The 115,343-nt window shown below is 35.8% G+C and carries 90 protein-coding genes and 1 riboswitch (2 of these 91 cut by a window edge); of the genes, 50 read left to right on the top strand and 40 right to left on the bottom strand.

The features are described 5' to 3' along the window. The 6 genes from TYM08_RS00230 to TYM08_RS00255 form a co-directional block, all read left to right on the top strand. Positions 1-2,251, top strand: the end of a protein-coding gene (locus TYM08_RS00230) for an Hpt domain-containing protein (protein ID WP_422380960.1). It extends 4,943 nt beyond the left edge of the window; 2,251 of the gene's 7,194 nt are visible here — the last part of the coding sequence; its start codon lies off the left edge, out of view; it ends in the stop codon at positions 2,249-2,251. Positions 2,252-2,260: 9 nt separating this feature from the next. Beyond that, entirely contained in the window at positions 2,261-3,286 is a 1,026-nt protein-coding gene (locus TYM08_RS00235; protein ID WP_422380961.1) for a chemotaxis protein CheB, read from the top strand. Beyond that, the gene (locus TYM08_RS00240; RefSeq protein ID WP_422380962.1) at positions 3,283-3,765 is read left to right on the top strand and encodes a chemotaxis protein CheW; all 483 of its coding nucleotides are present in this window, start codon (positions 3,283-3,285) and stop codon (positions 3,763-3,765) included. Before TYM08_RS00235 ends, TYM08_RS00240 begins: the two co-directional genes overlap by 4 nt. 12 nt (positions 3,766-3,777) lie before the next feature. Beyond that, positions 3,778-4,104 (top strand): iron donor protein CyaY, encoded by a 327-nt coding sequence (cyaY, locus tag TYM08_RS00245; protein ID WP_422380963.1) that lies wholly within the window; start codon positions 3,778-3,780, stop codon positions 4,102-4,104. Between the two features lie 156 nt (positions 4,105-4,260). Next, positions 4,261-6,327: a methyl-accepting chemotaxis protein gene (locus tag TYM08_RS00250; protein WP_422380964.1), complete on the top strand. Its 2,067-nt coding sequence runs from the start codon at positions 4,261-4,263 to the stop codon at positions 6,325-6,327. A gap of 618 nt (positions 6,328-6,945) precedes the next feature. After that, the gene (locus tag TYM08_RS00255) at positions 6,946-9,201 is read left to right on the top strand and encodes a CHASE domain-containing protein (RefSeq protein ID WP_422380965.1); all 2,256 of its coding nucleotides are present in this window, start codon (positions 6,946-6,948) and stop codon (positions 9,199-9,201) included. Between the two features lie 64 nt (positions 9,202-9,265). Here the strand turns inward: TYM08_RS00255 and TYM08_RS00260 are convergent, their stop codons facing one another. From TYM08_RS00260 to TYM08_RS00270, 3 genes are all read right to left on the bottom strand, one after another. Then, positions 9,266-9,928: a response regulator gene (locus tag TYM08_RS00260; protein WP_422380966.1), complete on the bottom strand. Its 663-nt coding sequence runs from the start codon at positions 9,926-9,928 to the stop codon at positions 9,266-9,268. Continuing rightward, positions 9,921-11,243 carry an ATP-binding protein gene (locus TYM08_RS00265; RefSeq protein ID WP_422380967.1) on the bottom strand — a complete coding sequence of 441 codons (1,323 nt, stop codon included), beginning with the start codon at positions 11,241-11,243 and terminating at the stop codon, positions 9,921-9,923. The genes TYM08_RS00260 and TYM08_RS00265 overlap by 8 nt, the downstream gene beginning before the upstream one ends. 172 nt (positions 11,244-11,415) lie before the next feature. Then, a complete protein-coding gene (locus tag TYM08_RS00270) occupies positions 11,416-11,850 on the bottom strand; it encodes a hypothetical protein (RefSeq protein ID WP_422380968.1) in 435 nt (144 codons plus the stop codon). A gap of 115 nt (positions 11,851-11,965) precedes the next feature. On the opposite strand from TYM08_RS00270, the gene trxB reads away from it, so the two are divergent. After that, positions 11,966-12,913 carry a thioredoxin-disulfide reductase gene (gene trxB, locus TYM08_RS00275; protein ID WP_422380969.1) on the top strand — a complete coding sequence of 316 codons (948 nt, stop codon included), beginning with the start codon at positions 11,966-11,968 and terminating at the stop codon, positions 12,911-12,913. A gap of 294 nt (positions 12,914-13,207) precedes the next feature. Here the strand turns inward: trxB and TYM08_RS00280 are convergent, their stop codons facing one another. Next, on the bottom strand, positions 13,208-14,836 hold the full coding sequence (locus TYM08_RS00280; RefSeq protein ID WP_422380970.1) for a KAP family P-loop NTPase fold protein: 1,629 nt from the start codon (positions 14,834-14,836) through the stop codon (positions 13,208-13,210). Between the two features lie 740 nt (positions 14,837-15,576). Between TYM08_RS00280 and TYM08_RS00285 the strand changes: the two genes are divergently transcribed. The 6 genes from TYM08_RS00285 (at position 15,577) to TYM08_RS00310 (ending at position 18,572) form a co-directional block, all read left to right on the top strand. Continuing rightward, entirely contained in the window at positions 15,577-15,942 is a 366-nt protein-coding gene (locus tag TYM08_RS00285) for a VOC family protein (protein ID WP_422380971.1), read from the top strand. Positions 15,943-16,085: 143 nt separating this feature from the next. Continuing rightward, positions 16,086-16,469, top strand: a complete 384-nt coding sequence (locus TYM08_RS00290) for a GFA family protein (RefSeq protein ID WP_422380972.1) — start codon at positions 16,086-16,088, stop codon at positions 16,467-16,469. A gap of 181 nt (positions 16,470-16,650) precedes the next feature. Beyond that, positions 16,651-17,136, top strand: coding sequence for a glutathione peroxidase (locus TYM08_RS00295; protein WP_422380973.1), 486 nt, complete (start codon positions 16,651-16,653; stop codon positions 17,134-17,136). Then, on the top strand, positions 17,133-17,573 hold the full coding sequence (locus TYM08_RS00300; protein WP_422380974.1) for a MarR family winged helix-turn-helix transcriptional regulator: 441 nt from the start codon (positions 17,133-17,135) through the stop codon (positions 17,571-17,573). Before TYM08_RS00295 ends, TYM08_RS00300 begins: the two co-directional genes overlap by 4 nt. A gap of 61 nt (positions 17,574-17,634) precedes the next feature. Beyond that, positions 17,635-17,928, top strand: a complete 294-nt coding sequence (gene glpE / locus TYM08_RS00305) for a thiosulfate sulfurtransferase GlpE (protein ID WP_422380975.1) — start codon at positions 17,635-17,637, stop codon at positions 17,926-17,928. Between the two features lie 2 nt (positions 17,929-17,930). Then, positions 17,931-18,572, top strand: coding sequence for a glutathione S-transferase (locus TYM08_RS00310; RefSeq protein ID WP_422380976.1), 642 nt, complete (start codon positions 17,931-17,933; stop codon positions 18,570-18,572). A gap of 25 nt (positions 18,573-18,597) precedes the next feature. Here TYM08_RS00310 and TYM08_RS00315 read toward each other — a convergent pair whose 3' ends face one another. Continuing rightward, positions 18,598-19,128 (bottom strand): hypothetical protein, encoded by a 531-nt coding sequence (locus TYM08_RS00315; RefSeq protein ID WP_422380977.1) that lies wholly within the window; start codon positions 19,126-19,128, stop codon positions 18,598-18,600. Positions 19,129-19,135: 7 nt separating this feature from the next. Beyond that, entirely contained in the window at positions 19,136-23,617 is a 4,482-nt protein-coding gene (locus tag TYM08_RS00320; protein ID WP_422380978.1) for an Ig-like domain-containing protein, read from the bottom strand. Positions 23,618-24,116: 499 nt separating this feature from the next. Between TYM08_RS00320 and TYM08_RS00325 the strand changes: the two genes are divergently transcribed. After that, a complete protein-coding gene (locus tag TYM08_RS00325; RefSeq protein ID WP_422380979.1) occupies positions 24,117-25,034 on the top strand; it encodes an MBL fold metallo-hydrolase in 918 nt (305 codons plus the stop codon). A gap of 364 nt (positions 25,035-25,398) precedes the next feature. On the opposite strand, the gene TYM08_RS00330 is transcribed toward TYM08_RS00325, so the two are convergent. Further along, positions 25,399-26,019 carry an acyltransferase gene (locus TYM08_RS00330; RefSeq protein WP_422380980.1) on the bottom strand — a complete coding sequence of 207 codons (621 nt, stop codon included), beginning with the start codon at positions 26,017-26,019 and terminating at the stop codon, positions 25,399-25,401. 274 nt (positions 26,020-26,293) lie between these two features. On the opposite strand from TYM08_RS00330, the gene TYM08_RS00335 reads away from it, so the two are divergent. Both TYM08_RS00335 and TYM08_RS00340 read left to right on the top strand, forming a co-directional pair. Continuing rightward, positions 26,294-26,860 (top strand): LemA family protein, encoded by a 567-nt coding sequence (locus tag TYM08_RS00335; RefSeq protein ID WP_422380981.1) that lies wholly within the window; start codon positions 26,294-26,296, stop codon positions 26,858-26,860. After that, the gene (locus TYM08_RS00340) at positions 26,861-27,898 is read left to right on the top strand and encodes a DUF3137 domain-containing protein (RefSeq protein WP_422380982.1); all 1,038 of its coding nucleotides are present in this window, start codon (positions 26,861-26,863) and stop codon (positions 27,896-27,898) included. It abuts the gene before it with no gap. Between the two features lie 42 nt (positions 27,899-27,940). On the opposite strand, the gene TYM08_RS00345 is transcribed toward TYM08_RS00340, so the two are convergent. The 3 genes from TYM08_RS00345 to TYM08_RS00355 all read right to left on the bottom strand — a co-directional run bounded on the left by TYM08_RS00345 (position 27,941) and on the right by TYM08_RS00355 (position 33,709). After that, a complete protein-coding gene (locus TYM08_RS00345) occupies positions 27,941-28,645 on the bottom strand; it encodes a biotin/lipoyl-containing protein (RefSeq protein ID WP_422380983.1) in 705 nt (234 codons plus the stop codon). Between the two features lie 252 nt (positions 28,646-28,897). Beyond that, positions 28,898-30,010, bottom strand: a complete 1,113-nt coding sequence (locus tag TYM08_RS00350; RefSeq protein WP_422380984.1) for a phosphoserine transaminase — start codon at positions 30,008-30,010, stop codon at positions 28,898-28,900. Between the two features lie 171 nt (positions 30,011-30,181). Next, positions 30,182-33,709 carry a glycoside hydrolase family 9 protein gene (locus TYM08_RS00355; protein ID WP_422380985.1) on the bottom strand — a complete coding sequence of 1,176 codons (3,528 nt, stop codon included), beginning with the start codon at positions 33,707-33,709 and terminating at the stop codon, positions 30,182-30,184. A 266-nt stretch (positions 33,710-33,975) separates the two neighbouring features. Between TYM08_RS00355 and TYM08_RS00360 the strand changes: the two genes are divergently transcribed. After that, a complete protein-coding gene (locus TYM08_RS00360) occupies positions 33,976-35,133 on the top strand; it encodes a hypothetical protein (RefSeq protein ID WP_422380986.1) in 1,158 nt (385 codons plus the stop codon). 11 nt (positions 35,134-35,144) lie between these two features. Here TYM08_RS00360 and TYM08_RS00365 read toward each other — a convergent pair whose 3' ends face one another. After that, positions 35,145-38,351 (bottom strand): SNF2-related protein, encoded by a 3,207-nt coding sequence (locus TYM08_RS00365; RefSeq protein WP_422380987.1) that lies wholly within the window; start codon positions 38,349-38,351, stop codon positions 35,145-35,147. 399 nt (positions 38,352-38,750) lie between these two features. Between TYM08_RS00365 and TYM08_RS00370 the strand changes: the two genes are divergently transcribed. The 11 genes from TYM08_RS00370 (at position 38,751) to TYM08_RS00420 (ending at position 49,483) form a co-directional block, all read left to right on the top strand. Further along, entirely contained in the window at positions 38,751-39,200 is a 450-nt protein-coding gene (locus tag TYM08_RS00370) for a hypothetical protein (RefSeq protein WP_422380988.1), read from the top strand. Between the two features lie 412 nt (positions 39,201-39,612). Further along, positions 39,613-40,539 (top strand): segregation and condensation protein A, encoded by a 927-nt coding sequence (locus tag TYM08_RS00375; protein WP_422380989.1) that lies wholly within the window; start codon positions 39,613-39,615, stop codon positions 40,537-40,539. Further along, a complete protein-coding gene (scpB, locus tag TYM08_RS00380; protein ID WP_422380990.1) occupies positions 40,532-42,028 on the top strand; it encodes an SMC-Scp complex subunit ScpB in 1,497 nt (498 codons plus the stop codon). The genes TYM08_RS00375 and scpB overlap by 8 nt, the downstream gene beginning before the upstream one ends. After that, on the top strand, positions 42,028-42,858 hold the full coding sequence (gene rluB, locus TYM08_RS00385) for a 23S rRNA pseudouridine(2605) synthase RluB (protein ID WP_422380991.1): 831 nt from the start codon (positions 42,028-42,030) through the stop codon (positions 42,856-42,858). Before scpB ends, rluB begins: the two co-directional genes overlap by 1 nt. Before the next feature lie 26 nt (positions 42,859-42,884). After that, a complete protein-coding gene (locus tag TYM08_RS00390; RefSeq protein WP_422380992.1) occupies positions 42,885-43,631 on the top strand; it encodes a hypothetical protein in 747 nt (248 codons plus the stop codon). Next, entirely contained in the window at positions 43,631-44,260 is a 630-nt protein-coding gene (locus TYM08_RS00395; protein WP_422380993.1) for an HAD-IA family hydrolase, read from the top strand. Before TYM08_RS00390 ends, TYM08_RS00395 begins: the two co-directional genes overlap by 1 nt. A 99-nt stretch (positions 44,261-44,359) precedes the next feature. Further along, positions 44,360-46,570 carry a glycoside hydrolase family 3 N-terminal domain-containing protein gene (locus tag TYM08_RS00400; RefSeq protein ID WP_422380994.1) on the top strand — a complete coding sequence of 737 codons (2,211 nt, stop codon included), beginning with the start codon at positions 44,360-44,362 and terminating at the stop codon, positions 46,568-46,570. 10 nt (positions 46,571-46,580) lie between these two features. Then, positions 46,581-47,540 carry a carbohydrate ABC transporter permease gene (locus TYM08_RS00405; protein WP_422380995.1) on the top strand — a complete coding sequence of 320 codons (960 nt, stop codon included), beginning with the start codon at positions 46,581-46,583 and terminating at the stop codon, positions 47,538-47,540. After that, entirely contained in the window at positions 47,530-48,327 is a 798-nt protein-coding gene (locus TYM08_RS00410) for a carbohydrate ABC transporter permease (protein ID WP_422380996.1), read from the top strand. The genes TYM08_RS00405 and TYM08_RS00410 overlap by 11 nt, the downstream gene beginning before the upstream one ends. Positions 48,328-48,381: 54 nt before the next feature. After that, complete coding sequence (locus TYM08_RS00415; protein WP_422380997.1) at positions 48,382-48,867, top strand: GNAT family N-acetyltransferase; 486 nt, start codon at positions 48,382-48,384, stop codon at positions 48,865-48,867. 409 nt (positions 48,868-49,276) lie between these two features. Beyond that, positions 49,277-49,483 (top strand): hypothetical protein, encoded by a 207-nt coding sequence (locus TYM08_RS00420; protein ID WP_422380998.1) that lies wholly within the window; start codon positions 49,277-49,279, stop codon positions 49,481-49,483. 195 nt (positions 49,484-49,678) lie between these two features. Here TYM08_RS00420 and TYM08_RS00425 read toward each other — a convergent pair whose 3' ends face one another. The 3 genes from TYM08_RS00425 to TYM08_RS00435 all read right to left on the bottom strand — a co-directional run bounded on the left by TYM08_RS00425 (position 49,679) and on the right by TYM08_RS00435 (position 55,470). Continuing rightward, on the bottom strand, positions 49,679-49,957 hold the full coding sequence (locus tag TYM08_RS00425) for a hypothetical protein (protein WP_422380999.1): 279 nt from the start codon (positions 49,955-49,957) through the stop codon (positions 49,679-49,681). Between the two features lie 173 nt (positions 49,958-50,130). Further along, on the bottom strand, positions 50,131-51,117 hold the full coding sequence (locus tag TYM08_RS00430; protein ID WP_422380908.1) for a transposase: 987 nt from the start codon (positions 51,115-51,117) through the stop codon (positions 50,131-50,133). Positions 51,118-51,687: 570 nt separating this feature from the next. Then, on the bottom strand, positions 51,688-55,470 hold the full coding sequence (locus TYM08_RS00435) for a G8 domain-containing protein (RefSeq protein ID WP_422381000.1): 3,783 nt from the start codon (positions 55,468-55,470) through the stop codon (positions 51,688-51,690). Between the two features lie 1,123 nt (positions 55,471-56,593). Between TYM08_RS00435 and TYM08_RS00440 the strand changes: the two genes are divergently transcribed. Continuing rightward, positions 56,594-56,938 carry a hypothetical protein gene (locus TYM08_RS00440; protein WP_422381001.1) on the top strand — a complete coding sequence of 115 codons (345 nt, stop codon included), beginning with the start codon at positions 56,594-56,596 and terminating at the stop codon, positions 56,936-56,938. 77 nt (positions 56,939-57,015) lie between these two features. Here the strand turns inward: TYM08_RS00440 and TYM08_RS00445 are convergent, their stop codons facing one another. After that, positions 57,016-57,465 (bottom strand): SRPBCC family protein, encoded by a 450-nt coding sequence (locus tag TYM08_RS00445; protein ID WP_422381002.1) that lies wholly within the window; start codon positions 57,463-57,465, stop codon positions 57,016-57,018. A gap of 347 nt (positions 57,466-57,812) precedes the next feature. Here TYM08_RS00445 and TYM08_RS00450 point away from each other — a divergent pair, with 347 nt between their 5' ends. From TYM08_RS00450 to TYM08_RS00460, 3 genes are read left to right on the top strand one after another with little or no spacing between them, the layout of a single operon-like run. After that, positions 57,813-58,817, top strand: a complete 1,005-nt coding sequence (locus TYM08_RS00450; RefSeq protein ID WP_422381003.1) for a hypothetical protein — start codon at positions 57,813-57,815, stop codon at positions 58,815-58,817. Between the two features lie 53 nt (positions 58,818-58,870). Continuing rightward, positions 58,871-59,116, top strand: coding sequence for a hypothetical protein (locus tag TYM08_RS00455; protein WP_422381004.1), 246 nt, complete (start codon positions 58,871-58,873; stop codon positions 59,114-59,116). Beyond that, positions 59,113-59,574, top strand: coding sequence for a hypothetical protein (locus TYM08_RS00460; protein WP_422381005.1), 462 nt, complete (start codon positions 59,113-59,115; stop codon positions 59,572-59,574). The genes TYM08_RS00455 and TYM08_RS00460 overlap by 4 nt, the downstream gene beginning before the upstream one ends. An 11-nt stretch (positions 59,575-59,585) precedes the next feature. Here TYM08_RS00460 and TYM08_RS00465 read toward each other — a convergent pair whose 3' ends face one another. The 4 genes from TYM08_RS00465 to TYM08_RS00480 all read right to left on the bottom strand — a co-directional run bounded on the left by TYM08_RS00465 (position 59,586) and on the right by TYM08_RS00480 (position 61,756). After that, complete coding sequence (locus TYM08_RS00465; RefSeq protein WP_422381006.1) at positions 59,586-60,482, bottom strand: TIGR01777 family oxidoreductase; 897 nt, start codon at positions 60,480-60,482, stop codon at positions 59,586-59,588. Between the two features lie 126 nt (positions 60,483-60,608). Continuing rightward, a complete protein-coding gene (locus tag TYM08_RS00470; protein ID WP_422381007.1) occupies positions 60,609-61,193 on the bottom strand; it encodes a hypothetical protein in 585 nt (194 codons plus the stop codon). Between the two features lie 237 nt (positions 61,194-61,430). Continuing rightward, a complete protein-coding gene (locus tag TYM08_RS00475) occupies positions 61,431-61,562 on the bottom strand; it encodes a hypothetical protein (protein WP_422381008.1) in 132 nt (43 codons plus the stop codon). Positions 61,563-61,606: 44 nt separating this feature from the next. Then, entirely contained in the window at positions 61,607-61,756 is a 150-nt protein-coding gene (locus tag TYM08_RS00480) for a hypothetical protein (RefSeq protein WP_422381009.1), read from the bottom strand. Positions 61,757-62,008: 252 nt separating this feature from the next. After that, a riboswitch (FMN riboswitch) is annotated at positions 62,009-62,163 on the top strand. Between the two features lie 140 nt (positions 62,164-62,303). On the opposite strand from TYM08_RS00480, the gene TYM08_RS00485 reads away from it, so the two are divergent. The 4 genes from TYM08_RS00485 (at position 62,304) to TYM08_RS00500 (ending at position 66,213) form a co-directional block, all read left to right on the top strand. After that, entirely contained in the window at positions 62,304-62,771 is a 468-nt protein-coding gene (locus TYM08_RS00485) for a 6,7-dimethyl-8-ribityllumazine synthase (RefSeq protein WP_422381010.1), read from the top strand. Positions 62,772-62,963: 192 nt separating this feature from the next. Further along, a complete protein-coding gene (locus TYM08_RS00490) occupies positions 62,964-63,632 on the top strand; it encodes a tRNA-uridine aminocarboxypropyltransferase (RefSeq protein ID WP_422381011.1) in 669 nt (222 codons plus the stop codon). A gap of 184 nt (positions 63,633-63,816) precedes the next feature. After that, positions 63,817-64,710, top strand: coding sequence for a hypothetical protein (locus TYM08_RS00495; protein WP_422381012.1), 894 nt, complete (start codon positions 63,817-63,819; stop codon positions 64,708-64,710). 126 nt (positions 64,711-64,836) lie between these two features. Further along, positions 64,837-66,213, top strand: a complete 1,377-nt coding sequence (locus TYM08_RS00500; protein WP_422381013.1) for a phospholipase D-like domain-containing protein — start codon at positions 64,837-64,839, stop codon at positions 66,211-66,213. A 63-nt stretch (positions 66,214-66,276) separates the two neighbouring features. Here TYM08_RS00500 and TYM08_RS00505 read toward each other — a convergent pair whose 3' ends face one another. From TYM08_RS00505 to katG, 5 genes are all read right to left on the bottom strand, one after another. Continuing rightward, positions 66,277-68,958: a hypothetical protein gene (locus TYM08_RS00505; protein ID WP_422381014.1), complete on the bottom strand. Its 2,682-nt coding sequence runs from the start codon at positions 68,956-68,958 to the stop codon at positions 66,277-66,279. A 242-nt stretch (positions 68,959-69,200) separates the two neighbouring features. After that, positions 69,201-69,989, bottom strand: a complete 789-nt coding sequence (locus TYM08_RS00510; RefSeq protein ID WP_422381015.1) for a UDP-2,3-diacylglucosamine diphosphatase — start codon at positions 69,987-69,989, stop codon at positions 69,201-69,203. A 287-nt stretch (positions 69,990-70,276) separates the two neighbouring features. Beyond that, positions 70,277-70,528 (bottom strand): hypothetical protein, encoded by a 252-nt coding sequence (locus TYM08_RS00515; protein ID WP_422381016.1) that lies wholly within the window; start codon positions 70,526-70,528, stop codon positions 70,277-70,279. Positions 70,529-70,607: 79 nt separating this feature from the next. Next, complete coding sequence (locus TYM08_RS00520) at positions 70,608-71,417, bottom strand: hypothetical protein (protein ID WP_422381017.1); 810 nt, start codon at positions 71,415-71,417, stop codon at positions 70,608-70,610. A 145-nt stretch (positions 71,418-71,562) separates the two neighbouring features. Beyond that, positions 71,563-73,758, bottom strand: a complete 2,196-nt coding sequence (gene katG, locus TYM08_RS00525) for a catalase/peroxidase HPI (protein WP_422381018.1) — start codon at positions 73,756-73,758, stop codon at positions 71,563-71,565. 622 nt (positions 73,759-74,380) lie between these two features. On the opposite strand from katG, the gene TYM08_RS00530 reads away from it, so the two are divergent. After that, positions 74,381-76,120 carry a vWA domain-containing protein gene (locus TYM08_RS00530; RefSeq protein WP_422381019.1) on the top strand — a complete coding sequence of 580 codons (1,740 nt, stop codon included), beginning with the start codon at positions 74,381-74,383 and terminating at the stop codon, positions 76,118-76,120. 100 nt (positions 76,121-76,220) lie between these two features. On the opposite strand, the gene TYM08_RS00535 is transcribed toward TYM08_RS00530, so the two are convergent. Beyond that, a complete protein-coding gene (locus TYM08_RS00535; RefSeq protein WP_422381020.1) occupies positions 76,221-77,501 on the bottom strand; it encodes a glycerophosphodiester phosphodiesterase family protein in 1,281 nt (426 codons plus the stop codon). Positions 77,502-77,746: 245 nt separating this feature from the next. Further along, complete coding sequence (locus TYM08_RS00540; RefSeq protein WP_422381021.1) at positions 77,747-79,267, bottom strand: carbon-nitrogen hydrolase family protein; 1,521 nt, start codon at positions 79,265-79,267, stop codon at positions 77,747-77,749. A gap of 342 nt (positions 79,268-79,609) precedes the next feature. Between TYM08_RS00540 and TYM08_RS00545 the strand changes: the two genes are divergently transcribed. Both TYM08_RS00545 and TYM08_RS00550 read left to right on the top strand, forming a co-directional pair. After that, entirely contained in the window at positions 79,610-81,160 is a 1,551-nt protein-coding gene (locus TYM08_RS00545) for an inorganic phosphate transporter (protein ID WP_422381022.1), read from the top strand. 277 nt (positions 81,161-81,437) lie between these two features. Further along, a complete protein-coding gene (locus TYM08_RS00550; protein ID WP_422381023.1) occupies positions 81,438-83,036 on the top strand; it encodes a hypothetical protein in 1,599 nt (532 codons plus the stop codon). A gap of 100 nt (positions 83,037-83,136) precedes the next feature. Here the strand turns inward: TYM08_RS00550 and TYM08_RS00555 are convergent, their stop codons facing one another. The 4 genes from TYM08_RS00555 to TYM08_RS00570 all read right to left on the bottom strand — a co-directional run bounded on the left by TYM08_RS00555 (position 83,137) and on the right by TYM08_RS00570 (position 91,504). After that, positions 83,137-83,778 carry a hypothetical protein gene (locus tag TYM08_RS00555; RefSeq protein ID WP_422381024.1) on the bottom strand — a complete coding sequence of 214 codons (642 nt, stop codon included), beginning with the start codon at positions 83,776-83,778 and terminating at the stop codon, positions 83,137-83,139. Between the two features lie 121 nt (positions 83,779-83,899). Then, positions 83,900-84,394, bottom strand: a complete 495-nt coding sequence (locus TYM08_RS00560; RefSeq protein ID WP_422381025.1) for a DUF2846 domain-containing protein — start codon at positions 84,392-84,394, stop codon at positions 83,900-83,902. A gap of 1,145 nt (positions 84,395-85,539) precedes the next feature. Next, on the bottom strand, positions 85,540-88,047 hold the full coding sequence (locus TYM08_RS00565) for a BspA family leucine-rich repeat surface protein (protein ID WP_422381026.1): 2,508 nt from the start codon (positions 88,045-88,047) through the stop codon (positions 85,540-85,542). A gap of 100 nt (positions 88,048-88,147) precedes the next feature. Continuing rightward, positions 88,148-91,504 (bottom strand): BspA family leucine-rich repeat surface protein, encoded by a 3,357-nt coding sequence (locus TYM08_RS00570; RefSeq protein ID WP_422381027.1) that lies wholly within the window; start codon positions 91,502-91,504, stop codon positions 88,148-88,150. 800 nt (positions 91,505-92,304) lie between these two features. On the opposite strand from TYM08_RS00570, the gene TYM08_RS00575 reads away from it, so the two are divergent. Continuing rightward, positions 92,305-95,088, top strand: a complete 2,784-nt coding sequence (locus tag TYM08_RS00575) for a hypothetical protein (RefSeq protein WP_422381028.1) — start codon at positions 92,305-92,307, stop codon at positions 95,086-95,088. A gap of 44 nt (positions 95,089-95,132) precedes the next feature. Further along, positions 95,133-95,294: a hypothetical protein gene (locus TYM08_RS00580; RefSeq protein ID WP_422381029.1), complete on the top strand. Its 162-nt coding sequence runs from the start codon at positions 95,133-95,135 to the stop codon at positions 95,292-95,294. A 205-nt stretch (positions 95,295-95,499) separates the two neighbouring features. Here the strand turns inward: TYM08_RS00580 and TYM08_RS00585 are convergent, their stop codons facing one another. Next, positions 95,500-96,486, bottom strand: coding sequence for a transposase (locus TYM08_RS00585; protein ID WP_422381030.1), 987 nt, complete (start codon positions 96,484-96,486; stop codon positions 95,500-95,502). A gap of 543 nt (positions 96,487-97,029) precedes the next feature. Between TYM08_RS00585 and TYM08_RS00590 the strand changes: the two genes are divergently transcribed. Next, positions 97,030-98,991 (top strand): AAA family ATPase, encoded by a 1,962-nt coding sequence (locus tag TYM08_RS00590; protein WP_422381031.1) that lies wholly within the window; start codon positions 97,030-97,032, stop codon positions 98,989-98,991. Positions 98,992-99,294: 303 nt separating this feature from the next. On the opposite strand, the gene TYM08_RS00595 is transcribed toward TYM08_RS00590, so the two are convergent. The 3 genes from TYM08_RS00595 to TYM08_RS00605 all read right to left on the bottom strand — a co-directional run bounded on the left by TYM08_RS00595 (position 99,295) and on the right by TYM08_RS00605 (position 102,052). After that, on the bottom strand, positions 99,295-100,398 hold the full coding sequence (locus tag TYM08_RS00595) for a hypothetical protein (RefSeq protein ID WP_422381032.1): 1,104 nt from the start codon (positions 100,396-100,398) through the stop codon (positions 99,295-99,297). After that, the gene (locus TYM08_RS00600) at positions 100,398-101,207 is read right to left on the bottom strand and encodes a hypothetical protein (protein WP_422381033.1); all 810 of its coding nucleotides are present in this window, start codon (positions 101,205-101,207) and stop codon (positions 100,398-100,400) included. Before TYM08_RS00600 ends, TYM08_RS00595 begins: the two co-directional genes overlap by 1 nt. A 425-nt stretch (positions 101,208-101,632) precedes the next feature. Next, entirely contained in the window at positions 101,633-102,052 is a 420-nt protein-coding gene (locus tag TYM08_RS00605; RefSeq protein ID WP_422381034.1) for a CBS domain-containing protein, read from the bottom strand. A 203-nt stretch (positions 102,053-102,255) separates the two neighbouring features. Between TYM08_RS00605 and TYM08_RS00610 the strand changes: the two genes are divergently transcribed. Then, positions 102,256-103,491: a leucine-rich repeat domain-containing protein gene (locus tag TYM08_RS00610; RefSeq protein WP_422381035.1), complete on the top strand. Its 1,236-nt coding sequence runs from the start codon at positions 102,256-102,258 to the stop codon at positions 103,489-103,491. Positions 103,492-103,552: 61 nt separating this feature from the next. On the opposite strand, the gene TYM08_RS00615 is transcribed toward TYM08_RS00610, so the two are convergent. From TYM08_RS00615 to TYM08_RS00635, 5 genes are all read right to left on the bottom strand, one after another. Beyond that, complete coding sequence (locus TYM08_RS00615; RefSeq protein WP_422381036.1) at positions 103,553-104,155, bottom strand: TetR/AcrR family transcriptional regulator; 603 nt, start codon at positions 104,153-104,155, stop codon at positions 103,553-103,555. Between the two features lie 149 nt (positions 104,156-104,304). Further along, complete coding sequence (lpdA, locus tag TYM08_RS00620; RefSeq protein WP_422381037.1) at positions 104,305-105,720, bottom strand: dihydrolipoyl dehydrogenase; 1,416 nt, start codon at positions 105,718-105,720, stop codon at positions 104,305-104,307. A gap of 269 nt (positions 105,721-105,989) precedes the next feature. Beyond that, positions 105,990-108,050 carry an ATP-dependent DNA helicase RecG gene (recG, locus tag TYM08_RS00625; protein ID WP_422381038.1) on the bottom strand — a complete coding sequence of 687 codons (2,061 nt, stop codon included), beginning with the start codon at positions 108,048-108,050 and terminating at the stop codon, positions 105,990-105,992. A gap of 234 nt (positions 108,051-108,284) precedes the next feature. After that, positions 108,285-108,554 carry a hypothetical protein gene (locus tag TYM08_RS00630; protein ID WP_422381039.1) on the bottom strand — a complete coding sequence of 90 codons (270 nt, stop codon included), beginning with the start codon at positions 108,552-108,554 and terminating at the stop codon, positions 108,285-108,287. Beyond that, positions 108,499-108,759 (bottom strand): hypothetical protein, encoded by a 261-nt coding sequence (locus TYM08_RS00635; protein WP_422381040.1) that lies wholly within the window; start codon positions 108,757-108,759, stop codon positions 108,499-108,501. Before TYM08_RS00635 ends, TYM08_RS00630 begins: the two co-directional genes overlap by 56 nt. Before the next feature lie 183 nt (positions 108,760-108,942). Between TYM08_RS00635 and TYM08_RS00640 the strand changes: the two genes are divergently transcribed. The 4 genes from TYM08_RS00640 (at position 108,943) to TYM08_RS00655 (ending at position 111,838) form a co-directional block, all read left to right on the top strand. Continuing rightward, entirely contained in the window at positions 108,943-109,911 is a 969-nt protein-coding gene (locus TYM08_RS00640) for an ABC transporter substrate-binding protein (RefSeq protein ID WP_422381041.1), read from the top strand. Further along, positions 109,911-110,828 carry an ABC transporter permease gene (locus TYM08_RS00645; RefSeq protein WP_422381042.1) on the top strand — a complete coding sequence of 306 codons (918 nt, stop codon included), beginning with the start codon at positions 109,911-109,913 and terminating at the stop codon, positions 110,826-110,828. The genes TYM08_RS00640 and TYM08_RS00645 overlap by 1 nt, the downstream gene beginning before the upstream one ends. After that, entirely contained in the window at positions 110,821-111,618 is a 798-nt protein-coding gene (locus tag TYM08_RS00650; RefSeq protein ID WP_422381043.1) for an ABC transporter ATP-binding protein, read from the top strand. Before TYM08_RS00645 ends, TYM08_RS00650 begins: the two co-directional genes overlap by 8 nt. A 70-nt stretch (positions 111,619-111,688) precedes the next feature. Then, on the top strand, positions 111,689-111,838 hold the full coding sequence (locus TYM08_RS00655) for a hypothetical protein (RefSeq protein ID WP_422381044.1): 150 nt from the start codon (positions 111,689-111,691) through the stop codon (positions 111,836-111,838). 155 nt (positions 111,839-111,993) lie between these two features. On the opposite strand, the gene TYM08_RS00660 is transcribed toward TYM08_RS00655, so the two are convergent. Beyond that, positions 111,994-112,176, bottom strand: a complete 183-nt coding sequence (locus tag TYM08_RS00660; protein ID WP_422381045.1) for a hypothetical protein — start codon at positions 112,174-112,176, stop codon at positions 111,994-111,996. Between the two features lie 815 nt (positions 112,177-112,991). Between TYM08_RS00660 and TYM08_RS00665 the strand changes: the two genes are divergently transcribed. From TYM08_RS00665 to TYM08_RS00675, 3 genes are all read left to right on the top strand, one after another. Next, positions 112,992-113,858 carry a hypothetical protein gene (locus TYM08_RS00665; protein ID WP_422381046.1) on the top strand — a complete coding sequence of 289 codons (867 nt, stop codon included), beginning with the start codon at positions 112,992-112,994 and terminating at the stop codon, positions 113,856-113,858. A gap of 132 nt (positions 113,859-113,990) precedes the next feature. After that, complete coding sequence (locus tag TYM08_RS00670) at positions 113,991-114,791, top strand: hypothetical protein (protein ID WP_422381047.1); 801 nt, start codon at positions 113,991-113,993, stop codon at positions 114,789-114,791. A 422-nt stretch (positions 114,792-115,213) separates the two neighbouring features. Next, positions 115,214-115,343, top strand: the start of a protein-coding gene (locus TYM08_RS00675) for a hypothetical protein (protein ID WP_422381048.1). It continues 257 nt past the right edge of the window; only the first 130 of its 387 coding nucleotides appear in the window; it begins with the start codon at positions 115,214-115,216; its stop codon lies off the right edge, out of view.

Raw genomic sequence — 115,343 nt, forward strand, 5'->3', positions numbered from 1 at the left:
GTTCGCAATCGACACCGACCAGAATACAAAAGATGACGCCTATTTTGATCAGTTAGATGAAAAACTCATTAATTTAGAGACGCTTGCCGTTAATGTCATTAATGCCCATATTCACAATCAATCTGATCAATCGAATTCTCAAGGGTTTGATAATCAAATTAATGAATGGGTCACTGGTGAAGCTTCAGATAACATCGAAAATATCAGCTTAGAGCAATCAATAAGTGATGACTTTAAAGAGTCGGCATCTGAAAGTGATTATGACAATGTTATTGAATTTGACTCATCTGTATTATCCGATATTAAAATGGCGATGGAACCGAAAACCGCCATGGATATTGCTGATGAAGCAAAACGGATGGCCGGCGAGCAAGAAGCCAGTGACAAAAAACGTCGCGGCCAAAATCAAGAAACCGTTAAAGTTCAGGCTACAATGCTTGATGGCTTGGTTAACTTGGCAGGTGAAACCAGTATATCCCGTGCTCGACTCGAGCAAGAATTGGCAGATTTTAACTTCACATTAAGTGAAATGAATTTTGCAATCGATCGGATGAATGAGCAAATTCGCCGATTAGATAACGAAACACAAGAACAAGTGGCGTATCGCCAAGAGCAAGCAGAAGAAGAATTAGAAGAGTTTGATCCACTAGAAATGGATCGATATTCTTCGATTCAGCAGCTATCTCGTTCGATCATGGAATCTGCATCGGATTTAATGGATCTTCAAGATACATTAAAAGAAAGAACTCGCGACACAGAAACAATCTTGCTTCAGCAATCCAGAATCAATACCGAGCTGCAAGAAGGGCTCATGCAAACTCGGATGGTACCGTTCTCCGGTATTGCACCGCGCTTGCGCCGAATTGTTCGTCAGACAGCTGGAGAATTGAAGAAAAAAGCCGAACTTGAATTTTTTAACGTCGAAGGTGAAGTTGACCGTACAGTACTAGAAAGAATGGTCGCTCCTTTAGAGCATATGCTGCGTAACTCAATGGATCATGGTATCGAAATGCCAGATGTGCGAGCTAAAGCGGGTAAAAGCAAAACAGGTAAAGTCGAATTATCATTAGCTCGTGAAGGATCCTACATGGTTCTGACATTACGTGATGATGGAGCGGGTATTAATATTGATCGCATTCGTGAAAAAGCCGTTGAAAAAGGTTTAATGAAAGAGGATGCAAATTTAACCGATCAAGAAATTCTGATGTTTATTCTAGATGCAGGTTTTTCTACAGCAGATAAAATAACTCAAATTTCAGGTCGAGGTGTCGGCATGGATGTTGTGAATTCCGAAGTGAAACAGCTAGGTGGGGTGATGACAATCAACTCAACAGTTGGCGAAGGCACGTTATTTAGAATTCGAATTCCAGTAACCGTATCGTTAAGTCGAGCATTAATGGTGTCAATTGGCGATGATACTTATGCATTACCATTAAATTCCATTGAAGGTATTGTTCGAGTATCACCAGCACAAATGCAGCAATTTTATCAGCCAGATGCGCCTAAATTTAGATACTCAGGTAAAGATTACCGCGTACAATATTTAGGTTCATTGATGGATGAAACATTGCCTGCCCATATTCCAAGTGATGCGACAGCCATTCCTTTAATTTTGGTGCATGGCGTAGATAATGATCACACATTAGCATTGCATGTTGATCAGCTATTAGGTTCTCGTGAAATCGTAGTAAAAGCCATTGGGCCTCAATTTACATCGGTAACGGGTCTAACAGGTGCAACGATATTGGGCGATGGTTCAGTTGTGGTAATTTTAGATTTACCATCAATGATTCGAAGCGCTATCGCTACTGACGCTCAAATTGGATCTGCTCTTCAAATTGGCGCTCCTGAAAAACAACAAACCGAAGAGCGGGCCATGAAAGTCATGGTTGTGGATGACTCTGTAACGGTTCGAAAAGTAACCTCTCGTTTATTAGAGCGTAATGGCTACGAGGTGATTTTGGCTAAAGATGGTCAAGATGCCGTGACTCAATTACAAGATGTGCGTCCAGATATTATGTTACTTGATATTGAAATGCCACGAATGGACGGATTTGAAGTCGCAACGCGGGTCAGACATAATCCAGAAATTTCAGACCTTCCAATTATTATGATTACATCAAGAACCGGTGAAAAACATAAAGAGCGCGCTATGAGTATTGGCGTTAATGAATATTTAGGTAAACCATTCCAAGAAGGGCCTTTGTTGGAAACAATTAAAGAACAACTTGAAATGGCGAAGACCCAATAGGGGTTCTTAATGGCAAAAGTCGGCATTATTGCAGATGAAGTATTACAGAAACATCATTTGCAACAGGTCATCAATCAAGCAGGGTACAGCGTAGTTGCCTGCTTAGCACCTGAAAAAGTGGATTTGAATAAGCTGAATGATGGCGGTGTGAGTATGTGGGTTGTGGATCTGCAAAGAGTAGATCAATATCAGCAATTACTTGATGACTTATTGGATTGCGACACATTACCTATAATCTATGCAGACGGTGAAATTCCACCTCGAAATGATGAAAATTACCCAAAGTGGGAGCGTCGATTACTTGAAAAAATGGCTTCCATTGCAGCACCTGAATCTCATAAAAATGCAGAAGTATTAGTCGACTTAAGTCATTTGGACGCTCCTAAAGCTCATAATGTCATAACATTGGATGAGTCTTTCCAATTTAAAACCAAAACCGATATCGGTCAGATTTGGGTCGTTTGTGCTTCATTAGGTGGCCCACAGGCGGTCAAAGCATTTTTTGATTGTTTGCCAGCTACCATTCCAGTTGCCTTTGTTTATGGGCAGCATATTGATCAAAGTGGATTAGCAGCGTTAGAAAACACGATTGGTCGACACAGTGAATTAACGTTTAAAATAGCCACTGCTCAATCTCAATTACAAAACGGAGAAGTGTTAATTGCACCCATTGATAACGAAATTCAATTTCGTATGAATCATGGTGTGCATGTAATTGATGAACAGTGGCGAGGCGCCTATGCGCCGTGTTTGGATCAATTATTAGAAAATATATCGGTCCAATTTAATCAACAAGCCAATTGCATAATATTCAGTGGAATGGACAACGATTCTACTCTTGGCGCTCAAATTATTCACACAAATGGTGGGTTGGTTTGGGGTCAATCTAAACAAAGTTGCATTCAAAGTTCGATGCCTGATCAAGCCTATGAAACCGGCGTTATGAGCTTACGCGATACGCCACAAATGCTGGCAAGACAATTAATCGAGCACATCAAAAGTAGTGTCACAGAACAAAAGGCAGAAATATCATGAGTGAAGCAAACGTCCAAACACGATCAGCTGAGCAATTATCTTGCTTATTAATCCAGTTATCGACACAAAACTTATTGTTGCCAAACGTCAGTATCGCCGAAGTCATTCAGTTTATTCAACCTGTCCCATTACAAGAAACCCCCGATTGGATTTTAGGTGCAGTTGAATGGCGTGGTGTTAAAGTGCCGTTAATACATTACGAAGCCATAGTGGATGAATTGACTGAACCCCCAAAATTAAGCAGGCACTCACGTATTGCGATTTTCAACAATGTCAGCGGTCAGGCATCATTACCGTTTTTTGCCATGCTTGTTCAGGGTATTCCAAAATTACTTAAAGTGAAAACCGAAGATGTGAAGATAGATGAGCAAAATATTGAATTATCACGAGTGGAAGAAATGGCAGTTGCCACGCCTTTAGGTCGTGCAACCATTCCAGATTTAGAATACTTAGAAACCCTAATTATCCGAGCATTATAAAAAGGTAAAGATATGCAACGTCACGAATTTCATCAGCTAGTCGATGATTACCAAGCTTTTATTGAAGAAGCCATTGATGAATTGGATCAAGACTTAGATTTTGATAATGAAGCAGGCACATTAACGATTCACAATATTGATCAATCACAAATTATTATTTCAAGACAATCTGCAAGTAACCAAATTTGGGTCGCAGCTAAATCAGGAGGGTTTCATTTTGATTATCATGTCGACAAACAAAAATGGTTTGATGATAAAAGCAATGAATGTTTAGATGATTGTATTAATCGCGTGTTAAGTGAGCAAAATAATAATTTAGTTAGAATTGCTTTTGAATAACACATAACACTACGAGGTTTATAAGGAATGTAAACCTCAAAAGTACGTAATTTTTTTGCGTGAATTGGCAAGAACTACATAACTTTAAAATTTAAAGCATGGGCATTTTTTTGCTCTACACTCTATTAATGTTGAGTAATTAATTAGGTGTGAGTAATGGCAGTAAACGTTCGATTTAGATTTGGTTTGTTGTTTCGAATAGCAGCAGGTTTTACATTAATTACCTCATTGTTAATAGCAATTACAATCGTTAGTAGTTTAAGTACTCAACAAGTTGCTCAACAATTTAAGGAATTGTCGACACAAACGACGCCATTTTCACGAAACTCCCAGAATTTAGCTAATCAGTTTTTATCTTTAGAAACTAAAATCCGAGCTTACGATAGCGCATTAACACCTGATCAATTAAAAAATTTATATTCCGAATCAATTACGCTTTCCACCTTAATTGATGAAAAGATCAAACAACTTAAAATTCAAGCTGGCACTAATAAACAACAATTTTCTTTAATCGAAAATATTGAAATTGAATTTGTTCAACTTAAAGAAATTTATGAGCAGATGAATATTTCAAAACAATTGTACTTTTCATCTAAAAATGAAATTGACGCGCTGTCAAAAAAACTTAAACAATTCCAAAAACAATTTACACCTATGCTAGAAAATCTGTTGTTCAGTTTGGACGATATTGATGATCGAACCATGGCAATTTTGTATGAAACTCAAACCCTTGTGGTTTCAGGCATGTGGTATGTAGAGCAAATAAAATCATCAAACGATTTAACCAGTATTGAAAATGTGTCGGGTGGAGATTTTTTAATTTGGGTAGGCGACGTTACTATGCTTGCGTTGCAATTAAAAAATGCCAATGACTCTCCAGAAGTTTCTGAAGTAGTCAGCCAAATTATTCAATTGGCCTCTGAATTAGCCGATGATGTTCGAGGCACAGCAACACCTTCACAAAAATCTAATGGTGTTGTTTCAGGTCTAGGTGCGTATCGATTACAAATACTTAAAATCCAAAAACAACTGAATGATAATATTAATTTATTTGGCGCAAATGTAAGTTCTATTAATGAACTGATAAATGAATTAGTGAAATTAAGTACCAATCAAACCATCATTATTGAAGCAAATGTTAAGGATCAATTTTCATCTAGTTTAACCATTATTTATACGCTAAGTGCAATTGCAGTCGTGATTGCAATTATAACGTCAGTGCTAATAACGTTATCCTTTAAAAAAGGATTATTTAATATTAAAAACGTGTTATCTAAATTTGCCGAAGGGGATTTATCGATTAAATTTGGTAAGCACCCCAATAATGAAATGGGGGATTTGGAGCGGTATTCTAAAAAAATGGCAGACTCCCTTAAAGATCTAATTTCTGATATTAATAATGCATTTGAACAAGTAAATGCATCAGTGAATGAATCCACTCACTTATCAAAACAAACAAGCGAGCATGTAAAGGGACAAAAAAACGAATTACAAAGAGTCAGCAGTTCGTTAGAAAAAATGAGTTTAACTGCAAATCAGGTACTGACATTTGCAGAAAATACTCAGCAAAAAGTCGAAGCTGCTGACCAATTAGCCCACCAAGGATCAACCCAAGTAAACGAGAACCATCATTCAATTGATTCGGTTAATTTACATTTTAAAGATGCATTATCGACTATTTTAGATTTGGATAAAGGTGTCAATCAAATCGAAGTCATCTTACAAACCATCGGATCCATTGCTGAACAAACAAATTTATTAGCATTAAATGCGGCCATCGAAGCTGCTAGAGCAGGCGAACAGGGTCGAGGCTTTGCCGTAGTCGCAGACGAAGTGAGATCGTTGGCTAATCGAACTCAGCAGTCCACCGCTGAAATTCAAGCAATGACTGTAAAAATGTTATCAGACTCTAATAAAGCAGTCAGTATGATGCAAGACAGCAGTGGCCGAATCGAAAAAAGCTTAAATTTAGCAACGCAGGCAAACGACACGATAAGCCAATTTACAGGTGTGATGGACAGTATTAGGCAATTAAGTAATAGCATTACGACTCAAACAGAAGAACAATCTTCTACGACGAAAACAGTCGCAACAAATGTTGACCATATTGCACAGTTGGCAACTAACACTGAAAATATAGCGTTTAAAACCACTCAATCAGGCATAAATTTATCTAAAATGTCAGAAGATTTGATTCAAAAAATTAAGCGTTTTAAATTGTAAGAAAGCAGTGGCAGAATTAGCCATTTATAATGTATTGATTTGTATATTTCATCTGTTTAAATCGATCGCTTCGATGGGTGTTTTTGTAAAATATAATTTCTTTGTAAGTATGCAATTTAACCAATATTCGCAAAGTGAACAAAATCATCATACATCCAAAACAGATACATCCAAAAAAGTCTATATCCAAAAACAGACGACCAATCTTATATAAATTAAGTATAACCCCGCCCTGTTATGAATAATTGGATTCACTAGAGCATTATTAAGTAATAAATGAACGTCCGTGATTGTAAATAATAGATAAAAAAAATTTATTAGAATCAAATTGAGCGTTGATGAAAATAATAAAATTGTGGAAGTCATAATCGAAACAATCAAGACTGGGCATGGGGTTGTAAACAATTGGCGTGCGTAGAAAAACGGTTTAAATTGGCGATGAGATTGGCAAAACTAATAATAATTTAAAATGAAGTTAGCAGAATTTAATACATTTTCGTTACATTTAATTGCATTTTAGGGATTTGGGCTAAACTAAAATTATCACTCATAGATACAGTCAGCGACATGACACTACATATACCCAAAAAATTAGGAAAATTACAATGGTATCACTGGATGATATTAATTCTTTCGCTTATGTTGACTTTTGGTGCATGGTTTATCACAGCAGCTCAAACAAAAGAAAAAGTTACACAGGCATTTGAATTACAAGTTGAGCAATCTCTAAATTTAATCACAGATCGTATGCGTAAATATGAAGATGCGCTTTGGTCTGGTACAGCAATGATTCAAGTATTAGATGGCGATATCGACCGTAACCAGTGGCGAACTTATTATCAAAATTTAGACATTGAAAAAAAATATCCAGGTATTAGTGGAATTGGTGTGATTCATTACATTTCTCAATCTAAATTGATGCCTTATTTAGAGCAACAAAGATTACTTAAACCCGATTACAGTATTCACCCTTCCCATAACAAAAACGAATATTTACCCATTACGTTTATTGAGCCAGAACCAAGAAATGCAAAAGCCGTTGGTTTAGATATGGCTCACGAAATCAATCGTTATACTGCAAGCAAAAAAGCGCAATCCACAGGCCTTGCTCAAATTACTGGCCCAATTGTATTAGTACAAGATCAAAACAAAACGCCAGGATTTCTATTTTATGCGCCCTTTTATCATTATGGATTAAAAGAAACCATCGAGGAACGAGACAAAAATTTTGCTGGAATGGTTTACGCCCCTTTTATTGTAAAAAAATTAATGGAAGGCACATTATTGCAGCAAAATAGACATGTAGGTATTCGAATTTCAGATGGCGACACAATCATTTATGATGAAAATATTATGGATGATCAATTTTATGATAAAAATGCTGCGCAATTTAAAGAAGTAACTCAAGCGTTTTATGGCAGGCAGTGGACATTTGAGTTTCGCAGTAATTTATTAGGTAAGGCTTTTAAAGAAACATCACAACCCATAATTATTTTATTAAGTGGTTTGATTATTGATGCATTGCTACTGTTTTTATTTTTGTTGCTAGTGAAATCCAATAAAAAAGCCATCGACTTTGCATCGAGGGTAACTAAAGATTTAGAGCTGAATAATAAATATTTAGAAAATGAAATCATTGAGAAGAAAAAATTAGCGCTAGAAGCAAAACAAGCAACGCAAGCTAAGTCACAATTTTTATCCAATATGAGTCATGAATTACGAACCCCTTTAAATGCAGTGATTGGTTTTATCAGTATGTGTTTAAAAACAAAGCTACAAAGTAACCAAACATTTATTTTAAATAATGCAAAAGTTGCGTCAAATACTTTATTAATGCTTATTAATCAGACGTTAGATTATTCAAAAATAGAATTGGGGAATTTAATAATTGAAAATATAGAATTCGATTTAGTGAAATCTATTGAAAAAATAAATTCAATTTTTTTAGATCAAGCTTTACAAAAAGGAATTGCCTTTAGTATTAATATTGAGCCTTCATTTCCAAAAAAAATCATGGGTGATGAATTAAGGTTTGAACAGATTGTGATCAACCTGTGTGGAAACGCGATTAAATTTACAGAAAATGGCGAAATTAGTATTAATGTTAGTTTTCATTATGTTGATGACACTCATTTAAAATTACAATTAAAAGTGACAGACACAGGCGTTGGTATAGAGCATGACAAACTAGATAAAATATTTGATTCATTTCAACAGATAGATAATTCTTCCAGTCGAGAATTCGGTGGAACTGGGTTGGGATTATCAATCAGTAAAGAGCTTGTTGAATTAATGAATGGAAGCATTTCTGTTTCAAGTAATATTGATCAGGGAAGCCAATTTTGTGTGGAATTAGAATTTGAAATTATTAACCAACATGATGTGTATTTGAAATCTGAATTAGATCAAAAATTTAATTTAAATGTAATGCACGAATCCGATCAAAAATCGCTTCCAGCTTCTGTAAATACTGAAAAACCATCCGAAGTACCCTTCAAAGATTTACAGATAATGTTAGTCGAAGACACGCAATTTAATCAAATAATCGCCCAAGCTATGCTTGAAGAATTTGGAGCCATTGTCACGATTGCCAATCACGGGCAAGAAGCATTAGATATTTTAAGAACAAACAGTAAATTTGATTTGATATTAATGGATATTCAAATGCCAGTCATGGATGGGTATGAGGCCACAAAAAACATCATTGAAGACCCCAGTTTAAATCATATTCCTATTATTGCACTGACGGCAAATGCAGTGTTGAGCGATATAGAAAAATGTAAACAGTGTGGAATGGTCAATCACATTTCCAAACCAATTGATGAAGATGATGTTAAAGATAAAATCAAAAAGTGCATGAAGCGTACACTTTAAAATTTTAAATTATAAAAAACATAATAATTAATCTCGTCACAAAATATAAACCAACAATTTGATGTTATAATGCGCGATATCCTGCCCCATAAACTGATCCAATTAATTCATTATTAGGGTCAAGTTGATTAATTTTTTTGCGTAATTTCTTAATATGACTATCAATGGTTCGATCAGATACGATACGGCCATCATCATAAATGCTATTCATTAACTGGTCGCGCGAAAATATTTTTCCTGGCCTGCTCATTAGTGCATCTAATAATTTAAATTCAACGCAGGTTAATTCAGATTTTTGATCGCCATACACGACGCTGTATTCATCAGAATTTAAGGTAAGTTTTAAGGGGGAAATTTTAGATTCATCTGGCATTAATCTTTTAAGTAAATTTTTAACTCGAACCACCACTTCTCTTGGGCTATAGGGTTTGCAAATATAATCATCCGCGCCTAACTCCAGACCAATTAATCGATCAATTTCATCGACTTTAGCTGTTGTCATAATAAAGGGGGTGTCACCTAATGATTTACATAAAGTGATACCGTCTTTCCCTGGTAACATTAAATCTAAAATAACCAAATCCACAGTATGATTTTCTAACCAGGGTAACACATCATTTCCGTTTTCAATTAACGTCACTTGATAATGTTCAGCGCTTAAGTATTCTTTTAAAATATTCCCTAAAGTGGATTCATCTTCCACAATTAATATATGTGCATCAGGCATGTTTGTGCTCCAGAGGTAATTCTATAATGATGTTAATGCCGCCTAATTTACTGTGGGTGGCATGAATGCTCCCTTGATGGGCTTCCACAATATTTTTGCAAATAGACAATCCTAAACCGCTGCCGCCAGTGAGTTTATTGCGTGAATCTTCGATACGATAAAGTCGATTAAATAATTGTTCTAATTGTTCATCAGAAGCGCCAGGACCACTGTCTTGCCAGTGAATTGTGACTTTTTGATTATCTTGTTTTGCTTCCACTAAAATGCTCCCCGGTGTGTCGGTATACTTAATGGAATTTTGCATAAGGTTACGAAATAGCTGTTCAATTCGACGTTGATCGGCAAAGACCATTAAATGATTTTCAATGTTTTGCTCAACAACCAAGTCAATTTGGGGCTGTTCTGTCACAATCCCAAAGAGCAAATCGCTAATATTGCAAACGCTAAATTGATAATTGAGCGCACCCAAATCGCTCATGGATAATTCATGTAAGTCATTGATCAATTTTGATAAATCTTCAATTTGCTTGGCCAGCACATTTAAATTGTCTTCATTAGGTTTGCGAATGCCGTCAATCATGGCTTCAATTTGGGCTTTAATGACCGCCACAGGGGTGCGTAACTCATGGGAAATATCAGCAATCCATTGGTTTTTAGCGCTCATGTTTGAGCTTAATGTCTGAGATAATAAATGTAAATCGCGTCCTAATTGAGCAATTTCATCCTGTCCTGATACCGGTGGTTCAATTGAGTAATCTCCCTTGGCTAAGGTTTGTGTCGCTTTGGATAAGCGCTCAATTGGGCGAGAAAAAATGCGAGCCCCAATAAATCCAATAAAAATCGAGATAATAACAGAGGCGATGATGGAGATAATAAAGCTTTCTTTTTGCTGGTTAATGAATTTTTGATCTTCTCGAGATAATAGATTCTTGTTGGTAATGACGCCTATTTGAGCGATAACTAGCTTATTAATTACGACATCGTGCCAATTTATGTCTTTTTTATTGTCAGATTTTTTCATTTCACGTAATAAAGGTTTGCCTTTTTTGAATTCTGATCGAAACGTATACAGAGTGTTATCAACATTTATAATGGTGCGTTTTAATAAACGATCATGTTCAAAGGATGGCGCGGGAATGGATTGAATGCTATTTTGAACTTGCATCCAAAATTCATGATTGATTTTAATAAATTGATTCTTAGTGTATTGATCAGTAATTAAATCTTCAATGGATTGAATTTGAGATAGATCGGCACTGGAGCGATATTTAGCAAATTGCTTATCAAATCCGCGCCAGTTGATGCCGATAATCACTAAACATAGCAATAGATTTGCGCAAAGGATAATAAAAAAGAGTTTATGTTTCAGTTTAAATGTCATGGTTATCTCAATCTATAAATAGCCATGACAGTATACGAGATTTTTTCAACTCAATTGTGCAAACAAAATGAATTATGTAAAGCAGCCCTATATTTTGTGCTCAATGCTAATGCAGCACCAATACTAATGCGGCTTTTTCACATAAATCTTGCTCATTAGAGTCGTTTTTGTGTTTACCTTCTTGAGTGATGACTGTGGTGTAACTGGTTCGTGAACCTTTGCATATAGTTAAACCTAATACTTGGTTAGGACTAAATACATAAAGGTCAAAACTGGTTTCACCTCGAGTATACGCTTCAAAATACACGCGTTTTTCACTAATAGTGAAGGATTTCGCCCCTTTTTTCGCCAACACTTCAAACGGCTGATTGTCTGGAGGAATTACAAAAACCGCGTCATCGCGGATTTCGATACTCGTCCAATTGCTGTCTGTGTCGACTTTAAGTTGGTAAATATTTTCTTTTTCAGCATTTGCATATTGTGCAAAGATCCCAAAAATAGAAAAAAGTGTAAAAATTATGCGTTTTTTTGTAAAAATCATGGACTTTCTCGGCTGTTTGTTGAAAATGCACTCCCTTATGTATAGTTCATGAAAGTTACATCGTCAAAGAATGTAATTGAATGTCACAAACTGTTAATTTCTAAAAGGTATCGATATGTCCGAAGTCAAACATTCCCCTGTATTAATCCTAGGATCTGGCCCTGCCGGATACACCGCTGCCGTTTATGCTGCTCGTGCAAATTTAAAGCCTGTGCTTATCACAGGCTTGCAAATGGGTGGTCAATTAACAACAACAACTGAAGTCGATAACTGGCCAGGTGACGTTGAAGGATTACAAGGTCCTGCATTAATGGAGCGTATGAAAGAACACGCTGAGCGTTTTGATACGCAAATCATCTTTGATCAAATCCACACAGCAGAATTAGAATCTAAGCCATACAAATTAATCGGCGATTCAGGCGAGTACACCTGCGATGCATTAATCATCTGTACAGGCGCATCTGCTAAATACCTAGGTTTGCCTTCAGAAGAAGCATTCAGTGGTAAAGGCGTTTCTGCTTGCGCGACTTGTGATGGTTTTTTCTACCGTAACAAAGACGTAGTGGTTGTGGGTGGTGGTAACACGGCTGTTGAAGAAGCATTGTACTTATCAAACATCGCTAAAAAAGTAACGGTTATTCACCGTCGCGAAAGCTTCCGTTCTGAAAAAATCTTGTCTGACAAATTGATCGAAAAATCAAAAACAGGCAACGTTGAGATTTTATGGAACAACAACCTAGATGAAGTGTTAGGTGATGACATGGGCGTAACTGGCGTTCGTATCAAAGATAACGACGGCAAAACTCAAGAATTAGCAGTAGACGGCGTATTCATCGCAATTGGCCACACACCGAACACCGGTTTGTTTGAAGGTCAATTAGAAATGGACGGCGGGTACATCAAAGTGCGCAACGGCGCAGAACAGTTTGCAACTATGACGTCTATTGAGGGCGTATTTGCCGCTGGTGACGTAACAGACCAAGTTTATCGTCAAGCTATTACATCTGCCGGATCAGGCTGTAAAGCCGCGTTAGATGCTGAGAAATTCATCGACGGTCACTAGAAATTCTTCTTTCATCCATTTGATGAAATGAATTTTAAAAAAGCAATCATGGGGTGATCCAGATTGCTTTTTTTTCGCCCTAAATAAAGCAAAAACATAACCAAATCGTAGGTCACCCTTCAGGGTGTCAAACTACTTGCTAGACACAGGTATACGTTACAGTTGTGTAATATGAAAAAGACCGACGGGATTCGATACTCCATAAAAAAGGCCACTTTGAATAGTGACCTTGTAGGATTTAGATTGAAATTGATTGGTTGAAAACCGATCAACGGCTCTGACCTTTAGATACTTTTAGTTCATGCGGCCTGCCTGCTCAAGAATATTCAAATATTCTGATATTAATTCGAGGGATTCACTTTCATACAATTGGTTAATGTTAACTATAAAAACCTCATGCCCGTACGAGACTTCAGTATGGGGGTGTGTTTCTGGATTTATTGCATATTTAATTAAATTTGAAATAGTTTCCAGAATATTGGCTTGTAAATTTTTGCAGTTACTGGCTCTCTTAGGGTCATATCGTATAAAGCTAATATATTGATTGGAGTGTAATTCTTTGTTGAGCAATTGTATAAATTGTCTGTCGGTATCGGAGTGAGAGTCTTTATCTGAAAATTTTGTGTATGGCCAACTTTTTTTAATGTGGTCATAAATATCAGCGTGCCTTATTGATATGAAAATTAAGAAATATATTATTGGGGCAGCTAGTTTCTTGGAGTTCCCTAAGCTAATAGATTGGATGATTGTAATTGCGTGCTCAATATCTCTTAAGCTTGAATGGGTTAGAGTTGCAATGGAATCTATTAATTCAATGTTTGCCTTTGCTTCAAGGCCATTTTCACAGTAACCATAGTCATTAACTGTAGAGTTGTATAATGCTTCAAATATTGTATTGGTCTTTATTTGATTTTCCCATAGTGTCTGAATATATTGTTTTTGTTCTGGTTTTGCTAATTTATACTCTTGGTGAAAAAAACGTTTTAAATAACGTGCTGATTCAAAATTTTGACCATAGACAGCTGTAATTGAATGGCATAGTTGATCAGATGCTGTTGCGACAATGAAGTAAACTCCTTTAATTGCAAATATGTGTTTGATTGTTTCTAGTAATTCAATTGCGTATGAGGGTCTGCATCGATCAAGTTCATCAATCATAATAAATAATGGGGCTTCGAGGCCTGAATCATCTAGCTCACTTACAAGTTGCTCCATGTGATGAATGAAAAAAGAAATTGATTTCCTCTTTGATTCGTAATTTTTAATTGATTTTTCAACGTGTTTAGTAACTATTGTGCTTACGCTAGATAAGAACTTTTCTGAATTTAAATTTAATTCGGTTGAATTATCTGATTCTAGGTTTGATGGCTCATCACCAACCGTGTCATCAAAAAACATATTCTCTGATGGATTGTCGATTGATTCATTCTCTAGTTGTTCGTTAATAATATCAAATGCTTCCTCACCTACTTTTTTTAAAATATACCCTGAGGCTGCAGGGGCGATAGCTTTACCACATTTAATTGCAATTTTTTTCAGTTTTGAAAAATTTAAATTGGGAAATTTTGTTTTGGTCTCAGTGTTGTCCATTAACTGAATAAGTGATTCATTGATTGATGATATAAATGCAAGTAATGGTGCGTCCGCCATATCGTTTTTCCACGCATCAAATGTAATAACTACATGCCCTGATTTACGTAGATCTTTAGCTAGGTTGTCCATGAAAAAGGTTTTCCCGTAACCCCAATCGGCATTAATATTTAAAATGAAATTATTTTTATTTGTGTCTGATTCAGAATTCCATTTGTTTATTAAATATCTTTGAAGCCACTGACCTTCGGCTGTTCGGTTGAGTAAGTCGTTAGGCCATAGTTCTTTTTCAGTTTGCGATACTGACTCTTGGTTGTTTTGAGATGTTGTCATGTGATTTCCTTTTAAGCTCAGATTTATTTGTATGATTAGATTGTACGGCATGACCTTATGAACTACTAATTGGTTTGTTTGGGAATATAATATCTAAGAGTCAAAATAGTTGATCGAAAAACAATCAGTTTAATTCTGATCTTAGTTTTCTGAATCAACTTAAAAGTCTCGATTATTCAAGTGATCTGGGCTTTTTTGTGGGTTTTAAAAATTTGAAGAGGTTTGTGTGTCGCAGCAAGCAAGCGACCTACTTTGATGGTGCTGGCGGTTAAAGTAAGGATGTCCACACGTATTTAAGGCGAATAATCTAGAAGTATCTCTTTCATAATTATGAAGTCACTTAAAAAGAAAAAACATAACTAAATCGTAAGTCGTCCTTAAGGGTGTCAAACTACTAAACTCTCTTTAATATAGTGATTACCTGCCGAAAGAGCAGCCCACAAAACCATCATCTTTCCCAAAGTAGATATTAAGCTTGCTGAGACATACAACTGTCTTTTCTGGGACACACAATGTTCTTTTATTTTTATGCGCAATCAGACTTCCAATTAGTGGGTGTCCCTTGTTGCATTGTGAAGGCAAGCCATCACCCATATTGATGTTTAATCTTGACGTTTTGAATGAGCCTTGATTACAAAAGCAGCGGGTCGCAGTGAAAATTTCAAAATGACAAGGTAATTACATTGTGTTTTGTGTTCACGCTGCAATAATGTCATTTTTATCCAAAGGAAAAAAATACAATGAACATTACAAAAACAGGATTCATCCTAAAAACCGAACACTACCAAGCCTGCATTGATTTTTACAGCCAAGTCATCGGGCTAAAATGCACTGGCGAGAAAGTCGAAGGAGATTTCAAAATGTCCACGTTTGATTTTTCGGATTCTTATTTATTGATTGAAACTCATGGACAGGCATCAAGTACTGGTAAAAAAGACATGGACACCAATCCATTTGTGATGCGCTTTAATGTGTTGGATATTCAAGAAACATTAGCATATTTGCAAACGCACAATGTGGATGCAGAGTATTTTGATTTTGACTGGGGGAAAATTGTAATGGTGTTTGATCCTGATGGGAATCGGATTGAGTTTATGGAGAAATGATGGGGTAACTTGATTAACAATGCCTATCCAGAATTAGGTGAATCAGGCTATTTAGATTAATCAGGCTATTTAGATGAATCAGATTATTTAGTTAGAATAAATGATTAGTCAAAAATAAATTATAAAAAACAAACTGAGCAAATATGAAAATTAATAAATTACATAAAGCATCATGCCATTGCGGTTCGGTTGTTTTGGAATTAACACTGCCAAATGGTCTGGATGATCCGCGCCGCTGTTCTTGTTCTATGTGTCGTAAGCGTGGAGCTATTGTCGCCTCGGTATTATTGGCTGATTTGAAAATTATCAAAGGTGAAGATAACTTAGGTCTATATCAATTTAATACAATGCAAGCGAAACATTATTTTTGTAAAACCTGTGGTATTTATACGCATCATCAAAGGCGATCGAATCCACATCAATTTGCTTTTAATGTTGCTTGTTTAGAAGGGGTAAATCCCTATGAGTTGGAACCTGTAAAAATGTATGATGGCATTCATCATCCAAACGATACGGTCAAATTGTAAAAATGATCATGAAACAGAATGGATTTTTTGTATATCCTTCGTGTGATCTTAACTTGCCACTTATAAACAACTCATTAAAAATCAAATCCTTGCAAAATTTATTTCAAAAAATGTACTATATTTGCTTATTTAAATCGTGCGCGACATAATTTGACCCACATCCAATTTAGCGAGAAACATCATGTCCGAATTTCATAATTTCACAATAAACAGCTTACAGGGTAAACCTTTAGATTTTGCAGATTATAAAGGCAAAGTGGTGTTAGCTGTAAATACCGCAAGCCAATGTGGGTTAACTCCTCAATATGAAGGTTTACAAAAATTACATGAAACATATGCAGATCAAGGCTTAGTGATCATTGGTTTTCCATGCAATCAATTTGGCAATCAAGAACCTGGCGGTAAAAAAGAAATCGAAGGCGGGTGCTTAATTAACTATGGCGTAAGTTTCACCGTTACCGAAAAAATTGACGTGAACGGCGAGCAAAGCCACCCTATTTTTTCCTATTTACGAACTGCCTTGCCGGGTTTATTAGGTAATAAAGTTAAGTGGAATTTCACTAAATTTTTAATTGGCAAAGATGGCCAGCCTATAAAACGATTTGCGCCAACCAAAAAACCAGAAGATTTAGAAGCAACCATCAAAAAAGCGTTAGCAATGCCATGAATCCAAATAACGATCAGCGCTTAGCTAATCAACTTTGCTTTCCGTTGTATGCCGCATCGCGTCTAGTGACGCGGTTGTATCAACCTTTGTTAGATCAATATGATTTAACTTATCCACAATATGTTGTGCTGATGATTTTATGGGAAGATGACGGTATCACAGTGGGTGAAATTGGCTCGCAAGCGTTACTTAATAGCAACACTTTAACGCCTATTTTGAAACGGATGGAAAAAGCGGAGTTAATAGATCGCGTTCGCGACGAAGATGACGAGCGAAAAATGCTGATTCATCTTAAAAACAAAGGGCGGGAGTTACAAACAGAGCTTGCTTGTTTGCCATCTCAATTGATTGAGAATATTCATTACGACGTTGAAAAAGCACTTCAGCTTAAACAATTGTTAGTTGAATTGGTCACCCAGTTGGATAAAAAGCTCTAACCATCTTTGCTCTCAATGGTACAATTTGCTCATTTAACCCATTACGAATGAAATGAGCATTATGTTTAAGCATCTATCTGTAACCGAACTAAAAACCAAACCTTTAACTGATTTCACCATTGTAGATATTCGCGACCCTGCATCTTTTGCCAGCGGCAGCATTGAAGGGGCTCAGTTATTGAATAACCAAAATATTGATCAATTTATTGCCTCTGCAGATTTTACGAAACCTTTGGTGGTGTGCTGTTATCATGGCAATTCAAGTCAAGGTGCAGCGGATTATTTATCTGAACAAGGCTTTGCTGAAGTGTTCAGTTTAGATGGTGGTTATGCGGCCTGGTCGCAGACTAACTGATTATGCAAATTCCTGTTTTGTATTCATTTCGACGCTGTCCGTATGCAATGCGCGCTCGTATGGCTATTTTGTTTTCCCCGGACAAAAAATCAGTTCAACTGCGTGAAGTAGTGTTAAAAAACAAACCGGCTCATATGTGTAAAATTTCGATCAAATCCACAGTGCCCGTTCTGTTTGATTTGGAATCTGAGCACGTGATTGATGAAAGTTTAGAAATTATGCTTTGGGCATTAAATGAGAGCGATCTTGTTGCTAACATGCAAAAAGAAGCCATGAAGTTGATTGAATTAAACGACCATGAATTTAAATCTGCATTGGACAAATATAAATATTTTGATCGATTTCCAGAAGTTGACCAATCCTATTATTTGACTCAATGTTTACCATTTTTACAGAATTTAGATACACGTTTGGCGCAAAATCGATATTTACTGTCCAATAATATTACCCTTGCCGACTTAGCAATATTTCCTTTTATAAGACAGTTTGCTCATGTGGATTTAACTGAATTCTCATCTCTTAAACTCAAACATTTAGATGCTTGGCTAACCCAATGGCTAGAACATGATTTATTTAAATTGGCGATGAAAAAATACCAGCCTTGGCAGGCTGAATCAGAAATTGAATGGTTTACAAGGCCATAATTTAAATCAAAATACACTCTAGGATTTACTTTTCTGGCGGTGCCCATTCGCCGCGATGTACCACTCCGTTTTCATCTACAATAGCAACATTTACTGTGGAAAATCGTCGTTTTAAATCCACTCTAGCTTCATTGTTTGGTAATTTCTCTATTACTAAATCGTCAGTATTTCGATTAGTTAATAATCGAATTTCTTCAATTTGCTCTGAGTCAGTTATGTATTTGGAAAAATCAACATGTTCATTGGAATGAGCATTTGCATTTATTTGGGAAGTAGAAAGTCCGGTGGAATGATTGGATTGGGTATTTTGTTTTCTGATAACCGTATTTTTTTGTACGTTATTAATCTGGGTCTGGGTTTTTAAATTTTGAGATGTATTTTTGTTTAATTGACTCTCTATGTTTAACTCTTTTTCGTTAGTATTTAACACTGTAGTAGGATTGGTTTTATTATTCGGATTGATTCGTTTTTTATCAAAAATAAAAAACAAAATTAACGCAGTTAATAATAAACCCACTACCAGTGACATTAAAAAATGTACATTATTTATTTTCATATTGATTCTACTTCTTTTTTATCAATTGATAGCAATTTGTTGTTTGATGATTTCTAATAATAAGTATAGATAACAAACTTAATAATAAAACAATCAATTCAAATATGTTAAATGATCCACTAGAGACTTCAACCACAACTGCATCATTTGAATTTTTAGCGGTAGTAGATGTTGCTTTCACTGTAATATTCACATCAATTTGATCACTCACACCGTTTTGATTGTCGACAATGTTGTATACAAATTTATCAGCTCCGGAATAATTATTAAATGCGGTATAGGTTGCTTGGTTGCCACTTAAAATTAATAAACCATTTTGCGGTGCGTTGATAATATTAATGCCTACCAAAGTCCCGTCTACATCAACTGCATTACTGAATAAATCAAGGGTAACAGTATTGGCAGCATCTATATTAAAGTTTGGCGAAGTTGGTACGTCGTTTTGAGACAATATTTCTAACATAACTGTGGCAATTCTAGACTCTTCATTTGTTTGAGTGTCTATAACTTTATAAGTAAAACTATCAGCCCCATAAACATTTGCATTGGGTTGATAAGTAATAGATTGATCATCCACGGTTAATTGACCAATCATTGTTTGTTGCACGATATTAATTTGATATTGACCTTGATTATTTAATCCATCATTAAACAATACATCCAACGTTATTGGCGTATCTTCTATAACTGTAAACACATCATTGATTATAGTTATATCATTTTCATTTAAACGCGCTATGTATTCATCTTCATATAATAATTCAACAGTCACTGATATTTGAATTTGACTATTATTGGTTTGTGTTAACACATATGCAAAGTTATCTATTCCTGATTGAGCTGCAAAAGGTTCGTATAAAATTTCATCTTCAACAATACTCACAAATCCTTTTTTAGGCATTTGAGAAATACTAATTTGCGCACTGTTATTTGTTGAGGTCACTGCATAGGCATTAAATTGAAGCTCGGTATTAATGAGCGTCATTAAATCTAAATCTATAGTTGGAATATTATCATCAATCACTTCAACGGTAATCATTGCATTATTACTGGTTTGACTTAGTTCGTCGGTAATATTATAAACAATTGAAAGTGTTCCAATAAAATCTGGATTTGGCGTAACAGTTAAATTCAAACCATTAATCTCGGCGGATCCGTTTTCAAATTCCTGCACATTCATAGAAATATGAGTGGTGTAATAATCGTCATCCAATGTTGGGGTTAAAACAATGGATTCATTTTTAATAACAGAGTATTGATCATTATAAGCAATCGGTAAATCTGCTTCTAATGAAATATTAATATCAACGGTTGCTTCATTACTACTTAATGATTGAGTGTCAATAATTATGTAAGTTATTTGGTCTGTCTGAGCTGCGTATTGATCGTCAGCCATGTACACAATTTGATTATTTTGAATCGACACCGATCCAAATTCTGGATTAGAAGTAATTTCAATCGTTACACCGGAAATATTTTCATCCCAATCATTATTTAAAACATTAATATTTTTACTGTTATTGACTAAGACCGTTGCAGAATCATTAACTGCGATTGGTGCGTCATTGATTTGTGTGACACTAATACTCGCTGTGGATTCATTTGATATTAAATTGGTTGAATCTTTTATTTGATAATTAAAAGAGTCACTGCCAGCATAATTTTCATCAGGAGTATAAGTGACAGCAATACCATCAATGACTAACACACCATGATTAGGCTCAACTGTAATAATGATTTGTGTCACGTCTTCATTTGATTCATTTTGTGTGATTAAATCTAATTCGTTATTTGTGCTATCTTCATCCACTGTAAAAGTAAGATCATTAGTCACAGGCGCCATGTCTGAACTGACTTCAACATTGACTGTGGCAATATTGCTAATGGCATTTTCGTTATCAGATAAATGATAGGTAAATGAATCAAATCCAACAAAGTTTTCATCCGCTAAATATGTCACATTACTTCCAGAGACGGACACCAAGCCATTAATAGGCTGGCTATCAATCATTATATTCACACTATTTATATCTTCATCTGTATCATTTAATAATGGATAAATATTCACACTTCCATTTGTAATAATAAAATTATCATTATTAGCAACAGGTAAATCATTAACACTATTAATGGTAATTGCCACGGTTGCTGTATTACTTTGTGCAGATTCGTCATCGGTTATTTTATAAGTAAAACTATCATTGCCGTAATAATTATCATCAGGTTGATAGGTTAAAATGTTGTTATTAATACTTAGTTCGCCATGTTGTGGATCTGACACAATAGAAATAGAATCGATGGTGACATCATCTGTGTCATTATCTAATATATTGAAAATAGTTTGCGTGTCTTCATCTAAAGTATAATTGTCGTTCTGTGCTGTCGGTGCTGCATTGACATGACTGATGGTCAAATTAACTACAACGGAATTTCCTGAATCTGAACCGTCATTTAAATAATAACTAAATGCATCATCACCAAAATAATTATTATCAGGAACATAGGTTAACATTGATCCAGTTAGTGTTAACGTTCCATGAGAAACTGGAGTGTCTATGTTTACCATGTTGTAATTAACAGTGTGATCATTGTCATAATCATTTGATAAAATATATAAATCAAAACTTGAATTTTGATTTAATGTGAATGCATCTTGTATCGAAACTGGCGCATCATTTACAGATGTAATATTTAAGCTGACACTTACAGTATTACTGTTTGCAGTGCCGTCATTTACTAAATAAGTAAAACTGTCCACACCGTTATAATTTACATCAGGTACATAAATATAATCCGAATTAAAATAACTTAAATCACCTTGAGTGGGTTCACTGATTATTGTTATATCGTCATTTGATAATGTGCTTTCTACATCATTATCATTACTGATTAAATCTAAGGTATAACCTAAGTGGTCTTCTGTGATATTAAAACTGTCTACCACCGCAACAGGAACATCATTAATAGGAGAGATCGTTAACGAAACAGTCGCGTCATTACTGACATTATTTGCATCGTCTAAAACGGTATAAGTGAAAGAATAATTTCCCGATACATTATTATAAGGTGTCACTAATATATTGCCGCCACTTAAAGAAATATCACCTGCGGTAAATACTGAAGTAATGGTTACTGTATTGATATTCAAACTATTGTCATCTGTGTCATTTGCTAAAACATTTAATGTTTGCGTAGTGGCGTCTTCATCAAACGTATAACTATCATTATTGGCAACTGGTGCAGCATCGGCTCCTGGCTCACTTATGATTATGTTAAAAGTGCCTTCTTCACTGATATTAAAATTTTGATCGTGTACGATAAATTTTACAACATCCGTGCCTGTAAAATTATTATTGGGCGTATAAGTTGGCGTGTCACTGTATAAATCACTTAGCGAACCATTAGTCGGTAATTGGGTGTACTGATACATATACGTATCACCAACTGAAGCGCTTGATGAACTAGCATTTAATGGAGTGAGTGTCGTGTTTGTATTTTTATCAATATTTATTGTTGTGTCGTTAATCGTAATGACTGGCTGAGTAGCATCCTCTGGCAAATCCCAACCGATGTCTTTCATGACCCTTGATTCAATATCAATATTTACTGCATTCGTTGCATAGGGTTCCATCACTTGATTCGGAGTAGCCTCGATAGAAAAATGAGAAAGTGAGGAGCCGTTTAAAAAGTCTGTTGGAGAAAATATTTCAACGCGATTATTTGAAAAACCACTACTTAAAATCGTTGCCGCATAGGTATTGGTTATTGAGCCATTCCAAGCTAAGTTCTCGCTGGTTCCTGAATTCAAACGCTCTGAGTCACTCATATTAACCCAAGCTTTATTCGTAGCGTTGTCATACAGATGCTGGCTATAAGAATCTGGATGAGGGTATTCACTGCTAAACCATGCACCGGTACTTGTGTTTGTCATGGTTAAAAAACCTAATCCATGGGCTAACTCATGCACAACCACAGATAATAAATTCTCAGTATTTATTGAAGGCGTATTATCTAACCCATAATACCAGCCATTAGATGCACCTGAAAAACAGCCTTGATCAATTTGCGCATTTAAATCAATATGAATGTCTTCGTATGCTCCTGAATAATCTGTTTGACTGATTTGATTTGCAAGAGCCGTTGGATACCAAATATCATTTATTAAATAAACATAGCTTGGACCAGCAGAACCTAAATTAGCAGAGTTGGATGCGCAGTAGGAATTTGTAAAATCAACAGAAATATGAATGTCATAAGTTAAATGTAATTCTTGTGCCCATATTTGCGCCGCACGTCGAATCACTTCTTTACGTTGCTCGCCTAATGTCGTGTGATAATTTCCACCCACTGCAGTAACCGAAGTGGCATCGGTAAATCCTGCGCCAAATGTGATATTGATTTTATTGGTGCTAGGTTCTGTAAACGCTGCATTAGAAAAAGGGGAGAGTAATAATAAAATTATCGAAAATAGATAAAGATTTAATTTCATTGAACGCACCACTTTAAAAATAAAATTAATTAAACATGCTATAAATAAAGTGCATTCAATCGCTTATCACAAGTGGTTTTACCCTTGCTTTGAGTTACTCAATGTAAATGATGATTTAATGACAATATTCATTTTACAATGTCGTTAATGGATGTGTGTGATACTTGAAATATAGTTAATATAGAAAAAAACTTGACGTTTTACTGGTTGATTTTCATCAATTAACGACTATTTTTATAGAATTTTAATTACAGTAAAAAACAAAGAAAATATTTTGACGTTTCTTTTTATGGCGGATCATTCATTTTAAGAAATGTAAAAATGAGACGTGGTTTTACAAATGATTGAGACATTCAAACAAAATAAGCTTTATTCAAATTAAGATTGATGACTTATGGATGCTTTGAAAATAGCTATTTTCAATTTACATTGTGTTACATTACCCAAAAATTATTAAAACCCACTTTATTAAAATATATAAAATACAGGCAAACTCAGCATGATCTTTAAATTTTTCAAATATATTATTTCGTTTGTTTTCATCCTTATTTTGGCATTTATTATTAGTTTATATTGGCCAAGAACTCTAGCTAAGTTAGAAGGTGTAAACACTGTACTTCCAATTATTCAAGCCAATACACCTGCCACAAAAGTGCATTTTATTAAAACGGGGGAAGTAACCACATTAGATGCGTTTACATACGCGGGCGGCAGTCTTATTAAAACCAAAACGTTAGCCCATGGTGCGATGTTGATAGAGCATCCAAAAGGCAATGTATTAATTGATGGGGGGTTGGGTGTCAATGCCAGTGCGCAATTTGAAGCCGACATGCCAGGCCATATGAAGCCCCTAATGGAATTTACTCAACTTACGGATACTAAATCAGCCATTGAAAAAAAGGGATTAACGTTACCTGAAAAAATAATATTAACCCACGCTCATTGGGATCACGCTAGTGGATTGGAAGATTTTATTAATATTGATGTGCTTGTGAATGCTAAGGAAAAACATTATATCGACACCCATGGAGTCCCAGATATTTTTCCATCACAGGTGTTGAATAAATCTTTTAATTGGGCAGTATTCGAATTTGAAAATGTACCCTATGGTATTTTTGATAAAAGTTATGATGTTTACAACGATGGAAGTATTGTGGTAGTTCCTTTATCTGGTCATACACCAGGCAGTGTAGGTATATTTGTAAATAACAAACATGCGCGTCGATTTTTTATTGGTGATGCCGTATGGAATTTAAATGCCATTGAAAAGCGTCGACCTAAAATGTGGGTATCTGGATTACTTACTGACAACCACAGCAAAAATACAATTGATCAAATTTCATTATTACATGAAATAAAAATCCAAAATCCAGATTTAATAATGATACCGGCTCACGATTTTGAATCTTGGAAGTAATACATAAAATTTTGGATATTAAAATTAGATAAAAAGGAAACAATATGCCATTAGAGATTATTACAGAGAGCGTTTTTGGTTTAATATTCCGCGCATTAGGTTGGATATTTATTGATGTATTGTTTGAAATTTTAATTAGAGGGTTGGGTTATTTAATTTGCTGACCGTTTAATAAAATCGATTTTGATAGTTGGGTTTGTATAGTGATGGGATTACTAGGCTGGACTTTGATGGGATTTTTGATTTATGGTTTTTTTTATTTTTAATATTGTCGTGAATAGCTACTTAATAGAAGTGGCTATTCATATTAAAGGTGTAATGAAAAACGTTAATTGATTACTGAATTTAGATTAAATTAACGTCACTAACGCTCTTTTATTTTCTTAGCAGGATTCCCTGCAACAACTATATTGCTGTCTATATTTTTTGTAACAACTGACTGCATACCCACAATTGAACCACTACCAATTTTAACACCATCAACCACTCCTACATGTGCGCCTAACCAAACATCTTTTTCTAAAATGATGCCTTGGCTTGTTGTGGGTTGGTCTTTTATTAATCGATCATTTTCAAAACCGTGATTAAATGAATACAAATGGCAGTAAGCAGCAAGTCTACAATAATCTTTGATAACGATACCTTGATTTCCCGCCTCCAAAGTGCAGTGATGATTAATGCTAACTTGTTTGCCAATTAAAATTGGGCCATGCAGAACACAATCTGCGGCTATAAAACTGCCTTCTTCAATAATAATTTTTCGACCGGGTTCGGCAAACAAATTGGCTAATGGGGAAATAAAACAATCTCCCTTAATTTCGACCATCTCCATGTCTTGTAAATATTCTTGATATTCATTTTGCCATTTTTGTGCCCATTGTTTTTGATTGGGTTTTAATTTCCAGTATAACCACGGCATGTAACTTAAGCGCTTCTTGTGCTGTTCTCTATATTTATGATGTGGATCTAAATTGTTATCGGCCATATTTTACTTTCTTTTTATTTAGTTTAATTTCTTTTTATTTAGATTCATTTTGTATTCTAGTTGTATCACTACTACGATTTTTAAGATGCGGACTATGTTAACCAAATAATAAAAATTATGATATCTTGGCTCTACTTTTTGTTCTAAATTATTAGTATTATTCTTAGCTATTGCTTCTGATTCACATATTTCGGACAATCAGTATGTTATAAATCTATTTTGACCTGTATGGATTGTAGACAGGCACTTATTATTCTTTATTAGGAGCAACATTATGCTTATCATTTCTTTAGTAATTCTCTGTTTAATTATCATCTATGGATGGTATGTAAGTATCATCAGCAAACAAAACAAAGCCAAAGAAGCGTTGTCGGGAATTGATGTGCAATTAAAACAACGCGCCAATATCATTCCCAATATTTTGACTATTGCTAAAAAATTTATGGAGCACGAAAAATCGTTACTTGCTGAAATTACCCAACTGCGTACCGATGCACTGCGTGATTATGACAGTGCCGATAAAAATGCATTAAAGGAACATTTTTCTGTTGAGGATCAGCTATCTGGGAAAATGGGACAGTTAATGATTAACATGGAGGCGTACCCTGAACTAAAATCTGACCAAACTATGCTACAAGCACAGCGCACTTATAACGAGATTGAAGCAAAAATTGCAGCGGCACGTCGCTTTTATAATTCGTCGGTAACTGCGCTTAATAATTCAGTCCAGATTTTTCCAGGTAATTTAATTGCCTCCATGATTGGCGCCACTGTCATGCCTTTTTACGAAGCGGATGAGCAATCAACCGCTCCAATTAATGCAAGTGAGGTATTCAAATAAATGAGTGCGAAATTTGTTAATCTTTTATTAGGCCATGGTCTTTCTCCTTTTACTGGTGAAGTGATGTTTAATAACACGGCTTATACCTCTCATTATGACAAGCATATTCGACCGTTTGTACAAGACTTTGAAAACGAGCGCATTAAAGCATTAATTGCTTGTCGTAAACGTTCACTCACTAGCATTTTTATTTGTGCAATACTGTTACTTTATTTTATACCGTTTTTTGTCCGCGTAACTTCAGATCCAGACGGCACTGGGTTTATTATAGGAATGACTGTTTTTATTTGTATTTGTTTTGGAAACTGGAGTCATCGCCCTTTAAAAAACTATAAAAGTTCTGTTAAGCAAAACGTCTACCCCAATATTTTTAGTTTTTTTGGTGAAGATTTTAAATACTGTGAAAACGATACCTTAACAAAAGACAGTATTAGTATTGATTCACTTCAGCCATCAGGGTTGATACCAAGTCATAATAGATCCAGTACAGAAGATTTTGTGAGTGGCTATTATAAAGGCGTCAAACTTGAATTATTTGAAGCGGAGTTAATTCGAAAATCAAAAGACAGTAAAGGGCGTGATACCAGTAGTACGGTTTTTAAAGGTATATTTATTCGACTGAATATGAACAAATCTTTTAACTGTAAAACCATTGTAAAACGCGACCAAGGTAAAATTGGCAATTGGTTTGGCGATAAGTTTTCAAAATTAGAAACCGTTAGACTGGAAGATCCCATTTTTGAAAAAATGTTTCAAATTTATTCAGACGATCAAGTGGAAGCGCGATATTTACTGACAACCAGTTTCATGCAGAGATTGATTAATTTAACCGAGGTATTTGGCAGTAAAAATATTCAATGCAGTTTTTACAACAATCAACTTCTGTTTATGATTTCAACATCACACAACCGATTTGAAACCGCTTCGGCATTTAAACCCGCTACGTTTGAAACCGAAATCAATACCATCCTAAATGAAATGGATGAGATATTTCAAATAATAGACACATTAAAACTTGATGAGCAAACCGGGTTGTGAATACAACCCTTTCAAACGAAAATTATAAACCCTTAAATCGCTCTACTTGAGCAACAACAAAAACGAAGTCACTAGCGCACCAAAAATTGACCCCATAAAAAAACCCAACAAAATAAAAGGTAAATTAGAATCCGTTTCTTTTTTCGTTTTTTTATTTAACGATGATTGATTGTTTCTTTTCGAATCTTTACTTTTTGATATTTGTAAGCTGCTTGTCTCTTTTTCGCCAACTTTATTCTGCTTTGATTTTTTTTCTTGCGTTGGTTTTGATTTCGAATTTGAATTTGAATTTAGTGTTGATGTTGATGTTGATGTTGTAGCAGACGAGGCTATTTTAGCGTCAATCGTATATTTTTTATCAGGCGCTTTATTTTCTTTTTTTGATGCAACAATTGGCTTTGAAGCAACAGGATCCGATTTTTTTGAAATAGCCTTGCCAGATAATTGAGACTCATCAAACACCTCATAAAATGCCAATATTTGTATTTCGCTAATGCTTTCGCCTTCTTTAACAGACAAAGTCGCAATTTTTCCATCCGCTGGTGCGTAGATATCAAAAATAGCCTTATCAGACTCAACCTCAAACACTGGATCATCTTTGTTTAACGTAGCGCCATCATCAACATAAATTTTAGTGATCACATACTCGCTATCTGGATTATTAGTTTGACCAACTTTTAAAGTAACCATTTTTTTATCTTTTTGGAACAAATTGCCAAGCCCTGTTTTTTTGTTTTTTACATTCATTTTTAAGTCCTATTTTAATATATAACTTTATTAAATTTGATCTGATGTATTTTTGGACCCGGCCTTGGGTTTATTCCAAAATAGAAAACTGACTTTGTATATAATTTAATTCACCAAGCTTTTCATTCATTCAAGGACGAAAGAATTATACTTAAAAGCAGATGGATGTGCGGTTAGCGACTGAGTATTCAAGGAAGGTTTCCTTCCGCCAGAATACTCACCAAGCTTTTAATTCATTCAGGGACGAATGGATTAAACTAAAGAATCTCTTGCCCACTTAATCCAAGGCATCAACGCTTTTATGTCTTCAGTTTGCACCGTTACGCCACACCAAATACGAAGTCCTGACGGGGCGCTTTTGTATGCGCCAATATCTAATGCTACATTTTCATCGGCTAATAATTTTATTAACGCTTTGATTTGATCGTCGTTTAAATCTAATTTTAAACACACGGATGTATTTGAAACTGTTTGTGAATCTTCTGCTAAGAAATCGATCCAGTCATTTTGCGCAACAAATTCTTTGATGACATCTAGACTTGCGTGTGAGCGTTTGATGGCCTCACTTTGTCCACCAATTGATTCGACCCAGTTAAGTGCATCTAAATAATCTGCCACACATAACATGGAAGGTGTGTTGATGGTTGCACCTTCAAAAATACCTTCGATTAATTTACCGTTATTTGTTAATCGGAAAATTTTTGGCATTGGCCATTGCGGTACATAACTTTCTAAACGCTCAACGGCTTTTGGCGATAAAATTAATACACCGTGTGCGCCTTCGCCGCCTAACACTTTTTGCCAGCTGAATGTCACGACATCTAGTTTTTTCCAGTCCATGTCCATGGCAAATACGGCGCTGGTTGCGTCACAAATCACGATGCCTTCTTGATCGTCAGAAATCCAATCTAGGTTTTTAACTTTTACGCCCGATGTGGTGCCGTTGTAGGTAAAAATGACGTCATTTTTTGGGTTTACTTTTGAAAAATCGGGTAATAAACCGTAATCGGCGGTGTGGCAGTTTACGTCAATATCTAACTGCTCGGTGGCATCGGTTAACCATTCACGACCAAATGATTCCCATGCAAATAAATCAACTTGGCGCGGACCTAATGCTGACCACATGATCATTTCCATGGCGCCTGTGTCGCTCGCTGGCACGATACCTACGCGGTAGCCTTCTGGAAGATTTAATAATTCTGCTGTTTTTGTGCAGGCTAACTCTAATGCCGTTTTACCGATTTTTGAGCGATGTGAACGACCTAATGTCGAAAGGTCTAATTTTGCAACATCGTAGCCTGGACGTTTTGAACAAGGTCCAGAAGAAAAATTAGGATTAGCGGGTTTTACAGTCGGTTGGCTCACGTTAGCATCTCTAAAATATAAAAACGCGATTATACCTAAGGAGCAGAGGAAGGACTAAGATTTTTTAAAACGTACTCTCAATTGAGAGAAGTAAGATTTAATAAATGTAAATTGAAAAAAAACCCCAGCGTTTGCTGGGGTTTTAAAGATGGTTCTATTTAAAGAATTTTATTATTTCATGAAACGTTTGCGACGAGTCGCTACTGCAACAAACATCAATAACGCTGCGAAGATAAAAGGTACAGAACCCGCATCAGCTTCGTCTTCAAGTTCTTGAACACGCGCTTCAGAAGCTGCTAAATCAGCCAATGCTTGACTTAATGCAGCATTTTGTTCTGGTGCAGCATTTTCATATGCAGTAATTGTAGCTTCAGCAGTTACTAAATCAGCTTCAGCAGCTGCTAAATCAGCTTCAGCAGCTGCTAAATCAGCTTCAGTTGCAGTTGCATCAGCTTGCAATGTAGTTAATGCAGTTTCTGCTGTAGCTAGATTGGCTTGCGCTGTAGCAAGCGCTGCTTGCGCTAGTGCTAATTCTGCTTCTGTCGCTTCAATATCTGAATAGGCCAATTCTAACGCTGCTTGTGCTTCAGCTAATTTCATTTGAGTTGCTATTAGTAAAGTATCATTATCAACCGCATTATTTACATCATTTTGACCTTTAGCAGTTAATGCTGGCGCTGAGGTCATAGATGAGTAATCAGTTGAACATACTGGAACCATTGCCGCTGACATATCTGCTGCATAAGCTGCAGTCCACGCCATAGGAGCATTCCAGTTAACTGTAATTTCGTTTACAGACCAAGCGTCAATGTCATCTAAATAACATTTTTCAGAAGCACAACCTTCTAAACGACCCGATGCAACAGAATCTTCAAGACCCATGTTCGGTCCACCAGATAATGCGCCAGCAGGTGCCATTGGGAATGCACCGTCAACAGCACCAGCCCAGAAACGGTGATGAGGTTCTATCAAAGCGTTTTCGCCATAACCAGAAACATAAGAGAAGTTCATTGGGTTGTTGCCCAATAAGTAACTCATGCTGTTGTTGAATGCGTCTAAATAACAGCTTTCTGCATTGTCGGTAATGTCGCTTGCAAGACCTAAAAGAATCATGTTGTTTACTGCAAATGAGTTTGAACCCCATAAATTTTTAGTCGTATCCATGCCAACAGAATAACCTGGGTTATGTGCAAACCATGCATAGTTGTCCGCTGCAGTTAACACTAATTCTTTAGCATCTGCTAATAAAGTCGCGTCCGCATTAAATGCTTCACCAGCTGTAACCATAGACAATAAACCTAGTGCGTTTGTTTGGCCCCAAGTAAAGATTGAGCTCGGCATTTCAAAGTCAGCATCATCAAATTGCTCATCGATTACAAAACGGTTATGAATAGGGGATGTGAATATGTCGTTCATATACATCGCTTCGCCCGTTGCTAGGTACAATTCAACCGCTGCCCAGTAGAAATCATCCGCTACTTGTTGATCAGGATATAATCCGCCGCCATTTTCGTTGATTACAGCTGCATTAGCGCCGCCTGCGTATTCAGTTGGATACATTTTAGCCGCTTCATATGCCACTTTAGCATTTGCTAAACATTCATCAGCGTAAGCTTGATCAAACTCTTGAAATACACGGAAACACTGTGCACCGGTTGCTGCTACGTTTAACGTTGCTGCAGTAGTTGGTGGTTGAATGAAACGTTTTTTCACATCTTCACTTGGAAGTTGTGGAATGCCTGTCCAGCCTAGGTTATGGATTTTATGGTAAACCATGCCTGCCATATCTTCGCCTGCAGGAATTTGCATTTTGAAGAAGAAATCTAATTCATATTTAGCTTCATCTAATAAATCAGGCAATGCGTTTGCAGTTTCAGCTGCAGGTAATGCCAGTGTATCTGTACCAAATGTATCTGCATTTGAGCCTAATAAGTTAGCACGCTCATATTGATTCATTAATGTCCAAACAGAGATACCACCATTTACTACGTATTTACCGTGATCACCAGCGTCATACCAACCGCCACTTACATCAACACCAATACGACAACCAGGAAGGGTTTCATCTAACTCAAGAGATGTGTCATCTTCTTTGTCAGCTTTACACGCCCATGTATCGACCATACGATCATCGGTGTATAAAATCTCTTCAGTACCAATAACCATGTCATCTTCATCAAGAACATCAACAGTGATTGAACCGCCTACGTGACCAGCATCACGAGCATGCTCTGCACCTACTAACGCTTCTTCAATCTCGATACCCGAACGGTTGTGGTAGAAATACGCTAATGCGTCAAATTGAAGTTGGTCAGCAATCGAAGTTGAAATATCAAAAGGGAAACTTGAGATAATTTCAGTGCCTTCTGTTACTTCTAATACATAGTCAGAACCTTCAGCAATTACATCTGAGAAGTTAATCTCATGAATGATGTCACCAGAATTAGCATCTTCACCAATTACAATCGTTGAACCAGTAGTGACTACTGCATCAGCGCTGTCTTTTAATGTCCAAGTACGTGCGTTGTTTACATCTTCAGTAACGCCTTCTTCAACAATAATTTTGTATGTTGCAACTTTAGAAAATGCAGGTAAATAACCCACTTGGTTAACGGTTACATGTGGTAATACTGGCTCAACAGGTTGAATCACAGAGTTGCCGTTTGGATCTAATAATTCTAGATTGTCAAAACAAACTGTTTCACCTTCTAAGTCAGCATTTGCGCCTAAAACAAAACGGAAATCCGCCGCTTCCGATGCTGGGTTAGTTTCTTCAGTAAATTCAAAATGCTGACCTGGCTCATCTAAGCGAGCAGTAATAGCAACCGGTCCGCCAATTAAATCAGTATAAGTAGTCGTGTCATTTAAGCCTGCAGCGATAGTAACATCAGCCGTTGACCAAACATCAAACGCCATAGTAAGGCCAATGTCTGCTTTTAAATCAAACATTTTTTGTTGTAATTGTTGGCCCCAGTCAGCAGCGGTAGTTGTTGTAATGGATATACACATACGACCTTCAGTATCTACTTCAGAAGTACCTGCGCCTAAAGAAGCAGTAGTTGCAGTACTATCCCAATCAAGTCCAACTGTCCAAGCGGCAGCTGCAGCTTCAGCATCAGAAAAGTCACCCTCAGCCAATAGATTTTTAGCAGGTGGCTCAACCACTACGTTATCTAAACATACTGTTTCACCAACAGGTAAAAGTGCAGGCCCCATTTGGAAAGCAATTTTAGCCACATCAGTTGATGCTTCTGCTACATAATCCATTTCAAATAACATGCCCGTTGGATCAGTTAGCTCAGATGTAATTGAAATGGCATATTCATTAAAAATAGCTGCGCCAACTGCTTCATCGTTAGCACCAAAGTTGATAGTTACGTCAGCTGTGTTTGACGTCCAAGCATTAAAACTTACTTTATAAGTTTCACCTTCAACAAAAGTACGCCCAGATTGACGTAATTGAGCTGACCAAGGATGAACACCTTCCTCAGTAGTTGTTGTACAAAAACGACCTTGATCGTCAACAACGTTAGTACCAGATCCATCGCTTTCCCACCAGGCCGGTGTTTCCCATAATGCGAACGAACCGTTTGCAAAATCCCCGTTCTCAATCAATGTTGGCGTTGCGCCAGCCAGCATTGGTTGCACCATCAAAGTCGCAATAGCGACACTTAAAGATGCTTTTTTAAAATTTTTCATTTTCTTTGCTCTCTTCCAGTTTGTGAATTCATGCAAATGTTACTGCATGATCAAAAAATAACCGCAAAAATTTAACACAATCCGTGTCCAAAATGAATTCTTATAAAATGCAAATGTGATTGCATTCTAATGTTGCATAATTTCAAAAATTCAATTGATTTGCATTTGTTTCGGTATTGTTTAGTAAAAAATAAAATTGGATTGGTAAAATGTAAAAAACTCATCTAAACCTATAGAAGTAGTCCGTTTTCTTTTGAGGTATTGTTGTGTCCCATTCACATAAAATTGCAATTTTTGACCCTGAAGGTTTATTTCCTTTTTTGCTTGAGTTCTCTGAGCAATTCGCCTTAAAACAGTTTCCAGATGTCTCAGAAGTTAACGACTGCAACCTTGAACTGACCAATTTAATTTTAATTTGCCATAAAGATGCAATCCAAGGCATTGAGCTTGCTGCAAAAATTAATCAGCAACAAGATGACATGCCACCTTCAGTATTATTTGTACCTGATATCAACACAGAAGAACGCATTAAAGCCTATCAAGAAGGCGTGGATGATTTACCTGAAAAAGACATTACAGCCGATGAATTTGTAGCCCGTTGTTTTAGATTGATATTCGACCAAATTGCCAATAAACAATTGAAATCTCAAATTGTTCAAGCGAACAAAATGGCGTTTATGGCCATGGCAAACACCAGTGATTTAGGTATTAATATTCAATTTTTGTTGGATTGCAATCAATGCAAAGATTTAAATGAATTAGGCGTATGTTTGCTTAATTCTCTCAAAAATTATGACTTGCATTGCAGTTTGCAAATACGAGGGAAATTTGAAGAACGTAATATGGAAGAAAACGGCATGCCCAGAGAAATGGAGAGTCAACTTTTGTCGCAAATGAAAGACAGAGGCCGTTATTACGATTTTGGCCAGCGCAGCATCATGAATTACGAAAATGTCTCCATTTTAGTTAAAAATATGCCGATTGAAGATGAAGCAAAATACGGAATGATAAAAGATAACGTGTTTTCTTTGTTACAAGGTTTAAGTGCAAGAGTGATAGCTCTTGATAATGAAATTGCACTAGAGCAAGAAATGGAAACCATTATGATGCTTACTCAACGTATGCAAAAAGTGATGTCACTCAACGAAGAAGCTTCCATGCAAACTATGAAACTATCCATAGAAAACCTTGAAGATGTGGCTGTTAGTATGGAAAGTTTGTTGCCTTTTCTTGGCATAACGCTAGAGCAAGAAGATCAAATCGAATCAATTTTATCCACAGCAATCGAAACCAATCAAACGATATTCTCTCAAGCGTTACAAAAAGACGATGAGTTCGGCACCATGTTAACTAAAATCAATCATGTACTATTGAATAAAGTAGATGGCAAAGTCGATTTTGAGCAACTCCACCGCTTAATGTAATTCTTCTGAAATTATGAAGGGTTAATATCAAATAACGACAATAATTGATCGCCGTTTAGCGACTCCATTTCGCCACTTTTATTATCATAAACCGATTGTGCCATGCGTTGTTTTTGTTTTTGCAATTCTAAAACGCGTTCTTCAATACTATTTTGCGTCACCAGTTTATACACAAATACCGGTTTGTCTTGCCCAATACGATACGCTCGATCGGTTGCTTGGCTTTCAGCTGCTGGGTTCCACCATGGATCAAAGTGAATCACAGTATCTGCCTGAGTTAAGTTTAAACCCACGCCTCCTGCTTTTAATGAAATCAAAAACACATCTACTTCACCACTTGTAAAACGCTCAATGGCTTCTTCGCGTTTGCGCGTTTGTCCTGTTAATTTTGTCGTTTCAATATTGTGAGCGGTTAAGGTCGATTCTATGATTTTTAGCATTTGCGCAAATTGCGAAAAGATTAAAATCTTGCGCCCTTCTGCAATCATTTCAGGCAGGGTATCTAATAAAAACTCTAACTTTGCACTGCTTTGCACTTTTTCAGCATCGGGCAATTTCACCAATTGCGGATGACAGCAAGCTTGGCGTAATTTTAATAAGGCATCTAAAAATTCAATTTGGCTTTTGGCGATGCCTTTTTCTTTAAGCAACTGACGCACGCGTTTTTCCATGGTGACACGAATGCTTTCGTACAACCTGCGTTGGTCTGACGGCATATCTAAATATTGAATAATTTCCGTTTTGTTAGGTAGTTCTGTGGCAACGGCATCTTTGGTCCGGCGCAATAAAAACGGTTTAATGCGTTCGTTTAACCAATTTTGTGCGGTTTTATCGCCTTCCTCGATGGGTTTTCTGTAAAGCTCATTAAAGCGTTTATTGTTATTTAAAAATCCAGGCATTAAGAAATCAAACAACGACCATAATTCACCTAAATGGTTTTCCATTGGTGTACCAGTCATGCAAATACGATGATGCGCTTTAAGCTGTTTTATCGCTTGAGTCATTTTAGCTTTCGGGTTTTTGATCACCTGAGCTTCATCTAACACCAACCACAGCCATCTGCGCTGCATGTGCACTTCAATATCACGATGAATCAAAGGATAGGTTGTAATCACAAGATGATAATCGGCAACTCGATCAAATAAATCATGGCGTTGCGGTCCGTGTAAAACTAATACTTTTAAATTTGGTGCAAACTTAGCCGCTTCATTACGCCAGTTACCAATCAAACTGGTTGGGCACACCACCATCATCGGCTCTGTAATTTTGTCTGCGTTATACAATACCTGCATCATAGACAACGCTTGCACGGTTTTACCTAATCCCATGTCGTCGGCTAAAATGCCACCAAATCCATATTCTTGTAAAAAGTTAATCCAATTTAACCCTTGTTGCTGATATTCACGCAGCTCAGCTTGAAGACCTTTTGGTGCGTCTATTGCGGTGATGCCTGAAAAATCTTTCAGTTTTTTAGCTAACGACTGAATTTTTTTGCTGCCAGACCAAGTATTCACAAACGGAATATGATTTAACACATCCGCATGGTAGCGCCCAATTTTCCCATCTTTGTTTGTCAGCTGATTTAAAATTCTAATAATCGGCTCGATGTCCGTTTTGTTGAATTTTAAGAAGTCTCCTTTGTTTGGCACCAAAATTTTATCGGGTAAATTTTCCCAATCTTCAATGTTGGCTAACCCGTCAATTAACAAAGGCACTAAATCGATTTTCTCACCATTTAAAGTGACGGATAAACCCAATTCAAACCAGTTATCAAATTCAGACGCTTCTGTACTGACATCACCTTGCGCGTGGTCAATCTCATAAATTTCAGGCAATGAGACATTATTTAATATAACTTCCCAGCCCGCACTTTCAAGAATTTCCTGGGCATCGTCTTTAAACTTCGTCCAAAAGAACACATCTTCAGATACGAATTTATTTTCATTTTTTGAAGTATGAATCAAAATGGGATCATTCAACCCTAACTCGCGTAACATTAATAACGCAGAACGCTCTTTGCCTAAATCTCGATGCCAGCGATGCAATTGCTCGTCTATTTTAAATACAGTCGGATTCATGGATTCGTATTGATTATAATCCGTCACAAATTCATCGTATTGATAATAGAATTTCGCAAAATAATGATTCAGTTTTTCATCAAAATCGATGTGTAAAAGCGGTTTAAAGTCGCCATTAAACTCAACCACATTTAAATCAACAGGCACAGTAATGGGCAAGTTTCGATCAAATACCCACATCGAAAACTGCTTGGCATCATCTTCACTTAGTGGGGGTAAATCATTTAAATGTTCAATAATTTTAGGCGTTAACATGGTCGAGATCTGACCAATTTTATTGCTCGCCACATTCAAATAATGCATTGGTGTGGTAGGTAATAATACATAATCAGGGCGCTGATCCACCAAAATTTCTAATGTATAGGGGGCGTTGTCAGTCCATTTGAACTCAAATTTTTGCTTCATAGGTTCAATGCTAAAAGGGGGGGTGTCCGTGGTTTGCCAAAAGCATCGACCCGTTGCAACCATTTTGATTAACACCTGCGCTCTGGCAGCGTTATAAATTTCAAATGAGTTATTCACATCTTGGGCACTAAATGACATGTTGTTAAACACTTCGCAATCTAGCTGGGTCACATAATCGTCAATGCAGTTATAGATCACATCATTGGTCATGGACTTTAAATTAATGGTGACACCTTTATTGATGCCCTCATGTTTGTTGCGCTTGGTTTTTCTCACCTCAACTTCTAAGCCGTTAATGCCAGTGCTTAACACATACACCAAAAAGTCTTCATGAATTGACTGGGTATCACTTGATTTAGTTAAGATATTTTTTTGTTCGGCATTTTCAAACCACGATTGCATATTGGATTTTTTAACAACGGGCTCGATCACGTCTTTTGAAGTGGGATCTAAAAACAAACCATTATCGTATGCTTGTAATATTAACGCAGCCCCGTGTTTGCATTGATCGGAATCTGAGCATTCGCAATCTGTTATAAACTCACCTTCGCTGATCCAAGCCTCGGTGAAATAACGCATATTACCGCCACCTAAGACCGTACCGCTGACCACATTTCCATCTTGATACTTATCCAAAGTAAGATCAAATACTCGACCTTCATCATAATACTTCTTACCTCTGTGGTAAGTGACCGCACTAAAAGAAGCTTTAACGTGTTTTTTTTGAATAAGCATATTGGATAAAGGCAGCTGAAAAAATGGACAAGTATTGTACAGGGTTTTAAGCAAGGATAGCGGGTTTACAGCAAATGTTTTTTAATTAATTTCGTTTGTGTTGTTTTGCTGTTTTTTAAAGCACCACTTTGTAGGTCAACCAAAAGATTAATTTGTGTACGGATGCAGGATTTAAAACGACTGCAAAATACAGCTAACGCAACCTCATTTTAAAACGCAAAAAAAGTGATTCTTTTGTGCGGTTTTAGACTCTTTGTTTATTTAATCCATACAAAGTCAGGGCAAAAACAATTCAAATAAACAAATTTTTTCTTAACAGGTTATAATCTCCCTTTTTCAATATTGTTGTATGGAATGTTTAACTTTCTACAGCCCAAATTTTGCATATAGGAAGTTCATATGTTTTTGCTTAGCAACATCAAAGATAGAGATTACAAAAAGTTATACCCAACTGAGCGCGGTGTGATTTTTGATATTACTGATAAACAGTTGAAAAACGCAAAAAACATTGCGTGGAACGATCTTAAAGAAGGCAGCATCATTTGTGTTGTAACAAGTACACGTAATGTGAGTACTTTTTTTAGAGTTACCGAAGTGAAAGGTGCTGGTGACGCTACCGAAGAAGCAGGCGAATCGTTTATTTTAAAGGGCGATATCGTGGGTAAATTAGCATCTGAAACCAGCATGGGTGCGCTTCTTAGTCGTTTCAAGGTGGAACATAAGTTTTTACCTAAAAACAAATTCAGCATCGGATTTAACGTTGCAGACTTAGGTGACGCTCTAGATAAACTTAAAATTAGAACCCGTGAAGAAAGCTTAACGGTTGCAGAGTTAAAAGCCGGCGAATAGTGATAAGTACAGATTTTATACAATTAAACCCAAACATGGTGCGCCAGTTTGGGTTTTTTTATGCAAGCTCAATGGTGTTTAAAATCTTGATGTTTGAGTAGAATTTCAATTGGAAAAGATAGGAAAATTTGGCGGATAAAAAAACTGAGCAGAAATTTAGATCATTTTGGATCCGACCCCAGGATCTTCACTTACAAACGGTAACAAATTTAAGCCCCTTCAGACTTTGAATTCAGTCCCATTGTTCTGCAAAATAGCGTATCAATTCCCCCTTAAAAACGGTTATAATCGGCCTTTTTTTGCACAGCTGTTAATAATTTGAGCAATCCTTAGATCAAACCTTTAATTGACAGTTTGCAGCAGCAACCACTTATAAAATTACCCAAAACAATTAAACGGCAATGAGCATTCAATGAGCGACATGGAAATTGAACTTGAATCTGATTCTGACGAAGTGTCGGTGACAGATCAAGACATTACTAAACTGGAGTTAAAAACTGGCTTGCGTTTAAGTGACGCAAAGCAGGATGCACAGGCGCGTCAGTCCGAAATGCCATTTGCCATTGTCGCGGGTAAAGAAATGATTCAGTTGCCGCTGGATTTGTTTATTCCACCAGATTGCCTTGAAGTGTTTTTAGACAGTTTTGAAGGCCCACTGGATTTATTGCTTTATTTAATCAAAAAACAAAACATCGATGTATTGCAAATTAATGTGTTTGAAATTACCAAACAATACATGGCATACGTTGAGTTAATGCAATCGGTGAATTTAGAATTGGCTGGCGAATATTTGGTAATGGCTGCCATGTTGACTGAAATTAAGTCGCGTATCTTATTGCCACGTAACGAAGAGGGCGAAGAGGAAGACGATGGATTAGATCCTCGGGCTGAGTTAATTCGTCGATTACAAGAATACGAACAATTTAAAACCGCCGCGCAAAACATCGAAGAAATGCCACGTACTGGGCGTGATATTTTCATTCGTACCGCTTCTAAAGTGGAATCTGACGCACCTTTGGTGCATCCAGATATAGAAATGGAAGAGATCATGCGGGCATTTAAGTTTATTTTAGAGCGCGCTGAAATGGAGGTGGGGCATGAAGTTGCTTACGAAACACTGTCTACTCGCGAGCGAATGAGCCAAGTATTAGAGCGCCTTAAGGGTAAGGCGTTTGTTCCATATATTTCATTGTTTGATGCGTCTGAAGGTCGTTTAGGTGTGGTAGTGACGTTTTTGGCAATTATGGAGTTAGCAAAAGAACAACTGGTGGATTTGGTTCAAAATGAATTATTTGGACCAATTCATGTAAAAGCGAAAGGTGCGCCTGAGAATGAATGAAGAACTAAACAATGAATCCGCTGAGGCGGAAATTATCGATGAGACATCAATCGAAACAGCAGATCACAAGCGTAATGATGACGCGCAAAGTGAAATGAATGAAACACAAAGCGACGAGCTTTCCATCGAAGACGTTGAAAAAGAAGCATTGCGCACTAAAGCGCAAGACGATTTAGATGTGCAAAAAGACGATGGCGCAGGATTCTCCCTTCGTTTAAATGAAGCCGAAGGGGACTTTGAGCAAATGCTTGAAGATTACGACACTCCTGAGGAAAACGAGAGCGACTTTCAAGAAGAAGCCCCAGAAGAATTAGCTGAAATTAAAGGTCGCCTACCTTATGGTGGATTTGAGCCAACACGCTTAAAAGGCATGTTAGAAGGAATGGTATTTGCTGCAGGCAAAACCATAACACTTGGCGAGCTACAGCGTTTGTTTGAAGACCAAGAGCGCCCTAGCAAAAAAGACATCAAATGTTTATTAGCTGAGTCCATAGTGTCCTACGAAAACCAAGGCATTGAGTTAATAGAAACCGCTGCGGGTTATCGTTTTCAAACACGTCAGCAAGATGCATTGTGGATCGCGCGTTTATTTGGTGAAAAACCACAAAAGTATTCCCGTGCAATGTTAGAAACCATTGCGTTGATTGCCTATCGCCAACCTATTACGCGCGGCGAAATTGAAGACGTACGCGGTGTGGCCGTTTCAAGTTACATCATCAAAACATTATTAGAGCGTCAATGGATTCGTGTGGTTGGGCATCGTGAAGTACCCGGGCGGCCTGCCATGTTTGCAACCACTAAACAATTTTTAGATTACTTTGGTTTAAGCTCGTTATCGCAAATGCCAACCATGGCAGAAATTAAAAACATTGAAGATATTAATCCGCAAATGTCATTGCCAGATACTGGATCGGTCGATGTAGATAAAGAAGCTTCATTAGATGAATTGGTCAACGAGCTAAAAGACGAAACCAAAGAACGCGAAGCCGATACTTATTTAGACGAGCAATTGGCGGGCGACTTAAAACAATTAGATGAAGTAAACAAAACCATTGAAGTGAGTTTTGCAGCACAACGAGCTGGCTCAGTCAGTGAAGATGATCCAGATTATGAAAAATCCAAACAAATGTCTGACGGATTTGATGACTTGGTGAAATCATTTAATGATGAAAACCCAGTACAATACGATCAGCCGTTACCCAAATTAGCCGAAGGGTTTGAAGAGATTGCTCAATCGTTTGATAAGCAACTTGAAGACTCTGATGAACAGCAAGACGAAGACCAAGCCACTGATGACTCGTTGTCTGCCAGTGCATTATTTAACGAACCAGAAAGCCAGACGTTGAGTGAAAATCAACAACTCCAGCGCGCACAAGATGAAATATCTCAAGAAGAACAAATGCGCATTATTGAAGAAAAACTGGCACAACAAGCTGCTTTAATCGCAGCCCAGTCCCTAGAAGAACCACAAGACGAAGATGAATTTTAATGAGTGAAAGAATACAAAAAGTACTAGCAAGTTTAGGTGTCGGATCCCGTCGCCAAATGGAAACTTACATTGAAGCTGGCCGTGTAAAAGTAGACGGTTTAGTTGCCAAGCTAGGCGATAAAGTCGAACCAAGCCAAGAATTAGAAGTAGATGGTCGTAAAATCAAAGCGCCACATTTAGCGTTTAGACGAGTGATTGCCTATAACAAACCAGAGGGTGAAATTTGCACACGCGAAGATCCCGAGGGTCGTAAAACCGTGTTTGATAAGCTGCCTAAAATTCCAGGCGAGCGCTGGGTGGCGGTTGGTCGTTTAGATATCAACACAAGTGGTTTGTTATTATTTACAACCGATGGCGAATTAGCCAACAAAATGATGCATCCTTCGACTCAAATTGAGCGTGAATATGCCGTACGTGTTTTGGGTGATGTCAACATCGACATGATTAACCGTATGCATGAAGGCGTTGAACTAGAAGACGGCATTGCAAAATTCACAGACATTCAAGAATTTGCAGGCTCCGGTGCAAACACGTGGTATCACGTTGTGATCATGGAAGGGCGTAACCGAGAAGTGCGTCGTTTATGGGAATCACAGGGCGTAAAAGTATCACGTTTAAAACGCGTACGTTACGGCAGTGTATTTATGGATTCTTCATTACGTGCAGGTACGTTTATTGAATTAGATCGTAAAACCATTGATGGCATTGCAGTAAGCTTAGATTTACCAAAAAAACCTTGGGAATCCATCATGCGTGGATTTGACGAAGGTGCTAAGCGTAAAATGACCAATCAACGCACACGCCGCCGTGAAAATAATCGAGGCCGATAATGATTAAGCTATTGCAGTTTTTTATCATGAGTGTAATCAGCTTGGTGCCAGTTTTGGCGCTTGCTGATAGCGTGCCTCAGTCAAAACGATGGTTTGCATTAGGTGGATTTAATCGCGCGTTATACAGTGATATTCGTTACGATTTTAAAAATGAAGATTATGATTTTACATTAAGTAGAATCGATGCAGATAACGCCGAAGTATTTAAAAATAATGTTTCAGTGGGATATTTTTTTGATGAAAACTATGCCGTGAGTATGGGAGTTGATCAATTAAGATACGTGTTGGCCAATGGGCAAACTGTAAAAATATCTGGCGACATTGCAAATGTGGACCCTGCTTTTAATGGCAGTTATAAAAAAGATTCAGTGACACTTACTGATGATTTTATCATGTTCGATAAATCAGACGCGATCAATTATTTATTTGTGGATCACAGTTATTATTCTGAATACCGAGAATATACGCCACTTGAAGACGGCAACGTTACCGCGCATTGGTTAGTAGGTTTAAGTGCCGGCATGATGGTGCCAAAAACCAATGCAATATTATTCACTCAAGAAAGTTTTGATGGATTATATTTAGCAGGTGCGGGGGTGAATGTAAAAGTGGGGGCAAATTTATTTTTAGGCCAACATTTTTTTGTTCAATCCGAAATGAAAATGGGATACGCAAATTTGTGGAATGTCAAAATGACAGAAGACGAGTTAACCGATATCACTCAACAGTTTAGCTTTGGTCAAATTAATTTATCCGTTGGAGGCTTGTTGTAATGCCACAGTTTTTTAAACAGGCGGTGGATTTAGATCAATATCAAGGTTTAATTTTTGATATGGATGGCACCATTGTGGATTCCGGTCAGTTGCATGAAAAAGCATGGCTAGAAACATTAGAGCGTCATAATATTTTTGTGAGTCGTGAATTTATGCGTGGCTTAGCAGGCGTACCCACTTTACAAACCATTGAGCTTGCAGCAAAACAGTCCAACGTAAAATTAAGTGAAAATGAAATCAACTTAATGATGGGTGAAAAAGAAACATTCGTTCATGCTCACTTTAGCGAATTTGTAAAAGCCACCGCGTTAGAAAAAATCATCAAACAATATTATAAAAAATTACCCATGGCTGTGGGTACGGGTGCATCGACACAAGAGGCGCACAATTTTTTAAAACAAACAGGATTGTTTGAGTACTTTGATGCGATAGTTGGATGCGACCAAGTTGTAAATGGCAAACCTAAAGGCGATACGTTTTTATTAGGCGCACAAAAAATTAATGTTGATCCAAAACATTGCATTGTATTTGAAGATGCAGAATTTGGTTTTATGGCTGCAATAGATGCAGGTATGGATGTGGTTGATGTAAAAGAAGCCTATAACATTCATAACGATTATTTTTTATAAAATAATCGTTATGATCTTTTTTGAGTTTATCCACACGAGTCACATCTAAAAATTTTAAATCTCTATAATATATATCGCTATAAATAAGTGGAAGCAGTAATGACGATCCAAATAATGATTAAAAAAAGTCTAATCGGAATTTGGGTGTTGTTATTATGCCTTGCATTCTGGATGGCATTTGTTTTACCAAAAAATGAACAAAAAACCATTTATACCTTTGAAGATTTTTACGCAAAAACTGATCCGAATTATTTAAGTCAGTGGCCTAAAAATATTTATCCACAAAACAATCCTACCACCGAAGCGTTTATTCAAACGATTTTAAAACAATTAACCCTAGAAGAAAAAATAGCCCAAATGATTTTGTTACCTGATTCCATATCAAGTGATGAATTTAATCTGTATCCCTACTCTGGATTAGTATTTGATCAGGGCAGAAAAGATACAGGCGGAAAACGCATACGAGATTGGCACAAAGGATTAGATAAATGGTGGAATTCACAAAAAGAAACCGCCGAAATAAATCAGCGACCATTCATTCCTCCATTTTTAAAACTAAATTTACAAGCTGGTAATGGATTTACTTTAGCTCAAGCTATTTTTCCTCCAAGGTTAAATTTAGGACAAACAAGAAACCCTCAACTAGTAGAGCAAGTTGCCTCCTTACAAGCAAAACAAGCAACACAAACGGGTTTTAATTGGTTAGTTGAAGGATTTGATAGTCCTATACATGACAAGCGTATTGCCCAAATATCACAAAGTTTTTCAGAAGATCCTGCATTAAATAAAAAATTAGCCAGCGCTTATGTGCAAGCAGTGCAACCTAAAAACCACACTTACAACGATATTATGACAAGCTCGCGTGGATATTTAGCGCTAGGCTCAGCAAGTTTTTTACGTGGTAATATTTTTGAAGATGAATCCGTAATATTAAATCGATATGCGCAGGGGCATATAGGGGCAATAGAACAGGGTGTACTGTCTGTAGAATTATCAAACGGGCAAATCAATTCTAAAAATATGTTAAATCATCGTTATTATGTGCAAACTATTTTAAAACAAACAATGGGATTTACAGGGATTGTCACTACATCTTTGAATGCAACAGCACAAAATTCTGGGTGTCGATTGGCTAATTGTGCATCGGCAATTAATGCCGGAGTCGATATGTTTTATTTTGATTCAGATGTGGCCATTAGCGCAGGCCCTTCTTCTTTTGGTTCAACAAAATATCACGCAAGTGAAAAGTTTATTCAAAATACAGCAAGCGCAGTAAAAAACGGAAGCATTAAACAAAGTCGAATTGATGATGCAGTATTACGAATATTACGTGTAAAACATAAATTGGGTTTATTTAATTATCAGTCTCCAAGTGAGCGCGCAGAATCAATTAAAATAGATGACACTGAATTACTAGATTTAGTAAATAAAACGGTGATTGAATCTTCGGTATTAATTAAAAATCAAGCAAACACATTACCATTAAATAACAAATACAAAGTATTGCTCACGGGTTTAGGTGCCGATGAATTAACTCATCAAATTGGCGTGTGGGCAAATGGAAGCTTACGGAATTTAAATAATCGTTCAATCAAACAAGGCAGTACTTTAGTTGAGAGCTTTGAATCCAGTGATAAATTATTTGATCATGTGCCATTTGAATTTATAGACAGTCAAGGCATTACACAAAAAGCCTTAGAGCAATTTAATAAACGCGAAGATGGAAAAATGATTCCTAAAAAAGATAAATTAGGGATTTATGGCGAGTTAATTGAATTAGATTCAGACGATGAGCAAGATATTATTGATTATCAAAAAGATTATGAAAAACGCATTAATAAAGCATTAAGATATTATCAACAAATTGTATTTGTGATCAGTCAAGATCCTGTTTTAGATGGCACATCAACAGAGTCGACATTGGACTTTAGCGAATTTTATCGTAATCAATTAAATGCCTTCAAATTATTAGAAAAGCTGGATTCAAAAATAACAGTGATTATATTCGGACACTCACCGATGTATATGCCTGAAATAATGGACAGCGCAAATGCAATAATTTTTGCAGGAAGACCGGGTACTCACTCAGCTGGTCTTATAAGTGTGCTGTATGGTGAGCATGATTCTAAATTGGGCCAGTTAGGATTCAGTTGGCCAAGATTGCCCTGTGATTTCAAACACAGCGTGGGTGTGCTTGATTACGATCCATTTTTAAAATTTGGTTTCGGCTTAGATAACTTACAACAAATAGCTTCTTGGAGAACCGCAGTGCCAGAAGAAATTGAATATTGCTCCCCCATTAAACGATAAGGTTGAACTCATGAAAAAAGCAATGACCGCTCAATCTTATAAATTTGCAAGCACCGGTTTTTTAATGCCGTTTATATTGGTGTTTGTCTGTTTTAATTTATATCCCTATGCAGTGAGTTTATTTACTTCCTTTTATCATTGGGATGATTCAAAAACCTTCACTTTAGAAAATATGGAATTTGTATTTTTTAAAAATTATCAAAATTTATTATTAGAACCTAATATTAAAGCCATTTTTTATCATTTTTTATGGTATGTACCTACAAGCTTATTTTTAATTCATAGTATCAGTTTGTTGTTAGCTAAAAGCATCATGGCGTCGTATTTTCGTTTTCATGGTGTATTTTTAATGCTGTTGTTTATTCCTTATATGATCGGCGAGGCAAGTTTAGCCAGTATTTTTAGTCGACCATTTACAGACCAAGACGGATGGATTGTGGGTTTGTTTAATCAGTTTAACGTCCCTGAAACACAAACTTGGTTGGGTCAAGAACGCAGAGGGGGAACACCATTATGGATGGGGGTAATATTTTTGTTTTTTTGTACTGTTATAAAATACAGCGGATTCTTTACATTAATATATTACATGTCATTAAATAGTATTCATCCATCAATTATTGAATCGGCAAAATTAGAAGGCGCAAATAATAGACAGGTGTTTTTCAAAATTGAATTCCCAATGATCAGAAAAATGTTTGGCATGATGGTTGTGTTGTCGTTGATTTTTATATCGCAAGCGTCCCATGTGCAATTGTGGCTAAGTCGTCAATTAGAAGTTGAATCAAATGCATTACCTATGGAAACATTTTCAGATTTATTACAATCCTTATATTTTGAATTTCGTGACGTTGGATCGGTTTCGGCATTAACATGGGTGTTCGTAGTGATTATATTGTTGTTTATCGCAATAGGAATGATCGGATCTAAGCTGATTAATAAATATAAAATGAGAAAAGAAAATGCAGCCTAATATTAAAGATCATTTAGTTAAAATTATTGTTACATGTATTTTGTTATTGATTTGCATTTCATTAACTAAACCGTTTATCAGCCATTTTGTTCAATCTTTTTATATTTACGATATGCCACGTTCACCTTGGCAGTCCGATTATGGCTTTAATGGATTAATATCGCAGATATTTTATTCAGAAATATTTTTTGATAATTTATGGGTGAGCATTAAAATTGCTAGTTTAGGTGTATTATTTAGCTGTTTGTTTTGCGCCATGACAGCCTATGCATTGGTGATGTATTCTTACAAAATAAAATACGTCATATTAACGATTTTATTAGTGGTGTTGATGATCCCCGAATTTGTTAAAGTGATGCCGTTTTTTATTACCATTAAACAGCTTCATCTACTTAATAATCATTTAGCATTGTGGATACCTTTTGTTGTCCCTCCTTTAGGTGTCTTAGTCATTAAACAATATATTGAATCTTTATTTATAAAGGAAATCATAGAAGCAGCGAGATTAGATGGCGCAAATGAGTGGCAGGTATTTTATAAAATCATGCTGCCATTATTGTCCCCTGCAATTTCAATTGTTGCGATAATTCAGTTTACTTTTTTTTGGAACTATATTGATCTAAGTGTATTTATTATCAGTGAAACAGATAAAAAACCACTATTGCATATCGGATCAAATGGCTTCCCTACTTATTTCTTTGGTTCACTTTCTGTGATTGTGCCTATTATAGTATTAGCAATTAGTTCACGCAGTATCACACATTATTTAAAAGGCAGCACAATTTAACAGGTGCAATTTAACGGGTGCGATTTAACAGGTGCGATTTAACAGGTGAAGTGAATGGATATTAGACAGTCAACACAACAGGATGTTGAAAAAATATTTGAATTACTGATATGCACTGCAAATTGGTTAAAAGATATATGCCCACAACAATGGCCAATGGATTGGTTATTGTCAAAACGACAAGAATTAAAACAATCCATTGAGGATGGGCAGTTTTATATTGTTGAAATAGAAGACAAAATGGCTGCTATTTTTGAAATAAAAACCCAAAGTGAACCAGTATGGAATCACAATAAACGCAATGCATATTATGTGCATAAATTAGCGGTAGATCAAAAATATAAAAAAATGAATTTAGGTCCCAAAATTATCAGAACCATATTTGATATGGCTAAACAAAATAAAATACCTGTCGTTCGCCTTGATTGTGTTAGTGCAAATTCATTTTTAAAACAATTTTATTTAGATCAAGGATTTTCGTTGATGGGTTCAGCGGATGATGAAGGTGAAGAAGTATTATTATTTGAATATGTGATTTAATTCAAATGCCAGAAAATTTGTAAACCTTCGTTGAATAAAATCGTAATTGTAGGTTTCGGATTCATCGTCACAGGGATGTGCCCAATTAGAATTGTGCCTCGAGCATGCATCGTTCCAATAAACACCTGTAGGTTCCGGATTTATTCGGAAAAAACAATCCAAGTCATTCAAAAAACCAAATTTGTAAAAACCTCACAATAAATCTAGACCCTGTAAGTTCGGGATTTATTCCGAAAAAACAAACCTCAACCGTAAGTTCCGGATTCATTCGAAAAAAACTAACCCAATGATCACATCCAATAAAAAAACAAACTGAAATCCTTGTCGCTTTTTGTTATTGTCTGCCTCTATTAACACCAAACAAACCTATTAAAAACCAAACCGAACTGCTCCATCAAAGGAATCCAACATGTCATTGATTTTACCATCAACTCACAAATCTTCATTCAAACAACGATTCAAAACCACCAGCCTAATGGCAGCGATTATTGTGGTCGGTACGTTTTCATCCTGTGGTACGGATTCCGCTGATAAGGATGACGACAATGACGGAATCATCAATTCCCAAGACGCGTTTCCCAACAACAAGGACAGGCAACTAAATAAAAATCAATGACATCTAAAAATAAATAAGGCACATATTTTAGAAAATATGATGCCTTAACAAATTAATCTGTTAAAAAAGAGATCACACAGAGGGAATTGCTACAATTATCGAGCATTGCTCAAATCGAAGGCGCAGGGAATTCAATCAAAATTTATTGATTCGAATAAAAGCTAATAAAATATGTATGAATAATAAAAAAGGAAGCTAAAGCCCAAGAACACTTAATGATTTCACCCAGCCACAAGCTCGCTTAAGTCCAAATTTAGAAAAATGCTGATCGATACTGGATGCTTTGCCAATTAAGTTAGCAAAGCTATTGTTGATATTCAGTGACGCATTTAAAAACAACGTTTCGGACAAATCGAGTCGAGTTAAAAACCAACAACAAGGACAGGCAACTAAATAAAAACCAATGACATCTAAACAACAACAAGGACAGGCAACTAAATAAAAACCAATGACATCTAAAAATAAATAAGGCACATATTTTAGAAAATATGATGCCTTAACAAATTAATCTGTTAAAAAAGAGATCACACAGAGGGAATTGCTACAATTATCGAGCATTGCTCAAATCGAAGGCGCAGGGAATTCAATCAAAATTTATTGATTCGAATAAAAGCTAATAAAATATGTATGAATAATAAAAAAGGAAGCTAAAGCCCAAGAACACTTAATGATTTCACCCAGCCACAAGCTCGCTTGAGTCCAAATTTAGAAAAATGCTGATCGATACTGGATGCTTTGCCAATTAAGTTAGCAAAGCTATTGTTGATATTCAGTGACGCATTTAAAAACAACGTTTCGGACAAATCGAGTCGAGTTAATATGTCGGGTAATTCACTATCGATTTTTCCTTTTTTACTTTCTGCACATTGTTTTCCTGTCCAGTCTACTAATTCTAAATACGCCTTAGTTGAAATTTGAATGTGGGTTTTACAGTGTTTTGAAAGAGGTAATAAATCATTCGGTTGATCTTTTACTAGATTAGAATGGTTTGATTTTTTAAAGCACTCACTTCTTTTTTTGATTGATGTATATTCAGATTCTTCAGGTGTTTTAGTCATTTGAGCGCGCACAGGATTTAAATCTACATAAACCATGGCGGCTAATAATCCTTCATCGTCTAAAATCGCTTTTGATTTATATCGACCCTCCCAAAATTTGCCTGTGCAGTTATCTTCAATATTTGAGAGTCTAGAAATCGGCTCATTAATATTTTTCATAAACCAACCAATATTAATCAATCGATTACGCCAAATTTCAACGGTTTCGGCTAGCAAAATACGTTCTTGTGGGTTGAGTTTAGAGCCATCTAAAAACGCTCTAGAGATCATCGTACCCGTATACAATTGATGCCAGCGCTTGATTACCTCGGCAGCAGACCAAGACTCAGCCTGTTTAACGTTCACGCTAATCACCAAATGATAATGGTTATTCATGATTGCATATGAGGCGATATCAATTGCAAATATGCTGGGCAGTTTTAATAAAATATCTTCAACCCATGCACGGCGATGCTCAAAATCTTGGTTGGTATACTCATCTTTACCGCACAGAAATGCGCGACGCACGCAACGGCAGGTAATTAAGTATTTTGTAGTAGCAGTATAATTTACTAGGCGTTTTCTCGCTTTTGTCATGTTGATTCCTAATTGATTAATCAAATGACAACAAATTCAATCCATTTGAATTATGTTGTCTTTATATTTATAAAATGATAGATCGATTGTGAGAGTTGTCAAATTATTTTAATTAGCCTGTCCTTTTAAGTTACTTTTAAGTTCTTCTTTTAAGTTCAAGTTCCATATTTATAAAATGATAGATCGATTGTGAGGGTTGTCAAATTATTTTATTTAGCCTGTCCTTTTTAATTGATACTTTTTAATTGCTCTCTTTTTAATTCTTTAGCCTGTCCTTTTTAATTCTTTCTTTTTAATTCTTCCTTTTTAATTCTTACTTTTTAATTCCTTTTTAATTCTGTTTAAATTTAATTCACATACTGCAATGACTCTCAGGCAACACTCTATTTCCATTTTAAAATTCAAGCCATAAAAAGGCCGATATTAATTTAATAATATCAGCCTAATGCAGTATTTTTTTGTCAAGATTCTAGACCTAACAGCTTTTCTTTAGGAAAGTGCAACGTATCTGTAAATCAAAAAAAAGCCCGCTAATGAGCAGGCTTTGATTTAATGAATAGAGGTTATTTATTAAAAAAGGATATCGACTCTATCATTAACACCTAACTGGACAGAGTTTGAAGTTGTTTTAAATTTGATATGCATAACATTACCTGATTTAAACCAAGCTTGGCCAGCATGATTTTTCAGTGCATTTAATGAATTAACTTGCACCCAACCCGTTTTAGTAATTTTGGCGGTTGGTTTTAAGTTCTTCAATGCAATCATCGCGGTATCGCCAACCTCATAACCATACTCCATGGATAATGGAAGCGTGGTTAATGATTTTAATGCGCCTGTTGTAAATTCATTTTCAAAATCTAATTCCAAATGATAATCGGTTTTATTTAACGGAATATAAACTTTGTAAAATTTACGAGCGACATGCATTAATGTATTTTTTGTGACACCCGCTAAGTCAGAACGTGTCGTAGCAATACCCGGTAATTTATTGATATCACTCGTTCTAATTAATAGCTGGCCGTAATAATAAGGACATAATACCCCATCATCTTTTGACGCTTTACTTGCCACACAGCTGTCATCAATCATTAATGGTGATTTAGGAGTAATGGACCAGCGACCAGGCTTACCGCTTATGCTGCCATCATAATCTCGAATAACATTTGCTGAGGTAGCCACATTGCTAGAGTTTTCATTACCCACTGACAGCATCAAATCTGAGTTATCACGAGTAAGATTAGTCACCCCTTGATACATAAATGTTACACCACCACCTACTCGTACAAACATTGGGCTGTCCGCATTGTCTTGTGAGTAATTCACTAAGTGTGTGTTAGTGATTCGAGTACCAAAATCATAAATACCAAATGCTGCGCGAGTAACAGGTTTACTGCCCGCTAATTTAGAGTTTGAAACAAATAATGAATCATCAATAAAGGCTGGGAAGGCAGATACAAACGCCGCTCGTTTAGAATTAATACCCGTTGAATACCCAGTGTCTAAGACCTTGATATTTTTAAAACGGTGGTATCTGTTACAAGGCCAAATTGCGCCTATGCCACCAAAATAAACCGTTAGGTTTTCAATTAATGCACCATTAACATTGGTTGGCTCATAACCAGGGCGACCTTCACTTCTGCTACAAATTGACAAAGCCATACCCGATGAATGCACGGTATTATCTTTAAATTTAGCAAAATCAGATTTTCTTGGATTATAATTTTTAGCTTCAGCTAATGCAGCACTATCCCCAGTTACTTTATCTTCTGTGTCATACCAATAACCAAGGCCATCTGATCCCGCTGCTGCATTATTAGTGAAGGTATTGTTACCATTTGAAATCCAAAAAGAAGCCGGACCTTGTGACGCTGGCCCTTTTTCAAAATCACTAGGAATTAACGCATCTGCCTCAGGAGGTCTGGTTGCCCATAACACTAAGTTATGATCAAACGTATTGCCTTGCTCAATGCCGTCTTCTAAGAAAATACCGTGACCGACATGTTTGTAACATACGTTATCTGATACAACAGTGTTGTGAGTACCATGTACGGTGATACAACGGTTATAACTGTTTTTAATCACGCTATTTTTTATAAACTGTCCAGTAGCATCTTGCACCATGTGCCAATGGAATGGATAACGACCTTTTAAGCCATACTGGCCCATTCGATCCATTTCAACCCCAGAAAGATAAGCTTGTGAATTGATCATCACCATCACATGACCACCATATTTGTCATCATTTGACTGAATATCACCTCTGATTTTAATATTTCGAGTCAACAAACCAACCTCAGCGCGAGTGTTCACGTCCCATCCGCGTGTGTCATTAAAGTAAGATTGAATTTCACCAAAATGCTTATATTTTAAAGGGGCTTTTAAATCCACAATTAGGCCGTCTATTTTTTCAATAGTAACGGTTTCTGCTTGTTTATAGTCTTGAGAAGTTGATGTAATCACTAACTGGTCACCTGCTCTCCAATCAGTTGTTTCACTTAATACTATTTGTTGCGCGTCTTTTGCAGCCGTTTCATCTAAATGAATCCAGCTGGTTCTTTCTTGTCCATGCAAATTCAACACACCACCCATCATGACACCAATTAACTTGGTACCCATACCCGAGCCATCTTTTGCTACATTGGCAGGTTTAGCGCCCGTTAAGGTGATGTTTAGTTTGTTTGTAAATGGCTTTAATTCAGTACCACAAGTAAATTCACCATGTACCATAATCGAATCAGCAGTGATATTTAAGTTTTGCTCTGCACAACGTAACTCACCATTAATTTGTAATGATTTAAGGGTAATGTTTTGGTCTAACATGACTTTCATATTTTTAGTAATGGTCACTGAGCTGCCATTTGCAGGTACATTACCGCCCCAAGTTTCAGGATCACTCCAAACTTTAAACCCTGCTGGTAACGCTGGTTCTTCAACAGTAGGAACTTCATAAGGCTGGATATTAAATAGATCAATGTTCAATCCACCTTCTACAAACAATAAACGCAATGTATGTACTTTATTTCTGGTTAATGCAATTGGACCACTTATCACCGTACTATAGGCTGTCCAACCATTTGATGGGGCGCTGACTGTAGATTGAAGATTGCCATCAATTTCAATCGCTAGGTTTTTGTTTTCATTTGCTGAAGCAAGTTTTAGCTCCAGTTGGAAGTTGCCACTTGTTTTTGATTGAATTTTAAATTCTAACCACTCATCTTTTTGAGTGTAACCAATGGCGCATTCGCTGCCATTGGAGTTATTAATAATCACTTGGTCGACTGCTTGATCAGAAGGGCCACAGTTACCTAAATTTTCAGCGGTTGTATCAAAGGCATTAATGTAGCTTTCCGCTTCAATTTTATTTGCAGGTACATCAATAACATGATCGATTGGTGGCGCGACATTATAAAATGTCTGCTCAATATATTGAGCAAGTGTTTTTGCACAATCTGTAACACATAAGCTTGGATTAGCAGTAGGCATTGACGTTTCAATCGTTGAAATTAAGGTATTGTTTTCAATTAAAGAAGCTAAATTCGTATATTGAGCCCCGTCGCTATGACAATTTGTACAATTTTTAGATTTAAATAACGCTTGTGCCTCCATTAAATCAAAATCGGATTCAATCACTTGTATATAACAGGCTTTAACAACACCCTTAATTGGATCTGATCCAAAAGACGCATTAGAACATCCAACATTTTCATTTTGATCTAAAAGAAAAACAAATTGGTCAGAAGCGCCATACGCTAGATTAACCGTACTGTAATTAGACGTATCGACTTCGATCATATCGCCTTCATTAGCGATAAATGCATAACCTTCAGGAATCATTAATTCTGATTGGGTCTCAGTTTCAGTTTGAGTACCAGAATCGGTCATTGTGTTTGTGTTGTTTGAAGTATCTGTTTGAGTGTCAGTACCGGTTGTAGAGTCTGTATTTGTTTGAGTGTTCGTTGCTGTATTTTCAGAAGTGTTTGTAGTCGTGTTTGTTTTTGTCTCAATACTAGTATTGGTTTGAGTATTGTCGTCTGTAGCCGTGGCGACAGTTTGTGTTTGTGTATCCACAGGCATTGTTGTTTGGGTTGAAGTTAAACTATTGGTGTCAATATTTGATTGCTCATTGCTAGTATCTACTTGAGAATCAGTTTGAGTTAATATGTCGCTTTGGGTAATGGTCGAATTAACGTTGTTATTTTCTATACCATTAGGCTGAGTATCGTCCGATTGACATGACACCAAAGCCACACTTGTTATTATCATCAATAATGAGATGTTATCTTTAATGCTCGATTTTACAAACTTTCCAACACTGCTAATGCAATTGGGTAAAGTGTTTTTAATTTTCATTTCAACCTCTAAAATAATCAACGTCTGCTAATAATAAAATTTAATTAAAAAATATTTTTTAATTTATAGTTTTATTTTAAAAGTAATGTTATCACCTCGATCGAATTTCATTAGTAACTATCATTAAAATTTATGCGCCTTAATTCTCAAATAATTATAATATAATGAAAAAAAATACTTAATATATTGAAAAATATAACTATTTACCCTCTGCGTGTTAGTTTTTTAATCTAACAAACCTCGTGTTATTTAACAAAGAATCTACATAACAAAACAAATTTTTCAATTTGCTACAATTTGTAATAAATCTTATATAATAGTGTTTTTTTACAATAAATTTCTATTAACACTAATTAAAAAAATCATATCCACTGATATTTGTCTGAGTACATATTTGGGTTTGTATTCCTTAAATATATGTAAATAAATTTTTTTATGGATGACTGGCTTCTATTATTTGTAACGTAAGTGTTGATGTTTATATGAATACTTCTATTTCTATTTCATAGATTCCTAAAAAAATATACTTCGTTATTAAGGACCTCTGAAATAGAAAGATTTTTTCAGCGAGTCATTTAGACGCAAAGTGCACGGCGATCGTCGAAGCTAAATGACGAGTCCTTTTCGAGGCAATGACAGGTTTTATGCTCTTGCAAAACCTAAGTACTGGCATCCTTGCCAACAACAAAGCAATTTGTGCCTAAATGGCTCGCCCCGGCAATTGCTCATGCATTACTCTAATCTTTGGCATCCATACCAAGATACGGGACTTTCTAAATCAGAGATTCCTTAAATAATTTTCAGAATCATATTAAGTGGACACATAAAATTTCTACAAATAATCGAGTTATTTATGTCGGCGGTTTGTTTTGATTTGATTTGGGTACTCACAATAAACTGGTTTTAAATTTCTGTGTCAGCCTGAAGGAGTTAGTCGGTATCAATTTTAAACAGGAAGATAAGACATTATTTTAAACACGGAAAATATGACACCATTTTAAACAATAAAACTAATCTCGCATTTTGAATAAAATAACTATTAATATTGAAATTCTCCATGTTAGACTCAATTCACATTTTTATATTATTTTATAACAATCTTTTATTATTTTTGGAGAATTACATGATCATTGAAGTGGGTGAAAAAGTACATGTGATGTATCGATCTTTATATGAAAAATCAATGCGTCGACATTTTATTGGAACGGTAACAGCAGCAAAAGATGCGTTGTGTCGTATTGAGGGCTATGTATTTATTTACGATGATAAAAAAACTGAATTTGTTAGAAAGCCTGAACTGCGCACCACAATTATGGACCTAGCAGAAAGCGATTATATTGTTAATTTGATTGATTCAAATGTCATCATCAGCGACATTCGATATAAATACGCCCAAGGCGTTGGGTTAGTGGCAAGCGACAATAAAGACTTTTCCCTAAACATCAATGAGTTTGGTGTTAAAAGTTAATTAAAAAATAAAATCTAGAGTGAAAAAACTACGATGTTACTCACTCTAGAATTTCAAACATTACTTTACTTTTATGTTTACCGTGACTCGACACTTCGCTTAATATCTTCTAAATCTTGCTGTATGAGTTTGACCATACTCTTTTTCATCAATGGCGTAAAAATAAACGATAATATTTTTGCTATGAATGTCTGCGCTTCGCCTGAAAACTCCATTGACAATTCAACTAATGTGCCTTTCTTTTGAACTTTCATGACACTGATATAAACCGCGCCTGAGTTTTCTGCCCGAGTTTGATAAAAGTGATTTTCTTCGCTATGAGTAATCCACATAGTTTCATCTGCTTCTTTACCAAACATTTTACGGGTTTCGCGCCACTTAAAACCCACTAAGCCTGATTCTGGACGCTCTAACACTTCAACATTCATAATACCTGTAATGGTGTCAGCACAATGTTCAATGTCTGTTATTTTTTGCCAAATCACATCTATTGGCGCATCGATCATAATTGAGGTTTTCATTTTCATGATGGTCACTAATTATTGTTAGAAAGTTGAGTAGTTAAATTAGCATAATTTAAAGGTATTTCAATACTAATTTAAAGTGCGCGGGGTTTGTTCTTTTTTGAATCAAACAATTCCAGAACTAAACCCAGCCCTATCCCTAGCCCAAAAACCAAAACCAAAACCAAAACCTGACAAGTAGCAAACCTGTTTCGCATGACTTTTTGAGAATTACATTAACCTGAAGAAGGCATCGGTTTAAATATTAAACTTTGTAATGGCAAGTATTTTATTTAGCCATATTACTTTAGAATATAAATTTTGGCTTTTCCCATCAACAATACACAAATATTTCACCTTAAAGGATCAATATGTATACAGATGAAGACTTAAATCAGGCAATACAAAAAGGGATATTTACCGCATCCGCTGTAGATGAATTTCGCCACACGGTATCCGACTCAAAATATACAATCTCTGCTGATGAAGAAAATTTCAATATGATTGGCGGATTCAACGACATATTTGTCGTGATCGCATGCTGTTTACTTTTATTTTCATCCCTTTTTGTATTGATTCCTATTACTGGTTTTTTTGGATTAATTATATTTGTGGCGACATCTTGGTGGTTAGCTGAAATTTTTGTTTTGAAAAGAAAAATGGCACTACCTGCTATCTTATTACTATTTGCCTTTGTAGGCGGGGTCTTTTCATTTGTTATTTCGATGTCATCAGACCTTTCGCACCCTTCATTATTTTCTATTATTTTAGCCACGTCTGCCTCGATGATTGCAGCATTTTTTCATTGGAAACGCTTTAAAGTGCCCATTACTATCGCAGCGGGTACAGTTGCGTTGATTGCATTAATCGTTTCAATTTTTATAAGTATTTTTCCAAATGAAGAAAAATGGATACTGACAATATTATCTATTTGCGGTATTGCGACTTTCTTTTTAGCCATGTATTGGGATGCATCAGACACTAAGCGCATCACCAATAAATCGGATGTTGCTTTTTGGTGTCATTTAATTGCTGCGCCATTATTCATTCATCCTGCCTTTACAAGTTTGGGCGTAATGGATGGAAATGAAAACATGTTAAATATGCTTGGTGTGGTTATTTTATATTTAATAATGACGACATTATCCATTGCCATTGATCGTCGTGCTTTTATGGTCTCTTCGTTAGCTTATGTGCTTTATGCATTAACCACCATTTTGAAAAATTACGGTGATGTTGGATATAGTTTTGCATTAACAGGATTATTTATGGGGGCAATGTTATTGCTGTTATCTGTATTTTGGCAAACAACTCGATCATTTATTGTTAAAAAATTACCCATAAAAATTCGCAAATTACTTCCCGCAGTGAATTAATCAGAATGGATGAATACGCACCACTATACACAAAAAAAGAAAGAATCCTCTTGATGCTCAAACATGCATCATGGGCGATTCCTGTTTTTTTGGTGGTTCAATTTTTGTTTTTCCCTTGGTTTGAACAATACAAATATGGTTTTAAAGCGAAGATTCAACCCATATTAGGTTTAACAATACTTCTGTTTTTATTAGGGCTAGGTGGGCGTGGAATATTTTGGGCTAACGATATAATTGATGACACACACAATTCAAACTTGATCAATTCAAACTTGGCCTGTCCAAAGGATAAAATATGAAAAAAATAACATTATTATTTTTACTACTAATCAGCGCATTTTATAGTCACGCATTAGGTAGAGTCATTGCATATGATGAAATCCACAACTCGTTATTTGCAACCATTAGAAGCATCACGACCTGTGGTCAATTTTCAACAAAAAATACAGTAGGCGAAGTAAGACTGATTCAATCTTACACCTATGGTGGTGACATGATATTTTTGGACAGCATCAAAATGGGCGATGCGGGTTTAGAAATTTTACATGGACTGAGTATTAGTGAAATAAATAATGATCATACTGAACTGACATTGCAGAATATTGAATGTCGTTATTTAGGAAGTAATGCAATTGAAATAACAGGATTCGTCAATGGAACTGGGCATGATGATTCTGACAAGTATAATTTTATTATCCTATATCAAGCCGATACAGGAACCTATGTCTTTAAACAATTAACGGATAAACTTAAATAGATTCCTTACACTCATATAGAATTTTGTAACGCATCGTCAAGTTCGACATATTTAAATTGATAACCATGTTTCTCAAGTTTAGTGGAAACAATTTTTTTTCCATTTAACAATAATTCATTTCCCATTTCTCCCATCAATAACTTTATTGCAAATGATGGCATTGAAAAAATAGTTGGTCGATTTAAAACTTTACCCAATGTTTTTGTAAACTCGTTATTTGTCACAGGGTTGGGTGCGCATCCGTTAATCGCTGCGTTTAATGTTTGGTTTTCGATACAATGCAAAATAATGCCGACCAAATCCTCTCTGTGAATCCATGACATCCATTGTTTTCCACTGCCTATTTTTCCTCCCACCCCTAATTTAAATGGCGGTAGCATTTTATTTAAAGCGCCTCCATTTTTATCTAATACAATGCCGGTACGTATTAGACAGGTACGAATACCCAATTGATCGGCCTGCCACGCTTGTTGCTCCCATTGTTGGCAAAGTTGACTTGAAAAACTATGATCACCAATATCTTGTTCTGTAATGGTGGCATCGCTTACACCCATGCCATAAAAGCCAATTGCAGAGCCACTGATAAACAACTTAGGTTTGATTGTCATTGTTTTAAAAAAATCAATGAGCGCTTGAGTGGTTTGAATGCGACTTTGAAGAATTATATTTTTTCTTGTGTGAGTCCATCGTTTATCTGCAATCGGCTCACCAGCTAAATTAATGACAGCATCAAAAGTATCTTCTGGTGTTAATTCATTGATGCTTGATATTGCTCTGACATCGGTTGTTTTGAAAAAATCAGATTGCGTTTTTCTGGTTAACACAACAAGTTGATGTTTATCTTGCAATAAACGTTCACACAATTTTGTTCCAATAAACCCTGTGCCACCGGTGATTAAAATATTCATAAACATTACCTCTAATTGAGTTGTTTACGATCAAATCCATCATTTAGATGAAAATCAAAAGTGTTTCAAACAAACAAAAAAGGCCTGAATAATCAGGCCTTGAAGGGGGAAGTAGTTTAATGATGATTACTCACCTTGAGATTGTATTTTTCTTTCTTTGTTGGATTGATGCGATTGCTGCATCGCTTTTAATTTTTCAACCTGTTCACTGGTTAATACTGCTTCAATTTGAGAGTGAATTTCTGTATGTTTTGCTTTCATTTCTTCTTTGCTTGGTTTTTCGGAGCTTTCTATTTTTTCAACTTTTTTTGCTTGGTAAATTGCTTTAATTTGAGCCACTTGATTTTCTGTTAACTCTAATTGGTTCGCCATTTTTAAAATATTATTACCCTTGCCATTTTTTTTATGTTTGCCGTTGTTTTTGCCATGGTGTTTGTCCATTTTATTTAAAATTGCATCGGCTTGTTCTGGGGTTAAAAACGCTTCTAAAGCTGCTTTATCTTCAGCGATTTGCGATTCTTTTTGCGCTTGGCGCATTTCTTTTTTAGTTTCGCGATATTCTTTTAATTGTTCAATTTGGGTTTCAGTTAGATTTAGGTCATCCAGTCTATCGAATTTTGCATGCGCGATCATCGCACTTGATAACACAGCCACTGTTAAAGTAAGACCTAAAGTTGTTTTTAATGTAGTTTTTAATAGTGATTTATTCATAGCTTTTGCCTCATTGATGTAATTTAAGTTCGACTTATTAAATCGATAAAGTGATTATGAGACAAAATATTGCAACAATTGTGCATCAAATAAGGAAATCACAAAATAAGTTAATATAACGTTTTTTTTCATTAAGCTCCTTTTCATATTATTTACAAAAAAGAGCGATTTTGTTGCATGGAATGTAAATTACTGACTATTTTTCATTCACAATATAAAAAGTATTAACTATTTGAATTATTTGTAGTTACTGTCATCGTTGTTGGTCACAGTTGTTGCAGCCATTGCCGCTTGCTGTGCAGCTACCTGATTTGCGATCACCAAATCATTTTGTTGGCCACTTGCAATAATGCTGGTGCTATACCCCATACCTTTTAATGTGTTGGCCCAAATAATCTGCCCATCTTGTGCATTTAAACAAAATAAATGACACCAGAATATGCATAAATATTTGCATCCTCATAATACACATTAGTGATGGTTGAGCGCTTTAGCTTAGTGCCCCAAAGCTTTTCACCAGTTTGTTTATTAATACAAACAAACCAGCCTGGGGTCGGATCCATTTAATGTTTTAAAACGATCACAACAACAACCGAGCAACAGCCGAGGGTCAGATCCATTTTTTAATAACCTTTGGTTTTATCTAACTTATCAAAAAAATGGATCTGACCCCTGGCTAATTTTTAGGCTATGTTTAACTATGCAATTGATACAGCTAACCCAAATTCATGGTGAGGGGAAATGAAAACCTATCATTTCAAGTAGTTAGCTGGAAGTTACGCCTTAATTTAGGTAATATTGCGCCGCTTTTTAAGCACAGTTCTCGGGGCGGGGTGTAATTCCCCACCGGCGGTAAAGATCTAATCTAAGCCCGCGAGCGCTTTGAATCGCTTTATTTAATATTCAAAGGTCAGCAGATTTGGTGTAATTCCAAAGCCGACGGTTATAGTCCGGATGAGAGAGAATGGTTAGTTTGGGTGTTTATTCAGTGTTATCGCAATAGTTTTGCGTGCCTGATGATTAACAAGCTATTCGTTCACCCTGATTCTTTTGAGGGTTTCTATTATTAATAGAACTCATTTAGTCGTATTTTGAATCAGAGCATAGAACATGAACAATTTTAATCCTGCAACACAAAAAATCGCCTTCATTCATGGGTCATGGCATGAAGACATCGTTTTACAATGCCTTAAAGGGTTTCGCGACACGTTAGTTGAGCGTGGTTATAATGCCGACAATATTGAAGTCATTTCAGTTCCTGGCGCTTATGAAATTCCACTACAAGCTAAATTACTGGCTAATACTGGTAAATTTGCAGCAATCGCAGCAAGTGGTTTGGTCGTAGATGGTGGCATTTATCGTCACGACTTCGTCGCTCAAGCAATTTGTACGGGTTTAATGCAAGTGCAACTGGAAACATTGGTTCCGGTAGTAACGGCCGTATTAACGCCACATCATTTCCAAGAACACTCTGAACATTTGGATTTTTACAGAACGCATTTTGTAAAAAAAGGCAAAGAACTTGGCCATGCTTGTGATCAAGCTATCCAATTAAAAGAAAAAGTCGCGCAATACTAAAATACAATAAGCTTCATAGTGTTACGTGCACCCAGGGGTCGGATCCAATTATTAATGCATGCTTATCCGCAATGCTTAATACCTATTTCTATAGGGCATTCAATTGGGCGTTAAGGAGCAAAGCAAATTTTTTGGATCCGACCCCTGGATTTTTAAGCCCACTATTTTACTAAATTTAAAAGTAGAGAATATATGAGTAAGTCAATTCCATCTTCTGATGATTCAATGACACCTACTCTGACTCATAAGCAAACACAACGCGCTTTTTGCTCTGGTTGTGCGATGTTATCAACTCATTGTTTGTGTGACAGCATTTCTGCTTTGCCAAGTCGAACTCAGCTATTAGTGCTACAACACCCACAAGAAGCCAAGCATCATAAAAACACGGTTAAATTATTAACGCTTAATATCCCTAATACTCAAATTATCGTTGGTGAACAATTTGATCCTAATGACTTCGTACAGTTACAAGGACTTTCGCGAGCTAATACATTTTTATTGTATCCATCTGATCAAAGTATTGAGTTAGAATCTGTGGCTGCTTTGCAAGAACAGCAGGCTTATAAAGTTGCAGAACCTTTAACATTAATTGTGATTGACTCCAGTTGGAAAAAATCCAAAAAAATGTATTTAATTAATCAATGGCTCCACTCATTTCAAAGCTTTCATTTAAAGTTAGATCAATCACCTTCTATTTATCAAATTCGTAAAAAACGCGAAGCACATTTTCGATCTACGTTAGAGGCCAGTGTCATAGCTTTGAATATTTTAGAAGATTATCCGATTGAGCCTTGTTATCAATTACTTGATCGATTCTGTGAATTAAAAATCCAAGACATCAATCAATTTAAAAATAAATGATGTATTTTGTGCACACTGGTGCACTGCACACACAAAACCACAAGATTACTCACCCATTACAGTGCATATTCCTTCCATATAAAAAAGCGTATTGAGTCACAAAAATTAGAGTGGTAAACTCACAACATTCCCGTCTATGACGATTTATTGCTCAACCGTAGCTTCTCAATACAGGCATTTCAAAATGAAAAAACTGCTTCTAGTGAGCACATTATGTGCAACCGCATTTTCAGCTCAATCACAAATATTCACAAACGATAAAGACTTTATCATTGAAGTTGCTGGAGCGGTGACAGCTCATATTATTGATGACACACCTGATGGATCGCCGTTGACGCTAAAAGTGACCGACGCCTATTTTAATTTCAAACCGACGTATACATTAGACAACGACATGGTTGTGTACAGCGATTTAAAATTACAATCCTTTACTAACGGTTCAACTGATTTAAGTGAAGGTTATGTGGGTATCGACTATAACGACTTCTCATTAACCGCAGGAAAACATTCTTACGCCTCTGGTGCATTTGGTATCAGCCGTAGTAAAACCTTTGGCCCTAGCAGTTCGTTAGGTGAAACAAGTGGACAAGAAGTTTTAAAAGTGGCCTACACAAAAGAAAAGTTTAATGCTGCTGTTTCTTACGATTTTGCAGATCACGATACTGATCGCTCATCATTTGATATGTATTTTACAGGTTTGCTTGGGGATTTTGATGCAGCTGGTACATTCCAAGTGCAAAAAGCGAATGCAGCGACAGACACCGTATTTTACTTTGGTTACAGCGCTTATTACACATTAGAAAAATTCTACGTAGGGGGTTCATTCAGCATGGATACAACTACTGATAATAATTTGTCTGTCATCGAATTTGCCAGTGCACTGTCTATTACAGATAAAATCACAGTGGGCGGCGGCGTAGGTCAAATCATTCCTGAAGAAGGGGATGTTGAGCTATTAATCTACGCAAACAGTGAATACGCACTTCATAAAGAAATTACCGCTTACACTGAGGCAGGCATTAGCACTCAAGAATCTGCTGAACTAGGTCTTGCTGTTGGTTTAACTGTAATATTCTAATCTCCAAATTAATTTCAAGACAGACACAATATCTGTCTTGAAATTTTTTCAAGTAAAATAAATCATTTTATTATCATGTCGTAAACAGATTATACTTGGCCTTTCATTTAAAAAAGGCAATTAAAAATGATATTCTGGATCTTCTCCATTTCGCTGTCCTTAGTGACTAGCTCCTTCTTACTTAAAAAAACCTACCTAAAAGAAACCAGTATAGGCTGGTTGTTAGCCATTTGGGCAGTGCCGTTTGCTGGCTCGATAATTTACTTAACCATGGTAATTAGACGTAAAAGTGAAAGACATCAACATAATGAAGCGCCACACGATCATGTCCACAAAAACGAAACCCTAGTTGAATCGGCTCAAATTTTGGAGTCTATTGGTATTACAAATGGTTTTCTTGCATATGATAAATTAGAAGAACACACAGTACTTCGCGATGATGAATTTATTCCAGCGCTATTAAAACAAGTCGAACAAGCTAAGCATTCCATTTTAATTTGTACCTACATATTATCAGGTGATGCAAAAGAAGCGCTCATCACTCGATTATATGAAGCTAATGAACGTGGTGTTGAAATCTACTTATTAGTTGATCGAATTGGCAGTGGTTTATTATTAAGCAGCAAAAATCGAAAAGAATATTTAGGATTGCCATTTAAAACGGTCATCTTTCGTGAATCTCTTTTACATTCATTACTTTATATTGAAAAAAGACTGCATTCTAAATTAGCAATATTTGATGAAACCACAGGAATCATTGGTTCACATAATATTCGCGATGAAACCATTTCCACCTCTAAAAAGTTTGCACGCAATATTTCAGTTTTAGTGAAAGGCAATGTTGTTGAGCAAATGAAATATGCCTTTATTGATTTATACGAAGATGCAACGGGCGAACGTTTTGAAATTCAAAATGAAAGTGACGAGCATCATGGCCACGAAGAAAACGAAGTTTTTGGAAAAAATGCCTGTCCAGCAAGAATTACATTTTCTGATCCGATTGCTCAAGACTTTCAATATAATGATTATTTAAATAGTTTATTTTTTAGCGCACAAAAGAGAATGTACATCTGGATGCCTTATATGATTCCAAGTGATATTCTAAGAACCAGCATCATTAATGCGCATAAAACCGGTGTAGATGTAAAAGTATTAATTCCTGAAATATCTGACTCAAAACTTGTAGATAACGCTCATCAATTAATTTTAAATGAATTAACTGACAATCATGTTCCGTGCGCCGTATCAACGGGAGAATTCGATCACACTAAAATCATTATTATTGATGATGTAGCTGTCATTGGATCTACAAATTTAGATTTAAGAAGTTTATTTAGAAATTACGAAGCAAATATTGAAGTAAACGATGAAAAATTCAGTGATGAAATCAGTGAGTTATTTTTAGAAACATATAACCAAGCTAAACTGGTTGAATGCACAACACCAAAAACAGGAAGAACAATCATAAATCAATTAACCTCCTTAATTGCTAGTTTATATTAATCTAGTTTCTTAAATTAAAAGAGCAGTGAAATAATAATCACTGCTTTTTTTTAACTTTGAATATTATTGATTCGCAAGTGTTGCACCGACTCTAAACTTTGAATCTTGAGTGTCGGACGAATAGTACATAGAAAACTCAGGGTTAATAATAAGGTGCTCATTACGAAATAAATTTAACGAAAATCCAACTGAATAACCCGCTGCATATTGATATTCATCACCTTGCAATTGATTACGCAAATGCAATCCCACCTCCATATTTCTCAAATACATCGCTCTTGTAAATGACTGCCCAATTGCACCCAAATTTACACGATATGCACTATGAGTTTGCAATGAAAATCCGTCGTTTGTAATTTCTGACAATACTAAATCTTGATTAATTAACGTGGTTTGATTGTCATCTAACCATTGCACTTCAATTTTATTATCAAAGGCATGCTTATAACTCAAACCTCTCATAACAAAATCACTTAAATTATAAACTCGTATTGCTCCATCAATATCAATGTCTGTATAAAGCGATTCATGCATAGCAAACTTAGGCCTGATTGCATGAATGGCACTTGAGGATCTTATTGTATAATCAAGTGAAACGTTTAATTTATCATTTTCGTTTTCATCAAATAACAAACCAACTGAAGGCGTGATTGAAATGCCTTTATTATATTGATTAAATTTAAATGGTAACGCTAATGCGGTCTCAAACTGTTTCACTTCGTATTTTGATACAATGTTATTATTAAAATTTAACCCAGAATCAAATCGATAATTAGTTTGTAATTGACCTACTGTCATTTCATTAAAAAAGTCGTAACCCATACTCAAATCGATATTTAATTTTTCAAAAATATCCGACGATTGTATATTTCCAATTAACCCATCTTGACCAAAACTGACACTCCAGGAATGCACATTTATTAGATTTGTAAATCGATTATAATTATTAACTTCAAATGCTTCGAATGGTTCATTTTTAACTTCTTTAATTGGATCAAAAACAAATTCAGTATGTTTGGCAAAGCCAAATTCTATAGGCGGTATTTCATTAGTTGTGATATCTGGAAATTTAAGTTCGACACTTGACAATTGTTGTCCAAAACTTTGGTAATCAGAAAAAACAAGTTGATTAGTTTGTTGATTATAATTTAAATAATATGCACCAAATTTACTTGTAATCAATTCGTACACTTGGTTGTTTATTAAAGAATAAGCAAGCACTTGATCAATACTTGACTGATCCGATGTAAACACTACCCAGTCGTCGATTAATATTGGCGAGCGTATATTTGATGCAGAATTTGTCATTATTTCAGTTAATGTGGTTAAATTTTTATCAACTTTATAAATGCCATTTTTGTCAGAGTTAGTTAATACAAATACTATTTCATTTTGAGTTTGTGACATATCCACAACCAATGAACCTTCTAATAATTCAAACTGATTTTTCTCATTGCCTTGTTTATCAAATTTCACTAATACGCTTTTTCGCGTTGCTGTAAAGCGGTGTGCAAGATAGCCATCTTCTAATTGGATCACTGATGTTAATTTATCATTTTGAGTAATTCGTTTAAACGACTTTGATGATTGTCCACAAAATATATCGCCAGACAATTCATAATTTTTTAATGAATGGGCAATCGTTTCTATCCAACAAAATTCACTTCCGTTATAAGTTATATTTTTGGATTTAGCATTACTCAAATAACCAGATGCAATAGACTTTGGCGCATCCATTACTATGGTTTTTTGATTGTTTTTGATTTCAACGATTCGCTCACCTTGTTGGATATCAATTTGCAACGCATAGATTGAATTGGATTGGGAATAAAAAGGATATAAAGATTGCCAATGATCTTTGGATTGCTCAACTAATGGCTCAATGGGTGTTATATTTAATGTATCAATATGGGTTTGCCATTTTTGCTTTAGAGTATCAAATGTTTCTTGATACAATTGATTCAGATCTTTTCCTGTAAGGATTTGAGTTTGGGCATCAAAGGTAAAGCCAGAAAATCTACCTGTATTTTTTAGGATTTTATCAAATGCCAATTCATCGTAATTTTCATTTATGTGCCCTGTTAAAAAATACCCAAGTACATATCGACTTAAATATGGCACGCGATCAAAATCGGTACCTAACATGCTTCTGTCGTAATTGTATAAACCATTTTCAATTAAATCTGTACGCCACCACAAATCAAAACTTGCTGTTCGACCTCGACCACCATGTGTATATTTGGTTTCAGCTTGAACCGCATCGCCTTCTAAAAACCAATAAGGTACTAATGCACCAACAAACAATGATGATCCATTTTCACCAAACAATGTATAGGCAAGATTCCCCAATGCATTATCATAAACTTGATTAAACTGAACGATGTGTCGACCTTCATGAACCGCTAAAATATCTAGCCATTCGCCATTAGCAAAATTTCCAGGACGGTTATACCAACGAGATACAGAAGGAGCATTTCCCACGTTTCCATTTGATTCATGAGCTAATGAATAAATAATGATATCAATTTTTCTTAATTTCTTATTTTCCAATGGCAAATCTTGAAGACTTAACATTGTATATGCTTCAAGGCGTTGTAATGTTCGTATTGCTTCTGATTCAACATTTTCTTGAAAAATCACTCGAAATTGATCCGACTCAATTTGCTTCCATGCATCGTATGCAATTGACATATAGGACTGACACATTAAAAGGGTAAAAATAAAAAATAGTCGTATAGTTTTCATAAATCGGCTCATAATTTGAAGGCTATTTTGATTGCAATGTATTTTTGAATTAAACACAGCCGGCAAGAAAAGGGAGTTAACTTTTATCCTTGGACATTTTATCCTTTCTTGGACATATTGATTCTTGCGACTGATTCTTGGATAGGCATCATACCGATTGATGAGTCACTAGCCAAATTTAAAATTTGATATATAAAAACTTACAGACATCCGTGTCTATTTTTTATAGTGTAAAACAGTGTTTACGCGACGTGAACTTCATTTTTAATATGATTGTCATGCAGTTGAGTTTGTTCAATGCAACTTAGTAAATGAAACTTTCCAGAAAAATCTTCCGTTAATGCGGTGCAGTTTTCAATCCAATCTCCTGTATTGGCGTACATAAAATCATCACTGATGTCTAAATCTGGATAATGAATGTGTCCACAAATCACACCATCGTAACCACGATGCTTAGCATTTTTAATACATTGTGATTTGTATTCTTCAATGGCTTTTTTTGCGCCACTTACATTTTCTTTAATTTGATACGACAAAGAAAAATAAGGTTTGCCCATCCATTTACGAATTCGATTTGTCCATCTATTCACAAGTAACAATGTTCGATACGCCACTTCGCCAATTATTTTTGTTAGCCACGAGTGTTGCACATAAGCATCCATTGCATCGCCATGCATAATCAATATCGTTTTTCCTTTTACAGTTTGATAATCGTGTTCATGCATGATTTTAATTGGTCCCATATTTTGTCCTGCAAACTTACGAACAGGATCATCATGATTACCAGGAACATAAATCACTTGTGTACCCTGTTCGGCTAATTGATAAAGTAACATTAATATTTCGTAATGTTCTTTAGGCCAAAACAATCGTTTTTTCATTGCCCATAAATCAATAATGTCGCCAACCAAATACAAGGTATCGCATTTCACGTTTTTCAAAAAACTGGCCAAATAATCAACGCGGCAATCCTTAAAGCCTAAATGCACATCTGAAATCCAAACTGTTCGAGCATGTATATGTTGAGTCATGTAAATCCCCTTTTACCAATAATGTTCTAAGTATTTTCTAGTACATTTATGACGGTTTTATGATTGTTTGATGACGGTTTAAAGTCACTTAAAAACCTTTGTACACTTAAAAACCTTTGTAAATAGGGGGGACAAAATAAAAATATTCTTGAAATTTGAATATAACGTTTTATTATTTAACAGCTCTAGATCAACTCTAATTCAACTCTAATTCAACTACATTTTACCGAGTTATCTCGGCGCACTGGATGTCCCAAGTTAGCTCTCCAACTTAGATTCAAGCTTAGTTATAAATCTTCAGCTTGAATTGCATGAATTTTAGATGCATTTTTTTTGCGATTTTCTGCAATCAGGGATAGTCCATATTCATCTAATTCGCTGAGCATTTGATTGTAAATGTCTGCACTGATGATATAAGCAATTGGATCGATTTTATTTAAAATCGCAATCGGTGAGCCATCTGCTTTAGCTAGTAATTCAATGGTTGTTTGTTTTAATTGTGAACGCTCTACTGCTACATCGGCTAATTCATTATTCATGATAACTCCTAATTACATAATTTATTTGATATCGGGATATCCAGTGGCAATGAGTAAGATTTTTTTGGATTTATATTTATTACGATTCTTTTTTATTAAATTGATAACTCAAAATCATCATAAATGATTGATTAGATTCACTCTGGCTACTTTTTGCAAGTAAGTCTGCTTCAAGTTTTTTGGCGCTATAAATTGCTAAGAATGTCCAATTTTTATTAATAGGTTTTAATGCAGTCACACTCCAGCCTGAAGACCAACCGTTTTCTTTTACGCCATATGCAAATTCGTTCATATTGTCGTTACTATAAGTAGCAGTGTATTTTGGCAGGACAAAAAACCAAGGCGTGGGTATAAACGAGCTTGCACCGATGCTGAGTTGAGAATAATCCTTTTTAAAGGACAAGCCTTGGCTGACTTCTAAAAAGGGCACAGCTACAACTAAGCGACGTTTAATTGAGGCATTGGCTAGAAATAATAATTTACTATTTTGCTTGGCATCTTCACCCAAAGTCCAATTGGTGGAAGCGCTTGTCTCAAAATCGTAAAATTTTTCGGGTGTGTAGCTTGCTGATTGTGCATTGGCTTTAAATCCACCTTTTTCGAAACCAGGCGAAGGCACCAATAACATTTTTTCAGTTGAGGCGTTATACAGATAAAAAGCAGATGCCGACCAAGTTGAAAGGGCAGTTGGTGCAAATTCATCTTCCTGTGACATGTCTGTTGTTTGCTTTGTTTTGTCGTTTAACTGCACTTCCAATATTGAATTATCCTGAGAAACTACAATCTGGCTCTGTACTGGAAGTGTCTCGACTTCAGTTAAGTCCTGTTGTTCGGCCAAAGAAGCAAAGGGTAAAACAGATAGACAAAATGTGGTGCATAAATATTTCATATTGAATTTCATAGTTAATAAGTGTGTATTGAAAGGTGTATACGGCGTTTTATTTGATTTAGATCAGTTTTGATGTATTTAGCAATATTCCCAGACCCATATCATCGCTGTTATCGGTCTGGGAAAATTTTGCATTTATTGACTATTATTTGTCCGCAAAACGGTCGGCATTCATCACTTTTGTCCAAGCTGTAACAAAGTCATTAACAAACTTTAGTTGTGAGTCATGACAAGCATACACTTCAGCGATGGCGCGAAGCTGAGAGTTTGAAGCAAATAATAAATCCACTCTTGTCGCGCTCCACTTTTTAGTGCCCGTTTTACGCTCTAACCCGTTAAATAATTCAGCTTCTTTATCAGCAGGCTCCCATTTATAGTCCATGCTAAGTAAGTTAACAAACACTTCATTACTTAATACACCTGGATTTTGGGTGAGTACACCATGTTGAGAATCAAAGTTGCAATTTAATGCTCGTAACCCACCCACTAACACGGTCATTTGCGGCGCACTTAATGTTAATAATTGTGCTTTGTCTATTAACATTTCTTCAACTGAAATAGTGTAAGATTTCTGACTGTAGTTTCTAAACCCATCCACAACAGGCTCTAGAACAGCAAACGATTCAATATCCGTCTGCTCTTGTAATGCATCCACACGACCTACTGTAAATGGCACATCTACATTAACCCCGGCCTTTTTAGCCGCCGCTTGAATCGCAACATTCCCTCCTAATACGATCAAATCCGCTATCGAAATGGATTGGTTAGTTGAGCTGTTTTGAGTAAATTCCTCAGCAATGCGTTGATACGTTTCAAGTACGCTTGCCAATTGTTTGGGTTTATTCACTTCCCAATCTTTCATTGGACTTAAGCGAATACGTGCACCATTTGCACCCCCACGGGCATCTGAGCCTCTAAATGTAGATGCAGATGACCATGCTGTATATATCAATGCTTCGTGGCTTACACCACTGTTTAATATTTGGTCTGAAAGGTTAGCAATGTCATTTTCATCGGCCAAAGCATAGGCCGCTTCTGGCAAAGGATCTTGCCAAATCAAATCGTCAGATGGGACTTCGGCTCCTAAATAACGAGCTTTTGGTCCCATATCTCGATGAGTTAATTTAAACCAAGCTTGAGCAAATGCTTGGGCGAACTCTTCGGGGTTTTGATGAAAATGCTCAGATATTTTTCGGTATTCTGGATCCATTTTCATAGCCATATCCGCTGTGGACATCATTAAGCCCAGCTTTTTATGACTGTCTTGCGCATCTGGCGCATGATCTTTATCGGCTAAATCAATTGCTCGCCATTGCTGTGCACCGGCTGGGCTTTTGTGTAGCTCCCAATCGTAGCCCAATAAAACATCAAAATAACTCATATCCCATTTAGTGGGTGTTGGCGTCCAGGCACCTTCTAAGCCACTTGTAATACTGTCGGAACCTTTGCCGCTTTTGTACGTATTTTTCCAGCCAAGTCCCGTTTCTTCTAATGGAGCACGCTCTGGCTCAGGACCTAAATTAGAGTCAGGTGCCGCACCATGTGTTTTGCCAAATGTGTGGCCACCTGCTGTTAATGCAACAGTTTCATAATCGTTCATCGCCATTCGAGCAAACGTTTCACGTATATCTTTTGCTGACGCTAATGGATCTGGCTTACCATCTGGGCCTTCTGGGTTGACGTAAATAAGCCCCATTTGTACCGCAGCAAGCGGCGTTTCTAGTTCTCGCTCACCACGATAACGCTCATTGTCGAGCCATTTTTTTTCAGCTCCCCAATAAATATCTTCCTCAGGCTCCCATATATCTACACGTCCACCACCAAATCCATAGGTTTTAAGCCCCATAGATTCTAATGCCACATTACCTGTCAAAATAAACAAATCGGCCCAGGATAATGCCTGCCCATATTTTTGTTTAATCGGCCAAATTAAGCGACGAGCTTTATCTAAATTGCCATTATCTGGCCAGCTATTAAGTGGCGCGAAACGCTGGTTGCCTGTGCTTGCTCCGCCACGCCCATCTCCATCTCGATAAGTACCAGCTGCATGCCAGGCCATTCGAATCATAAACGGTCCATAATGCCCAAAGTCAGCAGGCCACCAATCTTGAGAGTCCGTTAACATCATTTTTATATCTTGTTTAACTTGAGCTAAATCCAATGCATTAAATGCTTTAGCATAATCAAAGTCGACACCCATTGGATTCGACTTTGTGTCATTTTGATGCAGAATTTTAAGATTTAATTGATTTGGCCACCAATCTACATTCTTAGTACCTCGCCCCCCAACGGTTGTATTTCCACCATGCATAACTGGGCACTTGCCTTGCGATTCACTCATATTTGTCTCCAATGTGGTTAAATTCAAAATAGTTAAATTCAAAATAGTTAAATTCAATGTCGTTACATTTAACCTAGGGTCAGATCCAAACATGATTTTGATAAACAAGCATTGCATTTATCAAAAGTGGATCTGACCCCAAGCTTTCTTACTGATTGATATATAAATTGTTTAATAATTAATGTACTCGATCAGAATAGGGGTATTTACCACAAAGAAACAGCAAGTTATTTAGAAGTACTGATTCTATTTTTTAGAACAACAAATAAAGTACGATCTATTTTATATACAACTCATATATATCGTTTAATGTTTATCATGAATCAATTAAGGCAACATAAATGCTCTTAGAAATAAAAAGAGAAAACCCTTTAGCCTGGGGTCGGATCCAAAAATAAACAGGGGTCGGATCCAAAAAAATTCAGCGAAACAATTAAACGAGTTAATTAAAAATGGATCCGACCCCTGGGTTACCTGGGTTAAAAAATGGATCCGACCCCTGGATTGCGCACCTTGGATTATTGGTTGGTTACAAAAAATGTTTTTTTCATTGAGTGTGAATGTAGATAATTTATTCACTTCGACATAAAATGCGGCCACATTTAAAAAACTTGGAATTATCATGAAATTCACTTTAGGAATATCAGCTATTTTATTTTCGCTCTTTGTTGTTGGGTGTGGTGAAAATATTAAACTTAACGGGATGGTTTCTGGATTATCATCCGGCGAATTTACCATTCAAATTGATGGCACAACGCAATTTGGCGAAGAGTCTGATCAGTTAACGCTTTCAGCAAATGCGCCATTTGTGTCAAACCTAATGTTTGTTGAAGATACGGACTATTTTGTTCAAATTACCTCTCAACCTGAAGGATTGACCTGTGTATTGGTAAACTCAACCGGATCCGTCTCTAGCGATGCTTCAATTGATATTACTTGTGATGATCCTAGTGAAGTGGTTGAAATTGAAGTGATTGAACTAAAAGGTATAGTTTTAAATTTAAAAGAAGATTTGCAAATCGTTAACACTAAAAATGGCGAAATAGTTAACGTTCTTTCTGGTGATGAGACGTTCACCTTTACTGAAGAAGTCAGCAATGCAGATGGCTACGAAATTGAAATTGTAGATGGTGATTATGATCAAATTTGTGAAGTTGAAAATGGCGTTGCTACATTGGAAAATAACAATGACATTATTATTCGCTGTAATTTACCTTTTATTAGCTTATCTCCAATTGGGTCAAGTTTTTTATATTACCCTGAAGATGAGATCAAACACGTAAGTGAGTTGGGTTATATTGAATTTATAGGTCGTGCAATGGTTGATGATGTTATTTCATATAACGATTTACAAAAAGATAATTTTCTTCTAAAAGAAAATGGCAATGAAATTTCAGAAACTGAAAGTTACCCACAGTTGAGTCCTTTGAATTATTATGATTTCTATTACTCATTAGTGATTTTGATCGATACAAGTACCAGTATGTCTGAAGATGCATTAGAAAAATCAAGAGAAGCTGCTCGTGCTTTAATTCAAGATGAAAATGGTATGAGTCGAATTCATCCTAATCAAGAAGTATATATTGTCACTTTTGATGATAACGTTCATCCAGAAACTGTTCGCGGTTCAAGTGATTTGGCCACATTAAACGCTCAAATAGACGCCATCACTAATACATCAAACAGCAGCTCTATGAATTGCCCTCTGTCTCAAGCATCTACTCTTTGGTCTGAAGACTTTGTACAAACTGATGTTGATGTGGTTGAAAGAACCCATAATGGCTTTTTAAGTTATGGCTCACTTGTGATTATTTCAGACGGGATTGATACATCAGGTACAAGCCAATCTAAATGTTTAGGTCTTAAATATAACGAAGAATCAAATTCAATAATATTGGCTGAAATTGACCGATCTACAGAAGAATACGAGAAATGGAATAAACTATTTGGATATGACCGTTTAAAGCAATATCGCAATGTCTTTGTTTTATCTAACGGTGAAGAATATGAATCAAATGATTTTTTTGAGACGATTGCCCAAGAGCATAATATTTTCACAGTTGATTTAAAAGAAGGAGTGATAGATCGTATTTACCAAGACATTAAACAAATAGACGATAATGAATTTGGTTTATTTTATTACTCTTATATTTCTCCAAATCGCTCATCTGCAGAATTAAAAAGTAATATTTCCATTAAATTCACTAGTGATTCTGGATCTTATTCTTACCTAGAAGCCAGTGGAATCAAAACTGATTTATTCAGAAGCTACTTACCAGAGACTGGGTTTGGTGATGCACTTGAATATGAAAAACTAGAGACAGAAGAAGCAGCCGAGCCAGATGCAGAGCCCGCCGCTTAATTTATTTTGCTAATCATAAAAAACCGCTATCCATTAGCGGTTTTTTTATACCTCAAAAATCTATTTTCCCTTTCTTCCCTTTTTTCCCTTTCAAACAGCCTCAATTCATACAATTATCATAATAAGTCGTCGTAGCTGGCCAGTCGCTAAACATTCCTACGATGCCTACCTGTTTTGCCAAAACATCCAACACCATAAACATATCGCCTTCGTGATTCACAGAATCGTTTATTGTTTGGTAATACCATCCGCCGTGATTTTTTAATAATCCTGAGCGCTCCAATGTCCATGTGATTAGCTTTATGCCAGCGGCATTAGCGGCTTTTGCGTATTGAGATGGCACAACATTATTGCTGCTATCTAACTCCAAAAGCGTAAACATAGGCGGTGCAATGTAATGAATACCTTCAGCTTTGTATGCGGCCATATTATTAATTTGCGATTGATAGGCTGTTATATCTAACGCCTCTTTTGCATCATCTTTATACACTACATCATCCAACCAGACCGTTTGTTTGGCAAATTCTGGATAGTGTTTAATCCAATAACGCACGTCTTCAATATCAAACGATTGTGGATAAACCTGCTTTGGATCCACCCCCAGTGCGATGTATTCTTCGAGCATTTTTTTAGCATACTGTTGCTGACTAAAGTTTGTATTAAACGGCATCAATACACTTGCGGATTTTAACTCAGGGGTCATTTTTACGTTAAGTTGTTTGAACAATTCAATGGATTCTTTATGTGTCATTACGGTGCCGGTACCTGAGTATAAGTCAGTACGCCAATTTGCAGTGCCTTGCATAAATTCTTCAACAGAGGTAGCACTTAAGTTCGAAGCATCCATTTTGCCTTCTAACATTTTAAATTCTTCAAGCGTGATATCTGAGGTGCAACATTGCGCTGTAGCCGATTTAATTAATGCGCCTGTTTCTGCATTAAATACCGCAGGCGCAAAAGGCACTGAGCATTTTTTTGCTAATTCTGGGATCAATAATATATTGGTTGTGGTTGCTAAATCGCATTGTGAATGCCTGCAAACTAATGCTTCATCTTTAGTGAAAGTCACATCACACTCAATAATGCCCGCCCCCATATTAGCTGCCGCCATATACGACTCTCGAGTATGCTCAGGAAACTGCATAGGGGCACCACGATGGCCTATTGAAAATGTGGAGGGTTTCATTTTTTTGTTTGAACATGCCAGTAATTTAGTTTTTAGTTCAGACGCGTCCATTTGATCAATTAAATAAAAGGGTCTTGGGCCAAGTGAAATATTTTTTATAGGTTTCACTGTTTCTATTTGATTCAAATTGGCAGCTTGAGCGCTGTGAATGGCTGTTGTAAACGCCAAACAAGAAAGAATGATGAGATGTTTCATTGAAAACGTCATTATGAATTACCGTGGTTATTTAAGGAGCACGGGATTCTAAAGAGTCTATAAGGCTTTTTTATTAATGAATTGTGATCGTTTTAAGGCAACTTTGTGACAGTTATAAGTCTGCACCAAAACAAAAAAAGGCCGCAAGTGCTGCCTTTTTTGCTTTGATTGATTGTAGTTGTTTTTGTAGTTGTATTTGTATTTGTATTTGTGGTTCAAGTTCTAGTTGTGTTTTTAGAATTAATCTAGTTTTTCAATTTCAGCTCATACAAATCCGTACGGCGATCTTTTAAGTTTCGCACCGAACCTTCGCTGTGTAGAATTTTAAGTTTTGATAAATCCAAATCCGCAAACAAAAGCATTTCAGTATTTGGGGTGGCCTCTGCTAATACTGCATCTTGTGGAAAGTATAAATCCGAAGGAGTGAATACAGCAGATTGAGAATACTGCACATCCAAACTTTCTACCTGTGGTAAGTTACCCACACTGCCTGCAATCACCACATAACATTCGTTTTCAATCGCTCTTGCCTGGGCGCAATACCTAACACGTAAATAGCTGTTTTTTGTGTCTGTCCAAAATGGTACAAACAATATTTCGATATTTTGTTCCGCCATAAAACGAGAAAGTTCAGGAAATTCAACATCGTAACAAATCAAAATACCAATCTTTCCTGCGTCGGTTTGGAACACACTGACTTTGTCGCCACCTTGAATCACCCAATCTGTTTTTTCGTGTGGGGTAATATGAATTTTGCGCTGTTCGTCGATTTCACCACTGCGATGACAAAGATAAGAAACATTATAAATGATGCCATCTTCTTCTAATGGCATCGATCCTGTAATGATATTGGCGTTATATTCTACTGCTAATCTAGCAATTTGATCTTTTATTTTGGGGGTGTATTCCGCTAAATAACGTATGGCTTCGGTTTGATTTTTTTGCTCGATCAATCCCATTAATGGCGCATTAAAAAACTCAGGAAACAAAATAAAGTCACTTTGATAATCTGATACTGTATCCACAAAATACTCTATTTGTTTCATCATTTCTTCGGCACTTTCAATGGCGCGCATTTGCCACTGTACTGCACCCACACGAACGATATTTTTACTGACTTCAATGACTCGATCATCCGGTTCAAACAGAATATTGTTCCACTCCAATAATGTGGCGTAGCCTTCTGATTGCTCATCTTCTGGCAAATATTTTTTTAACAAGCGCTTTACTTGGAAGTCATTGGCTAGTTGAAATGACAATATAGGATCGTAAATTTGCTTTTGATCCACCTGCTCAATATATTGTGCAGGGTTTAAATCAGGGTATTTATAAAAATTTGGGATCCGACCCCCGGCTAAAATTGCGCGCAGGTTGTATTGGCGACACAATTCTTTGCGCGCATCGTATAGGCGGCGCCCTAATCGCATTCCGCGATAATCACCACTGATCACCACATCTAACCCGTAAAGCGCATCACCATTTGGATCGTGATTAACAATATTGTTTGTATCCACAATATCTTCGTAGGTATGAGGGTTGGAAAAACGTTGATACGTCACCTGAATACTTAAAGCAATGCCCACTAATTGGTCACCATCCCAAATACCTATTTGTCCTTCTTCAAATTCAGTAATTAAATATTTAATGGTATGCATTGGCCATGCGCCGCCTAAATCTGCGTAGACTTTATCCATAAGGCGTTTAATCTGGTCGTATTGATCAATATGTAAATTGGAAATACTTAAAAGGGGTTGTTGCGAAGCCATGATAGGTGCTCTAAAAATTTGAATGAATAAACTGAGCATAATGATTTGTTTAAATGTGAGCAAGATAGTTTTATGTTTTTCAAAATTGAGCTCAATTAAACGTCAACATTCAATATAACCACCATAAACACTGAGCTAAGACTCAAGCTCATTCATTTTTTTGAGATTTTTTTACATAATTTTAAAAAAAACATTAATTGTTGCATTCAAATATTACAAATTTATGAAATCCTTTTGTGGTAATTTGAATTTAATTTAAAGACAATAGCGCGCTTTAATTTGTGCCTTAATTTTTAAGGGGCAAAATCATTCTTAAACTACCTCCCATTAAGAGGAATACACATGTCAAACCCTGAGAACAAACCTAGCAGTTTGGAAAACATTCATTGGAGCCTGCGTTACGGATTATGTGCGGCATTTTTATTAGGGATTTTTCTATATGTACTTTTCATTGTTGGTGCAAGTAGTTACTTACTTATTTTTGCAGCCTTAGCTGGCGGTTACATGGCGATCAATATTGGCGCAAACGATGTGGCCAATAATGTGGGTCCGGCTGTAGGTTCTGGGGCGATTACTTTAGTAGCTGCTGTTGGATTAGCCGCTGTATGTGAAGCCGCCGGTGCTTTGATTGCAGGTGGTGATGTTGTATCAACCATTAAAAAAGGCATCATTGACCCAAGTGTGATTTCAGATACACGTGAATACATCTGGTTAATGGCTGGGGCGTTATTAGCAGGCGCTTTATGGCTTAATTTTGCAACTTGGATGGGTGCACCTGTATCAACGACTCACTCAATTGTAGGTGGCGTATTAGGTGCGGGTATTGCAGCTGGTGGTTTAGGCATTGCTGATTGGGGCGTAATGAGTCAAATTGTAGCAAGTTGGATAATCTCTCCTGCATTAGGCGGTTTGATTGCGGCGGGCACATTAGCGTTAATCAAACAAACGATTATGTATCGTGAAGACAAAGTGGGTGCGGCTAAAAATTTCGTACCGATCTTCATCTCAGTTATGGCGTTTGCATTTTCAGTTTATCTAGTATTAAAAGGCATCAAAAAAATCTGGGAAGCCGAGCTTTGGGAAGCAGGTTTAGTCGGTTTAGTCATTGCGATCATCATCTTTATCATTAGCAAGCGTGCGATTATCAAACAGTCCGTTACCATGGAAAACACTCGTTTTAGTGTAAACAATTTGTTTACTATCCCATTAATCTTTGCCGCGGGATTGTTAAGTTTTGCTCATGGTGCAAACGATGTAGCAAATGCAGTGGGTCCATTAGCAGCGATTGTTGATGCATTCAACTCAGCAGAAATTCATTCAAAAGCGGCGATTCCATTATGGGTAATGATCATTGGTGCGCTTGGTTTAGCTGTAGGTCTTGCATTGTTTGGTCCTAAATTAATCAAAACCGTTGGCGGCGAAATTACTGAATTAGATAAGTCCCGTGCGTTTTGTATTGCATTAGCAGCAGCAGTTACCGTAATTATTGCTTCACAATTAGGTTTACCAGTAAGTTCGACTCATATTGCTTTGGGTGGTGTGTTTGGTGTGGGTTTCTTACGTGAATTCTTAAAAACAGAATACGCAACACAAATGCACGAATTAATTGAAAGCCGTGAAGGTGCTGAGCGTGCTGAATTACAAAAATACTTAGATGATTTTCGTGATGCTCCAGCAGATGATATGCGTGAAATGATTAAGAAAAGCAGTACGAATCAGCTTGTGACCAAAATCAATAAGAAAGAACGCAAGGTTCTAAAAAAAGCTTACAAACACGAGCTTGTTAAACGTAATCACCTATACAAAATCATCGCAGCATGGATCATTACGGTTCCAGTTTCAGGTTTATTAGCGGCAATGATGTACTTTGTTTTACGCGGTATATTTATTTAAGTTTAATATCTTCATCCTTGTGCAAGCAGGGATTCAAACGCAAACAACAGATCCTCAATTGGTTAGTCAATTGGGGATTTTTTTTGCCTGAAAACATCATCTTGGCGGATTGCCCCTTTATAGTAACTAGCATTCTATTTGTTAGTTTTGTTCGACTAAAACCCAATTTACAAAACATCCACAGCCCAATAAAATTAACCACTCTCGCCAAATATCCTCTAAAGGTTTTACACATTTTGCCGATATAATAATTAACGGCGTTAATTTTTATTAAATTATGAATATCAATTCCACATCCATTCAATCAGCACAGCCAATCACACAGTTTTCTAATAATTTGTCTGATTTCAGCCTTAAGCAATCTATTACTAACGCCGCTGACCAGTCACCAGAAGGCGTCTCTGCATCAGCCACATTATCCATCACAGGTACTCTCAACTCATACCACGAACCTATCCCTATTTCTTTTGAGTCCTTTACAAGCTCCAGTGAAGCGACAGACACCACCCAATCCTTAAGCCAAGCTTTGCGCTTTTCTAACGACAGTTTTAACAGCAGTAGCAACCCATTATTAAATGTCACAAATCGTTTTTCAGAGTTTTTAAACAATTCTGGCGAATCGCAAAAAGAAGACATTCGTAGCTATTCAACCTATACCACCGACGGCACAACCAACAAACCCGACATGGAAGGGTTTAAAGATCGAAAAACCGACACGTTGCAAAAAATGCAGTTTTCGCTGACCACCAAAGACGGCGACACCATTACTTTTAATATTCGTCATTATGCAGGCGATGGCAGTAACTTAGCGTATCAAAAAGACAATCCAGATCAATCGCTTGTGCAAGCAGGATTCAGCGGTATTGAAATGGATTTTTCAGTTAACGGCGATTTGTCCGAACAAGAAATAGAAGAACTACCAAAATTTGCGAGCAATTTAAATCAATTCAGTAACGATTTATTAAAAATGGGAAAGATGGATTTAGAAACATTAGGCTTGTCTGATTTGTCGTTAATTTCAAAAGCGGCAATTAACATTGAAGGAAAAAACGCAGAGGTTAAATTTGAATTTATTAATACCGACGAACAACGCAGCTTAAGTGTTAATTTTGAAGGTAACTCAGCCAAAATAGATATTGATAAAACAGGACAGTTAATAAACGCAAGCACCGAAACAAAACAACAAGCCTTATTGCATTATTTATCCATGATGGAAGAAAATGGACGTGACGCTGACGCCAGTAAATTACAACGCGATCTTGCTGCTGACGTGTTTAGCATTGCAATGAAAGATAACTCATCAACAACAAACGAAATGGAAGTGTCACCTGATTTATTTAAACCCAAACACAAAGAACAAGAAGCGCGCGCGTTTATTGCACTGCCTGATTTTGACTTTGAATTTAACTCCCCAAAGGCTCAATTAAATGTAACAGAACACCCTGAAGAAATGGCAGGTTATGATTTAAGCTTATCGTTAAATAGCGAACAGCGCATACTTAACGATGTGGTCACCACCACACAAAAACAATCCTTTGAATTAACCGGCGGCAAATATGATCCGTTACCGCATTTAGAAAAAGTCGATCTTAAATACGGTAATTATGAATACACAAGTTTTGATATAAAATCTGAAAAAGTCATTGAAATAAGTAGTGATAAAATTGAATTATTATCTGCGGTAATGACTGAATCTTTCGAGTCGGATGTACACAAAAAAACCTACAGCGAAAAAGATTTAATTGATGAAGAGCATCAAAAAGAAGCCACTGCTGATTTCCAAGACATCAAACAAAAACTAGCAGCAGTTGAGAATTATTCTAATAAAGACATTATTGATTTAACTTTATTGGAAGTGGGCAGCTGGGAAATATAATTTAATTTAACGATATTGAAAATAGAAGATGGGGATAAGTAATATTTAATTAAAACACTATAATAGAATTCAACGTCCTTGTGAATTCATATACATATAATTAAAAAACAGCTTTGATACCTAATCCAATTTCAGGATTGTAAAAAGGGAAACCTACTTTTGTTAAAATTCTAAGCTGAATATTAGGTGTATAATATTCACCTAAACTAACAGCATAGGAAATATCAGATAATTCAAAATCAGTCTCATAATATCTGCGCATTAATAATGCTATATTAGTAACTATATTTGGAGTTCTCGGTGTAATTATTCGATAACCAGCGCCAACTTCATAACCGCTATTTTCTGCATGTAAAAATTCAATTGATTCGGATTCAACTGCCAAGGCTGCTTGCAATACTTCAAAATAAGCATATAAATCGATTACATCGTCTTCTTGTAATAATGTTGTTCTAATACCCGCACCATAAGAGTAGACTTTCGTTTTAAAATCAAAACCAGAATTTTTAAGATTTCGGCTATCATAACCAGCAATAAGGTACAGATTATTTATCAATAAATAATTTGCCTTCACATTGTATCCAAGCTCAACGCCATCTACATCTTCATATATTTTAAGAAAACCATCTAACTCAACAGATCTGTATTCATTATCCATATCAAGGTTTACTTGAGCTGAAATAGCATTAAACGAAAGCAAGATAAATACAGGTACGGATAAAATTATTTTTAATAATGTCATAATTAAAATAAACCATTGGTTAAGTAAGTGGAGGTTATAAAAAGGGAAAACAGAGGAGAATAAAAAAATAAAAATGACTAACACCAAGCAATGTACTTGATCTTAGTCATAAATAACTAAATTACATTACTTCGTAAGAAACCAAGTTCCCTGTTACTGAAGCAGAATCGCCTTCAACAACAAAAGATTCAAATAAATACTTAGATACCATCATACCAATAATACCAAAGTATAAACCCGCGCCTTTGTTTTTCATATTACATGAAAAATATCTTGTTTCACCTGCTTCCAATGTAATTATAGAAGGGGTGTAAAGAATTTTATTTTGCTTTTCAGATGTACAGGTTAATTCATATTCACCTGGAGCCGTATCCACTACAAAATATTCATCTCTAGCTGTTGAACCTATTACTTTATCGCTCAACAAAACTGGACCAACCTGATAAACACTTTTTAATTTGAATTTTTTATACTTACCTGAACTCATATAAATTCTGGTTTTGTCTGCATCTAATGCAGGGACTTCAATTTGTAAGACTTCTCTTGCGGCTGGCATACTTACACAGCTTGCAAGAATTAAAGAGGTCATTAAGATAAGCGCGATTTTCAATTTCATTTTTATTCCAATAATTAAGATAACTTCATCCATTTATATCAATTTATAAATGCTACATGACACATAGGGTGCCATTTCGCGGGGGATTATATTTATCTTTCGAGCAGATTACAATTTTTCCTTTTTTAAATAAATCTACGCATAATTGTTAGATAATGTTGTTTTTTGTTATTTAGCAAAAAACATAAAATGCAATTCCTGTACATTCATTTTTAATCCCCATTTTTAACCCCGACACTCACTCGGGCCCATCCCTTCTTTTTTGCTTAAACACCTTTAAAAAACTCAACCCACTTGCATACCCAATTGCACTGCAATCACATCTAAGGCCCAGCTGGTTTCACTTAATATTATTTCTGCGCAATTCATCCTTAATTGAACATCTCAAAACACATCTCAAAACAGACACCCACTTTTGCTTTTTGAAAACGATCAATCCTGTAGGTTTCGGATTCATTCGAAAAAACTAACCCAATCATTCAAAAAACAGAATTTGTAAAAACCTCACAATGAATCCCGAGCCTACAATGCAAAAAATGATCAATCTGTAGGTGTGTAATTCATTGCGCAAATATCTTGTCCATCACTTTAAATACAAATGCCTGCTCTATAAAAGGAAAAGCATAATTACACTGCTTTTTGATTCATTAAATACTCATGAATATCGGCTTCTTTCATAATTCACTTAATCAATTATTAATTGGTAACTTAACTCTATTGGGCTAACCTTAAAAAGCATGTACTAAATTGGTTGTTCAATGAAATCTTTACGTTTAACACAATCATTATGACAGTATCATTGCTGTTAGCTGTCATTATTGGATTACAAACCCTTATTCTTGAACGTCAGTCTATAAGTAGCGAAAAGATTTAATTGATGAAGAGCATCAAAAAGAAGTCACTGCTGATTTCCAAGACATCAAACAAAAACTAGCAGCAGTTGAGAATTATTCTAATAAAGACATTATTGATTTAACTTTATTAAAAACGAATGGTTAAACACAAACTCATGAATGATTTATTAGAATTTATTTTTTGACGTTTAAATATTTATACACAACTAAGAATTTAACGAAGTCAATTAGTAAACTTTTAATCCTCTAAATACAAAAAATATTTAGAGGATTTTTTATGTATGCTAACTTTTAAGGAGTAACAACTTCAGGGCCACCATCTGTGATGGTCCAGTTAAATGTATCAGTCAATGTGTGTCTTGCAGTTTGTGCAGGTGAGTTTGGTGTGTACTGACTATTACCGGCATTAAATATCACATTGTCCTGTGGAATCTGTGTGCTCCAAGAATTTAACAAAGCGTCATAATTTTGTGTTGATAAATTTACACCGACAAACATGTTGGCCATATTAGTTATGTTTGCAATATTCCAACTGCTTAAATCTTGGTTAAATTCAATAGCGTCAGAAAACATTGCAGCCATACTTTTCGCAGACGTTAAATTCCATTGACTAATATCTTGATTGAACTTGCTTGCTTGTGAAAACATGGAATTAAAAGCTACTACAGAAGACACATCCCAATTTTGTATTGCTCCATTAAATGCGATTGCATTTTCAAACATTCTATTCATGTTGGTAATTTTCGAAACATCCCAGTCATTAAGATTTTGGTTAAAACTCTTAGCGTTTAAAAACATATGAGATAAATCTGTAGCCGCATCCAAACTCCAATTATTTAGAGGTTGATTAAACACTTCAGCATTATTAAAAAGCAGTGCTACGTTAGTAAGTGATGACACATCCCAGTCGTTTATATTTTGATTAAATGCAATCGCACTTTCGAACATAGCTTCCATATCAACCACACTTGAAACATCCCAATCGCCAATTTCCTGATTGAAATTTACAGTCCCTAGAAACATTCGGTTCATAGTTAAAACTGAAGACGTATTCCAGCCATCAATTGCACTATTAAATACACTTTGAATAAACATATAAGTCATATTCGTTACAGATGATATATCCCAATTATTTAATGGCTGTTGAAATGCTTTTGACCCTGCAAACATTGCAGTCATATCAATTACTGATGAAACATCCCAGCTATTTAAAGGTTGGTTGAAACTTTGTGTACCTGCAAACATCCCTTTCATGTCTGTAACATTTGAAACATCCCAATTACTTATATCTTGATTAAAATTTTCGGTATTACTAAACATAGAGTTCATGTTTGTCACTGATGAAACATTCCAGCCACTAATATCTTGATTAAAACTGTCAGCGCCATTAAACATACCATTCATATTTGTAACAGAAATTAAAATCGGAGAATCGTCAGCTTGCACTGTCATATTCGTCGCACCATTAAATGAGAGTGACATTGACAACCATTTATTTCCGCCCCAATGATCAACGGATAATAATTTTTGTGCATCTGAATTATTTAAGCCAGCAGTTTGAGCAAAATGAGGAAAATCACCGGTTATAGAAATCTGATAAGTACCTTCGCTTGCATATGTGTGCGTAATACTTTCAGTAACAGCTGTATCTATTTTGCCATCCCCCCAATCAACTGAGTAATTATATTCATTTGGGAAATCTTCAAGGTTGGCGGTTAACGTAATTTGATTGTCATTACTTGCGCCAGTGTTATCGGTTTTCCATGTGGTAATAAACGGATTGTCGATGACAGTCACGGTTTTTTCAATTTGAGTCGTTTGATTATTGCTGTCTTGTGCAGAAAATAATAATGAATAAGTACCCGCTTCATAAATGTCAATTTCATTTTGAACACTCAATGCTACTACGCCATCTTTTTCATCTATTGCTGTGGCTAATGTAGCTGGATCAAAATCAATATCAACACCTTGTAATAATTCAATTTCACTTTCGTTTTCAAACGTAATAACAGGAGCGAAATCTTCTTTGACTTCTATTAGACGTTCAATGATTGATTCATTGCCAGAGCTATCAATCACCTTGTAAATTAGGCTTTGCGTTCCTGTTTCATCTAAATTAATCGTATTGGTTTGCACAACAAAATCGGAATAATCATCGACACTAATACCCTGGTCTATATATTGATCGCTTGTAAAAAGCACAACATGACTGTCTCCAATTAAACTTAAAATTGGGCTTGTAGTGTCCTGAATATTTACAGTTCGACTAATAAATTCTGAAAGATTGCCCGCTGCATCTTTTGCTTGATACACCAAAGTATAGGTTCCAATTTTTGAGACATCCAAATCTCCAGAAACCGTAATCATAGCATTTGCATCTTCTTCTTTTTGCGCAACCACACCAGGCTCAATATAAGATTGACCTAATTCAAGCAGAATTTCGTTTTCACCTATCAATGAAATTACAGGAGCCGTTATATCTAACACAATCACTGTACGCGTTAAACTGGATTGATTACCCTGTGAATCCTTCGCAGTGTAAGTAACCGTATAAGATCCAGGTTCAGTTGTGTTAATTAATCCTGTAATTTCAACGGTAATTGAGCCGTCAATTTCATCCACAGCCTTAGCGCCTAACTCGGTATAATTTTCAAATTGATTTAGCTCAATTGTTTTTGGTCCCACCAATTCAATAACCGGTGCGTGGGTGTCGGGTGATAAAAAGTTTTTCAATTCACTACATGAAGTCATGCTTAAAACAGAAGCGAATATAATCATTTGAATAAAAAAATATTTCATATTCTTGAGATTCCTTGGGAAAAGTATTTAAAAGTAAATAATTTAATGGATTTTAAACCCTCTAAAAAATGTCAATATTTAGAGGGATTAAACGTATTTTTTATGGAGTTTCTACTACTGGACCACCGTCTGTAAGCTCCCAACCGTAAGTTTCAATTAATGCAGTTCGTGCTGTTTGCGCTAATGAATCACGTGTGTATTGACTCAAGCCAGCACTAAAGGTCACACCTTCCTGTGGAATTTGACTGCTCCAAGCGATTAACATCGCATCATAGTAATTCGTGTCTAGAAGCGCACCATAAAACATGCCATGCATTTCAGTAACTGAAGAAATGCCCCAATTACTTAGGTCTTGGTTAAAATCTGGCGCCCACAAAAACATCCCCCTTAAACTCGTGGCTGATGATGTATCCCAAGAACCAACATCACCATTAAAGGTACTTGCGTCTCTAAACATAAAACCAAAATCTGTAACGGAAAATGTATCCCATTCATTTAAATCTTTATTGAATGAAGTAGCAAAACTAAACATGCCATACATACTAGTCACAGAGGAAACATCCCAATTATTTAATGGTTGATTAAAATTCTCTGCGCCAAAAAACATATTTTTCATTGTTATAACTGATGAGGTATCCCAAGAATTTATATCTTTATTAAAATTCATCGCTCCGTCAAACATAGATTCCATGTCCGTCACAGAAGAAACATTCCAGTTTCCAAGGTCTTGATTGAAGTTTTCAGCATTAAGGAACATTCGATTCAATGAAGTAACTGATGATAAATCCCAATTATTAATTGCTGCATTAAAAGTGCTATAAAGAAACATATAAGCCATTTCGGTAACTGAAGACATATCCCAATTATCAAGAGGTTGTTGAAACGCTTTAGAGTATGAAAACATCACATTCATTTGAGTAACTGAAGATACATTCCAATTATTAATATTTTGATTAAATGCTTCGCTGGAACTAAACATGGCATTCATTTCAGTAACGCAGGACACATCCCACTCACCAATTTCTTGATTAAATATAACCGCACCATTAAACATAGAGCTCATATAGATAACCGATGACACATCCCAATTTCCAATATCCTTATCAAAAGCAATTGTCCAAGAAAACATACCACTCATATCAATCACGGACGAAACATCCCAATTTCCAATATCTTGGTCAAAAACGACGGTTCCAGAAAACATACTACTCATATTGGTCACGTTTGAAACATTCCAACTGCCAATATCTTGGTTAAAAGCAACGGCTCCATTAAACATACCGCTCATATTAGTCACATTGGATACATCCCAACCTCCAATATCTTGGTTAAATAATTCAGTGTTCGCAAACATAAAACTCATATTCGACACTAATGACAGATCAGGGACATCTAAAGCATTAATTTCTAGATTATCTGCATCAATAAATGCACGTGTCATAGACAGCCAAACATTACCGCCCCACTGATCAACCGATAATAATTTGTCACTATCTGATAACGCACCAAACCCATCAAAATAAATCTGCGGATAATCCCCAGCAATTGAAACTTGATAAGTACCTGCAAGCGAATAGGTATGCGTAATATTACCTGTCACATTTACATCAACGTGACCGTCTCCCCAATTCACTATGTAGCGATAACCATCAGGAAAATCTTCAAGGTTCGCCTCTAAAGTAATTTGGTTATCATTACTACTACCAGGATTATCGGTTTTCCATGTCGTGATAAATGGTGTATTTAATACAAAAATAGTTCGTGTAATTTCACTTTGTTGATTTATTGAGTCGGTTGCAGAGTAAGTGATGCTGTATTTACCAATAGTTTGCGTGTCTACTTCACCTGTTGTTGTGATTTCAACGATTCCATCACGTGCATCCATTGCGTTTGCACTTTGTTCTTCGTAAGTGTCGCCTTGGTATAAATATATAATTGGATCGCCGTTTAATACGATCTCTGGTGCCAAGTCTTTAATCACTTCTACAGTTCGAATAATACTTGCTTGATTGCCCGATAGATCCCTTGCTTGGTAGCGAATGTAATACGTGCCTTCTTTTTGTGTATTAACTGTGCCTGTCGTAATTAAATTTTGTTGAATGTCTTCGTTATTATCATAATTATCACTAGCAGTCGCACTGAGCTCTAAATACGTTTCCCCTAAAAATATACGAGTAAAACTTTCACCGTTTAATGTAATTTCTGGTGATTGTGTATCCACAATTATTACGTTACGTGTCACTTCAGAGGCAACATTGCCTGAAGAGTCAGACACATTATAAGTAAGGGTGTAAGTGCCTAAAACATCGTTATTCACTTCGCCAGTAATGACAGCAGTTAAATCCGAATCATAATTATCAGAAACCGATGCACCAAGTTCCACATAAGCAGCGCCATATCTTAGTAAACTTGTGGAGGGGCCAATTAAGCTGATAGTTGGCTTTGTTAAATCTTGCACCAACACATTGCGCATAACACTCGATTTATTCCCGCTTTGATCGGTAACGGTGTAAGTAAGAGCATAATCCCCCACTACCAATGAATTCACCGAACCTGTTAATGTGAATTCAGGACTGTCATCAAATAAATCTTCAAAAGAAACCCCTTTTTCCAAATACGTAGATCCCACCAGAATATTTTGAGTTTGCTTGCCAAATAACGTGACACTTGGGGTTGTGGTATCTTCAATGGTGATATGACGGGTGGCCTGGCCAATATTGCCTGAAGAGTCCGTTGCGTGATAAGTGACTGTTTGCATACCAAGTATATTGCTGTCCACTTCATTATACGAAACAGATAAAGATTGTTGATCAAAAGTATCAAATACCGTCACTCCTTCTTCTATATAAGTTGTACCCGCTTCTAACACAACGCCACTTTCACCTTTTAAAGTGATAATAGGAGCCAATGTATCAACAACCGTCACGGTTCGAGTAAGCTCCTTTGCTTGGTTGCCTGATGCATCCACAGCTTGATAGACCAAAGCATATTCACCTAATTGATTATCAATAACACTTCCTGTTATCGTAAATTCAATATTCTCATCATAGTTATCTGAAACAAGCGCGCCTGTTTCAATATAACTTTCGCCAAATTCTAAAGTAATGTTGTTTTGGCCATTTAAAATAAGAATAGGAGCCATTGTATCCAAAACTGTCACAGTTCGTGTGAGTTTGGTTTGGTTGCCCTGTGCATCAGTGGCAAAATATGTGACAACATAAGTACCAGGTTCTGCAGAATTAATTGCCCCTGACTGAACCACATTCACCTGGCCATCTACATCATCAACCGCATGAGCGCCCAGCTCAATGTAAGTTTCAAATTGACTAAGCACAATATTTTCAGGACCAACCAATTCAATTTTAGGGGCGGTGGTGTCTGGAGACAGTAAATTATTAACATCGCTGCAAGCAGCAAACGTTAATGCGCAGGTAATTACAAGAGAGTGTTTGAACATGATCTTTTAAATCCTTTGTGTAGCCAATATTTAAGAGGCAGAATATTTGAGGCGGATATTTTACCATACTAGGCTTGGAAATTATTCGATTTTTTTTGAATGTTATATGCTTGCAAGACTCAAAACCAAGACTCAAAACAGACACCCACTTTTGCTTTTTGAAAACGATCAGCCTTGTAGATTCCGGATTCATCGTCACAAGGATGTGACTAATTAGAATTGTGCCCGCCTAAATGGACTTAGGTGATAGAGCGACGCACTTTTACAGGGATGTAAATGTTAGAGCAATGCAGGAGCATATTGCCGAGGATACCAAAGCCGAAGAGTATGCAATCATTCGAAAAAACTATCCAAATCATTCAAAAAACAAAATTTGTAAAAACCCTCACAATGAATCCCGAGCCTACAATACAAAAAATGATCAATCTGTAGGTGCGTGATTCATTGCGCAAATATCTAGACCTAAAGTGATAAGACCTAAAGTGACACTCACTTTTAAACTTTGAATAATTTCTTAGATGGCCTGTAAACTGACTTAAATAATACTGTCCACAGTGCTCTCATAGCCGTTGCCACACCTAGTATTTAGTTATTTTACGAGTTCGAAAATAACTAAATAGTGAGAAACACAAAAAATAAAAAGAAAATTCTTCAATTTTAGGACGTAAGACAACAATTTCCTTGCAAAAATAAAATACACTACCTGTGCATTATTTAGAATTAATACATGGAGATTCCGAACCTGCTTTACACCATCTGGTCTGCGCCTCTTTAATTTAAAACATTAGTTACGCTTGTTTATGCAATTTAAACAAAATCAAAGGGAATATCTTATGCAAGTTATCAAATCTTTATTTTTTCCGGCAATTATTGCCTCTTCATGCGTGTCATGCAGTGAGTCAACCTTACTTGCCCCTGAGGTAACCGATACTAACACTACAGTTGCGACAAACACGGGTGAGAATATTGCTACCAATACTGAAAGCGGCAGTCAAACAGATTTTTCTACTGGTGCTGAAACAAAGACAGTATTAGATTCAGCAACGCATAGTCATTTGGTAACAAACTTGGACTTAGAAATTAGCACAGTAACTAATTCTGCAACCGGCACGGAGTTAAGCTCTCAAATTCAAACCCAAACCCAAACCCAAACTCAAACCCAAACCCAAACCCAAACTCAAACCCAAACTATAGTCACAACCAACACCGATGTTACATTCGAAATGCCTGAACTAATTGATCCAGATCCTACTCTTCTTTCATCATTAGACTTTTCAAAATTTATGACAGAATGCCTTGTAAGACACGAAGCGACCACTGTGGGTAGACTGACCAAATTGGATTGCAATGATTTAGTTCGGTCAGCAGATTATACTGGAATCGAACAGTTACATTATTTAACAGATTTAAATATAAATTATCCAAGCAATACTACAGATATATCTTTTCTTAAAGAATTGCCAAATTTAGAATATTTCGTTGGTTCATTTTCTAATATTACCGAAATTGATCTGTCTAATAATACAAAATTAAAATATTTAGATTTACGTAAATCGTATAAATTACAATCTATTGATTTAAAAAATAATATAGATTTACAAGTGTTGAAAATATCAGGAACAGATATCCAGTTAAATGTGCTTAACCAATTAGAAGAGTTAGAATTAGTCAGTGGTGTCAGTAATCTTAATTTACTGCCGCTTGATTCATTAGAATCATTAACCCTAGTTTATGCTAGTGAAACTACTCTAAATTTGACAGCCTTATCAAAACTAAAAACACTTAGTATCGTAGATAATATTCAGTTACAAAATATTATTGTTTCTGAAAATAATGAAATTGATACCTTTGAATTATCAGGACGAACAAAATTGTCTGATGTTGATTTTTCGAACTTTAAAAAATTGAGAAGCCTGTCATTAGAATACAGTAATGAACAAAATGTATTTGATGTATCCAATTTAACTGATCTGGTTTCAATTAAATATATAAGCGAGTTTTTTGACATTTATCAGCTAAGTAAACTAACTAAATTAGAATCTATATCTGTTGGTAATATGCCGCTGAAAAATTATGATTTTAAAGTGTTTACGCAACTTAAAAAGTTGCAATTATATAACGTGATTAGTGAAAGTATCGATTTGTCGGGCATAAATTCTCTGCAAGAATTCGAAATAAGATCAAATTCAAATAAAAGTATTAATTTAAACTATTTGCCAAACCTGATTCGCTTAAAAACATCTACGCAAAGAGGAATAACTGCGAGTTTTATAGGTACCGAAAATTTAAAATATGTTGATTTTGGCAATTATCCTTTAATTAACTTTAACCATAATAATTTAGCAAAACTAGAGTATTTAGGTTTGAAGTTCACACAATTACAAACATTAGATTTATCGGGAAATAAAAATCTGAATGACTTGGTGATAGGTTATGCATTTGAACTACAAGAAATAAATTTTCCACTTGAAAATAATCTAAAGAACATTTATGTGGAGTATGCAAATTTAAACCACATAGATATATCCCAATTAAACAAGTTAAAAAGTTTTGAAATAAAGATAAATCATCATGACGATAATGCAGAACTCAGCGGTGAATTAAAAACAATTTTTAAATTGCCTGCCAGTAATGACTTAACTATAGTCAGTATGCCAGATTTGAATGCATTGGATGTTGATATTTCTCCAGCTATAAATTTGCGAATATTAAATCTTGGCGGCACCATCGAGCAGGATACAGTTGATTTAAGCCAAAACACTCAATTACGTGATGTAACGATATCTCTCAATATAAAAAATCTAGACATCGATCAGAATTTACAACTTAAGTACCTAACAATTCGCTCATTGTCATTAAGCTGTGAGACTGTTGATTATTTAAATAACGCCCGATTTATTCACATCAATATTTCATTACCTAAAAATAGAGATCTAAATTGTGGCGCCTATTTACTTGTAGAAGATGTTAAATTGGCCGATTGCATCGATGCACAATTTAAATATATAGAGAATGTTGCCAACTTGGATTGTAACCAACCAAATCAGCCAATATTTATTAAGTCATTGGCCGGGTTGGAGAATTTTCCTAATTTAACTTCTTTAGATATTAGCTGTCATAGTGACGCAATAATTAACTTGAGCAAACTGCTTAAGCTTAAATCGCTTGGGATGTCATGTAAATATTTACAAGAATTAGATGTTAGTAAAAATACTGATTTAGAAGCTTTAGATTTAGAGCTTATGAGAGTTGGCCAAATTGATTTGAGTCACAATACAAAACTAAAAACGTTAGAGTTATACTCAGGAGCACTATCTGTATTAGATTTAGAAAATAATAATTCCTTAGAAAAAATAAAGATTAATTATGGTAATAATGCACTCATCTCATTTTTCGCACCAAGAGCAGGTATTTTAAGTTCAATTTATATTTCAGCCTACAATTTGAAAGTTATAGATTTGAGTAATATTCATTCATTACAAGATTACAAATTAAAAATTAGTCCAGACTCAATAACTTACATTTCAAGACAAGCGAATATAATATCAGGCGAATCAACAGGTTCGATAGAGCTTAGAAATTGACGTTTCGAAATACGAGCCGTCGGGTAGAATCCTGTTGACTTAAAGTGACACCTAACAAAAAAAGAAAAACAAGAAAAACAAGGACAGGAAGAAAACAAGGAAAAACAAGGAAAAACAAGGAAAAACAAGGAAAAACAAGGAAAAACAAGGAAAAACAAGGAAAAACAAGGAAAAACAAGGAAAAACAAGGACAGGCAACTAAATAAAAATCAATGACATCTAAAAATAAATAAGGCACATATTTTAGAAAATATGATGCCTTAACAAATTAATTTGTTAAAAAAGAGATCACACAGAGGGAGTTGCTACAATTATCGAGCATTGCTCAAATCGAAGGCGCAGAGAATTCAATCAAAATTTATTGATTCGAATAAAAGCTAATAAAATATGTATGAATAATAAAAAAGGAAGCTAAAGCCCAAGAACACTTAATGATTTCACCCAGCCACAAGCTCGCTTGAGTCCAAATTTAGAAAAATGCTGATCGATACTGGATGCTTTGCCAATTAAGTTAGCAAAGCTATTGTTGATATTCAGTGACGCATTTAAAAACAACGTTTCGGACAAATCGAGTCGAGTTAATATGTCGGGTAATTCACTATCGATTTTTCCTTTTTTACTTTCTGCACTTTGTTTTCCTGTCCAGTCTACTAATTCTAAATACGCCTTAGTTGAAATTTGAATGTGGGTTTTACAGTGTTTTGAAAGAGGTAATAAATCATTCGGTTGATCTTTTACTAGATTAGAATGGTTTGATTTTTTAAAGCACTCACTTCTTTTTTTGATTGATGTATATTCAGATTCTTCAGGTGTTTTAGTCATTTGAGCGCGCACAGGGTTTAAATCTACATAAACCATGGCGGCTAATAATCCTTCATCGTCTAAAATCGCTTTTGATTTATATCGACCCTCCCAAAATTTGCCTGTGCAGTTATCTTCAATATTTGAGAGTCTAGAAATCGGCTCATTAATATTTTTCATAAACCAACCAATATTAATCAATCGATTACGCCAAATTTCAACGGTTTCGGCTAGCAAAATACGTTCTTGTGGGTTGAGTTTTGAGCCATCTAAAAACGCTCTAGAGATCATCGTACCCGTATACAATTGATGCCAGCGCTTGATTACCTCGGCAGCAGACCAAGACTCAGCCTGCTTAACGTTCACGCTAATCACCAAATGATAATGGTTATTCATGATTGCATATGAGGCGATATCAATTGCAAATATGCTGGGCAGTTTTAATAAAATATCTTCAACCCATGCACGGCGATGCTCAAAATCTTGGTTGGTATACTCATCTTTACCGCACAGAAATGCGCGACGCACGCAACGGCAGGTAATTAAGTATTTTGTAGTAGCAGTATAATTTACTAGGCGTTTTCTCGCTTTTGTCATGTTGATTCCTAATTGATTAATCAAATGACAACAAATTCAATCCATTTGAATTATGTTGTCTTTATATTTATAAAATGATAGATCGATTGTGAGGGTTGTCAAATTATTTTAATTAGCCTGTCCTTTTAAAACTCTTTCTTTTAAAACTCCTTTTACTTTAAACTCCTTTTAAAACTCTTTAGACTCATTTCATGCTGGACAAGGCTTCACATTGACTAGTGAAAAAGAGGGTGTTACTTTAGGTTATTTGACCTCTATTTTTATATCAAATCGAAAATTTGGCTTAAATATGAGAGTGATTTTTTATGTAGGTTTACTTTTAAAGGAACATACTAAAGTTGTTTTGTTAACGTAAACGACAATCCATAATTATTTGTAAATTTACTTTTTCAAAGTTGGTGTCTTTTTTAGTTCTAATAGTTTAAATATTTCGAAAATGAAAGAATTACTGGCTGTGAAAATTGATATTTATAGCTTTCTAAATATTATATTTAGACTTCAATTTATAATAACTTACAATGTTAATAGTTACTAGGTATCCCTATGTCATTCAGCTTAAAAATTATAAATAATTACAAATCAATTAGTGCTATAAATAGCCCTGAATTACCTGACTTCACAATTTTAACTGGAAAAAATGGGCAAGGTAAAACTCATGTACTGGAAGGAATTAATAATAAAATAAAAACAAGCGATGATGATGGATTTGAAAACAGTGAAGTGCGATATTACTCATTTCTTGATTTACGACCTCCTACTGATAAAGCTTTTGATTTCCATGCTTATATGGGAAGGTTAATAAAAACTTTTCAACGACTTAAACAGTTAAAAAAACAAGCGCTAGATAAGTGCCGATCGAGAGATATTAATCATTACAATATTCCTATTAAGCATTTTGAATCATTTTCAGAGTTCTGTAAAATAAATAGTGAGGACTTAGAAAAATGCCTACCAGTTCATATTACTCTTAATATCGCATTGGAAAAAATACAAATATTAAAAGCAAGTATTGAAAAATCAGTAACTTTAAAGCTAATGCAATTAGAAGGAAATCATAATTCCTTAGAAAACATTCAGCCATTGCTTGAATGTTATCCACAATTATTACTTATTGAAAATGAGAGAGACTTCTTAATCAATCCTATAATTTTATTTGGAGAAGTGGATTTATTTAATTTGAATTTATCTAAAATTTTTGGAACTTATAGGTATATTATAAAAGGTAATTCAAATTATGAAATGGGTAGTGAAATTTCACCTCCCCCATGGGATTCAATTAATAAACTATTACTTGATTGCAATTTAGACTTTAAATTTAATCCACCCAACTTGGAAGAAATATCCGAAATCGATATAAGCCTTAAGCACAAAAATGGTAGTTTAATTAAATTCTCAGATCTCTCATCTGGAGAAAAAATCCTAATTTCTTTTGCTATTTTGACTTATAATATTTTAGAAAAAAATTTAGCTCCTGTAATACCAAATATTATTTTATTTGATGAGATAGATGCAACTCTCCATCCATCGATGATTAACAAATTAATTACATTAATTGAGGGTTATATTGTAAAAAATGGAGTTCGAGTTATCATGACCACACACAACCCTACTACAGTTGCACTTTCACCTGAATCAAGTATTCACATATTAGAAGCTACAGAAATCAATGAAAGTGGTTATTCTCATTTAATTGAACAAGTGTCAAAAGATAAGGCAATTTCATTATTAACGGCTGGAATACCGACACTGGCCATAAACACAAACCAACGATGCAATGTATTCGTAGAAAGCATATTTGACTCACAATTATATAACAAACTTTTTAATATATACAAAAATGAATTAGATCATCCTGGTTCACTTAATTTTATAAGTGTTGGATTTAAACATAGTGAAAAAGCTACAATTCAAAATGGAGGATGCAATCAAGTTAGAAAAATAGTTAGTGACTTTTATGAGAATGATAACTACCAAATTAAAGGATTAATTGATGGTGATAACGGCGATAACAAATCAGTTAATAATATATTTATATTATCTGAAAAAAGAAAGGCATTAGAATCTTTAATTTTAGATCCTCTCTTACTAGCTTTGGGGATTATAAAAAAAGGTAGCGATCACCACTTTGGAATACTAGGTTTAAGTGATTATACTTTTACAAAAATCACATTAGAACAAGATAACACATTCTGGATAGAGCCTATCAAAAAGCTGCAATACCACTTGTTGGGGAAAGGAATTGATAAAAACGGATCGACAACAATAGAATATTTAAACGGCTATAAATTAGAGGTTTTCAATGATTTTCTGTCACATAACGAACATGATCTGGTTAAAAAAATAAACGAAAAATTTGGATTCTTAAAATTTTGTGATAAAGATTTAAAAAATAAAAAACAAAATGATACAGAGATTATGGATTACATTGAAAGCATTTTAAAAGAACAGTATGGTTTTATCCCTTTAGAGTTGATAGAAACATTTAATAAAATACTTGAGAATTAACAATAATATTTAAAGAAAACGATCAGAGACAAATATTGACTTCATACCGCATAACTAATCATGGTATCTGAAATCAAGATTTGACTCATTTTTCTCAATAATGATAAATTAAAGTGACACTCACTTTTAAATTTTGTCCAATCAAAAAAAATGCGATGTCTATATAGGTCATCGCTTTTTGATTTAATACTGTGCATCTAAATAACGAATCAAATCCTTCATGTTTACTAATACTTAGTGCGAAAGTGGGTGTCTAGTTAATATTTTTAGTTAGTAGTTTTATTGAGTGATCTCATTGATCGTCTAATGCTTATCAAGCCTGCCACTTATCTTTGCTAAAAAATACGTAACAGCCAAGTTGGCAATCATTAAACCAAACATTATATTTGCGAGTGGGACTTCCCAAAGCGTAAACCAATGCAGGGTTTTAAACATTCCAGATATGATTAAGCCAAAAACAAAAACTATGAGTACTAAAATAAACCAAGTAGTGTTCATGCCTGACTTGTGATGATTGTTTTGTGGCACCGGGATATGAATAGGCACTGAGTTTTGATAGCCCTTAAGTTCTGCGGCGCGAACTTTTGCATCAAAAGCCTTCCACTTTTCTTGAGCGGCCTTGCTCATATCTAAACGTGAGGCGTCCAGCTGGCTGAGCTTTGTTTCAGCAATTGGGTGCAAAGGTTCTAGCTTTATACTTGTTTTAATCTTTTGGCAAAACTTGTCGAAAAGAGTTTGAAATTCAGCATACTCTCTTACATTCATATGGTAGAGGCGTAATTTTAAGTAGTGAGCATCACCCAGCGGATAAAGAAGTACTTGAGCTATTTTATCGTCAGCGTTGTATTCGTCGTAACACTGCCAGGTGTTTCCATTCACGGTTTCTGTGCGCCACTGAATAGCCGAGAAATGAACTTCATCGCAACCGTCATCGAATATGTCATCATCAACGTTTTCGTAATCATCGGCATTTTCTTTTCGTAATAATTGCTCTAGAAGCAGCTCAGCGTTTTGCAAATTATTGGGATCTAACAAACTTTTTTGATTTGCGTTTCGCACCACCCAAGTATCGGCGAAGAAACTTTCTTTAATGCCTTCTAACTCTGGGTACCAAGTATTGATAAAGCGGCGACGAAAGCAGAGTAAATTTCCGGTGTCCCCATCAATTTTTTTGAGCTCATCAATACGGTTTTTATCATCAATATCAAACAGATCGACGCTATCTTTTTGAGCAATATCGAAAAAGCCATCATAAAATTCAAAGGACTCGCGACCGGGCTCCGAGAACTGTGTGTCGACAAATTTGTGGCCTTCGGTTTCTAAAGTGGGGTAATTCAATGTCAGTTTGCTGCCCCAAATAGTCCAAGTGCGTTGCGCCCAATTTTTTAAAAATTCATGATTTTCCATCAGCCAACCCTCTTATCAGAAAACTCATACGCTTGGTGTTGTTCATTCATGGCGATTCTTTCCTTATCGGTATAGGGGCCGTATTGAATGCTCGGATCACCGCCACCGATATAATCGTAATGGGGGCTTTTTGGGATGTCTTCGCCTAACGCTGACGCGCGCAATTTAAGCGCGACTTGGTAATCAGTGCTGATCGGATCAATTTGGTTAAACAGCTCTTGGACTTGATCCGTCCAGCCATTGCCAAAGCGTTCATTGTAAAAATCATAACCCGGCTTGGTTTTAAAGTAATAAGTGTGCGTAATATAAGATTCTGCAATACCGCAATAAATAAGAAATGTTTGGAAGGCGGCATACAATGCCAGCAATATTGTGACGCTCCAAAGGTAGGTTGGCGAGTAGTCATTTTGAAGTAACCAAAATGAGATTAGGAAACTCAAAATGAAGGTCAATCGTGTGCTGGCTAAAACCAGATCATCTTTATCGCGGCTAATAGTCGTCGCGATAGAGGTTTGCTTGTTGAAGTATTCGCCACTGGGCTTTACAAAAGTGCTCAAGATTCTACCTAGTGCGAAATACAAAAATAGAAACGCGATCAACAATCCTAGAGCAAGTATTCCAAAAAAGTGAGCAAGATCAATCAGCCAAATGGGTGTGCCTGAATCGGACTCTTTTATATAGGGTATAAACACTTCGCTGATGTTATTTACCCATTCAGACACCCCTAAGCCGAACCAAAACAAGACTGAGGCAATGGAAATGGTGATGCAAATGTAGAAAGCGAAATTGACGATTGGATTACGTTGCATGGTAAGTGTCCACTAAATAGTTATTAAGATTGAGTACCTTCAAGGCTTCTTGAAAAGAAAGGGATATTGGAGGTATGGTTTAATTTTTACTTTGAGCCGACAGCGGATCATGCGAATGTTGGCGCCTCAGTATTTTCTAAAATTACAGCATCTGAAGCCGGCTGAAACGAATGAATATAGGAACCGCAAAAAGACTCATTCCCTTACTACTTAAGTATCTTACCCGAAATGACCAGACTCGGTCACCAACTAATCTCAATCAATTTGCACAAGAATAATCAAACTGAGCAATCAAGCTGAGCAATCAAATTGATCACTGGACTCAGTAAAATAGCCGCAAATAATCGAGTCAACGCAAAAAAAGCGATGTCTATAAAGATCACCGCTTTTTGAATTGAGTTATGGATATTTAAATCAGAGATTCCTTAATACTGCGCATCTAAATAACGAATCAAATCGGTCATGGTCACAATGCCGACTACTTCGTTGCTGTCGTTGACTACTGGCACACAGTGAAACTTACCCTTCGTTAATATATGGGTGGCCTGTCTTATGGTTTCGACTTCTTTGATTGATGTGATGTTGGTGTTCATGATCTCTTTGATTGTAAATTGCTGATCGATCATTGCGTCGATGCTGTGTTCGTCTGCGCCATTGATTACTACGTTTAATTTCATTAAGTCGGTTGCACTAATTAATCCCGCTAACTTTGTGCCATCTAACACTGGAACATGATCAATTTCAGATTCACAAATAATATGACGAACATCGCTAATTTTTTGACCAATGTGAACCGTTTTAACATCAGTTGACATGATTTTAGTAATGGATTCATTCTTTTTCATTATTGAGCCTTTTTTGTAATTTGAATGTTAAATGGAAATTTGTTTTTCTAGTGATTATTCTGCGCTTACGCGTTTAGAATTAAATACCTACTTGTGTCTATTTTTACATGCTTATATAGGTATGGAGTCATCCAGTTTAAAAGCGGTTTTATGTTAAAAATTTCTATATAATGCGCGTTTTAAATTGAGAAGTGATCAATCTAGTGCAGACTTTGGCCCAATTAGATAATTCAGAATTAATCGGTGTAACGCGTTTACAGCTGAGTGAAAATTTAACCCGCTTTCCTGAGGCGATTTTTGATTTGGCTGAGAGTCTAGAAATTTTAGATTTATCCAATAACCAATTATCGGATTTACCAGAAGATTTACATCGCTTAACTAAGCTTAAAATTTTATTTTGCTCCAATAATGCATTTACACAAATTCCAACTTGTTTAGCCAAATGTCCACAACTTGAAATGATCGGTTTTAAAAGCAATCAAATTGCAAAAGTAGATGAGCGCGCACTGCCATTAATCACTCGATGGTTAATACTAACGGACAATCAAATAACCAAATTGCCAGAATCCATTGGCAAGCTTCACCGATTGCAAAAATTGGCGTTAGCGGGTAATCAATTAAGTGCGCTTCCAGCATCCATTGCTGAATGCAAAAATCTTGAGCTAATACGATTGTCTGCAAATAAGTTAGAACAATTTCCTGATGTGCTATTAGATTTACCCAAATTAGCGTGGTTAGCGTTTTCAGGTAATCCATGTTGTGATGCTCGTGATCAACATGAAGAATTTAAGACAGTTAAATTTGCCGATGTGACATTATTAGAAGTATTGGGTCAAGGTGCGTCAGGTGTCATTTCAAAAGCGCAGTGGATTAAAAATGAATTTGATTTTCCTGCTGAAATTGCGGTAAAAGTATTTAAAGGCAAGATCACAAGTGATGGTTATCCAATAGATGAATTAGACGCCTGCTTGGCAACAGGGGAACATCCAAATTTAGTTACACCTTTAGCTAAAATATCACAAGAAGACTGTTCGGCATTGATCATGGAATTGATTCCAAGGGACTATTATAATTTAGGACAACCACCAAGTTTGCAAAGTTGTACGCGTGATACGTTTACGAAAGGGCAAAAATTTAACATTCAACAAATTAAAAAAATCATCGAGCAAATGGATGTGTTGCATCAACACTTTAGTGATAAAAATATCAGTCATGGCGATTTGTATGCGCACAATGTGATGTTAAATCAAGATGATCATGTCTTGCTTGGAGATTTTGGCGCTGCTTCAAAATATGGACATTTAACGTTAAAGCAAAAACAAGGCGTACAAAGAATTGAAACACGAGCCTTACAGTTTTTTATTGAAGATATGTTATCGCTGTGTGACTCATGTGATGTCAACTCAAAAGAATATGCAAAATTGAAGCAAAGAATTTGAGATGATTCATTAAGCTTAATGTTCGCTTTAATGTAAAAGCTGGATGTTACAAACATATAAATTATTCGGAGTTTCCCTGAGTAATATATAATTTTTCTGAATCAAGTGTTTCATTAAATACACTGATATATAACTGCTCAATTGTAGTAATAAAATGAGCACTGTCGTTAAGGGTTTTTGCTCCAATTAATGCGCCCTGTAATGTGGAAAATATAAAATTCGATACGCCATTGATGTTTTTATTATCGTTAAATTCGGAATCTTTTTTTAATGTATGACGAATCCAGTTTAAATTTAATGAGTAAAACTGTTTAAGCCCAGTTTTCATGTTTTCTGATATTTCAGTTTGTTCGGCACTTAAAACGATGCATGCGCACATTTTTTTTTCTTTTGTTAGCTCAGTTAAAAACATATTAATATAATAAATAATTGCGTCTTTAGCTGATAAAACTTCAACGTGCTCATTGAATAAATGTTGACGAAATTTTTCGCTGTAGTTATCAATAACCGCCAAGCCAATGTCTTCTTTTTTAGGAAAATGATAATGCACACTTGAGCTTTTAATGCCGAGTTGATCGGCGATGGTTCGAAAACTAAACGAGCTATATCCGCCGGTTCTGATGCACAGTTCAGCTATTTCAATTAATTGTTCGCGAGTACTCAATATTATCTCCACAAAAGTAGGTTGGATTTTGAGATGAGTATAATTAAATAAATATGCGCAGTAAAATTTAAAGAACCTTTGATTTAGAATGATAAATCTTTCTAAATCAGAGGTTCCTTAATATAATGCGCATTTTTATTTTTTGAACATTATGATTTTTTATAGGTTACGGCCTTTAAATTAGGTAAATCGGTTATAGTGCCTAAACCAACTTCTGCGGCTAAACCGATGGACTCACTAAGGGTCGGGTGAGCATGTATTGTTAACGCTATATCTTCAATGTTGACACCAAATTCAATGGCAAGTGACAGCTCACCTAATAATTCTCCTGCATTGATTCCAACAATGCCAGCTCCCAATAATAGCCCTGTTTCTTTGGCAAAAATAAGTTTGGTTTTACCTTCACTTCGATTAGCACCTAATGCGCGTCCGCTGGCTGACCAAGGAAAAACAGAAACTTCATAATTGATCCCTTTGTGTTTGGCTTCTTTTTCAGTTATGCCTGTCCAAGCAATTTCTGGATTAGTGTAAGCAATGGACGGGATGGTTTTTACATCAAAAACCACATTATGATCACAGATAACTTCAGCAGCAATATTTGCTTCGTGTGTGGCTTTGTGTGCAAGCATAGGTGGGCCATTAATATCGCCAATGGCATAAATATGTGGAATATTCGTTTGCATTTTATTATTTACAGGAATAAAACCTTGGGCATTAATTTCAAGCCCAATGGCATTACCAGAAAGTAAGTGTCCATTAGGTGAGCGACCTACTGCAACTAAAATGGCGTCAAACTCTTCCGCTGATGCTTGCGTGTCATTTAATATCGTAACTGACAGTGCGTGTGAATCAGCGATTACTTCGGTCACTTTACTATTAAGGCGAACATCAAAACGTTTGGCATTGTAACGCTGGTAGACCTTTATTAAATCTTTGTCGGCTGCTGGAATTAATTGCTCATTAAATTCAACGATAGTGACTTTACTGCCTAATGCTTCGTAAATCGTTGCCATTTCAAGCCCAATAATGCCACCGCCAATGACTAAGAAGCGCTTTGGTATAAATGGGATACTTAAAGCATCTGTGCTGTTCCAAACTCGTAAGTCTTCATTAGGAATAAAAGGCAGTTCAACTGAGCGGGAACCCGCGGCAATTATGCATTCATTAAAATCATAAATGTCCTCGCCAATTTGCACGGAGTTCTTTGTTAAAAATTGAGCCTCACCTTTAACAACATTGACGTTTCGGCCTTTTGCCATTAAACCCACACCGCTCGATAATTTTCTTACTGTCGCGTTTTTAAATGCTTTAACTTTGTCCAAATCAACAGAAGCCGAATCAGTGATTACGCCAATTTCAGAGGCGTCATTTACTTCATTGATTACATCAGCCACATGTAAAAGTGCCTTAGAAGGGATGCAACCTACATTCAGGCACACACCACCTAAGTCGGAATATTTTTCAACTAAGGTGACTTTTTTACCAAGGTCTGCCAACCTAAAAGCCGCGCTGTGACCGCCAGGTCCTGACCCTATTACTAAGACTTCTGTAGTGTGATGCGCCATTGGATGCCTCTTATTATTTTAAATTTAAACGATCTATCTATCCACCTATCCACCTATCTACCTATAGGTAGATAGGTTAGCAAGAAAGTTTCATTTAGTAAAATTATAATTCAGAAAAATACAGTGTGATTTACAAAAAGAAACAGATTTTTAGGATGAAAATCAGGCAAGATAAAAGCAGAAATTGCTCAGTTGTTATGCAGGAAATGCACTAATTTAAAGTATTGTGAAAGTGGTTAATGCGCCTAGGCATGCTACTTTTTTAAAGCTTAAACCTGCGCAAAACGCGAAGTGTCACTGAGCCATCGTTTAATTAAGGGTTCAATGTTTTCGGGATAGTCACGAATAATACTATTGGCCAGCTGTTCAATTTGAGGCAATAACGCCTGATCCCTTATAATGTCTGCAATTTTAAATTGCATGGCACCAGTTTGCCTGGTGCCTAATACTTCGCCAGGGCCTCGTAGCTCTAAATCTTTTTGCGCAATGGCAAACCCGTCGTTGGTCTCACGCATGACTTGCAATCGTTCTCTGCCAATTTGTGAAACGGTTTCACCGTACATCAAAATACAAAAACTCTCTTGCGAGCCACGGCCAACACGCCCACGTAATTGGTGTAATTGCGACAAACCTAGACGTTCTGGATTTTCAATGATCATCACTGATGCATTAGGCACATCGACCCCAACTTCAATTACCGTGGTTGCCACTAATACTTGAATTAAACCCTGCTTGAAATCGCTCATGATACTGGCTTTGTCTTTGGGTTTCATTTTGCCATGCACTAATCCGACTTTATGAGGATGCAGTTGCGTCGTTAAGGTTTCAAATGTTTTTTGGGCGGCCTCTAATTCCATTTCTTCGTTTTCATCAATCAGTGTACACACCCAATAAATTTGCTTGCCTTCTGAACAGGCAACATTTACTCGCTCAACTACTTGAGGTCTGCGTTGTTGTGCAATTAACGTGGTTTTAATGGGTGTTCGCCCTGGCGGTAGCTCATCAATTACCGAGCAATCTAAATCTGCATAAGCACTCATGGCTAAGGTTCTAGGAATGGGTGTCGCGGTCATGGTTAATTGATGCACATGGCCGTGTTTGCCTTTTTCTTTTAAGGCCAAGCGCTGATCCACACCAAAGCGATGTTGCTCATCAATTATAGCTAAGGCTAAGTTATTAAATTCCACGCTGTCTTGAAATAATGCATGCGTCCCTACCACCATTTTTGCTTCGCCAGAAACAATCATCGCTAGCGCTTCGTCACGTTGCTTTTTGGTTTGTTTGCCCACTAACCAAGCCACTTTTACCCCTAGCGGCTCAAGCCATTGGGTAAAATTATTAAAATGCTGCTCCGCTAAAATTTCAGTAGGCGCCATCATCGCCACTTGAAAACCATGCTCAATCACTTGCAACGCACTTAAAATAGCCACCAATGTTTTACCCGAACCCACATCACCCTGTACTAAACGAAGCATCGGCGAGGCGACGGATAAATCCTGTGCAATTTCAGCCACGACTTTTGTTTGTGCATTGGTTAATGCAAAAGGAAGTGCACTTAATAATTGAGTTTTTAAGTTTTGAGTATCTGTAAATGCAATAGAATGTTGTTGTTTTAGAATCGCACGGTGCTTTTTTAAACTTAAGTGATGGGCTAATAATTCTTCAATGGCTAAGCGTTTTTGCGCGGGGTGACACCCTTGTAATAAGTCTTGAATGTCATCTTGTCGCTGCGGATGATGAATCACATTTAACGCATCAGCCAACGTCGGTAATTTATAATGCTCTAATAATAAAGCAGGCAACAACTCCGTTAAAATAGTTTGTCGACTCTCGATAACTTGCTCAACTAACAAGCGTACTTTGTTTTGGGTAATGCCATCGGTAATGGGATATAAAGGTGTCAGGGTATTATCGAGTGGGGTATTTAAATGTTTGAGTACTTGGTATTCAGGATGATAAATTTCAAAACCCGATTGCCCAGGTCGAATCTCCCCGTAACAACGCACAATATTGCCTTCTTTAAATTGGTCTTGTTGACCTTTAGTAAAGAAATAAAAACGCAATCCTACTGAGCCAGTCTCGTCATTTAAGCGCACCAACAAACTGCGTTTTTTCCCAAACATCACTTGGCTGTATGTGACTTTACCTTGCACCACGCCCGCCATATTTGCCTTCAAAAACTTCATAGGTAATATGCGAGTACGATCTTGATATTTATAAGGTAAATGAAACAACAAATCCTGCTTAGAAAATACATGCATTTTATGCAGTTTCTCTAATAGCTTGGCACCTACTCCTTTTAGGGATAATAGATCATCTTTTGCGCTCATTATAAATACTCAAGTTGGGTTGGTTGGTTTTTATTAATCATATCACTAAATGAGATTTGAACGAATTTTTAGCTGTCTGCATGTTTATCACTTCCTTGTGCTATTCATATCCTACAATTCTTTTAATCGGTATTGTTTTGATAGAAGTATTCAGTTTCAAAAAACACATTGCCATTAGATGTTTCAGTTGAATATTTTCAATAAATCCAAATCATTATATTGATAATCTACTTGCTAATTGTAATAATTTTTAGAATGAGTCTTAAGTAAACCCGAAGCATAATAAGTATATGAATCGTGCACCATTGAAATTTCATCATCACCGGTATTATAACGCTCATTTAAAATGCGCCCATTTTCATCATAACTTATGATAGAAATATACCCACTAGAATTATTTATATTTTTCTTTTCTAATACCAAATTTTCATTTATATATTCAAAATCGTCATCTGAATTTAAATCTATTTTTTGATAATAGAGCACCATTAATATCTCGCTCATGAAAATATTCTTTTCTAAAGTCGGAATATGTAAAACTACTAATTGAATCAATCAACGTAATTTCTTCGTGATCTGAGTAATCTACGTTAAATATTAATTCATCATTGCCATCTAAATTAATCACTAACGAAGTAAATCGACCATTTTCATTAAAATCTATTTGTACTTGAGTTTTAAATTCATAAAACAATAACTCATAAAACAATCATTCATAAAGTGCAGGATTAGATAAACCATCAAATGAATTTCCAAATTGTGTGATCAAACCATTTCAACTCACTTTAATTTACAATTAAATCAAGATTTTATAATTAACATAGGGTATAAATTGAACATCGAACTATAATTAAAAACTTAATAAAGTACCCTTAACCTTTGGAGAAAACACATGAGTATTAAAAAAATAATAGCAACAAGTGTATTAGCAACAGGTCTTATATTTTCACAATCGGCATTAGCAAAAAAAGTTCACGTAGCCGTGACAGCCATTGTTGAGCATCCCGCATTAGATTCTGTACGCGATGGTGTTAAAGAAGTATTAATGGAAAACGGGTACGACGAATCCAATTTAAAATTCACTTACGAAAGCGCTCAGGGTCAACCTGCTATTGCGGCACAAATTTCTCGTAAACTTATGGGTGAGCAGCCTGATGTGATCGTAGCCATTGCAACACCATCAGCACAGGCAGCAGTTTCAGCGGCACAAGGCAGTGATGTTCCTGTCGTGTTCTCAGCAGTTACCGATCCTATTGGAGCTAAGTTAGTACAAAATATGGAAAAACCTGGCGCGAACGTGACGGGTTTGTCTGACATGGTAAATGTAAGACAGCATTTATTATTGATGAAAGAATTTAATCCAAAACTTAAAAGTATTGGTGTTCCGTATAATCCGGGTGAGTCTAATTCAGTGGCTATTGTTGAAGCGTTAAAAATAGAAGCAAAAGCAATGGGTATTAAAGTGGTTGAATCCGCAGCACCTAAATCAAGTGACGTGATGCTGGCGGCTAAACAGTTAGTAGGCAAAGTAGACGCGATTTATTGCCCAACAGACAACACGATTATTAGTGCATTAGAGTCTGTCGTTAAAGTAGGCATCGACGCACAGATTCCTGTATTTGCAGCAGATACCGATTCAGTAGAGCGCGGTGTGATTGCAGCGGTAGGTTATGACTATTTTGATTTAGGTCGTCAAACAGGCGAGTTGGTTGTTCAAATTTTAAAAGGCGAAAAAGCAGGCAATATTGCAGTGAAAATGGCAGAAGGCACAAGTTTATTTGTAAACCCAGCTATGGCTAAAAAAATGGGTGTCTCCATTCCTGAAGCGGTATTAGAGCGCGCAACAAAAGTGGTTGAATAATGTCACTTTTTGCCTTTATGGGCACCTTGGAGATCGGGCTGATTTATGCTCTGGTGGCCATTGGTGTCTACATCACGTTTCGAATATTAGACTTTCCTGATTTAACCGTAGACGGCAGTTTCACCTTGGGTGCTGCGGTAACCGCAACGGCAATTGTGGGTGGCATCAATCCGTATTTAGCGACTGTCATGGGTACTATTTCTGGTGCAGGCGCCGGTATGGTCACCGCTTGGTTGAACTTGAAATTTAATATACTGCATTTACTTGCCAGTATTTTAACCATGACGGCGTTATATACCATTAACCTTCGAGTAATGGGTAAACCCAATGTGGCGTTGATTATGGAGCCTACCATCCTTACGCCATTTTCAGTATTTGGCCTTGCGAACATGTACATGAATGTCATTGTGTTATTTGTGATTGTCTTGATTATTTCAGCCTTGGTGATCTGGTTTTTAAATACTCAATACGGTTTAGCCATGCGAGCGGTGGGTTCTAATAAAAGAATGGCTCAAGCCAACGGCATTAACATCAAACAAAAAGTGTACGTGGGTTTGGCGTTGTCTAATGGTTTAGTGGCATTAGCAGGCGCGTTGTTTGCACAAACCAATGGCTTTGCGGATTCCACAATGGGCATTGGTGTGATTGTTGTAGGTTTAGCTGCGGTGATTATTGGACAGACATTATTACCAAGCAGGCTAATGTTAATCATTATCGTAAGCTGTGTGGTCGGCTCAATTTTGTATCGCATAGCCGTATCGCTTGCTTTAAATGCAGATATTATTGGACTTAAAAGTTCCGACTTGCAGTTAATAACAGCAGTGCTAGTAAGTGTCGCTTTAATTTTACCAAAACTTAAAAACGACTTTAAAGCCAGGCAGGCAGCAAAAGCAGATTCAGGCGATTCAGATGATTAAATGTCAAAATATACATGTCACGTTTAACCCAGGTTTGGCCACACAAAAAAAAGCGTTACGAGGTATTAATTTAGAAATACCCGACGGTGAATTTATCAGTGTAATTGGCTCAAACGGCGCAGGTAAATCAACGTTGTTAAATTGCATAGCAGGGGATATTTTATCCAATAAAGGAAAGATGTTTTTTGCCGATAAAAACGTCACCAAACTAGTGGCTAACAAACGCACCAAAGATGTCGCCAGAGTATTTCAAGATCCATTAGCTGGAACCTGTGCCGACTTAACGGTAGAAGAGAATCTTGCGCTGGCTTATGGTCGCGGTAAAAGTGGCGGCTTTAGATTAGCCGTTAACAACAAACTGCGTGGTGTGTTTCAAGAGCAACTTGAGCGTTTAGACTTAGGGTTAGAGAATCGTCTTAAAAGTGAAATGGGTTTGTTGTCAGGTGGACAACGACAATCGGTTTCATTATTAATGGCAGCGTTACAACCCAGTAAAATTTTATTGTTAGATGAACACACCGCCGCATTAGATCCTAAAACTGCAGCGTTGATTTTAAAAATAAGCAAAGAAATTATTTCTGAAAAACAACTGACCGCTTTGATGGTGACACACTCAATGAAACAAGCGCTAGAATATGGCACTCGAACATTGATGTTGCATGAAGGTAAGGTTGTGTTTGATATTTCAGGAAAAGATCGCGAAGGTTTAGAAGTGAAAGATTTATTAGCGCTGTTCTCGAAAGTGAAAAACAATGAAGTGCTTGATGATGATAAATTATTGTTAGGCTAATTTTTTATGCCTGTAGGTTTGTATTAAGTCGTCAAAACAAAAATTTAGGTCACTATTTATTGAAGTCGTAATGCAAACTCTTCAGCAGACGCCAAATCCTGAGGGCAATTCAAATAATTCAGAAGTTAGCAAAGCAGCCGAAAAGAAATCTGACTCACTTGTATTTGTGCTGGTCATCATTCTTTCAAGTTTAGCGATGCTACGTCGTCGAAATTTGTAATAGTTAAAACATAAAAAATCCCCGATATACATTCGGGGATTTTTGTTTTAGATGATAAATTCATTTAAACAATAAAATCTCTTCAGACGCGTTATAAAAACCCAGTCATTAATTGCTTAATGAAGTTAAATGTAAATATTAAGGATGCTCAAAAACTAGTGCGGTAATCGTCTGTTTAATTCGCATTCATAATTATTACGCGATTTTAATTCAACAGTAATACAGTTAAGTAAATCGTGAGAAATAATCTGCGTATTATCCAGTGCTGGGCGTAAAATACAGCCAAGTTTGTAACTTGTTAGTGACTGTACGTATTCGGTTAAAGTGTTACGTTTCAATATTTTTCTCTTTTATAATGTAGAACCTCTGAATATTTAATTTTTTCAATGTGGTTCTTTTTTAGTATGCGATATTCGACATTAATTTTTATAAATTAAGAATGCACATTACTTGAGAAGGGTAATCTAGTTGCAGAGTTGTCAGAATAAATTGTAATTGAGTAAGAGAGGCTGACGTTTGGCGAGGGTCACACAGATATAGTATGAGGGTCTAAGCTTTAAACTTTGTTCAATATAAAATGAATGCTATAGACTTTTATATGAGATGTCTATTTTTATTTTAAATTTAGTGAAGTGACATCACATAGCATCACTCTAACCATAAATATTAATTGTACACTTGCCTGCTTGCTTTTAGGTAAAAGGTTTAGCCTTGATAATCCTCTATATAAAATTGAATGTGTGATTTTATCCATGCTCGATAAATATAATCATCTTTGAATTAACTAGCTGTTAAATTGTTGTTTTCTTTTTTGTCCTTTCTCTTTTTTAAAATATGCGATTTTCTAATTTTTAGATGTCTTTGATATTTAACTAACAGCCTGTCCTTGCTTTTTTGCTTGTTTTTTTGTTTTTATACTTGGTTTTATTGCTTTGTTTTTTTATAGCAAAATATTATAACAATGATAAAAGATCTGAGCCCCTTGATTTTATTGAGCTTAAGGTGTTCCTAATCTAGCAATCTAAAAAAATACAAATAGACACCTATATTTAAAAAATCAAACTTGTTATGATGACTGGACTTTTTGAGAGTGGTCATTAAAACTAAGGAGTCCTTAAAAAGTACATTCAATATTTTTAAAAGGGAACATTTTATGTCAGATAATTACGCACTAGATACCGCCGCACGTTTTGGTGATATACCGTTTGTTGAATTTACTAAAGAGTTAGTAACTGGTGTATTCGACTCATTAGTCGAAGCGCATGTATTACAAATTGAAGAGTATTCTGAGTTTATTAATTCGATGACTCAAGATCTTTCAACATACATCAACAACACTCAAGATAATGTTAGTTTTGATCAAATTTCAGATTTTATTTTAAATTATGAATTACCATCAGTAGATGATACGCAGTTAGATAGTATTTTGGATGCACTTGCTGATCCTGCTAATAATGATAGCCAGCCAATTAATCCATCTGCCCCTTCTGCAGCAACAGATACTTGGTGGGGTGGTTTAATAAATGGATTGGCTCCTGCAGTAACTGGTTTGGTGGATAAATTAGATGATCCAAGTGAGCAGCCTCAATTAAATGCGATTGCTAATTATAATGAGGGGGTTTTAAGTACAGTGCCTACTTATAAACAAATTAGTGATGCGATTTCCACATTAATTGTCTCCAATAAATATTCGCTTTTACAAACTATGGCTAAACAAGGAATGATGCGTTTAGTGGTAACCGAAGGTGAAATAGAAACTAAGATGACGTTTTCTACTTGGGAAGATTCAACGACAACAAGAAATACAAAACAAAAACGTCGCCATAAACAAAAACAACGAGAAACAAATTCTGGTGGTATTTTTGGTGCGTTTAAAATGAAGCGCAGTAAAAATCGCCAGCGTACTATCACAGTTAACACTGCAAAATCGTATCAGCGAGATTCTAGTGGAACAAAAGTGGATGTATTTGGTCGAGTGTTAGTAAAATTTAAAACAGATTATGCACCGCTAAATGGCTGATTATTAATCTAAAATTCCACACTTTTTTAATTATATAAATTATCTTAATTTTTAAAATTTATTTAGATATTTAATTGGTGTGGATATATTAATTCTAAAAATTGTATCAATTAGATGAGAAAAGGGACGGTAATGAGTGATTATTCTGAAGTAAGTTTGGGTTTTGCAGAGTTTGTTGGTCAATTATTAAATGAAACATTTGAAGCGACATTAAGTGCGCATCAGCATCAATTGGATCGATATCAGGATATTCGTAAAGCACTTGCATTGCCTTCTGTATTGTTTGTTGAACAGTTTGTCGATCAATCAATTATTGAAAGTAAAGAAATCGAAATAACAGGCGATGTGCTTACAAGACAAATGCCTATAAAAGATGAGTATGTCGATTATATTTTAGAGTTAACAGAGGATTATGAAGAACAAACTGTTGTGTATAATGGCAAATTAACTAATTACGGATTTGATGCATTAACTGAAGTGATTTTAGAAATGGTAAGTGATGAAGCAAAATCAGGTTTGCAGTTATTATTACGACAGGGTGAACAAGCAAGATTAGTTGTAGATTCAGGTGAAATTACTGCCAAATTAGAATTAACCAATGTATATCAAAAAACAGAAGAAACCAATAATAATCAAATTATTGAAAAAACATTAAAAACAGAAAAACTAATAACCCCTGCTAATCTAGATGGATTATCGACAATCAATAAAAATATAAAAATAAACAATCTGATCGCAAATACACAGATATTACCAATAAAAGAGATTTCGCTTAAAGATAATACTCAGACTATTTTTATTGATAAAGAACAAGTTCAGCAAGTTGGAAATAGCAGTGGACAACTTCCAGTAAGAATAAGTGCCAAGCCAGCGACAACTTCAAGCACTGCAAATATATTAAGCCAAGTTACAATTCGATTTAAGACTGTTTAACATGAGTGGTCTAGCATGAATGATGAGTTTATATCGATTTTAAGAAATGAGATATTGTTGTTACGAACTATATTTTCAGAACAGATAAATCGATTTGAAACATTGGAAGTTGAAATTGAATTGGGGGATGTCAAAATAATTTTTGAATTGGTTTAAATATCACATTGATATTAGTTTTTAGAGTATTTGAATATATTAGATTCATAAATTCTAATTAAGTGTGTATGTCTTTATTTTATTCTTCGCTTACGAATAAATCATTATAAACCGCTGCGATAAAGATATGACCGGCGGTATTTTTTTGCTTGAAGAATAATTTTAATTATTCAGTTTTTTCATATTCTTGTAATAAATATCAAATATATTTTATAGCGTTAATAATTCCATTAACAAAAATCAATGTTTATTATAAAGGGAACAAAATGATTAAACGTAATTGTATTTTAGCTATAGGTCTTGCTCTATCTTCTATTATTGTTCATGCCGAAACTGATGATGGTTATGCATTAAGTACAGCAATCTGGGATGATTCAAATATTAATGTTTGTTGGG

Source organism: Marinicellulosiphila megalodicopiae, from assembly GCF_045862395.1.
GTDB lineage: Bacteria > Pseudomonadota > Gammaproteobacteria > Pseudomonadales > Natronospirillaceae > Marinicellulosiphila > Marinicellulosiphila megalodicopiae.

Excerpts from the sequence above, each read along its gene's own strand:
- TYM08_RS00235 (WP_422380961.1), top strand. The coding sequence starts at position 2,261 with ATGGCAAAAGTCGGCATTATTGCAGATGAAGTATTACAGAAACATCAT.
- TYM08_RS00240 (WP_422380962.1), top strand. The coding sequence starts at position 3,283 with ATGAGTGAAGCAAACGTCCAAACACGATCAGCTGAGCAATTATCTTGC.
- cyaY (WP_422380963.1), top strand. The coding sequence starts at position 3,778 with ATGCAACGTCACGAATTTCATCAGCTAGTCGATGATTACCAAGCTTTT.
- TYM08_RS00250 (WP_422380964.1), top strand. The coding sequence starts at position 4,261 with ATGGCAGTAAACGTTCGATTTAGATTTGGTTTGTTGTTTCGAATAGCA.
- TYM08_RS00255 (WP_422380965.1), top strand. The coding sequence starts at position 6,946 with ATGATATTAATTCTTTCGCTTATGTTGACTTTTGGTGCATGGTTTATC.
- TYM08_RS00260 (WP_422380966.1), bottom strand. The coding sequence starts at position 9,928 with ATGCCTGATGCACATATATTAATTGTGGAAGATGAATCCACTTTAGGG.
- TYM08_RS00270 (WP_422380968.1), bottom strand. The coding sequence starts at position 11,850 with ATGATTTTTACAAAAAAACGCATAATTTTTACACTTTTTTCTATTTTT.
- trxB (WP_422380969.1), top strand. The coding sequence starts at position 11,966 with ATGTCCGAAGTCAAACATTCCCCTGTATTAATCCTAGGATCTGGCCCT.
- TYM08_RS00280 (WP_422380970.1), bottom strand. The coding sequence starts at position 14,836 with ATGACAACATCTCAAAACAACCAAGAGTCAGTATCGCAAACTGAAAAA.
- TYM08_RS00285 (WP_422380971.1), top strand. The coding sequence starts at position 15,577 with ATGAACATTACAAAAACAGGATTCATCCTAAAAACCGAACACTACCAA.
- TYM08_RS00290 (WP_422380972.1), top strand. The coding sequence starts at position 16,086 with ATGAAAATTAATAAATTACATAAAGCATCATGCCATTGCGGTTCGGTT.
- TYM08_RS00295 (WP_422380973.1), top strand. The coding sequence starts at position 16,651 with ATGTCCGAATTTCATAATTTCACAATAAACAGCTTACAGGGTAAACCT.
- TYM08_RS00300 (WP_422380974.1), top strand. The coding sequence starts at position 17,133 with ATGAATCCAAATAACGATCAGCGCTTAGCTAATCAACTTTGCTTTCCG.
- glpE (WP_422380975.1), top strand. The coding sequence starts at position 17,635 with ATGTTTAAGCATCTATCTGTAACCGAACTAAAAACCAAACCTTTAACT.
- TYM08_RS00310 (WP_422380976.1), top strand. The coding sequence starts at position 17,931 with ATGCAAATTCCTGTTTTGTATTCATTTCGACGCTGTCCGTATGCAATG.
- TYM08_RS00315 (WP_422380977.1), bottom strand. The coding sequence starts at position 19,128 with ATGAAAATAAATAATGTACATTTTTTAATGTCACTGGTAGTGGGTTTA.
- TYM08_RS00320 (WP_422380978.1), bottom strand. The coding sequence starts at position 23,617 with ATGAAATTAAATCTTTATCTATTTTCGATAATTTTATTATTACTCTCC.
- TYM08_RS00325 (WP_422380979.1), top strand. The coding sequence starts at position 24,117 with ATGATCTTTAAATTTTTCAAATATATTATTTCGTTTGTTTTCATCCTT.
- TYM08_RS00330 (WP_422380980.1), bottom strand. The coding sequence starts at position 26,019 with ATGGCCGATAACAATTTAGATCCACATCATAAATATAGAGAACAGCAC.
- TYM08_RS00335 (WP_422380981.1), top strand. The coding sequence starts at position 26,294 with ATGCTTATCATTTCTTTAGTAATTCTCTGTTTAATTATCATCTATGGA.
- TYM08_RS00340 (WP_422380982.1), top strand. The coding sequence starts at position 26,861 with ATGAGTGCGAAATTTGTTAATCTTTTATTAGGCCATGGTCTTTCTCCT.
- TYM08_RS00345 (WP_422380983.1), bottom strand. The coding sequence starts at position 28,645 with ATGAATGTAAAAAACAAAAAAACAGGGCTTGGCAATTTGTTCCAAAAA.
- TYM08_RS00355 (WP_422380985.1), bottom strand. The coding sequence starts at position 33,709 with ATGAAAAATTTTAAAAAAGCATCTTTAAGTGTCGCTATTGCGACTTTG.
- TYM08_RS00365 (WP_422380987.1), bottom strand. The coding sequence starts at position 38,351 with ATGCTTATTCAAAAAAAACACGTTAAAGCTTCTTTTAGTGCGGTCACT.
- TYM08_RS00370 (WP_422380988.1), top strand. The coding sequence starts at position 38,751 with ATGTTTTTGCTTAGCAACATCAAAGATAGAGATTACAAAAAGTTATAC.
- TYM08_RS00375 (WP_422380989.1), top strand. The coding sequence starts at position 39,613 with ATGAGCGACATGGAAATTGAACTTGAATCTGATTCTGACGAAGTGTCG.
- scpB (WP_422380990.1), top strand. The coding sequence starts at position 40,532 with ATGAATGAAGAACTAAACAATGAATCCGCTGAGGCGGAAATTATCGAT.
- rluB (WP_422380991.1), top strand. The coding sequence starts at position 42,028 with ATGAGTGAAAGAATACAAAAAGTACTAGCAAGTTTAGGTGTCGGATCC.
- TYM08_RS00390 (WP_422380992.1), top strand. The coding sequence starts at position 42,885 with ATGAGTGTAATCAGCTTGGTGCCAGTTTTGGCGCTTGCTGATAGCGTG.
- TYM08_RS00395 (WP_422380993.1), top strand. The coding sequence starts at position 43,631 with ATGCCACAGTTTTTTAAACAGGCGGTGGATTTAGATCAATATCAAGGT.
- TYM08_RS00400 (WP_422380994.1), top strand. The coding sequence starts at position 44,360 with ATGACGATCCAAATAATGATTAAAAAAAGTCTAATCGGAATTTGGGTG.
- TYM08_RS00405 (WP_422380995.1), top strand. The coding sequence starts at position 46,581 with ATGAAAAAAGCAATGACCGCTCAATCTTATAAATTTGCAAGCACCGGT.
- TYM08_RS00410 (WP_422380996.1), top strand. The coding sequence starts at position 47,530 with ATGCAGCCTAATATTAAAGATCATTTAGTTAAAATTATTGTTACATGT.
- TYM08_RS00415 (WP_422380997.1), top strand. The coding sequence starts at position 48,382 with ATGGATATTAGACAGTCAACACAACAGGATGTTGAAAAAATATTTGAA.
- TYM08_RS00420 (WP_422380998.1), top strand. The coding sequence starts at position 49,277 with ATGTCATTGATTTTACCATCAACTCACAAATCTTCATTCAAACAACGA.
- TYM08_RS00430 (WP_422380908.1), bottom strand. The coding sequence starts at position 51,117 with ATGACAAAAGCGAGAAAACGCCTAGTAAATTATACTGCTACTACAAAA.
- TYM08_RS00435 (WP_422381000.1), bottom strand. The coding sequence starts at position 55,470 with ATGAAAATTAAAAACACTTTACCCAATTGCATTAGCAGTGTTGGAAAG.
- TYM08_RS00440 (WP_422381001.1), top strand. The coding sequence starts at position 56,594 with ATGATCATTGAAGTGGGTGAAAAAGTACATGTGATGTATCGATCTTTA.
- TYM08_RS00445 (WP_422381002.1), bottom strand. The coding sequence starts at position 57,465 with ATGAAAATGAAAACCTCAATTATGATCGATGCGCCAATAGATGTGATT.
- TYM08_RS00450 (WP_422381003.1), top strand. The coding sequence starts at position 57,813 with ATGTATACAGATGAAGACTTAAATCAGGCAATACAAAAAGGGATATTT.
- TYM08_RS00455 (WP_422381004.1), top strand. The coding sequence starts at position 58,871 with ATGCTCAAACATGCATCATGGGCGATTCCTGTTTTTTTGGTGGTTCAA.
- TYM08_RS00460 (WP_422381005.1), top strand. The coding sequence starts at position 59,113 with ATGAAAAAAATAACATTATTATTTTTACTACTAATCAGCGCATTTTAT.
- TYM08_RS00465 (WP_422381006.1), bottom strand. The coding sequence starts at position 60,482 with ATGAATATTTTAATCACCGGTGGCACAGGGTTTATTGGAACAAAATTG.
- TYM08_RS00470 (WP_422381007.1), bottom strand. The coding sequence starts at position 61,193 with ATGAATAAATCACTATTAAAAACTACATTAAAAACAACTTTAGGTCTT.
- TYM08_RS00475 (WP_422381008.1), bottom strand. The coding sequence starts at position 61,562 with ATGGGGTATAGCACCAGCATTATTGCAAGTGGCCAACAAAATGATTTG.
- TYM08_RS00480 (WP_422381009.1), bottom strand. The coding sequence starts at position 61,756 with ATGGATCCGACCCCAGGCTGGTTTGTTTGTATTAATAAACAAACTGGT.
- TYM08_RS00485 (WP_422381010.1), top strand. The coding sequence starts at position 62,304 with ATGAACAATTTTAATCCTGCAACACAAAAAATCGCCTTCATTCATGGG.
- TYM08_RS00490 (WP_422381011.1), top strand. The coding sequence starts at position 62,964 with ATGAGTAAGTCAATTCCATCTTCTGATGATTCAATGACACCTACTCTG.
- TYM08_RS00495 (WP_422381012.1), top strand. The coding sequence starts at position 63,817 with ATGAAAAAACTGCTTCTAGTGAGCACATTATGTGCAACCGCATTTTCA.
- TYM08_RS00500 (WP_422381013.1), top strand. The coding sequence starts at position 64,837 with ATGATATTCTGGATCTTCTCCATTTCGCTGTCCTTAGTGACTAGCTCC.
- TYM08_RS00505 (WP_422381014.1), bottom strand. The coding sequence starts at position 68,958 with ATGAAAACTATACGACTATTTTTTATTTTTACCCTTTTAATGTGTCAG.
- TYM08_RS00510 (WP_422381015.1), bottom strand. The coding sequence starts at position 69,989 with ATGACTCAACATATACATGCTCGAACAGTTTGGATTTCAGATGTGCAT.
- TYM08_RS00515 (WP_422381016.1), bottom strand. The coding sequence starts at position 70,528 with ATGAATAATGAATTAGCCGATGTAGCAGTAGAGCGTTCACAATTAAAA.
- TYM08_RS00520 (WP_422381017.1), bottom strand. The coding sequence starts at position 71,417 with ATGAAATATTTATGCACCACATTTTGTCTATCTGTTTTACCCTTTGCT.
- katG (WP_422381018.1), bottom strand. The coding sequence starts at position 73,758 with ATGAGTGAATCGCAAGGCAAGTGCCCAGTTATGCATGGTGGAAATACA.
- TYM08_RS00530 (WP_422381019.1), top strand. The coding sequence starts at position 74,381 with ATGAAATTCACTTTAGGAATATCAGCTATTTTATTTTCGCTCTTTGTT.
- TYM08_RS00535 (WP_422381020.1), bottom strand. The coding sequence starts at position 77,501 with ATGAAACATCTCATCATTCTTTCTTGTTTGGCGTTTACAACAGCCATT.
- TYM08_RS00540 (WP_422381021.1), bottom strand. The coding sequence starts at position 79,267 with ATGGCTTCGCAACAACCCCTTTTAAGTATTTCCAATTTACATATTGAT.
- TYM08_RS00545 (WP_422381022.1), top strand. The coding sequence starts at position 79,610 with ATGTCAAACCCTGAGAACAAACCTAGCAGTTTGGAAAACATTCATTGG.
- TYM08_RS00550 (WP_422381023.1), top strand. The coding sequence starts at position 81,438 with ATGAATATCAATTCCACATCCATTCAATCAGCACAGCCAATCACACAG.
- TYM08_RS00555 (WP_422381024.1), bottom strand. The coding sequence starts at position 83,778 with ATGACATTATTAAAAATAATTTTATCCGTACCTGTATTTATCTTGCTT.
- TYM08_RS00560 (WP_422381025.1), bottom strand. The coding sequence starts at position 84,394 with ATGAAATTGAAAATCGCGCTTATCTTAATGACCTCTTTAATTCTTGCA.
- TYM08_RS00565 (WP_422381026.1), bottom strand. The coding sequence starts at position 88,047 with ATGAAATATTTTTTTATTCAAATGATTATATTCGCTTCTGTTTTAAGC.
- TYM08_RS00570 (WP_422381027.1), bottom strand. The coding sequence starts at position 91,504 with ATGTTCAAACACTCTCTTGTAATTACCTGCGCATTAACGTTTGCTGCT.
- TYM08_RS00575 (WP_422381028.1), top strand. The coding sequence starts at position 92,305 with ATGCAATTTAAACAAAATCAAAGGGAATATCTTATGCAAGTTATCAAA.
- TYM08_RS00585 (WP_422381030.1), bottom strand. The coding sequence starts at position 96,486 with ATGACAAAAGCGAGAAAACGCCTAGTAAATTATACTGCTACTACAAAA.
- TYM08_RS00590 (WP_422381031.1), top strand. The coding sequence starts at position 97,030 with ATGTCATTCAGCTTAAAAATTATAAATAATTACAAATCAATTAGTGCT.
- TYM08_RS00595 (WP_422381032.1), bottom strand. The coding sequence starts at position 100,398 with ATGGAAAATCATGAATTTTTAAAAAATTGGGCGCAACGCACTTGGACT.
- TYM08_RS00600 (WP_422381033.1), bottom strand. The coding sequence starts at position 101,207 with ATGCAACGTAATCCAATCGTCAATTTCGCTTTCTACATTTGCATCACC.
- TYM08_RS00605 (WP_422381034.1), bottom strand. The coding sequence starts at position 102,052 with ATGAAAAAGAATGAATCCATTACTAAAATCATGTCAACTGATGTTAAA.
- lpdA (WP_422381037.1), bottom strand. The coding sequence starts at position 105,720 with ATGGCGCATCACACTACAGAAGTCTTAGTAATAGGGTCAGGACCTGGC.
- recG (WP_422381038.1), bottom strand. The coding sequence starts at position 108,050 with ATGAGCGCAAAAGATGATCTATTATCCCTAAAAGGAGTAGGTGCCAAG.
- TYM08_RS00630 (WP_422381039.1), bottom strand. The coding sequence starts at position 108,554 with ATGAGCGAGATATTAATGGTGCTCTATTATCAAAAAATAGATTTAAAT.
- TYM08_RS00640 (WP_422381041.1), top strand. The coding sequence starts at position 108,943 with ATGAGTATTAAAAAAATAATAGCAACAAGTGTATTAGCAACAGGTCTT.
- TYM08_RS00645 (WP_422381042.1), top strand. The coding sequence starts at position 109,911 with ATGTCACTTTTTGCCTTTATGGGCACCTTGGAGATCGGGCTGATTTAT.
- TYM08_RS00650 (WP_422381043.1), top strand. The coding sequence starts at position 110,821 with ATGATTAAATGTCAAAATATACATGTCACGTTTAACCCAGGTTTGGCC.
- TYM08_RS00655 (WP_422381044.1), top strand. The coding sequence starts at position 111,689 with ATGCAAACTCTTCAGCAGACGCCAAATCCTGAGGGCAATTCAAATAAT.
- TYM08_RS00665 (WP_422381046.1), top strand. The coding sequence starts at position 112,992 with ATGTCAGATAATTACGCACTAGATACCGCCGCACGTTTTGGTGATATA.
- TYM08_RS00670 (WP_422381047.1), top strand. The coding sequence starts at position 113,991 with ATGAGTGATTATTCTGAAGTAAGTTTGGGTTTTGCAGAGTTTGTTGGT.